The sequence below is a fragment of the Acinetobacter vivianii genome, from assembly GCF_014635885.1.
Taxonomy (GTDB): Bacteria; Pseudomonadota; Gammaproteobacteria; order Pseudomonadales; family Moraxellaceae; genus Acinetobacter; species Acinetobacter vivianii.
In genome coordinates this window covers 1-102,934 of record NZ_BMDR01000010.1, presented here as the reverse complement: position 1 = coordinate 102,934, position 102,934 = coordinate 1, and the positions used below count along the sequence as shown (strand labels likewise).

The window sequence follows — 102,934 nt, the reverse complement described above, 5'->3', positions numbered from 1 at the left end:
TTCATCAACCAGCCAGTTAATCCCTTCACTGCGCATCAGACGAGTCAGAAAGTCATAGTCGCTTTCATTGGATTGCATGATAAATGGACGGACGTCATAGTCTTGGCTGAGTCCGCTTAAATCAAGCGTTAAGCTCGATGCAAATAAGGGGCTTTTTTGTTGCCATTCTTTAAAGACAATTTCCACCACATCACGCACGCTTTTATTCATAAACACGCGGCTGTTACGGCGTTGTTTCCACAGTGCAGTTGAGTCTTCGAGCGTGAGTTTATAGAGGGTTAAGCTACCGTCAGATTGGCCTTGTAAAGCTTGAGTAATAATCCCCGTGACACGGCTCAGTTGGCCCTGATCCGTGACCGTATCAATTGCGGCTTGGCTGCCAATAAATTGTTTGAGTGGAATGGCAGCATTGGTCGATAAACAGATCAGCTCTGCCTTAGAGCCAGCGTTTAATTCATGCTGACCATCAATACGTTGCAGGAAGACTTGGGAATTTAATTTTTGATTTGAAAACTGAATATGGATCGCACGTTTCTGTGCTGTGAGGCCTAAACTGTCCAAGGCTTGAAATATATTACTCAACATATTTTTTATAAAATATTTACTCAAATTTTCCGCATTTTATACAAAATAGACAAATTTGTCTATTTTGTATCATTATCGTTACTCTTGATTTATATGGCGTTTATAAATCCCTTCACTCATCAAAGCATAGATATTTTCCAGATCGTTACGTTGTGTCTCCGCTAATAAATGGCGCTGCATCTTTAATATATTCTGATCACCACGCATTGCAGGCCCTGTCTGCATTTGTTTAGGGTCATTCTGGGTTGCCTTATTCGCAGTTTCCATAATTAAAGGATATAGCAAACTAAAATCAACCTGCTCGGCATCTACAATTTGTTTTGCCATGTCATAGCAATAATTGCTGAAATTACAAGCAAATACAGCCGACAAATGTAAAGTTTGTCTTTGCTTAGAACTATATTGATAGACACGATGGCTTAAACTGTTTGCTAATTCTGTTAAAAAAGCTAAATCCTGCTGCTCGGCAGCCTCAACAAACAAAGGCGTTTCTGCCCAATTAACTTCCCTATCAAAACTAAAGGTTTGCAAGGGATAAAACACACCAGCTCGATAATGAGAATTTTGTAGAACAGATAAACTGGTGCTGCCTGAGGTATGCACAATCAAATTGTCTGGTAAATATGATGTAATCGATTCAATTACGCTGAAAATGGCCTGATCACTTACCGCAATAATCACCAAATCTACATGTGGATCAAGTTGATTAACCTGATTAATCGCTTGAGCATTTACTTGATCTGCAAGGGTCTCAGCATGCTGTAAGTCTCGGCTAAATACTTGCACAATCTGATGCTGCTGTTTTAAAGCTCGAGCTAAATGTGTCGCAACCCGCCCTGCACCAATCAATGTAATTTTCATAAACTTTATCTAAGCACGTGATTTGCTTAAGCATGCCAATAAAAAAAGGACGAATCAATTCGTCCTTTTCTACTTGTTTATTTAATTCACATTGCTGAAGTAGAATTTTCTTCTAGATAATATATTTTTTGTTTCAACTCACTAGCCCTTTGAACAGTTATTTTTGCTTCACAATTCAGTCTATATACTTCATTATTTTCCTCAATATTTGAGCTTTCAAGCTTACATTCCAGATCCCGCTTCTTTAACCACAATCTTTGTTCATCTAACAACTTTCCTCTAACATCTTTAGTTGTTGCATTCCAAACCAGATTTAAATTTTCATTTGCTTTATCTAAATTTGCTTGAGCCTCTGCAATTAAAACGGCCTGATACTCCTGAGCATCAGCCTTTTCTTGTTCGACTCTTTTGAATTCTTCCTGTTTTGCTAATTCCATTGCATTTTGTCTTGCATTCTTAAGTAGAGAATCAACTGCTATATCTCGAATAAATACTGATAAGGCATCACCATTCTCCAAGGCTACATACACTTTTTTCTGATCATCAGTAGGTTGTGCAGAATACTCTAGCTCTGTTCTTAGCTGATTTAATTCTAGAGACAAGTTTGAAAGAACCGCAGCCTGAGCAATGTTTGTTTCTCCATAAACATTCCTAGCAGCATCAGCATCTCTAATTACTTGATCTGGTAACTTTACTGTAAGGTTTGCTACACAATATTCCTTATTGCTATTAGGATCCGAATTATTTGTTCGAATATCATCAACATTAAAAGTAACCTGCTTTAGCACACCTCTGAGTTTTCCCATATCAATAACGATATTTTCATCAGTGACAAGTGCCTTCACTTTTTCAACTGACAAATTACTAATTTGTTTACTTAGACTTTCAACAACAAGCTGTTTTACGATCTCATCATTACATTTGATTGAGCTCCCAGAGAGCTCTTTCATCTTTTCACATCCAGACAAAAAAATAATACTGCATATGATGATAAATGGCTTATATTTCATTTTCCAATCTCAAGACTTATTTATATTAGTAATTTTCAGCTTCTGCAGCGGCATCTACAGCCTCTTGTGCTGCCGCATCTGCAGCTTCTTGTGCCTCATTATATGCACGCTCAGCTTGGCGCTGATAAACTCTAGCAGCCTCATTGTTTTTAATAATATTTTTTTCGATTTGCGGCTTTAAAAAAGCATAAACCAATATATCTGAAACTAATTTTTGTACATTTCCAGTATTTTCTACAACAGCTAAAACTTTATCCCCCTTATCAGTAGGTTGTAGAACATATTGCAAAATTAATTTTACTTTATTACTTTCATATTCAACATCTAATTTCGTTGCTTGTTTATCGATAGAATCCTCTTCTATTTTTTTACGTGCTTCATTAGATTTTTTAATAGTATCATCAGGAATTACCACTGTTAGATCTATAGCACATTTCGTTCTTGTGCTATTAGGATCAATAAAGTCCGTCCTACTATCCACTATATTGTATTGCACATTTTTCCCAGAGAGTTTTAACTTCGCAGGATCTAAATCCTTAATTACATTTCCCTCAATTAAACTCTTTAACTCTTTATCTAACCGTTTATCTAAATCATTTTTTAATACTGTCTGTACTAAGCTAATTGCGCTTGGGTCATCACAATCAACATGCTTAGAAATTGGATTCTTACACCCTATTAAACCAATAGATAATAAAGTTGTTACATATAAAGCTTTCTTATTAAGTATCACTATTTCACCCCTATATTTTATTTACAATATTACAAATAAAATATAACAAATGAATCAAAAAAAACAATGCATTAGATAAAATATTTTTAATATTAGTTCTTAACAAAATTTAAATTAAAAAAAGACCATTAAATTAATGGTCTTTTTTTAATAGCTTGATTTAAACTGTTCAGATTAGATTTTTTCCTTAATTTAAGGTGTGATGGAGAACTCAATACGACGGTTTTTAAAACGTCCTTCTTCCGTTGTATTATCTGCAACTGGATTATCTGCACCATGCCCAACTGCTGTTAGCTGGTCAGCAGCAACACCCTGACTCACCAAATAATCCACTACCGCTTGGGCACGTTTTTGCGATAACGTTTTATTACTGTTCGCGTTGCCTGTTGAGTCGGTATAACCCGCCACAGTCAATTTCGCATCTTTGGTATTTTTCATTAATGCCGCAGCTTTATCCAGAATAGCTTTGTTTTCATCTGGAATCTGGTTTGAACCTGTAGAGAAATTAATAATCTGTAGGTTTAATGCCTTGATCACATCATTAATATCAACCTGATTGGCATCAATATTTGCCAAAGCATCTTGTGCGGCATTTAAACTATGACTCACAGAATCAGCGGTAGTCATTGGTGCTTCAACCATCACTTCGGTATTGGGTACTAAAGCTTTAATTTTGCCAAGTAAATCGTTAAGTTGATTCGCATCTCCACCTTTCAAGGTGATCTTGTCACCAATCCAGTCCAGAGAAACATTCGGTACGCCTTTCAGTAGACCTAATACGCCAGCAAGGCCCGCCTGATCCATAAAGGTTCCAGCATGTTTTGTTGTAGTATCAACGGTACACTCCTGATTTGCAGAAAAAACCTCTTTGACTTTGGCCTGTATAGTCGCCAAAAATCCTTGATCCCCGACACCCACCTGACATTGGGCAAGATTGCCTGAACCATCGGTGCTTAGAGATAATGTCGCTGGTGCAGCATCTGCCGCAACCTCTGAGGCTGAATTTGTATCATGAGTTACAGGTGCAGTCGCCTGCTTGTTTTGACAAGACTTCCACAACCAAGCCACCAATAAACCGAGAATAATCAAGGCCACAATAGGTAGCCATGCACGAGATTTAGGTGCCGTCGCTGCCGAAGTATTGGCAAAGTTAGAAGTAGCAGCAGATGCGCTCGACACCAACCCGAGTGGTGCCAATAGACCAACTGCCCATGCTGGCAATAAAGAACGGATCGAATCCATATGTTGTTTTAAATAGTTCACAATACTTTGCGTATCATTGCCAGCTTCACTGGTTAAAGCAGCCAGACTTTTTGGAATCGCTTGAGTTAACGTTTGTTCTGTTTCAGCACTGGAAAGTTGCCCGCTGCTTAAATTGGTCAGAAGCGCATTTTTGACTTGGTCGTTATGCCCTAATAAATCTGATAGTGAGGGCGAAATAGAATCTTTTAATTTCTGAATGAGTTCAGGTTTTGCCGCTAAAATAGAAAGTAAAATGGGATAGAACCTAGATAAAAGAGCACTTTTTTCATTCACTAGACCATCTTGATCACTCACGATCATCGAAGTCACTTTCTGCTTTAACAGTTCCATTGGGTTTATTGACATTGTTATTCACTCCAACACATTAAATTTATAATATTCAGAACACTCAAGAAAAAAGCGAAGCTCAAGTGAACTGCTGCTTTTTCATTCTAATCTTTTGTATTTTTTTTATTCATTTTTATATAATTTAAATACAATACTTACATCACAATTTACAAAGAAAAATAAGAAATGCGCATCTTTTTTAACAATTGGTACAATATTATTAAATCTAAAAGTTCCCTTCTATTCTTCAAAATCATCTATCTTTATATTTAAAATCATGGATTTATAAAAATAAAAAATTCACTCTAGACTATACATTCAAACCAGAAAGCATCATTTACTTAAATGATATAAAAAAATCAGGGAAAAGCCAAAAAGCACTGTAAAAAGTGGAAAAATCTTGTTCTGCTTTTTTGTAGGAGGCACGATAGGAATAGCTGGAATAACGTCTAGTAACTGCTCTTTAATATAGGTTTCATTTAATTGTGTCAAAACTTCGGTTGTCCAGCTCGGCAATAAAGAATAAATCGATGCTTTATGATCTCTTAAATAATAAATGATCGCCATCGCATCATTGCCCACTTCATTGGATAAAACCGCCAGACTTTTAGGAATAGCCCGATTTAAGGTAATTTCCACCTCAGCTACGGACACCTTTCCTGCGGCCAGTCTCAACAACAATGCATTCTTAACACGCTCATTTTCTTCCAGCAAATCAAAAATAGAAGGCGTAAGTTTTTCTCTTAACTTATCGACCAGCTCTGGCTTTTCTAGAAAACGATAAAGTAAGATAGGATAAAATCTTGATAAGACATCATTTTTTTCATTCACCAAGCTGGTTTGATCATTTACAATCACAGATGAAACTTTCTGTTTAAGTAATTCCATAGGATGTATAGACATCGTATTAAGCTCCAATTATTAGAATGGCTTATTTCTCTTTTTTATAATTTTATGTAAGGCATATCTCATTTATATAATTACTTTAATCTATTTTTTCTTGTTTTTATCTATTCTGTAAAATTTAAATACAATATCTACATCACATTTTACAAAGCGGAATAAGACTTAGCTCCTATTCCGCTGCATAAACAAACTTTTGCTTTACGCGAAAGTGGTCACAACTTTACCTGTCAATTGCTGACCAATAAGTGGTGTATTCTTACCTTGTGAAAGAATGCTTTCTTTAGACACAGTCCATTGTAGTTCTGGATCAACCAATACCCAGCCTGCTTCCTGTATCCAGCGTTCTGTCATATTGGCAACTTGTGCTGGCGTCGAAGTGACTTTTGCCACCCATTCCAACGGCTCAAACAGTCCTTCCTGAATCAGTTGCACGCCTAGAGCGACATAAGTATCAAATGCAGTAATTCCCGGTTGAGTTTCCGCAAAAGGTGCCATTTTGGCTGAGCTGCTCAAAGGCTCATGATGAGTACAAATCGCGTCAATCACGCCTTCTTTTACGCCCTGACGTAATAATTCTTTATCCTGTTCCGAACGCAATGGCGGGCGCACATGTGCAAGTGAATTAAAGCCATCGGTCAATTGCTCGGTGAGATGTAACTGATGCATCGCGACATCTGCAGTCACAGGTAAGCCTTTGGCCTTTGCTGCACGGATCAAATCGACCGATGCGCCGCAAGACAATAAACCAAAATGTGCTTTCACACCGGTTGCTTCAATCATCAAAAGATATTTAGCAATCGCAACCGTTTCCGCAATTGCAGGAATCATCGGTAGGCCTTGGCGAGAAGCGATGAAGCCTTCATGCGCACAACCATCTTTGGCAATTTGCGGTTCTTCTGCATAGAACACGACGGTTAAACCCAAGCCTGCGGCATATTCAAGGGTACGGATCACCACATCATCATTTTCAAATGCAGCATTGGCATTTGAAACAGCAGTACAGCCCCCCTTCTTTAAACTTGCCATATTGGCAGGTTGCTTACCATTTAAACCTTGCGTTTGTGCGCCAATAATATGTAGATAAATTCCGCCATCCAGTTGAGCTTTTTCAATCAGACCGTGGATCAAGGCACCATTATCTTGCACGATTGGCTTTGAGTCTGGTGGCGTAATAACATGCAAAATACCATTGGCACGTGCAGCTTTTCCTTCCGACTTTAAGGTTCCATGCTGTTGCTGACCCGGCTCACGCATTCTTGCGCACAAGTCCACCATGGTTGGCATTAACCATTTGCCTTGACCATTGATGGTTTCATCCACCTGATCAACGGCATCAATACGCTTACCATTTTCGATATAAACCGTTTGCACCTGATCAGTCTGTTGAATTGGATCGAGCACACGGACATTTTCAATTTTTACAATACTCATGTGATCTATCCCTTACAGTGCAATCGCTTCAATTAAACCTTGTTCTTGTAACTGCCCTTGCATCGCAAGTGCCAGTACAGCCATACGAACCGCAATACCGTTGGTGACCTGTTTTAAAATCACAGACTGATCCCCATCTGCCACGCTCGAGTCAATTTCAACACCACGGTTCATTGGGCCAGGATGCATCACGATACAATCAGGTTTTGCCAGCGCCAGACGCTCTTTGTTTAAACCATACATTTTGTAGAATTCGGCCTGTGATGATAAGGCTGGTGAATCAATACGTTCATTTTGGATACGTAAGGCAATAATCACATCGCAATCTTTCACACCTTCATCCATTTTATTAAACAGACGAACATGCTCACCATATTCATTAAAACCCACTGGCAATAAAGTATTTGGTGCAATTACACGAATGTCTTTACAGCCCAATGTTTGCAACGCTGCTACATTCGAACGTGCTACACGTGAATGTTTGATGTCACCAATAATGGCGACTGTCAGCTCTTCAAATGGTTTCTTGGTCTCACGGCGAATGGTCAACATGTCCAGCATGGCCTGAGTTGGATGTGCGTGACGACCATCACCTGCATTGATAATCGCGACATTCGGACAGACATCTTTGGCAATGAAATGTGCTGCGCCCGATGAAGAATGACGTACCACGAAAATATCCGCCGCCATGGCTTCAAGATTCCACAATGTATCGCGTAGCGTCTCGCCTTTCGAGGTACTTGAACGTGCAATATCGATGTTCAAGACATTGGCAGACAAACGTTTTGCTGCTGCTTCAAAAGTGGTACGAGTACGGGTGGAGTTTTCAAAGAAGAGATTCATTACCGTCAGTCCTTCAAGTAACGGACGGTTGATCAAATTATTATTTTCATCTAAAAAGCTTTGCGCTGTATCTAAAATCTTGGTCAAGGTTTCTTTAGAAAGACCCTCAATTGTTAAAAAGTGTTTTAGATTTCCTTGTTGATTGAGCTGGATCTGACTCAAAGTATGCAATGCCGCCAAGTGCATAAGAGATTCCTAACACGTTAAGTTAACGCATTATACAGACTTTAGATTTGGTGCGTAGTTGAAGTTTTCAGCACTTAAGTAAAAAAAGGATGTAATTCCCCCCTTACATCCTTTTTATAATCTATAGCTTATGTGACTTATAACTTAACGTAATGCACCAATATAGTGATGATGAACCTGAGCCTGATAAATTTCTTCCTCGGTTACTTCTATTGAATAGGCATCTGAAGCGACTTCTTTTTGAAGATCTGACGTGTTCTCCTTTACTATCGAAACAGGCTCAGGATATAGCTCGACCAATTGACTCAAGCGTGCCACAAAGCGTTCTAATTCCGGATCTTGAGTATCGAGAGCAATGCCCAGCACATGTTTGGCATAATCCTTATTATTCACCAGATACATCACATCAATTACACGCCCACAAACACGTCTTAAACGGACATACATTTGAGTGGCAATCGTAAATGCCTCAGCATTGACCAAAACTTCGTTCTTCATCACATTCTCCCAGCCTTCAAATTTAAATGCTTAAATTTCATTCGCTTTAAGTAAAATTATTTGCCAATGAATGGAATACTAAAAGCAAAAGCTGTACCAATTATTCAAATCATGATTAAAACCGCCCGATCAATTTAAAAAAATCATGCTTAATCACGGCCTATCAATGAAAAAATTGCATCGAAACGATGATAAAGCTGACAATCACACAAATATGCACCGACAGAACAAACAAAAATCAGTTAAAATAGCCGATTGCTGAACTGCTTTTTTGGAAATGTGCATGAATTCTACACAACGTCTGACAAACTATTGGGTGACCTGTGCGGATGGACTTGAAACCTTATTACAACAAGAACTCGAACAGTTAGGGATTCAAGACATTCAACGCTTCGCTGGACGTTTGGTTTTTAAAGGCACACTCGAAAATGCATATCGCATTTGTATGTGGTCGCGTCTCGCCTCTCGCGTACTTTTACCGATTCATACACACGAACTAGAACATACACATGACGCCCGTGATGTCGCTGAAGAACTCTATGAAGGTGCGATCAGCTTTGACTGGTCTTTGATTTTTGCACCACAAAGTACCTTTGCGATTCGCTTGCACGTTGAACGTGAAATTAAGGTCAATACTCAATTCGCGACACTCCGTGTAAAAGATGGTGTAGTTGATTCCTTCATGGAAGCTGTGGGCAAACGCCCAAGTATTGATATCAAGCAACCAGAAATTACGCTCTATGTATTGGCGGGCAAAACTGAACATACCTATTGCCTAGATTTATCTGGTGATTCTTTACATAAACGCGGCTATCGCCGTTTTATGACCGATGCACCGATTAAAGAAAACTTGGCTGCAGCAATTTTACAAAAAGCACAACTTGCGCAATATCAGCCCGATATTATTCTTGATCCAATGTGTGGTTCAGGTACATTTATTATTGAATCACTTTTAATCCTGACTGATCGTGCGCCAGGTCTAGTTCGCCGTTTTGGTTTTAATGGCTGGCATGGGCATGACCATGAATTATGGATGTCTCTCAAAGCCGAAGCCGCTGAGCGTCATGAAAAAGCCTTACAGCAGCCATTACCACAATTCTATGCTTATGATGCAGATTGGGAAGCAGTAAAAGCGACACGCCAAAACATTATCGCTGCGGGTTTTGAAAAGTTACTTGATCAAATCCAGATTGAAGAACGTACTTTGGCAGACTGGGATGATTTCCATGCCGAAGGTAAAAAAGCCTTTATCGTCACCAACCCACCGTATGGTGAGCGTTTAGGTGATAAAGCATCGAATCGTTCTTTATATCTAGGCTTATCTGCCTTACTTCAAAAGAATTTCCCAAATCAGCGTGCAGCAATTATTGCGGCTCAAATTGAGCAGGCAGATGTACTGGCATTTAACGATCCACAAACCTTGCGTTTGATGAATGGTAAATTACCAATTTATACCCGTTTTGGTACGGTAAAACCTGCGACTGTCACTCAACCCTTCTTGGCGAATTGGCAACCACAACAATTCGAAGCGATTGAAGGTGCCGAAGACTTTACCAACCGTTTGCAAAAAAATATGCAAACTTTGAAAAAGTGGGCAGTGAAGGAAAATATCTATTGCTTACGCTTATACGATGCAGATTTACCAGACTTTAATATTGCAGTTGATTTGTACGGTGACAAATTGCATGTACAAGAATATGCACCACCAAAGAAAATTGACCCAGAAAAAGCAAAAAAACGTTTTAATCTTGGTCTTGCTGCAATCCGTGCAGTAACGGGTCTAAATCGTGATGCTATCTTTATTAAAACCCGTGCTCGTCAAGCAGGTACAAATCAGTACACCAAACAAAGTACTGCATCTAAACGCTTTATCGTACAAGAAGGCGATGCACGTATCTTGGTGAATCTGACCGATTATCTGGATACAGGTTTGTTCCTTGATCACCGCCAGATGCGTTTACGCATTGCCAAAGAAGCACGCGGCAAGCATTTCCTGAATCTATATAGCTATACGTCTACTGCCAGCTTGCATGCCGCTTTAGGTGGCGCAGCCAGTACCACCAGTGTCGATTTATCGAACACCTATTTAAGCTGGTCAAAAGAGAACTTTGTTCTGAATGGTTTAACAGTAGATCATGCAGATGAACAACATATGTTCTTCGCCAGTGACTGCTTTGAGTGGTTAAAAGAAGGTCATGAGCAATACGATCTCATCTTCATTGATCCACCAACCTTCTCTAACTCGAAGAAGTTCTACGGTACTTTTGACGTGCAACGTGACCACGTTTCATTGCTTAAACGTGCCATGAACCGCTTAACCAGCGATGGTACGCTCTACTTCTCAAATAACTATCGGGGTTTTGAGCTAGACGAAGAGATTGAAGCCATGTATCAGGTCGAAGAAATCACTTCTGAAACCATCGGACTGGATTTCAAACGTAATCAAAAAATCCATCGTGCCTGGAAAATTCAGCACCCAAGTATTTAAGTGTTTTGAATACTCACCGAAAGGTAATTTTGCTTTTTTTTACGTTCGGTGAGTCAAACTCATAAATCATAAAGCGATCAGGAGCCTCAGCATGGGGTTTTATGGTCGCTTTTCTTTTCTCACGAACATCCATCACCGTGGTTTTTTTCTGTTCTTCATAAGCCGAAAAACCTCCTTCGGCAAGCATACTGACACGAATTTCACGTAAATTCCGATCACTCAACACACGCTGTGAACGCCAGCGTTCCTCCGCAGGCTTTAATGCATCTTGTTGAGCTTTGATAATGATACTTGGCAAGGCATTATTCAATGCACCTGTTTGCAAAGACAAGGTTCCCTCAGGCAATGGCTGTGCAGCATGTCCGATAGAAGATAAAGCGGTCAACAACAAAATTACACACATATCTGTGCAATGATGTCTGTTATTTTGCATTTTAATTCATCCTGAATTTTTTTCTTATTTGTTTTGAAGCTATCAAGTTTTTATAGACGTGGCAATGTCATTGGTAATATTCCTGTAAAAATCTGACCAGATGCACCAACATAAAAAAAGATGGTGACTTTCATCACCATCTTTTTGGGTAAAACATTAAAACTTCCGCTTAGCTCAGTTTTAACTTATCAAATACCAGATGACCATTCTCACCTTTGATCAGGATATTGTCTCCAGGCTGGAACTCACCAGACAGGATTTTCTGAGCTAGACTATTTTCAACCTGTTGCTGAATCGCCCGTTTCAATGGACGCGCACCATATACAGGATCGAAACCAGCATCAATCAACAGATCAAAAGCAGTATCATCCACAGTTAAGCCCATATCACGTTCACTCAAACGTGTACGTAAACGATCTAACTGAATGTCTGCAATACCACGAATCTGTGCTTTTTGCAGAGAATGGAAAACGACCAGCTCATCAATACGGTTGATAAACTCTGGACGGAAATGCTGCGTTACCGCACTCATCACCACTGCCCGTACTTCATCATCGGTTGCACCTTCTCCAAGTTCACGCACATCTTGTGAACCTAGATTAGAGGTCATCACAATAACCGTGTTCTTAAAGTCAACCACACGGCCTTGTGAATCCGTTAAACGCCCATCATCCAATACTTGTAATAAGATATTGAATACATCTGGATGTGCTTTTTCCACCTCATCGAATAACACCACGCTATACGGCTTACGACGAACGGCTTCCGTTAAAACACCACCTTCCTCATAACCGACATAGCCTGGAGGCGCACCCACTAGACGGCTGACAGAATGTTTTTCCATGAATTCGGACATATCAATACGAATCATGGCATCGTCGCTATCAAACAAGAAGTTGGCCAATGCTTTGGTTAGCTCCGTTTTACCCACACCTGTCGGACCAAGGAACAAGAATGATCCACTTGGACGGTTCGGGTCAGATAAACCTGCACGTGAACGACGTACTGCATTGGAAACAGCAACCACGGCTTCATCTTGTCCCACCACACGATTATGTAAAAACTCTTCCATCTTCAGAAGTTTTTCACGCTCACCTTGCAGCATTTTGGTCACAGGAATACCTGTTGCCGCACTCACGACTTCAGCAATTTCATTTTCAGTGACTTTGGTACGAATCAGCTTCGGTTCTTCATTTTCCTCAGCAACTTCGGCCTGCTCCAGACGTTTTTGCAACTCTGGAATGACACCATATTGCAAGCGTGCAGCTTCAGCCAAATCACCTTCACGTTTGGCTTTTTCCAAAGCACTACGCGCCTGATCAAGTTCAACCTGTGCCTTTTTATCACCTTCAACCAGTGTTTTTTCAGCTTTCCAGATCTCTTCAAGATCGTTGTACTCTTTTTGCTTTTCAGCAATCTGTTGCTCAAGATGATTTACTTCGGCTTTACTACCCGCATCTTCATCTTTTTTCACCGCTTCCAATTGCATTTTCAACTGGATTAAACGGCGATCAAGTTTATCCAATGCTTCTGGCTTAGAATCAATTTCCATTTTAATCCGCGATGCAGCCTCATCAATCAGATCAATCGCCTTATCGGGTAACTGACGATCAGTAATATAACGATGAGACATCTTCGCCGCAGCAATAATGGCTGAGTCGAGAATTTGCACGCCGTGATGGGTTGCATATTTTTCTTTAAGACCACGTAGGATCGCAATGGTATCTTCTACACTCGGCTCATCGACCAACACTTTCTGGAAACGACGTTCAAGCGCAGCATCTTTCTCGATGTATTGACGGTACTCATCTAAAGTAGTCGCGCCCACACAACGGAGTTCTCCACGCGCCAAAGCAGGTTTTAGCATATTACCTGCATCCATCGCGCCATCACCCTTACCAGCACCAACAAGCGTATGCAGCTCGTCAATAAACAGGATGATCTCACCTTCGTGCTTCGCAAGATCTTTAAGGACTGCTTTTAAACGCTCCTCAAACTCACCACGATATTTTGCGCCCGCAAGCAATGAGCCCAAGTCAAGTGAAAGCACACGCTTGTTCTTTAAGCTCTCTGGGACTTCGCCATTGATAATACGTTGTGCCAAACCTTCAACAATCGCTGTTTTACCCACCCCAGGTTCACCAATCAACACGGGGTTGTTTTTAGTACGGCGCGATAACACCTGAATGGTACGGCGAATCTCATCATCACGACCAATCACGGGATCAAGTTTGCCCGCTAAGGCACGTTCAGTTAAATCAATGGTGTATTTATTAAGTGAGTCACGTTGATCTTCATGATTATTGCTCATGACTTTGTCATTTCCTCGAATATTTTCAATTACTTTACGTAAACTATCTGGCGTAACACCCACACCATTTAAAATGGTTTTGGTTTCGCCTGTTTCTGCCAGACCGAGTAACACCCAATCGGTTGATAAAAACTCATCACCTGCTTTCTGTGCATAACGGTCAGCTAAATTCAGCGCCTTTACCGCTTCAGGATTGAGATTGATATCACCCGTAGGATTTGCCAAGGTTGGTGCATTTTGCAATGCTTGTTCCAGTTTCTGCTTTAACTCTGGTAAACGTGCACCCGCTTGTTGCAGCAAACTCAAATTGGCTGGTTCTTCCAATAAGGTAGAAAGAATATGAATACCTGCAATCGAGGTATGGTCTTTACCCATTGCCAATGATTGTGCATCTGAGAGTGCTTGCTGTAAGCGGTTTGTAAATTTTTCAAATCGCATTCTTGTTATTCCTCACAACAAATTTCTAACTTATCACTTAGATGGGAACGCTTTTCTAAATTTCAAATAAAAATTTATATATTTTTCAATATTTTACAAAATATTATGTAGATAAAACTCAGTAATAATATGGGTGTATAAACAATCTATTTCAAGTATCTTTTGTATAATTTTTCTGTCTATTCGATTCTGAACAAAATCATTATTGTGATTTTTGACCGAACGATTTAGCTTAACACTTTAGTTGATTCAAAATGATGCTCATGTACTTAAAAAAAATTTTACTTGGCGCAGCTTGCCTACTTCCTCTTCATTCGGCATTTGCTCAACTTCCACAAGATTCTCGCCGCGCTGGTGGGATTGCAGTCATTCCCTTGACAGCAAACATCACTCAAGTCATTTATGAGCAAAAACCTGTACTCATTACACAAGAAGGCGCACAACGATATGCCGTGTTTGGTATTCCACTTTCTGCGCCATTAGGCAGTTTGAGCTTAACCACCAATGCTTCTCCGATTCAGATCGAAGTAACGCCATACCGTTATGCGGAACAACGTTTAAACGTCAAGAATCAGGATTATGTCAATCCTAATCAGGATCAACTCGACCGCTATGCACGTGAAGCAAAAGAGCAAAATGATATTTATAATTCATTTACTCAAAGTAACTGGAATCGCTTTCCCAATTTCATCCGCCCTACCGCAGGTAAATTTAGCAACTCTTTTGGCAGAAAACGCTTTTTTAATGGTGAAGAACGCGCACCACATTCTGGCCTCGACATTCCAGCCCCTGTAGGACAGAAAGTCGTTGCACCTGCGGATGGCGTTGTTGTAGGAACAGGCAATTATTTCTTTAATGGTAATACGGTACTGATTGATCATGGTCAGGGGCTGATCAGTATGTTCTGCCATCTCAGCAAAATTAATGTAGAGAAAGGCCAGCACATCCAGCAAGGTGAGATACTTGGTCTGGTCGGTAAAACAGGACGCGTAACAGGCCCACATTTACACTGGGGAATGAGCCTGAATAATGCTCGGGTAGATCCACAATTATTTTTAAAATAAACAGAGCAACAAATAAAAAAGTGATCGGTTCAAAAACAGATCACTTTTTAGCAAAACTTAATAGTTTAAGCTTTACGCAGCTTCAATAATTTCGAAGTCGTGGGTAATTTCGACACCACCATCAGACAGCATTTTGCTGGCTGAACAATATTTCTCAGCAGACAATTCGACTGCCTTTTCCACCTGTTTAGATTTCACAGCTTTGCCAGTCACAACGAAGTGCAAATGAATTTTGGTAAACACCGCTGGAATGCTATCTGCTCTTTCTGCTTTAAGCTGACATACGACATCGGTCACATCTTGACGAGATTTCTTTAAAATAGTCACAATATCAAACGAAGCACACCCACCAAGTCCCATTAAAATCAATTCCATAGGACGTGGACCACGGTTTTCACCCCCATATTCGGCAGAACCATCCATCACCACACTGTGGCCACTTTCTGATTTTGCTTCAAAAGCAACATTCTCTAACCAATGTACACTTGTTTGCATTGCAACTACCCGAAAAACGTTATAAATTTACTCTGTTCTTGTACACTAACATAAAATGAGTTGATAAGGAATTTCATCTCTTCTGTGTAGAAAAGGCTCTTTCAAGGGTCTGTGCGATCGGTTTTATCCAAATTCGGAAATTTTAAGCATGACTTCAAATTTTTCACAACTTAGCACTGATGCTTTATCACCAGGTCAACTACCTGAATCAGTTAAAGCGCTGCTAAAACGTGCTCATATTAATAGATATCCTAAACGCACCACGATTGTTGACGCTGGAACGGAATCAAAATCACTGTATTTAATATTAAAAGGTTCAGTGTCAATTATCTTACGTGAAGATGACGAACGTGAAATCGTAGTTGCCTACTTAAATCCAGGCGACTTCTTTGGCGAAATGGGGCTTTTTGAAAAGAACCCTCAACGTACCGCAGAAGTACGTACACGCGATGTCTGCGAAATCGCAGAAATCACTTACGACAATTTCCACGAGTTAAGTAAACAATATCCAGACTTAAGCTATGCTGTGTTTGCTCAACTGGTTCGCCGTCTTAAAAACACCACACGTAAAGTGACCGATCTGGCATTTATTGATGTGTCTGGTCGTATCGCGCGTTGTTTAATTGACTTATCTGCTCAACCAGAGGCAATGATTCTGCCAAATGGTCGTCAGATTCGTATTACCCGTCAAGAGATTGGTCGTATTGTCGGTTGTTCTCGTGAAATGGTTGGACGTGTCCTCAAGACACTTGAAGATCAAGGCATGATTCAAACTGACGGTAAAGCCATCTTAATCTTTGATGCTTCTTTGGAAGAAAATGCTTTCCCTGAAGATGAGTATGATGACGAAGATTAATTTGATCTAAGATCAGATTAATCGCTATAAAGCCAGTGCAATGTCACTGGCTTTTATGTTTTAAATCAAAAATTATAACGATTGCTGATTACATAATTACAATGATTATAGAGGTATTCAGAATGTTAACTGGTGTAAACATTTTTTATAATCCATCGTGATCATGACTATATTCATAAGATACTGATTTGGAGAGAATAAGTATGAAGAAATTAGCTTTAAGCCTTTGCGCTGTAACTGTGATGACAATTTCTGGCTGCGCATCGTTCGCAGATATGGCTGGTGCAGACAGCGCAACTTTAAACGCGCAATCAGCACAAAGTTTCTCAAAAATGACTCAGGAAGCGCGTGCTAAAAACCAGTTGGATAGCAGCTCAAGTACATATCAACGTATTAACACTGTTTTTAACCGCTTAAAGCCTTATGCGGATCAAATGAATCAGACAGGTCAACGTTTTGATTGGCAACTTGCGGTATTAAAATCTGATACGGTCAATGCGTATGTTGCACCAGGCGGTAAAGTGGTCTTCTATACAGGTATTGTTAATAAGCTCAACCTGACCAATGACGAAATTGCAGCGGTGATGGGCCATGAAATGACGCATGCCTTAGAAGAGCATGCAAAGAGCAAAATCGGTGCCCAAGCGTTAACCAACCTTGCAATTGGTATTGGTAAATCTTATGCAGGCAACAGCATTGGTGATCTAGGTGGCGCTGCAATTGATTTAGGCAGTCAGGTTGGTATCGGTCTACCTTACTCACGCAACCTTGAAAGCCGTGCCGATTATGGCGGTTTAATGTTGATGGCAAAAGCAGGCTATAACCCAAATGCAGCAATCAGCCTGTGGGAAAAAATGAATCGCTTAGATGGTGCTGGTGGCAGTTCATTCTTGTCAACTCACCCATCAAATACACAACGTATCAGCGATATGCGTAAAAACTTGCCAGCAGCGATGGCTGTTTATAATAAACGCCGCTAATCCATAGCATTAGCAGTACCTGCCCTTAAGTGCCTATGTGCATTTAAGGGCTTTTTTATTCTTGCCTCTGAATCATCAACGCTGAGCTAACTGTAAGTGCAACATATGCGTTGCAATGGTATGACGGATATGATCTGGACGAGCATGAAAATAACGCTCACTCAACCCATCACCTGATAAATCTTCAATCACGTTATATCCCATTTCAGCAACAGCTTGATGCAATGCTTTCGGTCTAAATTGTCCTTTTAGGGGTTCCTTTAAAAATCGGGTAAATTGGGAGACAAATAAGCTTCCGAAACGTTCAACACCTTCCAGCTCTCGATAATCGATTGAGTAGTCCAGAACCACTTCACTTCCCTGTGCAGCAATTTTTGCAATGCTGGCTAAGGTATTGAGGGTTGTTTCTGGTTCAAGATAATGCGTTGTGCCCAGCCACGAGAAAAAAGCTGCTTGATCTTGCTTCAACGAACTACGTGCCAAAGCGTCTGCAATAGATTCTTTTTCAAAATCGATTGCAACAAACTCCACATTTGCTGGAAGCTCTCCCAATTGGCGTAATTTCTTTTGTTTTTCGGCTTGGGTATCAGGATGATCCACTTCGTAAATCTTGAGCTGAGGAAATTGTTGTGCCTGCCTCAAGGTAAATGAATCTAGTCCCGCACCCACCAAGACATATTGCTCGACACCACGTTCAATGGCTGCATAGAGCTGATCTTCTGCATAACGTGAACGTCCTACCACTTGTCCTGTTAATAAGCCCAAGGTGCGGTTAAACACGGAAGAATTCATTAGCTTGACGGTTAATGGCGTGCTGAGTAATGCCTTCCAGCCTTTACTGGTTAGCTCGAATGCAAAAGGATCTGCAAAGACAGGATCTGCGGCATTCTGAAAATGATTGGCACGCAATGCGGCAGCCGCTTCCGCCGTTCGGCTTGATTGTCCTTCTTTCATTATTTTCCCCCATATTTCTTTCTATCTTGCAAAAAATAAGCAGCAAATTCCATCCTTAGATAAAATTTACTGCTCTTTGATGATTGATCTAGAATCAGTTAGTTTTTTCAGTCTGATAAGTCACTTGATAATCATTCAAGTCCATACGTTTTAAACGTTGCTTTAACTTTTTCAATGACCAAGGCCAAGCGGCAAAGTTACGACCATTGGCATCTAAATAGTAACTCTTACATCCACCCGCATTAAACACGGTGGTTTTAAGATGTTTCTGTACCAATTCATTATGCTGCTTAATCACTTCAGGCTTAATGTTGAGTTTGGCAATGCCTTTGTCTCTGATTTTAAGTAGACCATCTACGATATAATCCAGCTGAGCTTCAGCCAAGCCAATGAATGAATCGTAAACCAGTACGTTAGGCCCCAATACCAAGAATGCATTCGGCACATTTTCAATACTTGTACCTAAATAGGCTTCTGGTGAACTGCTTTTCCATAAATCATTCAGGCATTCGCCTTTTTCATTTGAAACACGTTTGCCAATCGGTGGATGAGAGACCTCAAAGCCTGTTCCCCAAATAATCACGTCCACTTCATGACGCTCACCATTGGCTGAAACAACGGTATTGCCTTCGACCTTTACCAATCCATGTGGAATTAGTTTAGTATTCGGTTGTTGTAAAGCAGGATAATAGTTGTTGGCGAATAATAAACGTTTACAGCCAATGGTAAAGTTCGGCGTCACATTTTTACGGAGTTCAGGATCTTCAATCTGGAAGCGTAAAATCAGTTTTGCCAATTCACCCACAGGTTTTAACACAGCTGGATTACGTAAACCAAAGTTGATCGCATTTAGAGACTGGGCAACCGTTTTACGCCAAGTCTTTTGAATCAATGGAAACTTCTCAATCAGCGCTTTGCTGACATCACCCAAGTCGGTATCTGGTTTTGGTACCACCCATGGCGCAGTACGTTGATACACATACAGCTCTTTGGCTTTTGGCTGAATCTGTGGTACGAACTGAATGGCAGATGCACCTGTACCAATCACTGCAATACGTTTATCTGTCAAATCATAATCATGATTCCATTTAGCTGAATGGAACATTTCACCTTTAAAAGTTTCCAGTCCATCAAGTTTTGGAATTTGTGCTTCGGTAATCGGCCCTGTTGCAAAAATCACGGTCTTAGACAGGTACTGCCCTTTATTGGTATCAATCACCCAGAGATTACGCTGGTTATCCCATGCTGCATTGAGCAATTCCGTACCAAACTCGATTTTTGAGTTCACCCCAAAATTTTCACTCACTTCTTCTAAGTAGTTCAGAATTTCAGGCTGACGCGCAAACAAGTGACTCCATTTTGCACTTGGCGCAAATGAGTAGGAATATAAAGCTGAGGGTACATCACAGCCACAACCTGGGTAGGTATTTTCACGCCATGTGCCACCGACACGCGTCGCTTTTTCAATAATCTTGTAGTTGCTATACCCCACCTGATCCAGACGAATTGCTGTCGCAATACCTGAAATACCAGCACCAACGATGAAAGTATCGTAAATGTGCGAGGGTAAAGCCTTTCCTTCAGCTGAATTTAATTTTTTTGCTTGAGCTGTCATTTAAAATGTCCTTTGTATCATGTAGCTTAAATAGTTGATTACCAACAGGTTCTCTCTTTATTTCACTCTTTCAGTTCTGTTGCTTAATCAGGGTTATTTCATAAATCGATATGATGTGCCCAAAAATTTTGCATATAAATTTGGTGCCGTACGTTTCATGAGCCAGAATAACTTGGCATCAATCTGTGGAATGGTATAAAGCTCATTTTTATCCAGACGGTCTAGCGTCAGCTTTGCGACCTTTTCACTGGTGGTAAACGCCAGATTAGTCAATGCATAGTCCAGAATCCCTTTATGTGGGACTTTGCCATTCTTGATAATGTTGGTTGGTACCAGCGTTGGACAAAGTACATTTACCTTGATGTTATGTTTACGAAGCTCGGCAGAAAGCGTCTCCGATAATGCACGTACACCCGCTTTAGTCACGTTATAGGCTGTCATTTCGGGTGCAGCCGTATAAGATGCCGCAGATGCAACATTGATAATCGCACCACGACCGAGCTGTTTAAACTTAGGTACGAAATAATGGCAGCCGTGAATAACGCCCCATAAATTGATATCAGAGACCCACTTCCAGTCTTCCAGCGAAGTTTCATCAAACTTGCCGCCTAAACCAACACCAGCATTATTGATGACCAATGTGGTTGGATGTTGCATCAATTGCTCAGCCTGTTCTGCCAGCTTTTCCACTTGCTTGGCATTGCCAACATCACATTTCACCGCAAATGCTTTCGCACCAAGCGCTTCAATCTGCGCTACAGTTTCTTTGGCTGCGTCTAAATTGATATCTGAACACACCACAGTGCCGCCACGTTTCGCCAATTCAAGCGCAAAACTACGACCAATCCCGCTTCCTGCACCCGTCACCACAGCAAATGCTTTTTGGCTTGGCTTGGTTTTCTTCGCAAATAATCTCATCATTGTTTTCCCAGCAATATCATATTGACTTGGACCAAGTTATGCAGAAGCTGCACGTACAGGTGGCACAAACTCTTTAAGGAAATAAGGGCTTAATAATCCTGTTTCAGGATTCAGTAAACGCTCTTTGTAGTACGCCATATACGCTGTCGTATCATGGTCATTGGGATGGAAACTTGGACGCAGATACTCAAGAATATGCATGAAACTGCTACCGAACACGCCACGTTCACTACCGAATAACAACGCGGTACTCTCCACAATATCTTTCATATAGCGAGGATTAATCAGATTGCTTGGTTTCCGTACAAATGGCATCAGATAACCACCTAGTGAAACACCCCCTAAAATCGTCAAACTGGCCAACAGGAAACCTGTAATTCGGAGCCAATAATCACCAGACAACTCAAGGAACACATCATAGGCAATATCTTTATGCTCTGACTCTTCCAACATATGCCACATCCACATGGCACGTTGTCTTTCATCTTGTGAGCCAAGTAAATATTCTTCGTGCTGCATCATAAATTCAGCAAGCACAGCCGTGTAATGTTCAATGCCGGCCATCAATGAAAGCTGTAAAGACTGTGGAAGTTTATAGATCCCATAATCAAACACCTTGCCAGCAATCGCACGTAGCAACTCGACTGGATAGCCATTTTCTTTCAGCACTTCGTCATTAAACTGATTATGTATTTTTGAATGAATGGCTTCCTGTCCAATCAAAGAAGTCAGTCTTTGTTTTAAAATCGGATCATCAATAAAATCACGATGGTGACGTGCCGTTTCAATCACCACATCTTCACCGAAGGTCAAGAAAATGGATAAGGCATGAAAGTAAGAGGTTGCTAATTCTTTATTTAAGAAAAATCGTTCATCTAGTTCTGACGGATTAAACTTAAAGTCAAAATGACGAATTGGAATGGGTGATTTATTTGCTAGGTTCTGAATAATCCCCTGATATTTCGTACTTAATTTGTCTGAAAAGACATTTCGAATCATTTGAGCAACCATGGCTTGATCCCCAGAGAGAATAAAAGTCCAACAACAGCACATCGATTGAAAATAAAATTGTCTATAAGATTATTTCTGCAATTTTACTTGATTCAATCCTTAAATAATTTAAGTCAATGCTGCGTCATTTCTCCTAATAAGCCTTTTGTACTCGACTTATTAGGTAAGTTTCTGACAGCATAGTGCACAGATCAAATATGACTAGAACCAAATTGCTCATATCCACATGAGCGATTTTGCCAACTCGACATATCCATACAAATGCAAGCTCTGCTGCCCCTTGATCAATCCTGTGATTAAGCTGCCTGTACTTTAGGTGTGAACTCTTTTACAAAGAATGGATGTAAGGTACCACCCTCTGATAAAAGCTTCTTCTCATAGTAGGCAAAATAAGCTGAAGCATCATGATCATTTGGATGAAAGTCAGTCCGTAAATAATCAAAAATACGACCTTGGGTACTACCAAAAACGCCATCTTTCGGACTGAAAATCAGCTTCACTCCACGGCGTGCATCTTTCCAGAATTTTGTAGTGAGCATTTCTTGTGGCTTACGGAAAATAGGCACCAAGGTTGCTGAGAACGGGATAAGACCTAAAATCGTGAAATAAGCCAAGAAGAAGCCTGAAACACGTAACGCATAATTACCATTCAATGTCTGATAGACATCATAGGCAACATCTTTGTGCTCTGACTCTTCCAGCATATGCCACATCCATAAAGCACGGGTTTTGGCATCATCCGAGAAATAGAAGTTCTGTTCATGCTCCATCATGTATTCAGCTAATACTGCGGTGAAATGCTCAATCCCCGCCATGAGAGAAAGTTTTAGAGGTTGCGGAAATTTTAAGAAAATATATTCAAAGAATTGCTCGCCCAGAAAGCGATACAGTTTTACAGGGTAATCTAGCTCAACAATCGCATCATTAAATTCATTATGTAATTTTGAATGAATCGCCTCTTGTCCAATCAATGAAGTGACACGTTGTTTTAAAACAGGATCTTTGAGTAAGTCACGATGATGACGTGCTGTCTCAATCACCAGATCTTCGCCATAAGTTAAAAATACAGAAAGCGTAGCGAAAAAAATCGTTGCGAATTGATTGTTCATATAGAATGATAAATCAACTTCCTTGCCTTCAAATCCGATTGCTAAATGACGAATTGGAATACTTTTTTTACTCGCAAAATCGATTTGCTCAGTTATTGGATTCGATTTAAATAAGCTTAAACCTTTCCTTAATGTGCTGCTAATCATGGCTACACCTACCTAGTCACTTGAGCGTCATTTGCCCTTTTACATTCTTTTCGTCTGGTTCATCTCTTTTCGACTGTCCCAACTGACAGGAATGTACGAAAAAATATTCGGGAGATTTTCTTGAACCTGATCCTCGTATAAAGCAACTGTAAACCGATCTTATGTTCGGATTCAATTCGGGTAATTTTTATGATTTTTCTTCAATTTTCTACAAAACAGATTTAAAGGAAATTTGCTCTAAAAATATCTTTCATTATGATGTAAAAATATTTTTATATATAATTATCAATATATTAAATTAAAATTTAAAATTAATATTTTCTAAAAATTGAATGCTTTCATTTCAGGTATACTTATTTATTACAGGATTAAAAACAAATTTAAAAAACTTGTAATTTTATTTGTTCGGATTACTGGACTGACACTTTCAACCAATTGCTGCACATGTTAATCTGAAGTTATGTTCGGATTTTAATAATAATACTTTATGGCTACACGTAAACCACGTCAGTCGCGTTCGAAAGTGACCGTAGACACCATTATTGAAGCAGGTTTTATTGCAGTTGCAACCAACGGTACCAGCGGCACCACCACACGGCATATTGCTGATATTGCAGGTGTAAGTGTTGGTTCGCTGTATGAATACTTCAAGAATAAAGAAGAAATCTATGATGCGATGGCAAAAACCTTTGTCAAAGAAGTTCTGGATATGGTGAAAGAGCTGACGCCTATCATTATCGAGCAAGAGCTGGAACCTTTATTCGAAATGATTTTCTATACCTTTAGGGACTTGCTGACGCGTGATGATGATCGTTATCTGATTTGCCTTCGCTATGCGACTGAACTCAAGTACGAAAAATATATTGGTCAGATCGAAATGGCGCTGATGGAAGTATTAATGAAATATATGATTCGCCATCCTCGTTATTTGAAGGTGAATAATCTTAGTGTGACTGCTTATATCAGCATTAATAGTAGTATCTTTAATGTCGCTCGACACTTGATCTTGCCAAATCCACAAATCAGCTTTGATGAAATGGTCAAAGGTCTAAGTACCATGATTATTAGTTATATCGAAGCAGAATTGGCAAAAGCTGGAAATTAAAAGCCAGCTTTCACTGGCTCAGTTTCATTTTAGAATGGTCTTGCACCTGCCAAACTGACACGTTTCAGTAAACGACGTTGCTCGGCAGGAAAAGCGGTCCGCGAATGCAAGGTCAACTGATTATCCCAATAAACAATATCTCCAATTTCCCACTGATGTTCATAACGATATTGAGGTTGCACAATGTGCGCTCTTAAGCGTTCAATCAATGCAGCACCTTTTTTGTCATCATACCCGACAACTTCAACTTCTGTTTGTGCATCCAGATAAATACCACGGCGACCACTCTCAGAATGCGTACGGACCAATGGATGGGGAAATGCAGCGCCTACTACAGGTTGATCAGAGAAGCGATATTTGGGAATCGGGCTTTTATCCTTTAATCGCAAGAATGGATTATAAGTAATCAGTTGCAGCCCTTCGATTTCGTCTTTGGTTTCCTGATCAAGGTCTTCATACGCCTGAACAGTGTTATACCAACTGGTTGCGCCGCCATCTTTTGGAAGTTCAATTGCGTAAAGTAAAGATCCACTAGAAGGCTGTGGGGTCCAGTGATGATCACTATGCGGGGTAAGTTCCCCATGACCAGTATAATCCCCCTCTCCAACCGCATTGGATACGGGCACGATATCGGGTGGTGCATTGGTATCATTCCGCGTTGCCAATACAGGAACATCTGTTGGTGGACGGAAAATCCCGCCAAAATAACTTGCAAAGGCCAGTAAGTCATTGTCTTCTAGATCTTGTGCCTTGAAAACCAGAATTAAATGTTCGTGCAATGCCTTTTTCAGCTTGAGGATCACTTCCCCGCTTTGAGGTTTACTTGCATCTAGCCCAGTCACAACTGCACCCAATGCACCTTCAATAGGTGTAATCTGTACAGTATCTAAACTATGTTTCTTATATTCATGCCAACGTGGAGCACTTTCAATTGCGGCTGAAAGTTGTGTGAGTACGGTCATTTTATTTCCTATAGATCATTCATTATATATTTTTAAAGCGCTGGGCTTTATTCACAATCCCCCAATCACAAAAATTAGTGATCCATTTAAATATATGCAAATTTTAAAATACAAGAACCAATATTTTTATATTAATTTATTTGTTTTTATGATTATAAAAATCAGCTTACTTGGGCTTACCAAGCAAACTGGAATTGATTAAAATCTTTAATAGGCGGGATAATTAAATGATCTTTAGTTGCATGACTAAAATCTGTCAAAATATCATTTCTAATCGCCGCAAGTCGAACGTCTTCTCGAACACGTGGATGCGGCAAATGAACAGGAACAATCCGCTTGATTCGACCAGGATTGGGTTGCATTACCACAACACGATCACCAAGGAAAACGGCTTCCTCGACATCATGGGTCACGATAATCATGGTAATTTTTTCAGTTTGCCAGATCCGTTGTAATTCCTTTTGTAGATTGGCACGTGTGAGTGCATCCAATGCGCCAAAAGGTTCATCCAACAACAAAATTTTAGGTCGATTAATCAGACTTCTTGCAATCGCAACACGTTGACTCATTCCCCCTGAAAGCTGTGCTGGATAAGCATCTTTAAACTTGCTCAAGCCGACTAATTCAATATGTTCATCAATCAATTGATCCTGTTCAGCACGCGTTAATTTACTATTTAATAATGCAACCCGAATGTTATCTTGTACATTCAACCAAGGAAATAATCGATGATCTTGAAAGACGATACCGCGCTCCAGACTGGTGCCTCGAATCGGTTGTCCATCGACTAAAATCTTACCTTCAAATTGATCATCCAAACCGACCAGTAAACGCAATAAAGTAGATTTTCCACAACCACTACTACCGACAATACTGACAAATTCTCCTGCTTTAATCTCTAAAGAAATATCATCCAATACAGTTAAGGCATATTCTTGATACTGCCCATATGATTTATTGAGGTGATTAATTTTTACTGTGCCCACATTTAATGATGTCATTTTAGCCCCCTAAAATAGAAATCAAAAATATACTAAAAATAATTTTCACTATATTTTCGATATGCCTTTCTATAGTTTTGCCAAAGCAACTTCTGTAGACTTAATTAAAACAATGACTTCACTCCCTAATTCTAAATTTAGATTTTTCACTGATCGCGTGGTAATCACTGAAGTAAAAACTCCCGCAGGTGTTTCTACATCCACCTCAGAAACTACACTTCCTTCAACAATCTCTTTAACCACACCACGAAACTGATTACGCACATTAATTTGAGGAATACTCATCTTTCACCACTTTGCATCTGTTTATTAAATTATGTACCACCATATTAGGTAAAGCATGAATATTTAGAACTATTATTTTTGAATATTTTTTGATTAAAAAGTTATATTTATTTTTAATCATTGATTATTATTTTTTCAGAAAAGTGATTTTTCAACCAATAAAAAGGTGAACCCTATCACCTGATTATTGATTTCAATTAACCCAATAATTCTTCCAACATAATATTGACCACTTTATCGTTTCCCACTAACCCATATTTGACCAATCTTGCACGCACAATGTTCCGACTAATCCCCAACAGCTTAGCTGTTTGGACCTGATTGCGATGGCAATATTCATAAGCGATCCGAATCGTTGCTTCTTCAATCAAGCGATCTAGATTTTCATTTTTCAAGGCATGAGAGGACTCAAATAAATTCAGAAGTGCATGCTGCAACATTTGTTTAGGCAATACATCTGTTCTTGGAATAGTTTGCGTACTCTTCTCTAAATCAGAAATCTGTCGTAAATTCAAACTACTGGATAAGGATGCAAAGCAAAAATCAGTCGGCTGAATTTGATGGTTCTTGCAAACCAGTAAGGCGTGATGAATGGCATTTTCCAGTTCACGAATATTACCCGGATAGCCATAGGTTAAGAGTTTCTGAACAGCACTTGGACTCAGTGTCGCTATTGGATAACCCAAACGTTTGCAATACTGGGCAATGAAAAAATTTGCTAATGGTAAAATATCGCCAGGACGTTCTGCCAAAGGTGAAACTTTAAGCAGTGCCACATTCAGTCGATAAAATAAATCTTCTCTAAACTTGCCTGCTTGAACTGCTTCATCTAAATGGACATTGGTAGCCGCAATCACACGGACATTCAACTTAATTGGCTTGAGTGAACCGACACGAACAATTTCACGCTCTTGCAGAACCCGTAATAATTTCACCTGCATCGCTGGAGATAAATCACCGACTTCATCCAAGAACAGTGTGCCGTGATTAGCCGCTTCAAACCAACCCGCCTTGCTATTGATTGCGCCTGTAAATGCGCCTTTTTCATGTCCAAATAACTCACTTTCAGCCAATGATTCTGTAAATGCACCACAATTTACTGCCACAAAAGGACCACGACTACGCTGACTCATCATATGTACCTGACGTGCCACCAGTTCTTTACCCGTCCCGGTATTGCCAATAATCAGAACGCTAGCCTCACTAGGTGCAATCTGTTCAATGCGATCCAGCAAATCTCTTGATTTTTGATCTTCAAAAACCATGGCTGTCGCACGCTCAGTTCGCGTTAAAGTCTGATTTTGTGGATAAGTAATGAATGACATGCATTTACTTCCCTATTATTCTAAAAGAGAAGTTATCTTGCATGACTATTTACTTAAATAGAAATCAATAATTCACCTTTGTTATTTCCATTTATTAAAATAGAAACAAACACCCATTAATTAGACTAAAAAAATAATTTAATTTTGGCTATATGCATTATATTGATTGCTATATATCTTTTTATAATCAATCTGATTTTGTTTTAACTGATCTTCTTCAATTAAATTATCCACCCATATTTTAAAATCATCGTCTTTAAACTCTCCAGCAGTACTTGGAATGCCCCACTGTGTCCAATATTTTAGCATCGCATTATTTTCAGGACGTTTACGCTTTGCTAGAATCTGCTCGAAGCGTGCAATCACCTGATCTCTCGGTTGCTGTCTAGACCATTCAATTGCTTTGGCAATGCCCGTTACCACTTTACGGGTAGTATTCGGATGTTCCGCAATATAACGATTTGCCATGACATAAGTACCAGTCGTCAAATCGCCGACCAGATCATAATCCCGATAAAGGCGACGTACCCCACCCCGTTCGATTGATGGTCCTGTCAAAGGCGCTAAATCCACATGACCATTTCTTAGGGCTTGCTCTGAAGAACCTGGTGGCAAGACCACTAGCGTTACTTGATTGATTTCTTCAGGGCTAAGTCCTCCTTTTTTTAAATAGGTTTTGAGCATATATTCCACTTGTGCGCCTAGAATATTAGTTCCGACTTTTTTACCGATTAAGTCTCTGGCTGAATGAATTGGGCTACTTTCCAGTACATAATAACCAGCAAAAGGATCATCAAAAGTACCGTAGGCAGCAATGATGACGGTTCCCGGTACACCACTAGCCACCATTTTAACGGCTGAGCCCGCAAAACTTGGACTGCTTATATCACTATCACCTGACAAAGCCGATTGAATGCCCTGTGGTCCTCCTGTAGAAACACCTTGATAGCTTAATTTGATTGGTGCGAGATAACCTAAATCCTCAGCCAATTCCAATGGTGTAACCACGCCCGGTGAACCTAAATATTTAAATTCTAAAGATTCAAGTCCATCGACTGTGGTCAATTTAGATGCTGATTTTGTACATCCCAACAAAATGAGTGACATTGTCACCATACAACTCAAATCAAATAGATGCTTTCCCCAGCCTTGCTTAAACATGTCGATGTGCTCCTGACTACCTTTCAGTTTTCCACGCGGTCAAACGCTTTTCAATCGCAAGCAGACTGTAATTAAACAATAAACCAATCGTGGTAATACTAATGATGCCAAAGAACATTTCGGGGATCTGGAAGTTATATTGCGCATAATTAATCAGATAACCCAGACCAGCTTTTGCCCCAACCATTTCTGCGGCAATTAACATCAACACTGAGAATGAACCTGCCAAACGTACACCTACGAAAATCGTTGGAATCGCGGCAGGTAAAATCACTTTACGGAACAACTGAATGGAACTCAGTCCCATGGTTCGTGCTGACTTGATCAACAATGGATCAACATTACGAACACCGCTGATGGTATTCAGCAAGATGGGCCAAGTGCAGGCATAAGTGACCAATGCGATTTTCGAACTCTCACCAATCCCAAGAAAAAGAATAAATACAGGCAATAAAGCTAAAGCAGCCGTATTTCGGAAGACTTCCAATAAAGGACTCAAAAATTCAGAAAAACGGGTGTACCAACCAATCGCCAAACCTAAAGGAATGGCAATAATGATCGCAAAAATAAAGCCACTGATCGAACGAATCAAACTGGCTTGCAAATGCGTCAAGAGCTGTCCATTTTGAATCAAGCCCCAACCACTGAGCAACACGGTGGAAAATGCTGGCAAGAAAGCGGAATCGACCAAGCCAATCCGCGGTACGATTTCCCAAATGGCCAAAAACAGTAAGATTGCAGCAGAACGCTTAAAACCACTGGAAAGCCAGCTTAGATTAAAACCATCCCCCAAAGAACTGATCTTAGGTGGAGAAGAAATTGAACTGGACTGAATTGTTTTTGGAAACGTTAATGTCTCTTTTGTGCTCGACATAATCACCTCTACTTCTTGTTAATTTTTAAAATATATTGTGTTTAAGCGACCAACTGCTTTTGTTTTTCCTGCTCTTGAGCTTTCAATACTTCTTCACGTAACAAGCTCCAAATCTGATGACGCAGTTGGCTGAATTCGGGGCTAGAACGAACATCTTCCTGATCGCTTCTTAGCTCAGCTGGTACTTCAATCACCTGTTTGATGCGTCCGGGACGTGAAGTCATAATGGCAATGCGCTGTCCCAAATAAATCGCTTCATCAATACTATGTGTAATAAAAATGATGGTCTTCTGGGTCTGTTGCCAAATTTTGACCAATTCAGCCTGTAAAGTTTCGCGGGTCTGTGCATCGAGTGCAGCAAAAGGTTCATCCATCAATAAAATGTCAGGGTCATAGGCCAAACTGCGTGCAATTGCGACCCGCTGCTTCATGCCACCCGAAAGTTCATTGGGATAATGATGTTCGAACTCCGAAAGCCCAACCAGATTTAAGAAATACTTTGCCGTTTGATAACGCTGTTGTTTATCAACACCTTTTGCGTCCAATCCAAACTCAATGTTTTCTATAGCCGTTAACCACGGAAATAAAGCATATTGCTGAAAGACGATACCGCGATCTAAACCAGGTTTCTTAATGGCTTGCCCATCAATGGTGATTTGACCTGAACTGGGTCTCGTTAAACCAGCCAAAAGATCGAGCAAGGTTGATTTTCCGCATCCACTCGGACCAACAATGGCAACAAACTCACCTGCCTTAACCTCTAAAGATAAATTTTCGACTGCCACAAAATCTTCGGCCTGAACTTTTGTCCCTTTGACTTTTTTGGCAGCAAAAGACTTATAAACATTTTCAATTTTTAATTTTGTGCTCATTGCGTATGCTCCTTACTGTGCTGATCGTCAGCTACATTTTTGTTTTCACTTGCGTAGGGATTAAATTGATTGGTAAATAAAGTATCTGCCTTAACCTGATTGGGTTTGAACTCACCACGTTTTTCAAATAGGTCAATCCAACCTTGATATTGTGCTGCATTTAACAATCCGCCTTGACTGACCACTCCATAACTGCGCCAGTACTGCATCAGCACATCGCTTTCATTGCGTTTTCTCTTTTCAATAATGCTTTTAAAACGGGCGAGCACCTGTTCTCGTGGTGTTTGCTTGGTCCATTCCACGGCTTTGGCAACACCTGTTACATATTGCTTGACCACTTCAGGATGCTGCTGGATGAATTTCTCGGTAAAGACATAGCTGCCTGCGGTAAAACTGCCGTACAGATCCGTGTCTGAGACCAATTTTCTTAAACCGCCACGTTCCAAGGCCTTGTCTTGAAAAATAGAAACCAGCGCTGCGGCATCCACTTGCCCTGCACGTAAGGCTTGTTCTGTGTTGGTGGGTGGCAATACCACAAATTCCACTTGATTGATTTCGTCATTGCTTAAACCTTGACGTGCCAAATAGTCTTTTAAAACAAATTCGTAATGTGCACCCAATGTGTTTACAGCCACTTTTTTGCCGATCAAATCACGCGCAGAATGAATCTGACTATTATTTGGAACGTAATAACCGACCCAACTTTTGTCATCACTACCATAAGAGGCAACTACGGCCTTGATCTTAATTCCTGCTGCTGCGAGCTTGATGATTGCGCCATCAAAAGCCGTTGCAACATCCACGTCGCCCGTCGTGAGTGCCTGTAAATCCTGAGGACCACCTTGCACACTGCCAACATATTTCAGCTTTAGATCACCTAAATAGCCCAAGTCTTCAGCCAGTTCTGGTAATGAAACCACACTGGTCAAGGATTGATAACGAAGCTCATGCACCTGCTTGGGTGGAATATCTGATTGTTTACTACATGCAATGAGACTGATTGCCATTAAACTCAATACGCTAATCTGCCCAAGCGCTTTAAAATGCCGTTTGAAAGATTGCCGAAAATTCTGTTGTTTCATTTTATTATTCTCCTAACGTCGCCAAACCAAAATACGACGCTCAGTTAAGTTAGCTAAGCTCTTCCACGCCACACCGATAAAACCAATCACGATTAAACCAAATACAATCAGACCAACATCTAAAGCAGCCCGTCCACGAATCACGATATTGCCCAGCCCGACACCATAGTTTGCCAACAGAAACTCTGCCCCGATGGTCGCTACCCAAGCGAAAATCAAACCCAGTTGTAAACCTAAAAAAATTTGGCTGGCTGCCGCAGGTAAAATCAGTTTGCTCAAGGTCTGCCAAGCATTGAATTGATAGACTTTGGCAACTTCGTATTGATGCAGTGGAATTTGTCTGACCCCATCAATGGTATGTAAAGCCACGGGATAAAAAACTGAGAGCACAATGAATAAAATTTTCGCGCTATTGCCATAATCCAAAAAGGTGGTGATTAACGGTAACCATGCAAACAAAGAAATCTGTCGCAAGACATTAAAACTGGGTAAAAATAAATAATTGGCCCAACGTGAAACGCCAACGGCAATGCCAAAAATAATGGCCAGAATGCTGCCGATCACAAAACCGGTCAGATCACGGAACAGGCTCGCGCCTAAACCTGTCCAAAACTCTTGCTGCTGAAATTGATGAATTGCAATCTGCACCACCTCAAATGGTGCTGGAATGAGTTTAGGATTGACCCAATTCAACTTGGATGCGATCGCCCACAACACAATGAAAACAATTGGGAGGACCAAACCATAAACGTTTAAATAATTGAAATTAAATCTTGGTTTGGATGTAGAAGTAATAGACATATTCAATCCCCTTAAAATGCACTGCGTTGCCAATGGCTAAACCAGCGCTCTACCCAGCCCAAAATATGATCTAGAACAAAACCCACCATCCCAATCACAATGACAGCCATAAAAATAATGTCGGGTTGAATCAATTGCCTTCCCCACACAATCAGGTAACCAATCCCTTCACTACTGGCTAATAGTTCGACAAAAACTAGGGATAACCACGCCTGCATAATCCCTTGACGTAAACCACTGACAATATTGGGCAAAGCAGAAGGCAAAATGACACGACGAAATCGCTGCCACGCACTAAAGCTATACACCTGCGAGACTTCTAATAAATGCGGAGGAACATTCAGGACACTGCGATAAGTCGCAACCAACACAGGTACAAATACAGCAAGTGAAATCGCTGCAATTTTTAAGCTTTCATCAATACCCAAAAAGATCATCAGTAATGGAATCCAGCCAATCACTGGAAATTGCGCAATCAGATTAAAAGTTGGGTAAATGAACTTGTGTGCGAGACGTGATAAACCGATCAGAAAACCCAATAACAAACCGATGCTGCCGCCCACCAAGACACTCCAAGCAACCCGTTTTAAGCTAATCCATAAATTATCCTGTAACTCATGCGTGTCGATCAGTTCTAAGGTGGTTTGCCAAACCACGGCAGGACTTGGCAAAATTTGTTCAGGTAACCATTGCTTCTGAAAAGCATAATGCCAAACCGCTAAAGCGATCGCAGGTAAAACCAAAGCCAATAAAATACGAACTGCCCATATACCGATTTGCTTGAAATAAGGGGCTAAATTAATTCGTTGCCAAGTGTGTTCATTTTCTAATTGAGTTTCGATGCTACTCATTTTATTGACCCTCTATTTCTGAATACATTTCAATCTCTACGGGCGGTGCTGTAAAAACTTGTGTAAGTTGCTGGGCAAAACCGATCAGCCCGCCAAATAAAACTGCTGAAATAAGAAACATCGACTGTAAGCCCCAGTAGTGACCTAGCCAACCTCCTACCATGCTTCCTAGCAAAGCCCCCGCAGGTCCTGCCATTGCGGTTAATCCAGAAACCTTTGCCATTCCCAAGCGTTCACCCACATTGGCAAACATGGTGAAATTAACGATATGCAACATTGCAAGCCCCAAACCCAAAATCACAGCACCCATCCACAACAGCGCTGGAACTTTGGGAATACCCAAGGCCACAGATGCTACTGCAACACAGGCAAAACCCGTTTGATAAAAGCGTTTTATCCCCCAGCGTGCGAGTAAAGTACCTGTCGTAAATAAGGCCACAACAAACACCGCGCCCTGTAGTGTCACCAAACTGGCAGCAATCGTTTCACTCAAGCCAAAGTCTTTGATTGCAATGACAATGATGAAAAAACCGTAGTACGCCATCACGGCATTGCTCGCCATCTCAATCAGACTGGTACGTCGTAAAGCCTGATCTTGTTTTAATAAAACCAATTGCTTGGCAATTACGGTAAGGCTAAAGACTTCGTTCTGTTGCGCTTGACTGATCTCTATTGAGTTTGATCCAAAGGCCAATGGTGCAAACAATATTGGTAAAATAAAAAGTCCAGCAATCCACCAAAATGCATCTGAGAATCCAGCCCCACTTACTAAACTCACGGCCAATAACGGACCAACCAGAAAGAAGCCCATCATATGCGTGCCTCTAAACCATCCCGCCCTAGCAGCGCCTATACTTTTTAAATGCTGCATATACACCGTATTGAGCGAAACAAACCGCATTGGCATACATAGCCCAACAAGGAAAGTACATAAGATCAGATACCAAACCGCTGGATAAAACGGCACCGTGACATACACCACTGCTGCGAGAAAACTTCCTAACACAAACATTGTCTTAGGCCCGTGTCGCTGTACTAACAAACCAATGGGTAATCCAATCAGCAAAATACCTAAACTCTGTACTGCGGCAATCAATCCCATTTCAAACTCATTCGCAGCTAACTGCACCGCATATAGAGAGGTCACGATTTTCGCAATACCAATGCCCAAGCCTGCACAGAATGCCAAGCCGATAAAGCCCAATACAAAGTGCCACTGACCCAATTCAGCCTGAGCAACCGATTCCTGACGCATAGGTCATTCCTAAAATGGTGAACAAATAAACTGGCTTGCCAAAGGCATACACGCCCTTAGCTCAATCCAGATCACAATTACTTTTTACGGTTGCCATTCACATCAAATTTTGGCCAGAAGTTTTCCAGTTTCAGTTCTTGAATCGCCGTGTTGAGATACTTCGGTTCAATCCAAGAATCCACATCCACTGGACGGCGAATCAGCTTGTAATCAATCGACTGCTGAACTGATTTCTTTAAAGAGTTGACTGCATAATCATCAAAGTATGGTGAGTTACGATCTTTCAGCGAGTAATCATCCCAGTCTTTTTTATAGTCTAGGTAAGGCACACCACTTTGCGCCCATAACTTGTACTGCGTATCACGATTCTTTTCATCGGAACTCCACACGTTATCTTTAATAAATGTGGTCACCACACGCTGTACAATTTTTGGATATTTCTTCTCAAAATCTTCGCTGACCCATGCCACCAATGGACCATTCAGGTTTGGATCTTTACGCACTTCTAAAATACGCTTTGCCACACCGCGTGCTTCCAATGTCCACGGACTGGTAATCAAACCATCAATATCACCTGTAGACAGCGAGGTTTGAGCTGAATAAAAGTCCTGACTAATCACACGGAAATCTTTTTCAGTAAATCCATACTTACGCAGTAAACGCCCCAAAATCAGCTGTTGGTTGGTGCCTTTAAATACAGAAATGGTTTTGCCTTTTAAATCCGCTAGGCTTTTCGCACCTGAATCCGATGGCACTGCAAAGTAAACAGGTCCAAAACGTCCTGTCACAAATAGCAGCTTGGACTTTAATCCTGTCGAGCGTCCGACAATCGAAGGCAAATCACCATGCCCGATACCAAAATCAACTTTTTTGTTGGCTAATGCTTCATTTAAAGCTGGACCTGCACCAGGGAAAAAGCTCCATTTCACCTTTATGCCGTCTTTGGCAAACTCTTTTTCCAAAATACCCCGTAAGTTCGCACTTGCATAAGCACTCCCTCCGACTTTTGGTTTTCCACCTACGCCTGCACCAGGAACTCCCAGTCGGATTTCTGTGGGATTGGTTTCAGCAAAAGCTGAGAAACTGGTGGCAACCAGCAAACCTGCCGTTGCACCAATAAATAAATGTTTCGTCAAAAATTTCATTGTGTCATTACTCATATTGGAAAATTAAAAGGTGTATTGGAATTGCGCTTGTACTTCCGAGAAGTCTTTTTGCGCAGCTGTCTCGTGGTCATAGCTCCAGCGATTCAGCCCTAGTTGGAATTTTGTCGTTTGTGCAAAGAAGAAATTTAGGCCCAAGGTATGAATATCGACTTTGCCAAGTCCATGCCCAGCAATACCGATCACATCTGCACCTTTATTCGGGTTATAACTGTCATAGCGATAGAAGCTCTGGATTGATTTCGGCCAGAAGTCATCAAACTTCGCAACAGATTTCACACTGTTATAAAATTGATCGCCAAAGGTATAAAACAGGGTTGCGGTATGCCCTTCAGACTTTACTTCTGAGGTAGAACCTGTGGCCGTTGCATAGTCACTGAGTCCTTTGACATATTCATAAGTCACGCCAAACGGTGCATGGTTGTAGTAAATATCGAAACCCAAACGATCATTGCGACCGTTACCATCGAGAACATTACTGCCTGCGATAACGTTTTTACTGCCTTTGAGATACGAAGCACCAAATTTCAGCTCACGGAACCAACTGGCATAATCAACAGGCAAAGTGAAAGCGACGCGTCCGATATAATCTTTCTTGTCATTATCATCGACTTTATTGGTCCCATTTCCATTAACCACACCCAAAGCATATTCAAATAAGGGCGCTCGATAGTTTGATGAATAATCAACAAATGGTTTGACATCGCCACGTACAATCAGACCTGTCTGGCGATTGAATAGACCCAATTGTGCCAGTCCTGTCGCAACATTGATGGTTGGCCGTAAATCCTCTGGAGATTGCGGGTCTAACCCAAATGGAATCAGTTGCTGTCCAAGCGTCACGTTTAAACGTGGGACTTCGGGACCACCATTGGTTGAAGTAAAGTTATAGCGTAAAAATGCATCAGCCAAATTCAAATCACTAGCACTACCTGCTGTACCCGTACGTTTGCCATAGCTAAAAGACAATTGGTAATCTAAGTTTTTACCTTCTTTATAATCTCGATATAAATTTCCACGTACGCCAAATAAAGCCGTAGGAATATCGAAGGTATTGCGGCGTGGTGTAACAGGTGCAGGGTTCCCAGCAGAGGTGTCCCGGCTTTGTGTTTGTGCACGGACTTGTACCGTTCCATACAAGGTCGTATCTCGAGTTGATTTTACCGAAGTACGCTCATATTGACGTGATTGATCATACTTATAGTTTTCTAAATCACTCCGGAAACCAGCTAACTCACTTTGAGTCGCAAAACTATGTTCAGTATTTTCTTCCTGACCATCGGCTGATGTTTGATCTTGGGCTGCGAGTTCTGCTGTCTCACCCACCTCAGCTGAAGCTTGTTTCTTTTGCTTCAACGCATTGACCTGTTGCTGTAAAGCCGTCAATTGCGCCTGTAACTGCGCTAATGTTGTGTCAATATCTTCTGCTGCCTGAGCTGTGCCACTTCCCAAAAGTGTTGCAATGCTCAAAGCAATCGATAAAGAGAGATAATGTTTTTTCACCAATAAAGCCCCTAAAACTAAAACAATAAAATTTGAGTAAAAAAATCCTGTGTGTGACTGAATACGCAATCACACCGAAAACAGATCCCAACGAAATGAATTAAAAAATGAGAGAGAAATTAACTTTCCATACAACAACGCAACATCTTCATCCTGTGCTCCTCAGCCTGCATAAAATCAATCTTTGATTCCTATACCGAGATATTTGCAAGCAGCGTGCCAAAAATTAAATAATTGTTTTATATTAATATTTATAGAAACCTATCTTATTCCCCTGTTGAAGCTATGCTGATTTTCCAACACCCTGCTTATACAAAAACAGCATAATTTAATGTTTTTATTTCTTATTTTTAGATATAGGACCAATATATCGGTATGCTGATCTCAAAATAAAAAAAGACAACTAGATTGACTCTGTTGTCTTGAATAAAAGAAGAAATGAAATTGGAGAATATGATCTATTTTTTAAGGTGCGGGATTCGGATGAGCTTGATGAATTTGCTCAATACCCTGAATGACTTCATCGGATAGTTGTAGGTGAATACTCTCAATATTGGTTTTGAGCTGATTTAAATTGGTCGCTCCAATAATATTACTGGTTACAAAACGGCGACTGTTCACATAGGCTAAAGCCAACTGGGCAGGATCTAAATCATATTGTTGTGCCAATGCAACATAACGACGGATTGCTTCTTCTGATGCTTGACCTTTATAACGTGCAAAACGTTCCCATAAGGTTAAACGTGCGCCTGCAGGTTGTGCACCATCTAAGTATTTACCCGTCAATGCACCAAATGCCAAAGGCGAATACGCCAGCAAACCCACCTGTTCTCGGATTGCAATTTCAGCATTGCCGATTTCAAAACTCCGATTCAATAAATTATAGGGATTTTGGATAGACACAACCCGTGCTAAGCCCAATTTTTCGGAATACTTCAAAAACTGACTCACGCCCCATGGGGTTTCATTGGATAAACCAATGTGTCGGATCTTGCCTGCTTGAATGAGATCAGACAAAACTGTCAGCGTTTCTAAAATTGGAACGGTATCTTCATCTTCAACATGGTTATAGCCCAACTCACCGAAATGATTGGTACTTCGGTCTGGCCAATGAAGTTGATAAATATCAATATAGTCCGTCTGCAAACGTTGCAGGCTATCATGAAGTGCAGTTTCAATATTAGCGCGATCTAGCTTGGTTTGACCTGAACGGAAATGCGAAGCTTGGGTGAGTTTTCCTGAACGGCCTACCACTTTGCTGGCAATCAGGACTTGGTCCCGTTTCTGTGACTGCTTTAACCATGTCCCTATATATTTTTCAGTTAAGCCCTGTGTCTCCGGTTTCGGTGGTACTGGATACATTTCAGCAGTATCGATTAGATTTACGCCTTGCTCTACTGCATAATCCAGTTGCTCGTGGGCTTCAGATTCAGAATTCTGTTCACCCCAAGTCATCGTACCAAGGGCAATCACACTTACATCAATATCAGTTTGACCTAATTTTCTATATTGCATTTTTTACTCAATTTAATTGTGATAATACAAGAGCGACTGTTAATGGTCGCCCTTGTTTCTTTAATTTATGCTTCAGTTTTAACATGAATTTAACTGGCTTTGTTTTTTTCAGCCTGTCGAGCAAGGACATATTGATTTTCAGGACGTGCCAGCCCCAAGTTTTCGCGCAACGTCGTTCCTTCATATTCGGTACGGAATAAACCACGACGCTGTAACTCTGGCACAATCAACTCAACAAAATCATTCAAGCCTGCTGGCGTGCTTGGTGGCAAAATATTGAAGCCATCGGCTGCTTCATTTTCAAACCATTGTTGTAATTGATCGACAATCTGTTCAGGTGTGCCAATCAGTTGCCAATGTCCACGTGCACCAGCAACCCACTCATAGAGCTGGCGGATACTGAAATTGTTTTTCTTGGCAATATCTGCAATTAGAGCAGGACGACTCACCATGCCTTGGCCTTCACCCAACTCAGGGAATGGACCATCCAGATCATAGCCTGAAAAATCAAAGCCACCACTTAAACCACTCAGTAAAGCAAGCCCTGCTTCTGGATGAATCAGGTCCGTGAGCTGTTGGTATTTAGCGCGCGCTTCTTCTTCTGTACGGCCCACAAATGCAGAAACACCCGGTAAGATTAAAAGTTCATCCGCCGAGCGTCCATATTTCGCTAAACGGCTTTTTACATCACGATAGAACTCTTGTGCATCTTCCAGTTTTTGATTGGCGGTAAAAATAACTTCAGCATACCGCGCTGCCAGATCACGCCCAGGCCCTGACTGCCCCGCCTGCACAATGACTGGGTAGCCTTGTGGCGCACGTGGTACATTCAACGCACCTTTCACCGCATAGTATTTGCCTTTGTGATTTGGGTTATGAACTTTCTCAGGATTATAGAAAATACCTGATACCTTATCATGGATAAAGGCATCATCCTCCCAGCTATCCCAAAGCTTTTTAATCAGATCAACATATTCCTGTGCACGCTCGTAACGCTCTGCATGTGGAATTTGCTGTTCATAGCCAAAGTTTGCGGCAGCAGCTTCCGAAGCAGAGGTCACCACATTCCATCCTGCACGGCCATGGCTGAGGTGATCTAGGGAAGCAAATTTACGCGCCAATAAATACGGTTCTTCGTAGGTAGTCGATGCCGTTGCAATAAATCCAATATTTTTGGTCACTGTCGATAAAGCGGCAAATAGCGTAACGGGCTCAAAACCTGCCACTTTGTCACTGTAACCCGTATGTTCAGCTTGTCCAAAGTTCACAGCCAAACCATCAGCCAAGAAATAAGCATCAAATAAGCCTTTTTCAGCTAACTGCACCTGTTCTTTAATAAAATCAAAATCAACGGCTTTTGTCGGTTGCGATTCTGGATGTCGCCATGCAGCGACATGTTGTCCTGTTGCTGGAATAAACGCACCTAATCGGATTTTTCTACTCATGCTCTGCTCCAAATTTGTTGTTAAACACAATTCATCTTTCACTGTGATTAATACAAATTAGGTGCCATATTTTTTATTTATAAATATCAAAACATTAGGAAAAAATCATTTTATCTATGTTTCAGCAACAGCATGATTCTGTTGAGTGGGTGCTGGAAAATCAACAATTCTTCCCTATCACCAAACGTGTCATTAAATTACATCAGGCGTCATCCATGATTTGGATCTATTCAGAAGAGGATGTTGCAGGCAGCTTAATGGTAAACACACTATTATTGGCAGGATTGCTGTATTCAATCGTCCCTTTATGAGCGACGACAATTGCGTGCACAACCGCTAAGCCCAACCCTGTTCCGCCGAATTCTTTATTACGGGACTGTTCAAGTCTGAAAAAAGGATCAAATAAATCTTGCTGATATTCAGAAGCAATACCGGGCCCTTGATCAGCAATTTGAATGATCCAATGATCTGCAACTAATTTTGAAGAAATGCTCAGTTTTCCAGCATTGGCATAGCGAATGGCATTATCAATCAATGCCATAAGAACTTGCTCAATACGGCGCTGGTCACAATTTACTGGGGTCGTAGAAATCTCAAGTACAGGTTCTAATCCTGCTTGCTGTAAACGATGTTCAAACAGTTTCAATACGTTGTCTGCAAGGACTTTTAGATCAACAGCTTCGTAATGTAACCTGAGTTGTTGATTCTCAACCAGACTTAAAGTCCGCAAATCCTCCACCAGATGCGATAATCCTTCCACTTGTCCTAACAAGCTTTTAAACAAAGCTTCATCAGGCTTAAACACACCATCAAGAACACCTTGTAGACGTCCTTGCAAAATGGTGATGGGAGTTCTTAATTCATGGGCGATTGCGGCATTCCAGACCTGAGCATTTTCGACTGAACTTTCTAATTTTTTCGCCATATTATTAAAATTATGCATGAGTTCAGAAATTTCAGCGGAATGAATCTGGCTATCCTCTGCTCTGGCTGAAAGATCTCCCTGACTAATTTTTTGTGCAGCTTCCGCCAGATAATTAATCGGTTTAATAAAGCGCTGAGCAAGAAACATCCCAATGATTAAAGAAATCACCGCACCACAAAAAATTACGGTTCCTAACCAGATCCAGTCAACAAAATGGAATTCAGTCCAGTCGTCTTGCAATGAACTTAAAGTCAGCCAGCCCGCATCAATCGCGTAGTTATAGATGAAATAGCCCAGAAAAATAGAAAATAACGTCACACTCAAGTTCACAATACTTAAAGCGATAAAGAGCTGTTTACTAATGCCTGACTTATTTTTCATGTTATTTCTCAAACGACTTGTACGATTATCTGAAACTAAAAATTAAAACGTTTGCGGATGATCAAAACGATAACCCACACCACGAACATTAATTAAGACCTGCTCTAGTCCCTGTTCCTCGAGTTTTTTTCTTAATTTACTGACATGGCTATCTACAGTCCGCTCCAAAGCATCACTATCGGGTAAGCAGTAACTCATCAGCTCACTTCGGGTAAATACTTTATGCGGGTGCTCGAGCATCAGAATCAGGATTTTATATTCTGTCAAAGTTAAATTCAGTAAGGTTTTCCGATCTTGCTGATGAACATAAACACTGTGAATGGCCGTGTGAATTTCAATATTTTTATATAACAGATTTTTATTTTGCGCTTGCTGATTTTGTTGTGCTCTTCTCAAAACAGCCTGCACCCGCGCGACCACTTCATTGGGATTGAAAGGCTTAACCACAAAGTCATCCGCACCAATTCTTAATGCCATGACCTTATCAATTTCCTGATCCAGTGCAGTCAGCATAATCACTGGAGTTTGGGCTTTTTGGCGGATTTTGCTCAGCACTTCCCAGCCGTTTAATTCAGGTAATTTAATATCCAGCAGAATCAGGTCAATCGGCTGAGCGGCATGAATTTCAATTGCTTGTTTACCATTCATGGCTCGAAGCACCTGCATGCCTTCACGTTTTAAGTAGTGCTCAATAATATCGCCAATATCGTACTCATCTTCTACGACGAGAATCTGCTTATCACGGCAATCAAAAGAAAACGAGGCTTCAAACATGAATCAATCATCGAATAACTACGGTCATTTTGCATGATACGCTGATTTATCTGTCGATCTCCACACTTTTTCCACACTTCCCTGATGTTGGTTACACAAAGCAGGAAAATAATGTCAGCATCAAAAACTCCCAAGGTCGGACAGAATGCAAAAGCGTTTATTACTTCCATTATTTTTATCCATCGGGCTTGTGCTACAAGGCTGTGGTTCTGACGAGGCAAAACCTGCTGAAACACCGCTTGCCAAAGTGAGCGTGTTAAGTCTTCAACCACAAGCAGTCAACTTTAGCGAAAACTTGCCCGCACGTGTACAGGCCTTCCGTACCGCCGAGATCCGTCCTCAGGTCGGTGGTATTATTGAAAAAGTGCTCTTTAAACAAGGCAGTGAAGTTAAAGCAGGCCAAGCACTTTATAGAATTAATGCAGAAACTTTTCAGGCCGATGTGAATAGCAACAAAGCTTCACTCAATAAGGCTGAAGCTGAAGTGGCACGCTTAAAAGTTCAGTTAGAACGGTATGAACAATTACTGCCAAGCAATGCAATCAGTAAGCAGGAAGTCAGTAATGCTCAAGCTGAATATCGTCAGGCCTTAGCCGATGTTGCCCAGATGAAAGCGCTACTCACCCGTCAAAACCTGAACTTACAATATGCCACCGTGCGCGCACCGATTTCGGGTCGTATTGGACAGTCATTTGTGACCGAAGGTGCTTTGGTCAGCCAAGGTGATGCCAATACCATGGCAACCGTACAGCAAATTGACAAGGTGTATGTCGATGTAAAACAGTCGATTGGTGAATACGAACGTTTACAAGCCGCGCTACAAAGTGGTGAGTTGTCTGCCAATAATGAAAAAACGGTACGTATTTCAAATAGTCATGGTCAAGCCTATAACGTCACAGCCAAAATGCTATTTGAAGACATCAATGTTGATCCAGAAACTGGCGATGTCACCATTCGTATCGAAGTGAATAATCCTGAAAGAAAATTACTTCCGGGTATGTATGTGCGTGTCAATATTGACCGTGCTTCGATCCCTCAAGCTTTATTGATTCCTGCTCAAGCAGTACAACGCAACATCAATGGCGAGCCGCAAGTCTATGTGATCAATGCCAAAGGTGCAGCAGAGATTCGCCCAATTGAGTTGGGACAACAATATGATCAGTTCTATATCGCCAACAAAGGCCTGAAAACAGGCGATAAAGTGGTTGTAGAAGGTATTGACCGTATTCAGCCCAATCAAAAACTTGAAATCAGCAACTGGAAAATTCCTGCAACACAAGGAGCCCAATGATGATGTCACAATTCTTCATTCGCCGCCCTGTGTTTGCATGGGTGATTGCGATTTTCATTATTTTATTTGGGGTCCTTAGTATTCCCAAATTACCGATTGCCCGCTTTCCAAGTGTGGCACCGCCTCAAGTCAACATTACTGCGGTATATCCAGGTGCAACTCCTAAAACGATCAATGACAGCGTTGTGACTTTGATCGAACGGGAATTATCTGGGGTTAAAAACCTACTTTACTACAGCGCGACTACAGATACCTCAGGCACAGCCCAGATTTCGGCGACGTTTAAACCGGGTACCGATGTTGAAATGGCGCAGGTCGATGTACAAAACAAGATCAAGGCTGTTGAAGCACGTTTACCTCAAGTGGTTCGCCAACAAGGTTTACAAGTTGAGGCCTCTTCATCCGGCTTCCTGATGCTGGTTGGGATTAACTCACCGAATGGACAATATTCCGAAGTTGACGTGAGTGATTATCTGGTCCGTAACGTGGTCGAAGAACTGAAACGTGTTGAAGGCGTAGGTAAAGTTCAATCCTTCGGTGCTGAAAAAGCCATGCGTATCTGGGTTGACCCAAATAAACTGGTGTCTTACGGTCTATCGATTAGTGATGTCAACAATGCCATCCGTGAAAACAACGTCGAGATTGCACCCGGTCGACTGGGTGATCTACCTGCAGCCAAAGGTCAATTAATCACAATCCCCTTATCAGCCGAAGGTCAATTGGGCGATGTTGAACAATTTAAAAATATCAGTCTCAAAAGTAAGACCAGTGGTAGTGTCATTAAACTGTCTGACGTTGCGAATGTGGAGATGGGTTCACAAGCCTATAACTTTGCAATTTTAGAAAATGGTAAACCTGCAACGGCTGCTGCGATTCAGCTCAGTCCGGGTGCCAATGCTGTGAAAACGGCTGAAGGTGTCAGAGCAAAAATTGAAGAACTAAAACTCAATTTACCAGAAGGCATGCAATTCAGCATTCCTTACGATACGGCGCCTTTCGTTAAAATTTCAATCGAAAAAGTAATTCATACCTTACTTGAAGCCATGGTGCTGGTGTTCATTGTCATGTATTTATTCTTGCACAATGTCCGCTATACCTTAATTCCCGCAATTGTTGCACCGATTGCGCTGTTGGGTACTTTTGCAGTTATGCTCATGGCAGGCTTCTCGATTAACGTACTGACCATGTTTGGTATGGTGCTGGCCATCGGGATTATCGTCGACGATGCAATTGTGGTGGTGGAAAACGTCGAACGGATTATGGCAACTGAAGGTCTGCCACCGAAAGAAGCGACATCCAAAGCCATGAAGGAAATCACTAGCCCGATTATTGGTATTACCTTGGTCTTGGCAGCGGTATTCTTACCGATGGCATTTGCCAGTGGTTCTGTCGGCATTATCTATCAACAATTTACCTTAACCATGTCAGTGTCGATTCTGTTCTCTGCATTATTAGCATTGATCCTGACCCCTGCGTTATGTGCCACTATCCTTAAACCGATTGATGGACATCATCAAAAGAAAGGTTTCTTTGCATGGTTTGACCGTAGCTTCGATAAAGTTACTAAAAAGTATGAATTGATTCTGCTGAAAGTGATCAAGCATAGCGTTCCAATGATGGCGATTTTTGTGGTCATTACAGGTCTTACTTTTGCAGGCATGAAATACTGGCCAACCGCCTTTATGCCAGAAGAAGACCAAGGCTGGTTCCTGACTTCGTTCCAGTTGCCTTCTGACGCCACTGCTGAAAGAACGCGAGGCGTCGTCAATGAGTTTGAAAACAGTTTAAAAGACAATCCGAATGTCAAAAGTAACACCACCATTATGGGCTGGGGCTTCAGTGGTGCGGGTCAAAACGTAGGTATTGCCTTTACCACGCTCAAAGATTTTAAAGAGCGTACCTCAAGTGCCAGCGAAATGACCAACGGCGTCAATGAAACAATGGCTCATAGCAAAGAAGGTGCAACCATGGCGGTGCTTCCACCTGCCATTGATGAACTTGGAACATTTGCCGGTTTCAGCTTACGCTTACAAGACCGTGCGAATCTGGGTATGCCTGCGCTGTTAGCTGCACAAGACCAGTTAATGGAAATGGCAGCCAAGAATAAAAAGTTCTATATGGTTTGGAATGAAGGTTTACCGCAAGGTGACAATATTTCTTTAAAAATTGACCGTGCAAAATTGAATGTTCTTGGTGTGAAGTTCGCGGATGTTTCTGACATCATTTCAACGTCAATGGGTTCGATGTATATCAATGACTTCCCAAATCAGGGACGTATGCAACAAGTCATTGTTCAGGTCGATGCCAAATCACGAATGCAATTAAAAGATATTTTGAATCTGAAAGTGATGGGTTCAAATGGGCAATTGGTCTCTTTATCTGAAGTGGTCACACCGCAATGGAATAAAGCGCCACAGCAATATAACCGCTATAACGGTCGCCCATCGTTAAGTATTGCAGGTATCCCAAACTTTGATACTTCATCAGGCGATGCCATGCGTGAAATGGAGAACCTGATTGCCAAATTGCCAAAAGGTATCGGCTATGAATGGACGGGTATTTCCTTACAGGAAAAGCAATCTGAATCGCAGATGGCGTTCTTGCTTGCCCTTTCCATGCTGGTGGTATTCCTTGTTCTGGCTGCACTTTATGAAAGTTGGGCAATTCCGCTTTCAGTGATGCTGGTCGTGCCTTTGGGTATCTTTGGTGCCATTGTTGCGATTATGTCTCGAGGCTTGATGAATGATGTGTTCTTTAAAATTGGCCTGATTACCATTATTGGTTTATCTGCCAAGAATGCGATCCTGATTGTCGAATTTGCCAAGATGCTGAAAGAAGAAGGCATGAGTTTAGTCGAGGCCACCGTTGCCGCAGCTAAACTTCGTTTACGCCCGATTTTGATGACTTCGCTGGCCTTTACCTGTGGTGTGATTCCACTGGTGATCGCTTCTGGTGCCAGTTCAGAAACACAGCATGCCTTAGGTACAGGTGTATTTGGTGGCATGATTTCAGCGACAATTTTGGCAATCTTCTTTGTACCCGTGTTCTTCATTTTCATTCTGGGTGCAGTTGAAAAGCTGTTTTCTTCGAAGCAAAAAAATCCATCTTAAATGACATTGCGCAGAGGGAATCAACGGATTTCCTCTGCCTCCTCCTCTGCATTTATTCTTATCTTATTTGGAGAAGACCATGTCTAAAGCGACTGTCTTATCTCGTGGCCTGCTTGTCTCTACGCTCTCAATTGCCTTGACCGCGTGTATGAATATGCAGGCACCAAAACCTGTGATTCAATCGGATATTCCACAAAATTTTTCTCAAACCACAGCTGGAAATTCGATTGCCAATCAAGGTTATCAACAATTTTTTTCTGACCCGCGCTTATTACAAGTGATTGAAATCAGTTTAAATCATAACCGTGATTTACGTACTGCAACACTGAATATTCAACGTGCACAGCAACAATATCAAATCAGCAAAAATGACCAATTACCGACTATTGGTGCGACTGGAAGCGCTGTAAGACAGGTTAACCCTACTGTAAATCCGAATAATCCTTATTCCACCTTTCAAGTCGGCCTTGGCGTAACTGCTTATGAGTTAGACTTTTGGGGTCGTGTACAAAGTTTAAAAGATGCAGCGCTGAATAATTATCTTGCCACCCAAAGTGCTAGAGATGCCACTCAAATTAGTCTGGTGAGTCAGGTCAGCCAAGCATGGTTGAATTATGCCTATGCAAAGGCCAATTTAAATCTGGCTGAGCAGACCTTAAAAGCACAGCTCGATTCATTTAACCTCAACAAGAAACGTTTTGATGTCGGGATTGATAGTGAAGTTCCGTTACGACAAGCACAGATTTCAGTTGAAACCGCCCGAAATGATGTCGCAACCTATAAAACTCAAGTGTCACAAGCACAAAACCTACTGGATCTGTTGGCTGGTCAAGCGATTCCTCAAAATCTCCTGCCAAATCAAGATGTGAAAAATATCAGTGCTGAACGCAGCTTTGCAATGGGCTTAAGCAGTGATTTACTCAATAATCGTCCAGACCTGAAAGCTGCTGAATATCAACTACTTGCTGCTGGTGCAAATATTGGTGCAGCGAAAGCACGCATGTTCCCGACCATTAGCCTGACAGGCTCAGCAGGCTATGCATCGACAGATCTCAAAGATTTATTTAAATCAGGAGGTTTCTCTTGGTCAATTGGACCAAGTATTGATCTTCCAATTTTTGATTGGGGAACGCGTAAAGCCAATATTAAAATTTCTGAAACAGAGCAAAAAATTGCTGTTGCAGATTATGAAAAAGCCATTCAATCCGCTTTTCGTGAAGTCAATGATGCCCTTGCTGCCCGTGCCCATATCGAGGATCGTTTGAGTGCACAACGTCGTTTGGTTGCTGCAACCGATACCACCTATAAATTATCTACGGCTCGCTTTAGAGCAGGCATTGACAGTTATCTGACCGTGTTGGATGCACAACGTTCTGCTTATGCGGCTCAACAAGGTCTACTGCTGTTGGAACAAACCAAATTAAATAATCAGATCGAACTCTATAAAGCTTTAGGTGGTGGCTTATCTCGGGCTTCGTAAACGCTTAAGTCGATTATTCGGGCTGATTTTTAAAGATTCAGCCCTTATAGTATTTGAGTTTAAATAAGACAATAACCATTCAACTATGTTTACACTTTCGATTACGCCTAGATTCTATGAAACCGATGCTTTCGGACATATCAACAATACTGTCATCACAGGTTGGTTTGAAACTGCACGTGAACCAGTTTTCCGCCTATTTAACCCTGGCATGGAGATCAAAAATCTGCCTTTGATTCTGGCACGGGTTGAAGTCGATTTTGTTGCCCAAATCTATTACGGCGCTGAGATTGAAATCAAAACATGGATTGAGCAGATTGGAAATTCTTCATTCGTTGTTGCCCATGAAGCTTGGCAAAATGATCACTGTGTGGCGCGTGGCAAAGCGGTTCAGGTGTATTTCGATTTCAGTACACAAAAATCAAGTCGTATCCCAGATCAATTCCGAACCCAGTTGCAACAATACCTGATCACTCCATAAATATTTCCCGCTGAAATAAACGCATTCATTTCAGCGGTTCTGAATTACTCGCCTAAATCTTCGAGAAAATCAAAGGTCGGAACGAAGAATAAGCTTCCTGAAACAGGTGTACTAAAATCGAGTAAGCGGTCAACATGTCCAGTTTCTTTACCCAAGAACATATTCTCAAGCATGGTTTTGGTGATATTAAAAGACCGTGAATAGCCAATAAAGAAGGTGCCATACTCCCCTTCAGTTGGATTGGAAAATGGCATATTCGCTCTTAAAATTTTAAGTTCATTCCCGTCCGCATCATGTGCCTTACTCGCGACATTATGTGCACTTTGTGGTTTGACATCATCGCCAAGCTCGACATCGTCATATTTCTTTCGACCAATCACTTTTTCCTGTTCTTCAGTACTTAAGCCCTTCCACATTTCCATATTATGTAAATACTTTTGAATAAATACATAACTGCCACCGAGGAACTCAGCATCTTCTGAACCGACATAAGCAATCTCTTTGGCAATTTCATGCTCAGGATTTTCAGTCCCATCTACAAAACCAATAATCGCGCGACCATCAAAGTATCTAAAACCTTTGGTCTCGCTAATTGGGTAAGTATCTTCTTTTAATTGCTCATGCAAAATTGAGGCAAGTTCATAGCAAATTGCCATTTGATTGGCACGAATGTGAAAGAATAAATCACCAGTTGTTGCGACCGCAGTATGTCTCGGCCCTTTGATCTCTTGAAATGGTGCCAGTTCTTTCGGTTTATTTAGATCAGGGAACAGTAAATCCCAAGCATTTGAGCCGACCCCCACCGAAGCACTGAAATTACTGTTTGGAAAACGATTGGTCAGGCTGCGGACTAAGGCTGAAAAATTGGCGAGAAAATCAATCACCCCTGAATGATCAGGGTTGGTGTTGATGCCAAGCACGATAAATAAAGCATTTTCACCTGAAAGATTGTTGATCACAGGCTGAGGTCTTAAAGGTATATTCATAATATTTGGGAATAAAAAAACTTAATGCTCATATCCTACACAAATCAATGCATTAGAGATCAAACAAATCACAATTTTTTACTATTATTGCGTATACAAAACAAAGCTATCACCACGGCAAAAACTGGCTAAGGTGAGATTTAATTGCTTTGCCATTTCAATCGCCATACTGGTGGGTGCAGAAATGGTGGCCAAGAGTCCAATATTATATTGTGCGCATTTGCGGATTAGCTCATAGCTGGCGCGACTGGTCATCACCACAAAGCCCTCGGCAACATTCAGTTTTTGCTCCGCCAGATGACCAAGTAATTTATCTAAAGCATTATGCCTGCCGACATCTTCAAACAGTGCCACGATTTGCCCTTGTACCACCCACGCCGCAGCATGTGCACCACCAGTGAGTTCAGTAATTTTTTGGCGGGCTTTTAGTTGAGCAATGGCATTTGGGATTTGCTTGAGCCACAAGGACGAAACCTTGCTGCTCACCAAAGGTAGATCGGCATAAAATTGCTTTAGGCTCTCGATCCCGCATAAACCACAACCAGTACGTCCCACCATCATTCGGCGATGTTCCTTGAGAGCCATAAATGCACGCGATGAAATCGTCATATCGACCTCAACGCCTAATGCATTGTGACGAATTTCAAGCGAATACAACTCGTTTAAGCTTTGTAATATCCCTTCCGAAAGACTAAAACCTTTGGCAAACACCTCAAGGTCTGATGGCGTTGCCATCATGACCGCATGAGAAATTCCATTATAAATCAGCGCAACAGGATACTCCTGAACGATATAATCCATTTCATCTTCAGAATGATCCTGATGGAAACGATGCACTTGCACCGTTTCATAGCCGCGTGTTTTGGTATCCACAATTGACCTCTTTACTTAGACGCGCCACTATACGCCACCCACACGTTCATTGGCATGTTCAGGATCGACTGCAACAGCTAAGTTAAAATGCTCAGGCGCCTGACCTGCATGCAAGATCACAGGGATACTTTTTGATGCTGGAATTTTGGCATATTTATCATGACTGCCTAAGGCCACCAATGGATTGGTTTCAGGATAATACGCTGCCAGACTGCCTTGAGGAATGTTATAAGGCACGATACGGAAACTATGGACAATCCGTTTAACCCCATCCGAGAAGACACTTTCGATATCGACCCATTGATCAGCCTCAAAGCCTGCTGCATCAATATCCGCCTGATTCATAAACAGTACACGGCGCTGCCCGAATACTCCGCGATAACGGTCATCCAGACCATATAAGGTCGTGTTGTATTGGTCATGCGAACGCGTGGTCATCAAGGTATAAACTTGTTGCTCACTATAAGCTGCGGCATACTGATTTTCTTTGTCTTCATACACTTCGGCCAATGGCGTAATCAAAAATTGTGCTTTGCCGCTTGGTGTGTTCCAGACATGCTGATTGGCTGGATGCTCTAAATGGAAACCACTCGGTTGATAAACCCGTTGATTGAAATCATGAAACTCATCAAAAACATCGGCAATCGAGTCACGAATACGATCGTAACTTTCAATATACCAGCGCCATTTCACATGACTCTCAGGCAATACTGCTTCCGCCATACGTGCCACAATATCGGGTTCAGACAAGATATTTTCAGAAATCGGTGGATTACGTCCCGCTGAAAGATGCACATTACTCATCGAATCTTCTACTGAAATCGCCTGAGGTCCATGCACCTGCATATCCACTTCGGTACGTCCTAGACAAGGCAACATCAACGCATCCTGACCACACACCAGATGACTACGATTCAGCTTGGTGGTAATATTGACGGTTAAATTACAACGGCGTAAAGCTTCTTGGGTATAAGGTGTATCAGGCGTTGCAACGGCAAAGTTACCGCCTAGGCCAATAAAGACTTTTACATCACCTTCGTACATTGCCTTGATGGTATCGACCACGCCAAAACCATGTTTACGCGGCGACTTGATACCAAATACGCGATCAATACTATCAAGTAGCTTATCACTTGGGTTTTCATTGATACCCATGGTACGGTCGCCCTGCACATTACTATGCCCACGGACTGGACAAAGCCCCGAACCCGGCCGTCCGATATGTCCACGCGCCAGCATCAGATTCGCCAGCATATGAATATTGGCAGTACCATGACGATGCTGGGTAATCCCCATTCCCCAACAGAAAATAGCCGTTTTCGCATCCAGATACATCTTGGCAATCGACTCTAAATGCTCGGCTGAAAGTCCAGTATGCTTGTGGATTTCAGACCATGCGGTACGGTCAATCTCCGCCAGCATTTCATCAAAACCGATGGTATTCATTTCAATAAAACTGCGGTCGAAAACGCTATGCTCGCCTTTGGCAAGGGCTTTTTTGTCCCACTCCAGTAAATGCTTCATCACCCCGAACATCAGCGCGTAGTCACCGCCAATTTTTGGCTGGAAGTAATAGCGACTAATTGGTGTACTGCCATTGGTCATCATTTCCAGAGGTGCTTGCGGATCTTGAAAGCGCTCTAGACCACGTTCTTTGATCGGGTTAATCGCAACAATGTTACCCCCACGTCTTGAGACCTCTCTCAAGGTAGCTAACATACGTGGATGATTTGTTCCCGGGTTATGCCCGAAACTAAAGATGGCATCGGCCTGATCAAAATCATCCAGAATCACCGTCCCTTTACCTAAACCAATCGCATCTTTTAAACCGACACTGGTGGTTTCATGACACATATTAGAACAGTCTGGGAAATTATTGGTTCCAAGGCTTCTGACAAAGAGTTGATATAAAAATGCTGCTTCATTGCTGGCACGACCAGAAGTATAGAAAGCCGCTTGGTCAGGATGCTCTAAAGCTTGTAAATGTTTGGCAATCAGTTGAAATGCATCGTCCCAAGAAATCGGCACATACTTATCGGTAACAGGATCATAGCGCATTGGGTCGGTTAAACGCCCCAAATCTTCCAGATAGAAATCACTCTGCTCTGCCAACCAGCTCACTGTATGCTGGGCAAAAAACTCTGGCGTAACGGTCTTACTGGTGGCTTCAAAAGCAACGGCTTTGGCACCGTTCTCACAAAAGTTAAAGGCATGGGCATCCTTTTTCTCAGGCCAAGCGCAACCTGGACAATCAAAACCTGTCGGCTGATTAATATTGAGTAAAGTAATCGAACCTTTTTTAAGAATATCTTGTCGTTTAAGATTGCGAGCCACGCTCAACAATGCTCCCCATCCACCTGCGGGCTGGGTATAAGGCTCAATTCTCGCGTAGCCATTATTTTCTTGTTTATGAACCGTTTGTTCTGAATTATCCATTGCGTCGCCCTCAGCTGAGCTATTTTCATTTGTTACTCAACTAGGAGTATCATGAATCTGGGCATTTTTCTATTCCTGATTTGTCTCATACCATCCACATACAACTTAAAATCACCATCCATTTCACCCAGAAATCAAAACAAAAAAATGCTAACCAATACTTAGTAATAAGCTAAATAAACGTGGCATCAACTATGAATTAGTATGACTGGGATGTTGTGATTGAGTTGAATTCTGCTTTTGTTGTGAAGGCATATAGTCCGGTTGATTACTCACTGCCAGAAAGAAAAACACCAGAAACAAACAGCCGAGTAAAATACTGATACCCACCGCTAAATAGGGAAATTTTGATTGCTCTTGAGACATTCGATTTGCTCCTGTTTAAAAATTAAGAAGTTTTCAACCTCGTTTACGTCGTCGATAAAACCTTAAAACTGGCGCCATTTTGAATACGGGTTTGCATATATTCCGCATAGACCGATAACTTCTCGAAAATGTGTTCGGAATAAAACATATCTTCGATCAAGTGCGCTGCCTGCTGTTCGGAAAATTGGCCCATATTGGCAATCAATTGGGCATTCAGATGCGAGAACAACGTACAAATCTCTTTATGGAAATCATCTTTATTTTTAAATAACAGTTTGCGCATATTGATCAATGCATGATCCACTTGAGGTTCATCTTGATCGGTATGAATAATCGTGATTTTGACCTTAAAGAAATCTTGCAACACCTTAAGCTTATGCATATCGATCGCCAGATCTGTTACCAGAAAAAGATGGGAAAGATCCGTTCTGCAAAGCGCTTTTACCAGACTACGAAAAAGAAAATCTTCCTCATTTCCTGAATCATTCACCAGTTCAATATAGAGCTTGAGACTATCAAGGACATCTTCGATCTTGAGTTGAATACTTTTCTCTGCCTGATAATATTGTTTAAAAATTGACAGAACTGGCGTTGAAGCAGGCGTGGTATAGATCACGGGCTGATTTAGATTCGCAATAATCAATGGCGCAAACACATAGCCCAGATGACGATTATTTTCCACGATCTTCGCCTGCGCGATATAGGTCACTTTGTCTTTAGAAAAATCTCTAAGCACCTTACCTCTTAATAAAGTTGCTTCAAGATTGACATATTCAAGATGTAACTGTTCTTGTACTGATTGGGACGGTATCTTGCCTTGAAAAAGTCGGGTAAGCGCATAAAGCTCTGGGGTGACAAACATAATTAAACGCCATTCAGTCAGAAGTATTATCATGCAAACGACTTACAATGCTTGATCAATATTTAACACATTGTATCGTTGCTTATGCTATTTTGAATGAGCAACATACAACTGAATAGCTACAGAATTTTGCTAAAAAAATATAACAGATGAGTTCGCGTTTCCGTATCTGTTATAAAAAAACAAGAAGAAATTGTACCTACTCATATACAGCAGAAGACTGGATGATGAATAAAACTTAAAAGATTTTAAATAAGCCGAGAACATTTTTAAGGTTCTGTTTATTTTTAATCGTTTAAGCCCCTTCTTTCACATTTTCCTAGCGACTGCTTTACTCGTCTGTTATAGGAGAGGATATATGGATCTCGGTCTCACTGCTTTAGAATTAGCCCGAATACAGTTCGCCTTTACTGTTTCATTTCACATTATCTTTCCAGCTACCTCAATTGGCTTGGCTTGCTTTCTGGCAATGCTGGAATGGAAATGGCTTCGAACTCAAAACCCGATTTATAAAGATCTATTCAAGTTCTGGATCAAAATCTTTGCTGTTGCCTTTGGGATGGGCGTGGTTTCAGGCGTCGTGATGAGCTATCAGTTTGGTACCAACTGGAGTGAATTTTCCCGAATCGCTGGTGGTGTTACAGGCCCCTTACTCACCTATGAAGTATTGAGCGCCTTCTTTCTGGAAGCTGGCTTCCTTGGCATCATGTTATTTGGTTGGGGACGGGTCAGTCCCAAAGCACATTTCTTTGCCACCCTGATGGTTGCCATCGGTACCTGTATTTCCATGTTCTGGATTCTGTCTTCCAATAGCTGGATGCAAACACCACAAGGATTTATTATTGAAAATGGTATTGTGATCCCAACCGACTGGTGGGCCATTGTTTTCAATCCATCCTTTCCTTATCGCCTAGCGCATATGGCTGCTGCCGCATTTTTAGTATCGTCACTTTTGGTAGTAGGTACTGCCGCATGGCATTTAATCAAAGGCCGTCGTGATGAATTGGTCAAAAAATCATTTTCGATGGGACTCTGGATGGTGCTAGTCACCTCATGTCTGCAAGTGGTCATTGGTGATAATCATGGTTTAAATACCTTAAAGCACCAGCCAGCCAAACTCGCAGCGATTGAAGGACATTGGGAAACCAATCATAACGAATCCATGCCTCTGCTGCTTTTCGCAATTCCGAATATGGATAAAGAAGAAAATCTGTATGAAATCGGAATTCCCCACCTTGGTAGCCTGATCCTGACCCATTCTCTTGATGGCAAAGTGACAGGTTTGAAAGACTTCGCCCCTGAAGATCGCCCAAATGCCACCATTGTGTTCTGGAGTTTCCGCGTCATGGTCGGTCTAGGCATGCTGATGGTACTGCTTTCATTAGTTGCTTTATGGTTACGTAAAACTGGCAAACTTTATGGTACCTCATGGTTTCACAAGTTCGCTTTTGTGATGGGCCCTGCGGGTTATATCGCTCTACTTGCAGGCTGGGTAACCACCGAAGTTGGTCGTCAGCCTTGGGTGATTTATGGTGTGATGCGTACCAAAGATGGTCTGTCGCATAGCGTGACAGCCGATCAGGTCGGGATCAGTTTAATTATCTTTGTGGTGGTCTATACCATCGTTTTTGGTAGCGGTATTTACTACATGCTGAAACTACTGAAAAAAGGGCCTGAATTTATCGATGCTATTGAACCTGAACCTGCGGGTCCTGGTCATTTCAAAACACCAATGCGTCCACTCAGCGCAGTCGATGAAAGCATTGATGGACAAGACCAAAGTAAGGAGAAACGCCATGATTGATTTATCTCTGATCTGGGTTGGTATTATTGGTCTGGGTGTACTGATCTATGTGGTTCTGGACGGGTTTGATCTCGGCATTGGTATTCTGTTTCCTTTCATTAAAAACCGAGAAGAACGCGATGTAATGATGAATACCGTCGCGCCCGTCTGGGATGGTAATGAAACCTGGATGGTGCTCGGTGGTGCAGGCTTATTCGCAGCTTTTCCATTGGTCTATTCAACCGTGCTTTCAGCTTTGTATATGCCCATTACCTTGATGGTGATTGCATTGATTTTCCGAGGTGTTGCCTTCGAATTTCGCTTTAAGGCCAATCGTACCAAACACTTATGGGATCAAGCCTTTATTTGGGGCTCGATTTTATCCAGCTTCTTCCAAGGTGTGATTCTAGGGGCTTATATTCAAGGGATTCAAACGACTAATGGAATTTTCTCAGGCTCGGGTCTGGACTGGTTGACACCTTTTGCCTTATTTACAGGTCTAGGGGTGCTTGCCATGTATGCAGCACTGGGTTGTGGCTGGTTGATTATGAAAACAGATCATGAGCTACAAGATCAAATGTATCGATTAATGCCGAAGCTGATCATTCTACTGTTTGTAGTATTTGCCGGCGTCAGTCTTTATACACCTCTGACACATCCTGAAATTGCAGCACGCTGGTTTGCCTTGCCAAATCTGCTTTATTTTAGCCCTGTGCCTGTTTTAGTCGTGTTATTTACTGCTTTAATCTTGAAAGCATGTAAAAACCGTCAGGATTTAAAGCCATTTATCTATACTTTAGCGCTGGTGTTTTTAGCCTTCACAGGTTTTGTAATTAGTTTATGGCCTCATATTATTCCGCCATCAGTGACGATTTGGGAGGCTGCTGCACCAGCTTCAAGCCAAAAATTTGCGCTGGTCGGTGCCCTAATTCTTATTCCGATTATCATTACCTATACGATCCTTTCATACTGGGTATTTAGAGATAAGGTCCGTGTGGGTGATGCAGGTTATCACTAAGGAGGAACGTTGCATGAAAATAAAATCTCAGCATTTAACTTCAACGCAATGGTTTATAATCTTATGGTTACTTGGATTTTTTGCACTCGCCATTATTGCAGGTCTGTTTAGATTGCTGTTGATGTTTGCTTATTAGAATGATGAATGGAACAGTCTTTTGATCAAGGCTGTTCCTTCGCACGGATTACCCCTATTTTATGTATAAATCAGAACAGTTAGCACATAATCTGAAACTTCTCATTGAAAATGGGACATGGAAGCCGCACACCAAACTGCCATCTTTGCGTGAACAGGTACAACGCTCAGGCTTTAGCCTCATCACGGTCATGAATGCTTATCAGGAACTTGAAGCACAAGGCCTGATTTATTCCAAAGAAAAGTCGGGTTATTTTGTGGCTGAGCAAAGTCATATTCAGATTCCGCAAGCCTACTCAGTGGTGTCTTTAAATCCTAAAATTGAAATTAACTCACTGGTTTTTAAATATCTTAAATCAATTCAATCCAAGCAAGTCAGTCCATTAGGCTCGGCTTTTCCTGACAGTCAGTTGCTCTACCCACCCAAACTGATTCAGATCATGGGACAGCTTTCGCGTAATCGGCATAGTTATGATCAAACCACCAATCTGCCACCAGGCAATTTGGCACTCAGAAAGCTGATCGCTCAACGCTATTGTATGCAAGGCATTCCAACCGATGCTGATGACATTGTCATTACATCTGGTGGCCTAGAAGCATTGAATCTTTCACTGCAAGCGATCACGCAACCTGGTGATTATATTTTATTGCAACAAACCATCTTCTATGGCGCATGGCAGGCTGCGGAGCGTTTGGGTTTAAAGGTAATTACCATTCCTGAGCACCCACAACATGGATTCGATATTGAAGCCTTTGAGCAAGTCATCAAAAACTATCCAATCAAAGTATGCTGGTTTATGCTCAATGCACATAACCCGATTGGCTTCACGGTCAGTGACGAAATTAAATATAAAATCGCCAAACTGTTGCACGAACATCAGATCCATTTGATCGAAGATGATGTCTATGAAGAACTGTTTTATGGCAATCATAAACCTTTGCCGATGAAGTATTTTGATCAGCAAAATCTGGTGCTGCACTGCTCTTCTTTTTCCAAAACGCTAGGTTCAGGTTTCCGTATGGGTTGGGTCTATGCAGGTAAATTTTCCGAGCATATTCAGCATTTACAATTGATGAGCACCATTTCAGCCAACGCACTGATTCAGAATGCGCTGGTTGAGTTTCTCTCTCATCATCATTATGAAAAGCATTTGAGAACGCTTAGACGTGCTTTGGAGAAAAATAAGAAGCAGTTCTTTCAATATCTTAAACAGCATTTGCCTAAAGGTTGTAAGGTCTACAATTATCCAAGCGGCTATTTTCTCTGGATTCAACTGCCTGACAAAGTCAGCAGTATGAAAATCTATGAGCACCTAATTCAGCAACAGATCGGTGTTGCGCCAAGTACATTATTTAATGTGCTGCCCTCGCATCAACATTTTATTCGTATGAATTGTTCTTTTGAATGGAGCGAGCATATTGAGCATTCGTTGGAATTGTTTATTCAAACGGTTCAAAATGCTGTTTCAGATTAATCGACTTGGGTCAAACACCTTTTGCGATACTGGCTCGGTGTTTCCCCAAAATTCTTTTTAAAAGCACGAATAAAATTGGTGGCTTCTTCATAACCCACTAGACCCGCAATATCTTGAATGTTGTATTGCTGCTGTTGCAGTAATTTCTTCGCTTGATTAAAACGAACCTCAGCTAAAATCTGTAAAAAACTTGTCCCTTGAGCCTGTAAATGCCGTTTAATGGTTCGCTCCGACATATTCAGGCGCTGTGCAATAACGGGCAAAGTTGGGTAAGTACTGCTTGAGTGATATAACAATTCAGACCGAATACTTTTTTGCAAATCACGAGCCCCTTCTTTCACTAACTTGAGCTTATCATTTTCACAATAAAGTACCGCTTGCTGAAAAGCGACTTGATCTGCGTTTGGATTTTTACAATGCAGATATTTCTTTGGAAAACGTAAACCATTACGAGCTTGATTAAATTGAATCTTGATTTGGGATAAATTAATTTTTTTATAATTCGGAGCATCAGCCCAATCCACAAATACCTCACAGTTTTCAGCAATACGTCCAGAAAACAAAGTCAAAAAATGAATCGCACCAAACAACAGACTTTCTATTAGGAAATGTCTTAATTGGTCTGATTGTTGTTCATTCCCCAATTTTACTGGATGCACATCATCAAGATAAACATAGACAAAATTGTCATTGATGCACCATTCTGGCGTGAAGTTCTGTATTCGCGTACAAAAATACTGCTGGCAAAGGCTTAGCGCAGTTTCCACATCCGTACAACTGAGAAATGCAAATCCTAAAGGTCCATGCGAAGTGGGACGTAATTTAAAACCATATTCAATCCCAAGCCGTGGATTGCCTGTCAAGCGTAAGGCATTGACCACTAGTTTTGACCATTGATGCGCACTCATTTTGGCATCAGCCTTATTTATTTCGCTCGAATCAAGCCCAGTACCATTGAAAATACTTTGAGTATCAATACCATAGTCATACACAATTTCTAATAAGATATGTGCATAAGATACAGAAATCGTTTCCTGAAACAATCCGAATGGATCCCGCATGACAGACATCCTGTCCTAAAATGATCATCAATATGGCATAGCCACACCTATTGTGCGAGTGTTTTATTCGAAATAATAGCTTTAATAATAAACAATGGCACAATGAGGATGTACTTAAATGGCAACCATGAAGCTTGATCGACAGCAGTCCATTTATGTTCTTACATTAACCAATGGCGATCAGGAAAATGTCTTAAATCAAGATGTATTGAATGAATATATCGAAGTATTTAATGAAATTGAAAGTCATCAGCAAAATGCATGTTTGGTCATTCAAAGTGACCATCCAAAAACGTTTTGTAACGGCTTGGATTTAGCATGGCTGATGGAGCAATCCATAGAGGATAAAAAAGCTTTTACCCTACAACTGGAAAATATGCTATTGCGTTTAGCCTTGCTCAACTTGCCTGTCATCGCTGAAATTAATGGCAATGCCTATGCTGGTGGAGCAATTTTAGCATCGGCTTGTGATTTTCGATTTATGCGAGCAGACAAAGGGCGCTTTTGCTTTCCCGAAGTCAAACTAACCATTCCCTTCACCGATGTGATTGCAGAAATTGTGCAATTACTTCCCAATCAGCATACGATCTGGGAAATGTCATTGACGGGCAAATCGATGACAGGAATTGAATGTTTAGACACGCAAGTCGTCCATCAAATTCATCCTGTAGAATCGTTAAATTCCGAAGTTTTTAAATTTGCTGAAGAGATGTCACAAAAGCATCGCTTAACCTATGCCGTGATCAAACGTCAGTTACGCCATCGTATCGTCGACATTGCGAAACAGCGTCAACTGTACAATCCTGAAAAATTTGCACATCCTTTTATGATTTAACTCCACTTTTATAAAAATTAAATATAGGAAATTCTCATGAACAATATGCACGGAAAAACCATTTTTATTACTGGTGGCAGTCGAGGAATAGGTAGAGCAATTGCAATTAAAGCAGCACATGCAGGTGCAAATGTCGTTATTGCAGCTAAAACTGAAATCGAAACTGCTAAGTTAACAGGCACGATTTACAGCGTGGCGCAAGAGATTGAAGCCGTAGGTGGCAAAGCACTCCCCTTATTGCTTGATGTACGGGATGACCAACAAATCCATGCTGCCATCCAGCAATCAGCACAGCACTTTGGTGGTATTGATGTGCTGATTAACAATGCTGGTGCCATTGCGCTAACAGGTGTAGAAGCAACATCCTTAAAACAATATGACCTGATTCAAAGTATTAATCATCGTTCTACTTTTATCTGTGCACAAGCTGCTCTTCCTTTTTTGAAACAGGCCGAACATCCACATATCTTAAGCTTATCCCCTCCTGTGAATATGTCCCCAAAATGGTTAGGCATGCTCTCACCTTATGCTCTGTCTAAATACGGGATGACGATTTTGACTTTAGGTATGGCAGAAGAGTTCCGTCAATATGGTATTTCCTGTAATACCCTATGGCCTGAAACCTACATTGCAACAGCTGCTGTCTCAAAAAATTTAGGTGAAGAAAATACACAACAGCTCAGCCGAAAACCAGAAATCATGGCAGATGCAGCTTTTGCCATTTATAGCACAGCCAAAGGTGAACTCACTGGACAAAGCCTGACTGATGAACAAGCTTTAGCGCGTATGGGTATCACTGATTTTGCTCAATATGCTTGTATTGCAGGTAATCGCCAACTGCAAAAAGATTTCTTCTTAGATTAAATAAAGCATAAAAAACGACCTTAAAGTATTCACCTTAAGGTCGTTTTCAATGATATTCCGCAGTATTAACCTGGGAAAATACCACGCTCTTTACGTGCTTTTAAGATACGCTCACAACCTAAAATGAAAGCAGCTGTACGTAAAGTACATTCTTTTTCACTAGATTTGTGCCATACGTCATTAATCGCTTGAATCATTAACTTATCGAGTCTTTCGTTAATTTCTTCTTCAGACCAGAAGTAGCTCGACATATCCTGAACCCATTCGAAATAAGATACGGTTACACCACCCGCATTACAGATTACGTCTGGAACAACAGTGATACCACGTTCAACGAGGATGTCATCTGCTTCTGGATAAGTTGGACCGTTCGCGCCTTCAAGTACCAGTTTTGCTGATAAGTTTTTCGCACGTTCAACCGTGATCTGGCTTTCTAAAGCAGCAGGGATCAAGATATCCATGTCTACTGTCCAGAACTCTTCATCGCTGATCACTTGAGCACCAGCAAAACCGCCCACACCTTGGTTAGTTTGCATGTGTGTTTTTAATGCAGCAAGATCAATACCTTCAGGGTTGTAAATCGTACCCGTATGGTCTTGAATGGTCACGATTTTAGATTTTGAATCACCGAATAGATACGCAGCTTCGCTACCGACGTTACCAAAACCTTGAACCGCAATTTTAGCGCCTTCTAAAGGTAATTTGATCTTTTCAGCAACTTGCTGACCTGTGATAAATACACCACGGCCTGTTGCTTTAATACGACCTAAAGAACCGCCAAGGTGGACTGGTTTACCCGTTACCACACCTGTTACGGTATGACCTTGACCAGATGAATAAGTATCCATGATCCAGCCCATTACGTTTGGATTGGTACCAACGTCTGGTGCAGGGATATCTTTTTGTGGGCCAATAATATGGCTGATTTCACTGGTATAACGGCGTGTTAAGCGTTCTAATTCACGTGGAGAAAGTTGACGTGGATCAACACGGATACCGCCTTTTGCACCGCCAAATGGTAGATTCACCACCGCAGTCTTAATTGTCATCCATGCTGAAAGAGCCATTACTTCATTTAAATCTACATCTGGGTGATAGCGAATACCGCCTTTACCCGGACCACGTGACAAGTTGTGTTGTACACGATAACCCTCAAAATGACGAATTGTGCCATCGTCCATAACAATTGGCACGTCAACGATCAAAGCACGTTTTGGGCGCTTCAATGTATCCACATAACCTTCTAGACCTTCTAGATACGGAGCAACACGCTCGATCTGCTCGAGGTAAGTTGCCCATGGACCGTCATTTTGAGAGACATAAGATAAATTAGACATGTTTTAACCTTTTGATGAATTCACATGATCCATCAATAAAATATGTAGTTAAAAATTATATAAGCGGCTAACTTGGCAGTTCTACTATCCAAATCGAACCGTGGATTACATTCCGCCACATCAAAAACTTTAATCTTTCCGGTTTCCTTAATGGCCTCTAGTAATGGGTCAAAGACTGATAAATCAATCCCTTTTACCGCAGGTGCACTTACACCTGGAGCAATGCTAGCACTAAATACATCAAGATCAACTGTAATATACAAATAGTCAACTTTTCCGATAAAAGCTGTGATTTTTTCGAGTAAAATTTCAACGTTTTTCGGTTGTAATTCAAAGTCGTAGATGTAACTGCAATTTAGTCGGTCTGCCGTTTCAAAAAGGACTTTGGTATTTGAGTGTTTTGCAACCCCGATACAAAGATAATGAAACGTCTTTTGATACTGCTCAGACAGTCTTGCTGCATTTAAAAAAGGTGTGCCTGAGGTGACATGTTCCGCTTCACGCAAGTCAAAATGGGCATCAAAATTAATGATCCCGATTGTCTTATCTGGCTCATTATTCTGTAGATATTGGAACAAACCTGAAAAGCTACCAAACGCGACTTCATGACCACCGCCTAAAACAATCGGTTTCATTCCCTGTTTTAAGCTGCGTTCAACCTGATCTGCCAGTTCAGCTTGCGCCTGTTCCAGTTTGCCATTGTCACACACTACCGTGCCAAGATCTGCAATCGTGACAGGTTGATGGACTGGTAAATTTGCCAACTGCGCCCGAATCATGTCAGGTGCATCAGCTGCACCCAAGCGCCCTTTATTGCGTTTAACGCCTTCATCGGAGCTAAAACCGATGAAAGCAAATGAAGCGTGCTGTTGCGTATTGACCACTTGATGAAGACGTAAGTGCGCTTCACCGTCGCCATCATGTCGTCCTTGCCATTTAAATGAATGATTCATGATAAATACCACGCTTTAAAATGAGTCTTGAGATTAGATCGAAACTTCATTGCCATGCTGAATGATGCGTTTTGGCAAATCACCACCTAACCAGTAAACAATTTCCGATGGATGCTCGATGTCCCATGCAACAAAATCTGCAACTTTGCCCTGCTCCAGACTGCCATGCGTTTCTTGCAAGCCCAATGCATGTGCTGCATGAATGGTCACGGCGGCCAAGGTCTGTTCAGGCGTTAAACGGAATAAAGTACTACCCATATTCATCATTAAACGTAAAGATAATGCTGGCGATGTGCCCGGATTTAAGTCACTGGACAAGGCAATCCGTACCCCATGTTGCTGCAAACTTTCCAACGGCGGATACTTGGTTTCTCTCAGAAAATAAAATGCGCCTGGCAATAACACGGCAACTGTTCCCGCAGCAGCCATGGCTTTCACATCATCTTCAGTCATAAACTCTAAATGATCTGCCGACAAAGCCTGATAACGCGCAGCCAAACTTGAGCCACCGAGCGAAGAAAGCTGCTCTGCATGCAACTTGATGGGTAGATTTAAAGACTGGGCTGTTTTAAAGACGCGCTCAACCTGAGCAGGAGAAAATGCCAGATATTCACAAAAGGCATCGACTGCATCAACCAGACCTTCCTGATGCAATTTTGGCAGCATGTCATTACAGATATGCTCAATATACGCATCGCTTTGATCCTGATATTCAGGCGGCAAAGCATGCGCTGCCAAGCAAGTACTGCGAACCGTCATCGGCAATGTTTCTGCAATCTGACGAATTACACGCAACATTTTGCGTTCATTGGCATAGTCCAGACCATAACCAGACTTAATTTCAATGGTAGTGACACCATCTTTAAGCAGACAACGAATCCGTTTTAGTGCCGATGCAAGTAACTGTTCTTCACTCGCTTCGCGGGTCGCACGAACCGTACTGGCAATACCACCACCACTCGCTGCAATCTCCGCATAGCTAACGCCTTGCAAGCGTTTTTCAAACTCAACGCTACGGTTGCCACCAAACACACTATGGGTATGGCAATCAATCAAACCCGGTGTCACCCATGCCCCATTCAGATCAATGGTTTCTGCATAAGCATCGGCAGGAAGGTCTTTAAATGTACCAATCCAGTGAATCTGCTGTCCGAGCGTTACAATTGCAGCATTTTCAATACTGGAATATTGACCCGCTTGCATGGTGGCGATATGACAGTTTTTCCAAAGCTTTTTCATTCAAAATTCCTCTCACTGCTCAAGTGCTGTTAACACTTGAGCAGCTTGATTATTAGCTTTCCATCTCAATGTTTTGTTGCAAAGCCGTGTTTTCTTTTACCGTGTTTTGCTTGGGTTTCACCCAAATGGTATAGGCAATCCACAGTAAAACTAACCAAGTTGCACCGACATAAATTGCAGGTCGTGAGTCTGGGAAATAACCCATCATGGCTAAAATAAACAGCATGAACGCAATGGCAAAGGCAGGTGCATACGGCCAGCCAATCACAGGGAAATCCAGAGCTTTGATCTCAGCTTTAGACAACTTGCGACGCATCGCAACCTGAGAAAGCAAAATCATGAGCCAGACCCAAACGGTCGCAAATGTTGCGATTGAGGCAATAATGATGAATACATTTTCTGGAATAAGATAGTTCAGCAATACACCGATCAACAACACGCCTGCCATCACCACCACAGTCATCCAAGGCACACCATTCTTAGAAATTTTCTGGAATACTTTTGGCGCTTGTCCACGGTTTGACATTCCGTACAGCATACGTCCTGCACCAAACACATCACTATTGATGGCAGATACAGCCGCTGTAATGACCACAATATTCAAAACGGTTGCCGCTGATCCAATGCCCAGATTTTCAAAAATCTGTACGAATGGACTGCCCTGACTACCAATCTGGTTCCACGGGAAAATCGACATCAATACAAAAATCGTCAGAACATAGAACAACAGAATACGTACCGGCACAGCATTAATCGCTTTTGGAATCGAAGTTTTCGGATCTTGCGATTCACCCGCAGTGATCCCGATAATTTCAATACCGCCAAAAGCAAATACCACCACAGATAAACATGCGACCAAACCTGCAATGCCGTTTGGCATAAAGCCTTCATGAATCCATAGATTTTGAATGCCTGTCGTAAAACCACTATGGTCAGCATGGAAACCGTAGAACATTAGCCCCAAACCACCGACAATCATCGCCACAATGGCAGTGACTTTGACGATTGAAAGCCAGAACTCAAGCTCGCCAAAGACCTTGACATGAATCAGGTTGATTGCACCCAAGAACATGATCAGTGACAAAATCCAGATCCAGCGTGGTACATCGGGATACCAGAATCCCATGTAGATCCCGAATGCAGTCACATCCGCAAGTGCAACGATGATCATTTCGAAAACATAGGTCCAGCCTGTGGTAAAACCTGCAAGCGGGCCAATATATTGAGAAGCATAATGGCTGAATGAACCTGATACTGGGTTGTGTACAGCCATTTCACCGAGTGCGCGCATCACGATATAAATTGCAATCCCTGCAACGATATATGCGAGTAATACGGACGGGCCTGCCATTTTGATCGCAGTAGCCGAACCGTAAAAGAGTCCTGTCCCAATGGCTGAACCCAATGCCAAAAAACGAATATGGCGGGTGTTTAGCCCCCGCTGTAATGTGGAGTGCTGTGACATTATAATCTCCAATCCTTGAGGAAATTTAGTTAGATTCGGCCACTCCATGTGACCGATTTATTGATCACACTTCAGACAAACTCGGTAATAGCTTCGGAATGAGTAATTCGTTCAGGCAGCCACTCGCGAGCAATTCACTTGCTTGCTCGATATCTGGCGCAAAGAAACGATCTTCACTGTAGTAAGGCACTTGATCACGCAACACTTTACGCGCACGCTCAAGTTTGGGAGAACTCTTCAATCCTTCACGGAAATCAAGGCCCTGACATGCACCTAGCCATTCAACTGCAAGGATGCCGCGAACGTTGTCAGCCATATACCACAAGCGTTTCCCAGCATTCGGCGCCATGGAAACATGGTCTTCCTGATTTGCAGAAGTCGGTAAACTATCAACACTGGCAGGATGTGCAAGTGCTTTATTGTCACTTGCTAACGCAGCGGCTGTTACTTGAGCAATCATGAAGCCTGAATTGACCCCACCATTGGCAACCAAGAACGGTGGCAGCTGTGACATGTGACGGTCCATCATCATTGAAATACGGCGTTCAGACAGTGAACCAATTTCTGCAATCGCCAATGCCAAGTTATCCGCTGCCATCGCAACAGGTTCCGCATGGAAGTTACCACCCGAAATCACATCGCCTTCTGCTGCAAATACCAATGGGTTATCTGACACTGCATTTGATTCGATTTCCAGTACTTCTGCCGCTTGACGGATTTGAGTCAAGCAAGCACCCATGACCTGTGGTTGGCAACGTAGTGAGTACGGATCTTGAACCTTGCTGCAATCTTCATGTGAATGTGAAATTTCACTCGATTCAGTCAATAAGTCACGATAAGCAGCAGCCACATCAATTTGACCACGTTGACCACGCACTTCATGGATACGGGCATCGAATGGCGCGCGTGAACCCAGCATTGCTTCAACGCTTAGACCGCCACATACGGTTGCAGCAGCAAATAAATCTTCCGCTTCAAACAAACCACGTAAAGCATAAGCGGTTGAAACTTGCGTACCATTTAACAGTGCCAAGCCTTCTTTCGCCGCTAAAGAGATAGGTTCTAAACCTGCAATTTTAAGTGCTTCAACGGCTGGTAACCATTCACCTTTATAGCGTGCTTTACTTTCGCCCAGTAATACCAAAGACATATGTGCAAGTGGTGCCAAATCACCTGAAGCACCCACAGAACCTTTTAATGGAATATGTGGATAAACTTCCGCATTAATCAATGCCAAAATGGCATCAATCACCTTACGGCGAATACCAGAAAAACCACGTGCCAAACTGTTTGCTTTGAGCAACATAATCAGACGCACCATCGCATCATCAAGCGGCTCACCTACGCCAGCAGCGTGGGAAAGTACCAATGAACGCTGTAATTGCTCTAGATCTTCTGGTGCAATTTTAGTTGAAGCAAGTAAACCAAAACCTGTATTGATACCGTAGGCTGTACGGCCTTCATTCACGATTTTTTCGACACAAGCAACACTTGCATTAATGCCAGCAGAAGCGCTGTCATCGAGTTTCACTTTGATTGGATTTAAATAAGCGTGGCGGAGATCTGCTAAGGTAAGTTTGCCGGGTTGAATTAGAAGTTCCATTGTTGGCGTCCTGTTTTGCACTCTATTGTTCTCTTACGATGCTGTTTACACAATTGCAAAAAGCATCGTAATGTCCTTGTCTGTTTATTGCGTGATCATTGGCAAGTTCAAGCCTTGCTCTTTGGCACAGTCAATTGCGATGTCATAACCCGCATCGGCATGACGCATTACCCCTGTTGCAGGGTCATTGGTCAGTACACGTGCAATACGTGCTGCTGCTTCATCTGTACCATCACACACAATCACCACGCCTGAATGTTGAGAGAAGCCCATACCTACACCACCACCGTGATGCAATGACACCCAAGTCGCACCGCCAGCAGTATTTAACAAGGCATTCAATAATGGCCAGTCCGATACAGCATCTGAACCATCTTTCATTGATTCGGTTTCACGGTTTGGACTAGAGACTGAACCTGAATCCAGATGGTCACGACCAATCACGATTGGTGCTGAAAGTTCACCACTACGAACCATTTCGTTAAATGCCAAACCAAGTTTTGCACGTAAACCTAAGCCGACCCAGCAAATACGTGCTGGTAAACCTTGGAAGCTGATGCGTTCACGCGCCATATCTAACCAGCGATGTAAATGTTCATCATCTGGAATGAGTTCTTTTACTTTGGCATCTGTTTTATAGATATCTTCTGGATCACCTGAAAGTGCAGCCCAGCGGAATGGACCAACACCGCGACAGAACAATGGACGGATATAGGCAGGAACGAAGCCTGGGAAATCAAAGGCATTTTCTACGCCTTCATCTTGCGCCATTTGACGGATGTTGTTGCCATAGTCAAAAGTTGGCACACCCATTTTCTGGAAATCCAACATCGCTTGAACATGTTGCGCCATCGATTGTTTCGCTGCTTTCACTACAACTTCTGGCTCAGTTTTCGCGCGTTGACGGTATTCTTCCCATGTCCAGCCAATTGGCAAATAACCATTTAATGGATCATGTGCGCTGGTTTGGTCAGTCACCATGTCTGGATGTACGCCACGGCGAACCAACTCAGGTAAAATTTCAGCAGCATTGCCATGCAGTGCAATCGAAACAGCCTTGCCTTCTTTGGTATATTTTTCAATACGCGCTAATGCATCATCCAAATCAGTTGCTTGCTCGTCGACGTAACGGGTACGTAAGCGGAAATCGATACTGGTTTGTTGGCATTCGATATTGAGTGAACATGCGCCTGCCAGTGTTGCAGCCAAAGGTTGTGCACCGCCCATACCGCCTAAACCAGCCGTTAAGACCCAACGACCTGTTAAATCACCATTGTAGTGTTGGCGACCTGCTTCTACGAAAGTTTCATAAGTACCTTGTACAATGCCTTGGCTACCGATATAGATCCAAGAACCAGCCGTCATTTGCCCATACATTGCAAGACCTTTGGCATCCAGTTCATTGAAATGCTCCCAAGTTCCCCAATGTGGTACAAGATTCGAGTTTGCAATCAAAACACGTGGTGCGTCTTTATGAGTTTTGAATACACCTACTGGCTTACCCGATTGAACCAATAAAGTTTCATCTGTTTCTAAATTCTTTAGGGTTTCAACGATCTTGTCGAAACATTCCCAGTTACGTGCAGCACGACCAATACCACCGTAAACAACGAGTTCTTTTGGATTTTCTGCGACATCTGGATCTAGGTTATTCATCAACATACGCAATGGTGCTTCTGTTAACCAGCTTTTGGCATTGAGCTGTGTACCACGCGGTGCGCGAATTTCTACATCACGAAATTTTGTTGTCGTTGTTGTCACAATCGGACTCCTTCCATTGAGTTTGAACCAGCAAATTAATCTGCTTTTACTGTATAGCAATGTATTAACTTGTATATACATCCATATACTACACAAAACTTTTCTATTGAAAAGATGCTTTTCAAATCTTTTATGAAAATAAATTACAAGCTAATGAAATAAATGGATTTATTTTTTATAGGCAATAAAAAAACACATACAACCTGAGACTGTATGTGTTCTCAAAAATACAAGAAAACTAGATTTTTATGAGTTCAATTAGACAAGTTTGCTTTAAAATCTGTGGATTCAGAACCACCTTTTTGAGTGATTTTTCCTGCTCAATATGAAGACTTTCCTGATGCTGCAATTGAAAAATCTGCCCATCAATTTCAATATCTAACAGCTCTGTACTCTGATTAAATATAAAAATCAGATCAGCCGAACTAAAAATCTCAGTCTTTGTCGGTTCAAAATACCATTGCAAACGTGCATGAAACTGCTTGGGATCAAAAATCAGATTAAAATCCCGAATCGGACCATCAATCAATTCACAACGGGTCGCACTGTCACCGCTAAACTGTACTGATTGCAAAATCGTTAGAGATTCATGCTTATCATCAATACTAAGCTCGATACCCTGACCTTCCAACACGGTTAAGATACGCTGCATCCCGTTAAATCGGGAAAAATCGCCTGCGCTTTTGACATCTGCCATGGAAATACGCCAGTCAAAAGTATCCAGATTTTCACCCGCACTACGCGCCAGTTCAACCGTATAACCTGCACCATTTTTCCATAGCATCTGCCGATAATCAGTACTACTTAACTGCTTGATCATTGGGTAAATTTACCTTCCAGATAATAACGGCTACCCGGATAAATCAAACGTGCGCTGGAAATCAGTTGTTTATTCGACCAAGTTCTGCGACGAATCAATAAACACGGTTCGGTCTTATTAATTTTCAGCCATTTACATTCTTGCGCTGAGGCTAGAATTGCGGTCACTACATGTTCGCCTTCGGTCACAGGTGCTTTCGACATTAGATACGCATTGGGTGTAATGGATTTAAAATCCTGTGCCAAGTAATCTGGGATCAACATTGGATCGACCAAACGATCTTCAATCTGTACAGGCACATCATTTTCATAATGCACGATAATCGAATGAAACAATTTTTGGCCTTCCCGAATCTGCATCAACATGCTTTGTTCAGCATTTGCCTGAATCTGTTCCAAGACCAACACTTCGGCATGATGTTTATGATTTCGGGCAATAATTTCTTCGGCAATATTATTGACATGGAATAAGGCCGTTCGACCTTGTCCTTCGGCAACAAAAGAACCGACACCTTGGATACGCACCAACAAACCTTCGCTGGTGAGTTCACGTAAGGCACGGTTCACGGTCATACGACTACAACCGAGTAAATTGACCAGTTCACTTTCAGAAGGAATCTTTTTATTAACCGTCCATGTTCCTTCATAAATCTTTTGCGAAATCATTTGTTTCACACGTAAGTACAAAGGAACTGGACTATCTTCTTCTAGAGACAAATCCAAATCATTTTGCTTTGTCACTCTTGACATTGGCTAAAACTCATACTAAATATTCTAAGTCATTGTATATTGAATTAATGCAAATTGTATATACAAGCCTATACAAATAAACATTTTAGCTTAAACCCTCTTCTGATCCTCTAAATTTATATTTAAAAAAATTCCTCTTCCACTTATACCGTATAGCGTTTACTTAAACCCCATTCCGCCAAAATACGACGGTACATGGTCGAAGAACGATCCGCTTCAAAATGGGCCTCCATACTAATATCTAAAGGCAATTCTTCGGGTTTCTGTGCCTCTACCATCTCTTGATCTTCTGCAAAAATCTGCGCATTAAAATCATAGACGGCCTGTAAATCCCCCGTAGTATCGAAATTACGGGTTAATGGTACAAATAAACGGGTCTTGTTATGTGAGATTGGGCAGCAGGCATTTAAAATCTTGAGCACGCCATCATTTGGAAAATGGATTGTCAGTAGCGCTGAAAATGGTGGATAAACATCAAAAATCCGCTCCCACACAAAATCATCTGGCGCGAGATGCTGCATCCCATGCGGATAATTGCTGACATTGCTGGTGTAGTTTGTATGCAAGCCATAATCGGTACGTTCAGTCGAGTATTTGGGTACGACTGGATTATCTCGGTCTGCAAAAGCCTGATGATGTACCCAAGCAAAATGTGCGACATCAATAAAGCCCTCTAATTGACGACCACTTGAACCTGCAATATCGACTGAAGGTGGCAAAATGGCTTGATGCTCCTCCTGTTCCCATGTGTCCAACACAGGGAAATTCGCCAAAGTTTCTTCTCTGCCCAGAATACTGGTCCAGACCAATCCATATTTTAAAACCACAGGAAACTTGGTCAGAGAAAATCGATCTGAGATTTTAGTTAAATCAGGTTGAGCTGGGATTTTGATACATTTTCCGTCTTCATTGAAATGCAGGCCATGATACGGACAGATAATGGTTTCACCCTCCACCCAACCCTTACTCAAAGGCACACCACGGTGCGGGCAAATATCTCGTGCCAGATGAATCTGCCCGGTTTCAGTCTGATACAACGCCAAATTCATATCCAGTAACGTCACTTGCTGAGGTTTGTGAGTTACGTCTTGAATGCGTGCGACCGGATACCAATGCTGCGCAAGAATCTGCCAATCCTGATCATCAAATTGGCTGTGACATGGCTTATTTGGAAGATTGATGAATGGAATTGCGTTCATATCCTGTGCTCATTTTTAAGGTTTTCTCTGTTTTTGCAGTGTGGAATAGATCATTATTTTCGTCTATTAGAATGAATTACATGCATCATTCTAAAAATTAGAACAGTATCGGCATTAAAATTGCTTTTGTATTTGCACCAGTTTTTATATTGAGAGCACGTAATGGCCCTGCCATTTTCACGTTTTGCCGATTATTTTATGGCTGTAGCCAAAACAGGAAGCTTGAGAAAAGCAGCCGATCAACTTTTCATTTCTGTATCGGCAGTCCATCGGCAAATTGTTCTGGCAGAAGAAGAGCTTGGCGTGAGTTTATTCGAACGGCGACCCAATGGATTAAAACTCACCTTGGCTGGTGAACTGCTCTATGCCGATTTACGCACTTGGCAAAAAGGCTTTCAAATCACGCAAAAACGTTTAGGTGAAATTCAGGGCTTGCAGCGAGGCTCGATTGAGTTTGGAATGATTTCTGCATTAAGCGAGAGCTTTGTCAGCACTGTTATTCAGTCAATTCACCAACAATATCCATGGATTAATTTTCAGATTCATGTATTGGACAGTGACAATGTGGCTGATCTGGTGATGAATGCAGATCTCGACTTTGGCTTGATTCTTAATCCCAAACATCAGCACCAGTTACAGATCAGTGCGTTCATAGAAATGCCCTTAGGCTTTGTGATTCCAAAGCAGCATCATTTAGCCAATAAAGAAAAAATCTATTTCTCGGATACACTCGAATTTAATCATATATTGCCTGCCGAACCTTTGATCATTCATGACCATGTTACGGCCTTATATAAAAAACAGGACTTCCATCCACAGCATAAAATTGAATGCAATGATATTCGTATGATGATTGCCTTACTCAGACAAAACCTAGGTATTGGCCTGATGAGTTATCTGGATGCCGCGCCATACATTGAAAATGGTGAATGTGTATTTAGAACAATTGACGATAATGGCCTACATCCGATTACGGTTGCGTTATGTGTTGCACCAAAACGGCAACTTTCCCGAATTGCGCAAATCATGATGAATCAGATCATTGCAGAAATGGAAGCACTAAAATTGTGCATGTACAAACATATTTAGCAAATAAAATTGCATTTTTGCACCAAAATAAATCAAACAAGTTATTGATTTTAATAAATATAATATTTGACACTCGATTATTCTATCGAGTAATTTGATGTGAAGATTCAATGATTTCACAATTCAGGCATTGCTATGGTTCAGTCCAATACAGACATTGATTTTACCGCCAATTATCCGCGAGATATGATCGGTTATGCTGATCGCCCTCCACACGCCCAATGGCCCAATCAGGCAAAAATCGCTGTGCAGTTTGTGCTGAATTATGAGGAAGGTGGAGAAAAACATATCCTGCATGGTGATGAAGGTTCAGAACAGTTTTTGTCTGAAATCAGTGGTGCCGAAAGTTATCCTGCACGACACCTTTCAATGGACTCAATCTATGAATATGGTTCACGTGTCGGTTTCTGGCGGATTCAGCAAGAATTTGCCAAACGCCAATTGCCCATGACTATTTTTGCTGTGGCGATGGCACTGCAACGAAATCCACTGGTGGTCGAAGCGATTAAACAAAATAACTATGATGTGGTCTCACATGGCTTACGCTGGATTCATTATCAAAATATTGATCTTGAAACCGAGAAGCAACATATGGCTGAAGCCATGCAAATATTCAAAGACCTGTTTGGTGAAATGCCAACGGGCTGGTACACAGGCCGCGATAGTCCGAATACTCGTCAGTTACTGGCTGAATATGATCATGTGCAATATGACAGTGATTATTACGGCGATGACTTACCTTTTTGGACAACACTCAGTAATGAAACGGGCACAACACGACCGCATTTAATTATTCCCTATACGCTCGATACCAACGATATGAAGTTTGCTTCACCGACTGGTTTTAATCGTAGTGAGGATTTCTTTGAATATTTAAAAGATGCTTTTGATGTACTGTATGCGGAAGGTGCAACGAGTCCGAAGATGCTTTCGATTGGCATGCATTGCCGGATTTTAGGACGGCCTGCCCGCTTCAAGGCGTTACAACGTTTTCTGGACTATGTGCAAAATCATGATCGAGTCTGGATTTGTACCCGTCAGCAAATTGCTGAGCATTGGTATACGCATCATCCTTATCAAGGAAGCCTCAATAAAACTCTAATGAATCATGTAACCAACATTAAATAATAAGAATATCTTCATATTAACAAATTGATCAGCTCTTAAAGAGCTGATCTTATTAAATAAAAAGTGAACACTCATTTTGGTGATGAATTAAGAGTTATTATTTTCTCTGCTACTTTTCCATTTAACTTGAAGTCCGTCATTTGGCACTTCAACTTTCTCAGCATGATCAGAAACCACTCCTTTATCATTTATTGGCATATAACTAACTAACGCATTTCTACCAAATCCACGTAGTACAACTTGCGCATTTTTTAAAATTACATATTCGCCATGCTCTATAGTATTATTTTCAGGAAATAAGTCTTTATGCTCTTTTTTAACTAAATAAATAGCATTTTTATCATTTTCTTGTAATGAGCTCAAAGCAAAATTTGTTAGCTTCTTATCATCCATAAAAATACTATAGAAATAAATTGGAATAGTAATCATAAAAATTAATGCTACGCTCATCTGAGTATATTTCTTATCACCTGATAAAGCACCATCTCTTTTAGTTTTCTTAAAAGCATAAAAGAATAGATATGATATAAAGCTATTTGCTAGAAAAAGCAGAACACCTATCCAGCTTTCCCCCCAAAAACCAACTCCAAACAAAATACTTAAAGGAAAAATAAATACGAAGACACCAAACATCATTATTTTTTCAAAAGAAAAATCTAATAAAAAATTCATAAGTCTATCAAATTCTTTATAGCTATTTTTATAAAGAGCATTTAACACTTTAATAAAATTAAATATAAAAAATCCAATAATCAGTAGTGATCCAATAAAAAAAGCTCCCATAAGTGCAAACTTACAGGAGATCAGAATGAATAAAAAACCATCACCCACAGTTAAATCTTTGGGAAAGTAATTAATTTCTTTAAAATGAAAAAGTGCTAAAACTATACCAAAAAATAAAGATATTTTAAAAATATCAGTAGAAACATTAACTATCGCTCCTAACCTTAAAATTATAAAACCAGAAAAACTTGACATAAATTTATATTAACTCCTTATAAGCTAATATAAGAATATCTTTAATTTTTTAATTAGGCTATTTTTGCCATGTCCATACTCCGCTGCTGTAACAGCTTCACCGCTTGCTTTGCTTGCCAAGCCAACTCCATCATATCCAGATCAGGAATCTGATCATTCTCCATCACCATTTTCCCAGCAACAAACATGGCCTTGATATGCGCCCGTCCAGCACTTGCCACAGGCCCTATCGCCAAGTCATGTAAACCGAAATAACGTGGATCGTCCAATTGATACACCACCAAGTCGGCCTGTTGCCCTACTTCAATCGTACCGACTTGATCTAAGCCCAATATCTTGGCGCCGCCCGCTGTTCCCCAACGGATCACATCCTCAATACTGGCAGCATCTGCACCACCTTCAAATTGCCCACCCTGATATTGTGGTGTCGCCAACATGCCCTTTCTGGCCCGTTGCAACAACCATGCAGCATGGGTTTCAGACAACATATCTGCGGCTTCGTTAGAACCTGCGCCATCAACGCCAATCGAAATGGTCATGCCTGCCTGTTCCAGAGCAACAAGATCGGCAATGCCACTGCCCAAACGTGCATTACTCTGTGGACAATGCGCGATTCCAGTTTGAGATTGACCCAACAACTGAATTTCTTCAGGCAGTAGTTTCACTAAATGCGCAAACCAGACATCACTTCCGATCCAGTCCTGTTCAGCGCAAAACTGGACTGGAGTCATACCAAACTTGGCTTTGGCAGCATCCAGATAATCCACCGTTTCGGATAAATGACTATGCATCCGAATCCCGAATTGTCTCGCGATTTTGGCACTTTCCCGCAATTGTGGTGCTGTGGTCGAATGCAGGGTTGAAGTCGGTGCCATTACAATTTTTCGAAATGCATCTGAACCTGATTGATGATATTGCTGCACCAAACGCTCAATATCCATTATATAGTCTTCAAACTTCTCAGAGCGTAATGCTTGTGGCAATTCACTTTCCAAACCGCGCGTGAGCGTTGCACCACCACGACACAACACAAAACGCATGCCTAACTTTTCGGCTTCATCAAATAAGATTGCCGCACCATCGAACGGCATCTTTGGCCAATACAAATAATGATGATCCGCCACTGTTGCGCAGCCTGAACGTAATAACTCAATTAAGCCAATCCGTACCGCAACCCTGAAAGTGTTTTCATCAAACGCACCACGAAACCGATACGGCGTACTGGCAAGCCATGAGGTCAGGTTTTGATTCATTCCTTGTGGCTCACCCTTCAATAAAGACTGAAATAAATGATGATGTGTATTCACCCACGCAGGGTAAATTACACAATCTTGGGCATCAATCATCTGTTCATTCGGCTGGGCAGTTAACTGGCCGAGTTCAGTAATTTTACCTGCCTGAATTCGAATATCACTGAATGAACAACGTGCTGCATTCCCAGCTAACCCTGTCAAAATAGTATGTGCATTTTTAATTAAATAACTATGATTCAAAGACATTAGACTCATACTTGCTCACTCTCATGCCATTTGTTTAAAAAGAACTGACTTAATAAGGACATCAAGACAAATAAGCCTAAACCTGTGCAGGTAATCAGGAATAATGCAGCAAACATCAGAGGTAAATCTAACTGGAAGCCTGCTTGCAAGATTTGATAAGCCAAACCTGCACTGGTTCCACCCGCCCCAGCAACAAATTCGGACACCACAGCACCGATCAGTGCCAAACCACAGGAAATTCGTAAGCCACCAAAGAAATAAGGCAGAGCATTCGGTACACGTAAGCGCATGAGAATTTGCCAGCGACTGGCTTTATTGATTTGAAAAAGATTGAGTAGACCTTTGTTGACACTACGCAGACCTAAAGTGGTATTGGTCAGTATCGGGAAAACTGCAACCAGCATGGCACACACCACCAATGCCAAAGTTGTATTTTGAATCCAGATGATGACCAATGGTGCAATCGCAACAATCGGCGTGACCTGAAATAAAATGGCATAAGGCATAAAACAGGCTTCGACCACACGGCTTTGTACAAACACAAAAGCCACCAATGTGCCGATAATCACCGCACACACAAAAGCCAGTAAAGTAATTTTTAGCGTGACCCACAAACTGCCAAATAACACACTGGACTGATTGATCATCGCCATAACGATATCACTCGGCTTTGGCACCACATAAATAGGCACTTCTAGCTGTTGAAAACTCAACTGCCAAAACAACAGGAAGATCAAACCAAGCCCAAGTGGCGCAGCAATACGTTGAACCGTTGGATGTTGTATCAAAGGTTTAATCATGATGATGTCCTCCACTTGCCTCAGCCAATAATTGCGATAGATGCGAACATTGTTGAATAAAGATGTCTGAGCTTCTAAAGGCTTCATCACGTAGATAAGGCCCTTCAATTTCCAGATCGGCGACCACCCGCCCAGGTCGCGCGCCCATCACAATCACGCGCGAAGATAAATACACTGCTTCATAAATACTATGCGTGACAAAAACTACGGTTAAATCACGTTCAGACCATAATTGGCGAATATCGCTATCCAGTTTATGGCGGGTAAACTCATCCAATGCGCCAAAAGGTTCATCCATTAACAATAAGTCTGGTTCTGTCACCAGTGCCCGAGCCAATGAAGCGCGCATTTGCATGCCCCCTGAAAGTTCGCGTGGGTAGGCTTTGCTAAACTTCTCTAAACCCACGGCTGCTAAAGCCGCCATCACTTTCGGGGTGCTAACTGATTTTGAGATATGTTGTAAATCGAGTGGCAAACGAACATTGTCTTCAATATTGCTCCACGGCATGAGCGTTGCTTCCTGAAACACCATAGCCATTTTGCATTGGGATTGAATATCAGCTTTACCATTCCAGCGCACCACTCCGGCAGATGGGTGCTCCAGATCAGCAAACATTTTGAGTAAGGTACTTTTACCGCAACCTGATGGCCCAAGTAATGAAACAATCTCACCACGTGCAATATTTAAATCTAAACGCTGTAATGCATTGGTGCCATTCGGATAAATTTTCTCTACGCCTCTGGCCATGATCATTGGCGTGACAAAGCTTGAAGATTCATGGATTGGCGTATCCATTGGTAAAGCAGAATTCATATGGTTTCCCCTTTGTGCCAGTGCCCTATTTTTTAACCCTAAAAAATCCTGATCGACATTCCAGATTATTTGGCTGGTTTAATAAATTGCGTGGTATAAGCGGTTTTCCAATTGGTTTTAGTGTTCAGCAACCCTGCACTCACCATAAAATCTCGCGTTGCTTTCCAACGTGCATCCGTCATAACGCCAATGCCTTGAGTCTTGGCATCGCCACCATCAATCAATTTCAATTTCCGCATTTGTCCTACAGCAAAGGTGAGTAACTCATCATTCATATTCGGATTTTCTTTTTTAATGATGCTATTGCCCAAACGTGGATCAGCTAAATAGTTTTTCCATCCCTCCATCGAAGCTTTGACAAAACGGCGCAGCACATCAGGTTTGTTTTGATTGACATCATTTCGTGTCACTAAAATACCGCCATAAGCTGGATAGCCTGCGTCAGCAAATAAAAAGAAATTACTCGATGGTTCTGCTTTTTTGGCTTGAAAGACTTCAGAGGTCGCATAGGCTTGTTGTGCGACATTTTTGCCTGCTAAAAAAGGCTGCATATTGAAGGTATACGGGCGAGCTTGTGCTGCATCTAATTTATATTTACCTTTTAACCAAGGCCACCAGCTTGCTTGTCCACTGGTCGAAACAAGAATGGTCTTTCCTTTCAGATCGGCCAAAGACTTTACATCGTTATGGGTTAGTACACCTTGCGGATCAAACTGAAATGGCGCTGCAACCGCTTTAATCGGAAAATTGCTTTCAATGCCTTTTAAGACCTGTAGATCATAGTTAATAATGATGTCAGCACGTTTTGATAATAATAAAGTCATGTTGTTGACTTGTGGCCCACCGATTTTAATATCGACATCAAGGCCGTATTTTTTATAAATTCCTTGTGCTAGTGCCTGATAATATCCACCTTGCTCAGCTTGCGCATACCATGTGGTTTGTAACACAAGTTTATCGGCTGCATAACTGGTTGAGCTGAGAACGGTGACAAAGCCCAATAACGCGCTCGCGATAACAGTACGTCGTCCTTTGCCTACATAGTGTTGAATATTCATAAGTAACACCCCTAAATCTGTATGGATTCATCTTGCTATTCTTTTTAGGGGGTCAATCAATGTATAAGCTACACATTTCTCTCAAAGCCAAACTCAAGTGGCTTTGTCCCCGAAAGAGGAACAGCAAACGCTGTAGAGCAATGTCCCGCGTGTTTGGTACACACTGACCGCTTATACTCAGTAAGGATTTAGCAAGCTCTGTGCCAAGATTGGTTTCACTTTATTTTTCATAGGCATAATCTAGTCTGAATTTATTTTTGATTATTTTTAGATGAATAAACCATATTCATTATCTTGTTTTGTAGGCCATAAAAAATTAGACTGTATTAAAAATGCACTATTTTAAAACAGCTCAATGCGCAGAAATGAATCACTGATGCTGACGATTTAAATCCATATAAATATTTCAATGCAATCTTTTATAGATTGCTTGTTCATCTCGACACAATTGATCCAACAACAAATCTTTATCAGTTTCCCGATATTTCATGCTCAAGCCCATTGTATAAATTGCTTGTGCTGAATGTCTTCCACGAGCTGCTTTATAAACTGGTATAAAAAATGCTTATATGTTTATGTCAGAGTAGAAGCGTTCAGCATACAGTCACACCAACTGCTATGTGGGTCATTGCTCAGAAATCAGCTCACGCTCTTCATAAGAAAATATCTTTTGGAGAAAGTGCGGCTCTTTTTTGAATGTGACCCCGTCTCTTTCAATTGATTGGATTGGGTCACGGTTTATCCAAAAGATGAGGTTGAAATATGAATAGCGCCAACATGACTCCAATCGCTGAAAATGACTACAGCTTAGAAGAATTACAAAAAGAAGCCCGTATGGGCGCTTTGGGACAAGAAACCTTTGAACGTGAAGTTCGGGTGATTGATTTATCCAACTTTGAACAACGAAAGTACGAGATTGCAGAACAGCTTTGGGCAGCAGCAACGGATATCGGTTTTTTTCAGGTCGCAAATCATGGTATCCCGTTGGAACAGATTCAAACAGCTTTCAAGATGACACAGCAATTTTTTGCTTTGCCCGAACCTGTCAAAGCGCGTTATCCACTGAATCGCAATGCGGGTTGGGAAAGTAAGGCACAAGTTCGTCCTTCGACCAGTACGCCAGATCAAAAAGAATCCTACCAAATCACTCGTCCCCGGATGGAAGGACTTTACCCAAGTGAGCAGGAATTACCGAACTTTAAAAATACCATGCTGGCATTTGAACAAGCATGCTGGCAAGTCGGTATGAAAATACTGTCCTGCTTTGCTTATAAACTGGGTTTTGCCGATAACTTCTTTGCACTGGCACATGATCCTGAGCAGGACAGCTATCAAAGTACCTTAAGAATGCTACATTACTACGCAATTGATCCTGCGCTTAAAGATCAATTGGGACTATGGCGTGCGGGTGCGCATACCGATTTTGATTGTTTAACCCTGCTGTTCCAACGTCAAGGACAAGGTGGTTTGCAAGTCTGTCCTGGCAAGGATATGGAACAACAGCAATGGACCAGCATTGCCCCCCTTGATCAGGTGATTACCTGTAATATTGGCGATATGCTGATGCGTTGGAGTGATGACCAATTACCTTCTAATTTCCACCGCGTCAAAAACCCAGAAGCCAATGAATATCAAGGGCCGCGTTATAGTCTGGCGTTCTTCTGCCAAGCCAATGAAGATGTGATCATTGAAAGCCCACAAAAGAAATATCCTGCAATCACGGCGAAAGAATATTTAAAACAAAGAATTAGTGCGAATTTTAAAGGGAAATATTAATCCTCTATTCTTTGCAGACAGAGATAGATCGTCTCTGTCTGTTCTTTCAGCTTTAGTCTATTTATTTTTATCATCTACGGTGGTGTTTGCGGTCTTTTGTGTGATCTCTTCTGATTTCTTTTCTGGGGTCTTTTTTGAGGGATAATGATTTTTCCCGTACCTAAACTTCGGAAGAAATAATTAAAAAGATAAATAAATAAAAAACCAAAATAAAAAAACGGGAATATAGTAAAGACACTAAACGTACTTTCCCAAAAAAGTACACCAATCCGATAATTATAACCGAACTGGATAAGTGCACCTCTACGACTACCATCCTGAAAGGAGATATTCTCTAAAAGAAAATGACTCATCCCCATGATAAAGCAGAATAAAAATATCCCTGAAACAATTGTTTTTTTAATCAGTGGCTTCTCCAGCCACGGATGTTTCTTCGATGCCTCAAACTCAGCTTGAAAGAATTTACGATAAATTTTTTCCTGAAACGCCTTGTTTACGCCTACTTTCTTAATAAATAACAGGCACATGTAACAACCCAAAACAAAGGCTAAAACAGTACAATAAATACTTGAAAGAATAGTAAAAAATGGCAATCGACCTTTAGTCCCCACCGTAATCAACATCTGCTCTGTGATATAACGATAAACCTCATACTGCCACTGATTGCGTGGATATGCTGGAAATAAAAATAGCGGTAAAACGAATACAATAATCAAAAGGGCAATATGTATTTTGGTCTGTCTTTTTTCTTTAGCTTGTTGTTCAAGCGCCAAACGCCTTTGTTCTAATTTTTCTTGCTTCTTTTGCTTTGTATGCTGTTCAAGCAATTCTCTTGCTACATAGCGTTTTGTTGACATAAAAAATAGAAATAAATATTTAGGTTATATACAAAAAATCTTAATTAAAAAATAAAAAGATTCGAATATTAATATGCTTGAGGATTCTAAATTAAAACGAATCACCTTCCAATATTCTAGAGTCAATATATTTTTCAATATACAGTCAGAGATTGACGATCTCTGACTGAGCTAAAGCTTCAGTGATCCATAAAGGTTGAGATAAATGATGCACATCACAATTACTGCCGCCACCAATTCGATCTACCACTAAAAAATCACTGTTTGCTTCTAAGGTAATTAAAGGATGGTGCCATACCCCTTGATGATAAGTAATCCCCTGTTTTCCATTGCTGATAAAAGCATAAATTAGCTGCTCATCAGGTCGTGTTTGGTCAAATGGCAACGCCACAACAATAATAAACTTCTGTTGTTGCAACGGAATAAAAGACTGTGAACCATGAGGATGCCGTTCCATCATCTCAATCTGAAATGGAATCTGAGTTGCAAATAAATTGTGAAAAATGCTCATCCCAACCGCAACCTGCTCTCCTGAACATTGTGCCAGTGATACTGCGTGATAACGTTCAGTGAGTCCCTGATTAATTGGAATAAAGTCTTTACCATTTTTTTCAATCACATCACCAAAAGGAGCAAAGCTGTCCTGAGTTAAAGGTTGAATCTCAATATTTTTTTCATGCATATATTTATTCTCTGCCATTTCTTATCAGCCTCATTGAATCACAATGAGGCGATTACTCATGAGAAATTACTAACCACTTTTCCCCATAAACGAATCCGGCTAATGCCGCCATCAGGGATCATATTGACGCGGATATAGTTCACTTTTTGATGCTGAATGACTTCTTCTAGATATTCATGAATATTGTCCATCGTTAAAGGTTGCTGTTCCAATAAAAATGGCCAGAACATACTCTGTGGAATCAGTTGTGCATCGGTTGCATCTTCAATATAAGTCGCTTGTATTGAACAAAATGCAGGGAAATTACCTTTAAAATATGCGGTATCAACTTCAATTTTTTCAACTGATCCAGCTTGTCCCAAAGCAATAATGCACCAGTCAAAACCAGGTGCACGACGGCGTTTAGTTTCCCAGCCATCACCCATGTTTAAACCACGATCAGGATTGAGCAAATTATTTGGATGCCCGAAATGTGCATCACTAAAAGCCACAATACGCCCGCCATTTTTTAAACCAATCAGGTCGATCTGCTGGGATGTATCTACATTTTCCACCACCACACGGCCATATACCCTTAAACGAGCAATCCCGCCATCCGGGAAAATATTGATGCGGATATGCGTAATTTTCTGTGCGCTACAATCAAAAAAATGATGCTGGTCTGGGAATAAAACCGAATTTTCTAATAAGGGTATCCATTCGATATTGTCTAATTGATTGTCTGGTGCATAACATCCTTCTACCGAGGCAGAAGCTGGATAATTTCCTGTAAAGAAAGAAGTATCAATATCAAATCCAGATACCAGCCCTGCCACACCTAGACGGACAATACACCAATCATAGCCAGCTTCACGCTTGCGTCGGGTTTCCCATCCGTCCATCCATTTACCATTGTCATCATATTTTCCCTCAACAAATTGAGCTGGCGTGCTTTGCAACATTCTTTCTGCTTGTGCAAAAAACTCATCTGAACAGCTCACAATCGTTGCACCAATTCGGGCATCAGCAAGATTGGTTAACGCTTGAAAATGGCTCGGTAAAGTTACTGTTTTGGCAATATGCACTGTCATCGATTAATCCTGAACATTTCATTTCTATTCTGTTATGCAAAAACCAGTCCAACTGGTCTGACCTGTTATCAAAATATAGCGATTTTTTATCAAGAACAACAACAAAAATAGAAATTTTGTGTAGAATCAAATTGTTCATTTTATAGATAAGGTACGTGGCTTATGAGTCCACAAGCAATGCTCAATGGAAAATCATCTCAGGTGACTGAGCAAGCTGTGGAAGTGATTCATCAACGCATTCAGCAAGGTACTTATCCTGTCGATTCAACACTCCCTTCGCAACGCGATCTTGCCGTCCAGTTAGGCATCAGTCGGGCTTCCTTGCGTGAAGCTTTAACACGTCTTGCTGCCTTGGGATTATTGGAAATCAAGGCTGGCAAAGGCGTTTATGTTATTTCAAAACATAGTCAGGCTGCCGAGCAATGGGAGGGTGAACACCGCGTTTCACTCAAAGATTTCTATCAATTACGCTATGTACTGGAAGGTTTTTGTGCCCTACTGGCTTGTGAATATTTAACTGAAAATGATAAATCGACCTTAGAGCAACACTACCAATCGCTTGCCGCTGCAATCAAACAACAAGACTGGACAACAGCTTCTGAGGCAGATTATGCTTTTCACCAGCACATTATTGAATTGAGCCACAATCAATCTATTATTCAAACACTTAAAATGCATACTGAATGGATTAAAAAGAGTCAGATTCTGCCTTTTGTTCAGCCGAATCTGGCATTTAAAACCATTCAGGAACATGAGCTGATTCTACAAGCCTTGTTTAGACAAGATGCAGAAGCGGCTGAAAAAGCCATGCAAGCGCATATTATTGGTGCGGCACAACGAGCAGGCGTATATTTCTCTCGACATCCCAATTGAATGTCACCAAACCACTCAAATTAATTGCTTAAATCATTACCCTGCACCACTTTGCATCATGTCCCGAACCACATCAATGCAAGCTCAATAATTATGCATTTAAATAAAGCATAACAACTGGTATGACCAGTAAAACCAGTTATTAAAATTGGCACACTTCTCGCTTAGAACTGTTTAGAAACTTTTTAAATATTTAGGATCTGAACAATGAATATTGCAATTGTTGGTGCTGGTATGGGTGGTCTAACTGCGGGTATCGCTTTAAAAAAATTTGGCCATCAAGTTACCATCTATGAACAAGCAGCCGAGATCTTACCTGTAGGTGCAGCGATTTCACTTTGGTCAAATGGCGTGAAGTGTCTTAATTATTTAGGTTTAACCGACCAGATTCAGGCCTTAGGCGGTCAAATGGAATCTTTGGCCTATGTGGATGGTCTCAGTCAGCAAACCATGACGCAATTCAGCTTATCACCTTTATACAAGGAAGTTGGACAACGTGCCTATCCTGTTGCCCGAGCCGATCTACAGCATTTATTAATGCAGCAATTTGGTCTGGAAGATATCAAACTGGGCATGAAAATGACTGCGATTGAAACGCATCAAGATGAGGTGACCATTCATTTTCAGGATGATTCTCAGATTAAAGCTGATTTACTGATTGGTGCAGATGGTACACATTCCCTCACCCGACAATTTGTACTGGGTTATCAAGCCGAACGTCGATATGCAGGTTATGTGAACTGGAACGGATTGGTCGAAATTGATGAAACCATTGCACCTGCCATGCAATGGACAACCTATATTGGTGAAGGTAAACGCGTATCACTGATGCCTGTTGCAGAAAACCGTTTCTATTTCTTTTTTGATGTGCCATTAGATGCAGGGCTAACTAATGACCGTGCCTATTATAAACAAGAGCTAAAGGCCCATTTTAAAGGTTGGTGTGAACCTGTACAAAAACTCATTGACCGTTTAGATGCACATAAAACCAACCGTGTTGAAATCCACGATATTGAACCGTTTATGGACTTCTACAAAGGACGTGTCGTGTTATTAGGCGATGCAGCACATAGCACCACGCCTGATATTGGACAAGGCGGCTGTCAGGCCATGGAAGATGCGATTTATCTTGCTCGTGCCCTGCAAATTAATACCTTTGGTCTGGAAGATGCATTGGCACGTTATCAAAACAAACGTAATGATCGTACTAAGGAAATGGTCTTAAGAGCGCGTAAACGCTGTGATGTCACTCATATGAAAGACCCTCAAGTGACCCAAGAATGGTATCAGTCTCTCTATCAGGAACAAGGTTCACATATTATGCAAGGGATTATAAGCAATATCGTTGGGAACCCCCTGGATTAGATCTTTCCAGTTTTCGCCCCCTATTGAGGGGGCTTTTTTTCAACGGACTTTTAAGACATAAAAAATGCATATCTCGATTGAAATATGCATTGATCGAACAAGTGATTCCTTAGAATTTATAAGTCAATGCAAAACGGTTCTGTAAGAAGTTCTTGTCATAACGTGGAGAGGTCTGGATACCCGCAAAATTACTGACACTGAAACCTTTTAAAGCCCCTGTAAAATTATAAATCCCAAACAGCATATATTCAGATTGGTTTCGGCTGGCAACATGCTCTGCTTCCTTTAAATCCATAAAAGAATAACGCGCTCCAGCAATCACCTGATCAGACACTTTCCCTTCCAAAGACAACATGAAGGCATTACCCGCACCTAAATCCTGAGTACTGGTAAAAAATGGCTGAGCAAAAATTTCACCTGAAGAGGTTTTGGCAGCATACGGCGTTAAAAGTGCGCCATTCAAATACCCCTCCCGATCCGGTTTAATGTAGTTATATGCAACTTTTAAAGTCGCCTTAGATAATAGCTTAACTGCCGCCTGTGCACCAAAAATCTGACTATTTACCTCACCAGCTAAAGCTTTGCCTTGATCTTTACCTGAAATATATTGCAGTGAAAACTCAGGAGCATATTTAATCTTCGGCATTGCCAAATCAGCTTGTGTATAGATCAAACGGGTATAGTCATCATAACTTTGATACCACAACTGCGTTTTTAGACTTTGATCTTCGGCTAAGTTGAACCGCTTCCCGACACCCACTGACCAGACACCATCGGTTTCCAGATTCGAGTTTTGACGAGAGCTTTTTGTGAATTCATCTTCGCCATAACTTTTATATTTATTAACTTTGGTCAGACGCAAGAAATCGTCATTGTTCCCAATCTGGACATCGGCTGCCTGATATAAAAACATCAAAACACGACGGTCTGCATAATCTCCCATAAAGGGTAAATTGAGACGCTGATTACCAATGGTCACTCTGGCTAAATCATTCTTCCAACTTAAATAAGCTTCTGCCAGACCATCTCGATCCTCTTGCAGTTCAGGTACTTCGTCATTTTTATTTTTCTCATCTAATCGGCGTTGTATATCATATCCAACACCTGCCTGTATGCCATAAAAAGGCGCAGTTTCATATTTAATATAGCCGCCGATGACAGCCGTATCCTGATTCAAATTATCCACAAAATAAGCATTATTGAGTGAGTAATAGGCCGATTTCACTGCGCCATGAACACTTCCACAGGCAAATGCCGCAACCAGTCCATCACCCGCCTGACAATCTTGTTGCAGATTCAACAGATGATTTAGACTGGTATCAGCCGCCCATGTCTGCATGGCTGAAGTCATCGCGAGCATGAGCATTGCTGATTTTAATTTAAAATTTCTCATAAAATTCCCCGTAAGATTTCATTTAAAAATCGCTTTAGGTCTTTAAAATCCTGTTTTTGGCTTTTTCAAGACAAAAACTCCCCTAGACCTATTCAGTGTTGAATAAGCAACTTTTAAATTTTTCGAATAAAAAGTGTGGTTAGGTTAAAAAATCAGTCCCAAATTTATCTCGATCAATGCCCTGAATTTAGAGACACCGTGGCGACATCAACAGACTTTTTACTAAATGGTAAGTGGTTAAAAATGATGTTAAGCAAAATGGCGGTGATACAAGCGGAGCTAATGCCTGAATGCAATAAGGTTTTTACCCATGTTGGGAATTGTGCATAGAACTCCTGATTGACAATAGGAATCATGCCAATTGCCAGTGAAGTCGCCACAATAATCAGGTTTTTGTGATCGTTATAATCAACTTTGGCTAAGGTTCGTATACCACTTGCGGCAACTGTACCAAATAACACAATGCCAGCACCGCCCAAAACAGGCATCGGAATCGAAGCAACCAGACGCCCCACGATCGGCAATAATCCCAGAATAATTAAAATGCCACCCGCAGTCGCCACCACAAAACGGCTTTTCACCCCTGTAATCGCAACCAACCCGACATTTTGAGCAAAAGCCGTTTGCATAAATGAACCAAAGATCGGAGAAATTGCACTCGATAACATATCCGCGCGCAAACCATCCCCAATACGTTTCGAATCCACTTTAGTTCCAACAATTTCACCAATCGCGATAATATCGGCCGTGGTTTCCGTCATGATCACCAAGGTCACAATTGTCATGGAAAGAATGGCAGAAAACTCAAATACAGGAGAACCGAAATGGAAAAAGCTAGGAAATGCAAAAATAGAACCTGCAGCAACCTTTGAAAAGTCAGTAAATCCAGCAATATAAGCAAGCACCGTCCCTAGAATAATTGCTGCCAAAATTGCGAGCCGACGTAAAATCTGGCTACGCAACATACTAAAAATAATCACAATCGCCAGCGTCATCACCGCTAAACCAACATTGGCTGGATCACCCCAGTTTTCAGCTTTAGGATTACCGCCCATAATCCAGCGGATCGCAACAGGCATCAGTGAAATACCAATCATGGTAATCACACAACCCGTCACTACAGGTGGAAAGAAGCGAATGATTTTTGCGAAAAATGGCGTCAGCAATAAACCAATTAAAGAGGCGACGATCACAGCACCAAAGGCAGATGCTAATCCTCCCCCCGTACTCACAATAGCCAAAATGGTCGCAACGCCTGCAAAAGAAACACCCTGTACAATCGGTAATTTTGCCCCGAAATGTTTAAAACCTATGGTTTGTATAACCGTCGCCAAACCACCTACAAATAAGGCAGCAGCGACCAGTAATCCAATTTCTGAAGCTTCCAGACCTGCTGCGGCGCCAATAATCAATGGCGGTGCAATGATTCCACCATACATAGTCAACACATGCTGTAAACCATATAAGATGTTTTTATTCATGCCTAAATATTGATGTTCTGCCGAGATAAGTTCATCTCGTTCTGGATGGGTGTTGTCTTGATGCATGGTTAATTCCTCAAATTAAATTCATAAGGTCCACATTGCTTGCGTTGATTTAGCTGCCACGATAAGTTGAATATGAAAAAGGACTGATCAATAGAGGTACGTGATAATGCTGTTGCGTATCCACGACCTTAAAATCGATACAGACACTTGGATAAAAACTGTCTGTGTTCAAAGCCTGAAAATAATCCCCCACTTCAAAAATCAATTGATAATTGGCTTGGATGAATGAGTCGATTTTGAATGCAGGAATACGACCATCTGCATCTGTGAACTGTTCATCCAGCAAAATATATTGATGATTGATTTCCTGACGTAATTTCACCAATACCAGACGAGCTGGCTGACCAAGTGATGCATTTAAAATATGTGTGCTAATACCCGCCATTATTGAATTTCCTGTTTTAAACGAATCAAGGCAATTTCAGCCAATTGTTGTTTTACTTCGGCTTGCTCTTGTTCAACCGTATTGAGTAATCGACGTTGTAGTTCAGACAAGATCTGTTGCCCCGAACGACCCGCAGCGCGAATCAGGAAAATATGTCCAAATTTGTGCTCATAATCTAAATTGCCCTGATATAGCGCGAGTTGTACGACAGCGTCTGTTTCAACTTGGGCTTGTTCACGTTGAGAAAATTGCTGTTCTTTTTCAGACAAAACCGATGCTGCTTTTTTCTCACCAATGCGCGGATGTTGTGCCAAAGCTTCAGCAATATCAGACCATGACCATGTCTGGGCTTGTGCAACAGCAATTTGATAAAGCTGGTCTTTAGACAAATAAGGACGTTGTTGTACCAGTTCAGAACCCCAAGTCGGGATATGTACACACGCTTGTAACACACGCCCTGCTTCCACTGAGTCCAGTTGATTGAATGTTTCTAGCTGCATCGCTGCTCCAATTTAACGCATTGTCTGACTGGTCAGACCAGATGTATTAAATTAAGCAATGACTATGCCAATTATTATGTGTGGAGCTTTGAATAGCATTTATTAAAAATGAGCTGGATATCTAAATAAAAAAACGGCAATCGCTGAGGATTGCCGTTTTATGTTTTTAACGGTAAATAAGGATTTAGTTCAAGCTATACGCAATCACATAATCACCATGATCAGGCGATTGACGCGCACCACCCGCAGTAATCAATACATATTGCTTACCTGATTTCGGTGACACATAACTGATTGGTGTACCTTGGCTGCCCACTGGTAAGCGTGATTTCCAAAGCTCTTTGCCCGAAGATGAATCGAGTGCGCGCAAGTAATAATCTTGAGTTGCAGCAAAGAACACTAAACCACCTTGAGTTGCCATTGGACCACCAATGGTTGGCATACCAATCGGAACAGGCAAGCCCATTTTGATTCCCATTGGGCCTGTATCCTGTACAGTTCCCATTGGCACTTGCCATGCAACCTGACGGGTTTTCATATCCACTGCGGTCATGGTGCCATACGGTGGTTTTTGGCAAGGGATCATCAATTTCGACCAGAAACGATCTTTATTGACTTTGTACGGCGTACCTTTCATTGGTACCGCGCCCATACCTGTATTGACTTTTTCACCGCCATTCGCCTCAACAGCCAAATCTTCAGGTGTTTGTTCAATCAACTGAATCCATAGGCCTAAGCGCATGTCATTGACGAACATATATTGATGGCTTGGATCAAAGGCAATACTGCCCCAGTTCATGCCGCCTAGAGAACCTGGGAAGCTCAATGATTTATCCGTACCCGGTGCAGTAAACAAGCCTTCATAACGCATTGATTTGAAGTTGATACGGCACATCAATTGGTCAAATGGTGTAGTCCCCCACATATCAGACTCAGTTAAGGTCTGGTTACCAATCTGTGGCATTTCTACCGAACGTGGTTGTGTCGGGCTGTATTGTTCTCCCGGAATATCCGCAGGCTTCACGGCTTGCTCAACCACTTTGGTTAATGGCTGTCCTGTTACGCGATCCAATACAAAGAACTGGCCTGATTTGGTACCAATTACCACAGCAGGCTTATTACTACCATCCTTCATTGGGAAATCCACCAAGCTTGGCTGCATTGGCAAATCGAAATCCCATAGGTCATTATGCACCGTTTGATAGACCCACTTTTCCTTACCTGTAGTTGCATCTAAAGCAAGAACGGATGAGTTGTATTTGTGATCCAGTGGTTGACGATTACCGCCCCAGACATCGACAGATGAGCTACCCATTGGCAAGAATACCGTGTTCATCTGCGGATCATAAGACATCGCTGCCCATGAGTTTGCTGAACTACGTTTATAGGTTTCTCCATCCTTCAACACATAGTTTGGATCAGGATTGCGAGGATCAAATGCCCAACGTAATTCACCTGTAATGACATCGTATGCACGAATCACACCACCCGGCATATCGGCAGCAAAGTTATCGGCAATACGGCTACCTACCACAATCACAGTACCAGCAATGGTTGGCGCTGAAGTGACTTCAAAACGTGGTGCTGTGGTTCCCTCACCCAAGCCTTTGAGCAAGTCAACGGTGCCTTCTACACCAAAGTCTTTACAACGTTCGCCCGTATCTGCATTGACTGCGATTAAGCGACCATCCGGTGTATTGGTATAAACACGACGTAGGCATGAGGTATTGTTTGCCACCGCTTTTACAGGTGTCGCTCCCGCTAGAGTCGGCTGAACCAATGCTTGCGTTGAGTCAAAATAAGCAACACCACGGCAACGCTCCCATGCGTCCGATTTGGAATTGACTTCCGCTTTCCAGAGTTGTTTACCTGAATCAGCTTCTAACGCAAAAATGTTGTTATGCGGGGTACACAGGAAAATCTTATTGCCCACTTGTAGCGGCGTCATCTGATCTTCTGCACCATTTCCCGAACCTGTGGTGAAATCACCCGTACGGAAACGCCAGACTTCTTTCAACTGGTGCACATTATCGCGTGTGATCTGATCCAGTGCAGCAAAACGGCTACCCCCTGAATCCTGACCATAATGCGCCCAGTTGGTCTGCTTCATATCCGTTTTTACAGGAATCAGTGGTAATGCCTCACCAGAAGCTGTCACGGTTGGATGTGGCTGGAACATCTGATAAAGGCCAATGACCATGCCAATAACCGTCAATATTCCGAGACCATAAGCAGGTAAATCTGCACTTGGTTGAAATTGATAACGACGAATGGCAGGTAAAGTAAACATCAGGGCCGCAAATAAGCCTGCGGGAAACATCAGTCGAGAAAATAAAGGCCAGAACTCCAAGCCAGCATCAAACAACGACCAGACTATTGTTCCCGCAAATACCAATGTAAATAACCAGACACCTAGCGCTTTTTTCTTAAAAATAAAAAGTGCCGCAATCAGCGTTAATACACCTGAAATCACGAAATACCATGATCCGCCTAAGGTCACCAGCTTTACGCCACCGACTGTAAAGAACAGCCCTGTCAGCAATAAAACCAGACCTAAAATAAAACACCATATTTTCAATATGGTATGCGAGCTTGAAGATTCAGACATCTGTCATACTCCTGTATTAGAAATTCACACGCATGCTCAAACCTGCAACCCATGCATCATCAACTTCTTTAACACCAGCAGGTTGATGAATATATTGCAGGTTCGGTCTTAACATGACCGCAGGTGACCACTGATAGGTGTAATTCAGCTCAACATTGAGCTCATCACGCTGAACGGGTACATAATCTGCAGCAAGCGCATCGTATTGGTCATAACCACGACTCTGGTTAATTTCAATCTGACGATCTTTATAACGATCATTTACGAGGTAATTGGCAATACCAAAACCAATTGAATCATTTGGACGACCATCAAAAGGCCCTTTGTACCAAAGTGCCAGTTGCTGGGTACTGTTGACTGCTGTTGTGGCTTTATCATTCACCACGGCATTGAAACTGACGTACAAACCACGTTTTGGATCGTCGCCTTTTTGGCTGAGTTGTTGTTGTGCATTGAGCCAGAAACTATGTTTACCATCATGTACCTTGCCCACGGTCGCAATATCATTTGCTTCAGCAGTTGAATAGAGTGCCCCGACTTTATATTCACCAGACAAGCCATTAAAGACAGCAAGTTTTGGTCGCCATGCCAGCTCTACAGGAATGGTCGCCCCTTTGACGTGGTCCATATCCAAATTAAAACCATCACTATTCCCATCAGTTTTAACATTGTCTGGATTGACCTCATAGACACCTACGCCCAGTGTCCATTCAGGTGCGAATTGATATTTAACATTGGCGCCCCATAATCCAACAGGTAAGTTGTACCAGATTGAACCAATCGACTTTCCAAGCTGACCACCACACAGTAACAGGTTCTGAAATTCGCATTGCGAGCCATTAAAATCTTCTGACATACCCATACGGCCAATCTTGAACTGCACCGTATTATCAACAAAGCCCTTTTTCACCCATGCCTGACTCAAACGCCAGATTTTGCCGCGACCGTAGATTTCCTGTGAATTGCCTAGCGCACTAGAACGAGGATCTTTAATCCGATCCAGCGTTAGCGCATTACCATCACGTTTGGTGATTAAAAGACTGGCACTAGTATTTTTCCAGCCTGCAATTTTCTCTAAATCAAAATTGGCGCCTAAAGACAATTGCGCTGCATTTTTAAAAGTATTGTTATCGTCATAACCACCATCCAGATTAGTGGCACTTTGACTCATGATCGAGGCCGTAAATTTATAGCCTTCTTTTTCCAGTTGCTGACGCTGGCCATCCCAGTCACCCAGTAGCCATTGGCGATCCTGTGACCACGGCTGATCTGCAAAACTAGCTTGAGCAGCACATACCGCAACTGCCAGACAGCTCATTTTGAGTAATAATGCATTCGATTTCATATTCAGCCTCCTTGCCGTTTATTTCAGTTTCACAGCTGAACTGAGTTCAGATGTCGCACCTACACGGTCAGTGATATTTGCTGTCACTGAAGCAACTTGCGCTGTTGGTTTCCAAGTCAGCGTTGCAGTTCCTTGTGCATTGGTTGCAGCAACCGCTGAACCTAAATAAAACTCTGCTTCATTTGAATTTGCCGATGAGTTTCCAAAAAACTCGACCTGATAACGCTGATTCGGCTGCCCTTTTACTTCGACTGCAATTTGTCCTTGAGACAAGGTTAATTTTGGTGCCTGAATATTCTGGTTCGGTTGCGCATTACAGCCTTGCTCATTGGCCTGTTTACAGGTCTTCTGCAAGTTAGCAGGATCAATCTTGACGCCATGACCGCGAGAACCCACATAATGCGCATGTTCCAGTCCAGGAACATTAAAAACAATCGCGCCTACACGTTGATTCGGTACGCAGCTTCCGCCTGCTTCACAACGTTTAATCTCTTTAGCATTATTCCAGATTTGGTTTTTAGTCAATGTAATATGTGCATCCGCGTCTTTCTCGGAACGAATCGCGATGCCGACCCGATTGCCATGTACTTTATTACTATCAAAGATATTGCCATCACCGGTCAGGTTAAAGCCGTTGGAGTTATTGGTTAGCTCGTTATAAGCAATATAGTTACGCTTGCCCCAGTTGATCTGTAAGCCATCTGAGTAATTTTCAAATTTATTGCCGATCACCGCATTGTCATTGCCCCACAGGATCTCGATGCCCTGTGAAGGTTCAGGATTTGCTGCTGTTGAAATAAAATGGTTGTTTGCCACAAGATTAAAGGCAGCGCCACGAGTTAACTCAAGACCATCACCATTGTCCTGAAAATAGTTATTCAGCACTTTGTTGTTATTGGTTGTGGTCGCTGTTGGATTACCTTTGCCATCATCACCCGTCAGCATCACACCTGCGCCGCCGTAGTTATGCATGATACGGTTATTTTGAATCAGGTTATTACTAGCACGGTTCATCAGAATACCGATACAGAAATGGCGGATTTCCAGCCCTTGAATAGTCACACCATTGATATCGCGCAATACAATGCCTGGTAAAGTCGTGGTACGGACATTGGTCCCGAACTGCCCTTCAACTGCACCAGGACAGGCTTCAACACCAGTTCCTTTAATATAATTCGATCCATCGACTGCAATAAACTCACCTGTTTTTGCCCATTGCGTCCCAATGATTTTTACAGGCGCTTTGATCTCAGGTAATGGACTGTTGACCTTAATGGCATAAGGCGCTTTGCCTACTGCCTGAATCAGAATCTCGCTGGCTTCAGTCGGCTTGCTATTGGCTTGTTCAATTGCCCAACGCAAAGAACCTTTATCTTTATCATCTTGATAACGATCAACAACATAAGTTTCTGCTGCTGCCATTCCCGAAACCGCCATCGCCACAGCTAAAGTGCTTAAACGTAAGTAAATTGCTTTCATGTCTAAAAATCCTTTTTAAATTATTGTGTAGGTTGAACTGTTTTTAAAAACTGTTTCAGTTGCGTGACGTCGATCTGACCCGGCGCCGAAGCTTCACCAATCATGCCAAAACTGAAGCTGCCGCCCATATTGGCCGTCGCAATGCGGGAAATCGTTCCAAGCTTACCCATCGACATGGTAAGTAATGGCTTTTTAGATTGCTGACTGACTTTCAATGTCGCATTCATGAGGGTAAACACGTCCTGTTTGCTTTGTGGCATGACTGCAATTTTAAGAATATCTGCCCCTAACTCATCTTGCTTAAGCAAGCGTTTAATGATTTCAGCCTCAGCGGGTGTTTTTTGGAAATCATGATTTGACATCACAATCAGCACTTTTTTCGCATGTGCTAATTTGACCGTATTCTTCACAATTTGCTGATCGCGGAACATTTCCACATCCAGCATATCCATAAATGGTTGCTGTAAATAAGCCTGATAGGTCTTGCCATAATCTGCATCACTAATGGTTAGTTGCCCGCCTTCATTATGAGTACGAATGGTAGCAATCATCGGCTTAGTACCGAGAATCTGTTTTAATTCATGCCCCAAGGCAATCACTTGCTTGCTATCACTGGCAAAACTCAGTAAATCAATCCGAAACTCGGCGAGATCCGCATCAGCATTGGCAGCAATCACTTTTGCCTGTGCAATCGCCTGCTCTTTGGTTTTGGCCGTAATTGGTACAATAGTTTTCACAGGCAGTTTTGCCAGTTCAGATAATTCAACCTGTTTGTGCAGATTGTCCTGTGCTTGTACGCTTTGAACCATCAATAGAGGGCTAACAAGCAGCATCAATGTTGCCAGTGTTTTCATTTTCATCTGTATCGTCCTTAATAATAGATTTGCTCATTCAGCGGGGTCTTAGCGAATTTTGATTAAATGATAGGATAAGCTTTCGGCTGGACTTACTTTGGTTCCGCCCTGAGAAGCGCTTGAAGCTTCGTAAGGGCAAAAGCATTGTCATCCGTAAGGTTCACTTCCGATACCACATTCGTAGCATAGCTACTCGTTTTACGCTCAGATTGCAGATGACATTCCCGAGTAGCTAATTTCTACATATGTTTCTTTAATATATTTAAATATCAAAGAATACGGTTTCATCATCACCTTGAATACGAATATCAAAGCGATAAACCACTTCACCATCCACTTCGCTGCGTTTGGCGATTAAAGTCTGACGACGTACTGCCCATTCAATACTGTTTAGCACTGGATCATTGGCATTGGCATCCACTTCATCTTCAAAATAAACACGAGTGTGTAAGCCGATATTGATGCCGCGCGCAAACACTGCCACAGCAATATGCGGCGCCTGAATTGAACCTTTACGTCCAGCAACAGCGCCCGGTTTTACCGTATTAAAGCTCCAGAAACCTGTTTCAAAATTGGCACCTGTACGGCCCCATCCAAGAAAATGTGGATCGGCAGTTTTACCTTGAGTATCCGCCTGACTTGGATAAACACCATTTGCATCCGCCTGCCAGATTTCCAGTAATACATCTCTTAATGGCAAACCAAGACCATCAAATACCTGACCTTCGAGACGAATACGTTGTCCTTGAGTTTGCTCGTTGACTAACTGGTTATCAAAGTTATGCTCAAATACTTCAATATTGGCTTGTTGCGGTAATAAACCGATATGAACATAAGGACCACCTGTTTGTGATGGGGTTTCCTTTAATTCCTGAAAATTCCATGCATTCATCGTATGTCTCCCTTAGGTCAAATCATTTTCAAAATAAGTCGCACGACGACCACGAAGATGAATATCAAAGCGGTAACAACGACTATCTGCTTCGATAAAGTTGTTTTTATCTTCCAGTGCGATCAAGGCACGACGCTGATCTTCCGACGGAATAGTTTTCAAAATCGGGCAAGTATCAATCAAGGTATCGCCTTCAAAATAGAACTGCGAAATCAGACGCTGTGCCCAACCATCTGCAAGTAGGGAGAAATGAATATGCGCTGGACGCCATTCATTAATACGGTTACGCCACGGATATGGACCCGGTTTGATGGTACGGAAAATATAAAAGCCATTTTCATCGGTTAAAGTACGACCACAGCCACCAAAGTTAGGATCCATCGCACCAATGAATTTGTCATTCGGATGACGATAACGACCAGATGCATTAGCTTGCCATACTTCAAGCAAGGCATTTTTTACAGGGCGGCCAAACTGATCACGTACATAACCATGCACAATGATACGTTCACCAACAGGTAGACCTTCTTTGGCATAGTTCAAGATCAGATCATTATCTTTAGGGCCAAAGATATTCGGTGAAAAATGCGGTGAAGTGACTTCAGTCAACGTCTCATTAATAGAAATCAATGCATTCTTTGGCGAGCGTAATACACTGGTCTTATAGCCGGGTGTATATGCTGGCGGATGATCATCAGTATTACGTTGTGGGTATGCACCTAATGTATGCTTTAACATGCCTGTCTCCTTAATCCTGTGGTTGTGCCGCAACGGGTTGCACGTCGATGCCAAGTTCTTTAAAGACCTCTTCTGCCATATGCATCGCCGCATTTGCTGCTGGTAAACCTGCATATAAAGAACTATGTAAAATCAGTTCTTTCAGTTCATCCTTAGTGACACCGTTGTTGAAGCAGGCACGTAAATGCATTCTGAGTTCGTCTTCACGGCCCAATGCCAATAAGATGGCAATCGTGACCAGACTACGGGTATGACGTGGTAAGCCTTCACGCGACCACACTTCACCCCATGCAAAACGACTAATAAAATTCTGGAAATCCTGATTGAAATCATTAAGGTTCGCTAAAGAGCGGCCGACATGTTTTTCACCCAGTACTTCGGTACGGACTTTCAGTCCTTGCTGATAACGCTGTTCATCATTCATGAACGTTGCTCCTCATCTTGAAAATATGAGCCTTAGGTTGCATCGGTATGAGCAACAAGAGATTTAACAAAAATTGCGATGGCTGCTGCCGTAGCAGGAATCATCAACAAGCTGAGAATGGCGGTAAATGACCAGTCATTACCCAATAGCACTGCGCCAATCCATGCACCAAATACGGCACCGAAACGGCCAATACCTGTCATCCATGCCACACCTGTTGCACGACATTGCGTTGGATAGAAACGAGCACTTAATGCTGGCATTGAAGATTGCGCTCCGTTAATCGCAACGCCTGCACATAGCACAAGGATTGCCAATAAAGTTGGATTGCTGAGACTTTGCCCAACTGCAATTGCAAACAGACCAGCGAGAAAATAAAAACCTGAAATAATACGGTTTGGATTGAAACGATCCATTGCCCAGCCAATGAATAAGGCACTGAGTACCCCACCAAACTGGAACAAGCCACCGATGAACGCCGCGCGTTCCATGGTTGCGCCAGTCTCACGCATCAAGGTTGGTAACCAGCTGGTGAGCAGGTAAACCACCACTAAACCCATGAAATAAGTGGTCCACAATAAAACCGTACCTTTGGCATATTGTTTAGAGAACAGCATGCCAAACACATTTTTCTTTTCTGCCACAGCAGATTTTTCTTCCGGGATATGGAAGCTCTCAGCAGCCTGTGCTTTTTCAGGCGAAATATGGGTTAAGATGGTGCGAATTTTTGCTGAATCTCGACCTTTGACAATCAGAAAACGATAAGACTCAGGCAAAAACAAAATCACCAGAACCATTAAAATCAAAGGCGTCCAGCCACCCAATAAAAATAAGCTGTGCCATCCAAATGCTGGAATTAACCAGCTACTGATAAAACCACCTGTCGCCATACCGAGGTTATAACCACAGAACATACAGGTCACCATCAATGAACGTACCCGTGTCGGGCAATATTCAGAGAATAAGGTCGCTGCATTCGGCATCGCCGCACCAAGACCGATCCCCGTTAAAAAACGTAATACGACCAATTGATTCAAGTTGTCAGCATAAGCAGATGCCAAGGTAAAACCACCAAAAATCAACATTGCAACGGTTAAAACAATCTTGCGCCCGAAACGGTCAGCTGTTGGACCTGAAACCAGCGCACCAATGATCATGCCACCCAATGCCGCACTCATTACTGGCCCAAGCTGGGAACGGTCAATGCCCCAGTCCTGAGTCAATGCAGGTGCAATAAATCCCATTGCAGCGGTATCAATACCGTCAACAAATACAATGAGAAAACAAACAATTGCGATCATCCACTGATATTTACTAATTGGCGCATTATCAATTAATGCTTGTGCATCTACGCTATTTTTCGATGCAGCAAATTCCTGTGCCATAACTGCCTCCTTGTAGGCGAATTCCTTTCTAACCCTTGCGGTTATATGTTTTGAATAAACTTGGACAATGCCTGTTTGAACACTTGTGGCTGTTCAATATTGGACAAATGAGAAGCTGCCAAGATTTCAAGCTGACTGTTTGCAATGTGTTGATGCATAAACTCTGCATCCTGCACCGTTGTAATCGGGTCGTATTGCCCTGCGATAATTAAAGTGGGAAGCTGAATCTGACAGAGTTGCTCCCGAACATCAGCATCGGCTAAGGCACGGCATGCATTGGCATAACCTTGTGCAGGTGTCACAGCCAGACTCTGAATAGTTTTTTGTGCCAGCACATCGTGCGCATAATCAAAATGTTCGCTAAACCAACGGGTATGCGTGGTTTTCACAAGTTCAGCCAAACCGTTTTGCTCTACGCTATCCGCACGGGTATTCCATGCCTCAGCGTTACCAATTTTTGCTGCCGAGTTTGCAACAGTAATGCTGTGAAAACGTTCAGCGTGATCAATTGCCAAAGCCAAAGCAGTGATTCCGCCCATCGAAATGCCACAAAAATGTACTTTTTCAACGGCTAAAGCATCAAGAATATCCACGACATCTTCAGCCAGATTTTGCAAGGTCGTATCAGCAATCACAGTGCTTGTACCATGTCCACGTGTGTCATAGGTAATGACCTGATAGTGCTCAGCCAAAGCTGTCACTTGCGCCTGCCACATACCATGATCGGTTCCCAAAGAGTTAGAGAACATGATCACAGGTGCATCTTTGCGCCCTTGAACCTGAACAGCCAGCGGATGTCCCTGACGATTATTGATATGAGTGACCATGTGCTTACTCTCCTTGTGCTGCATGTAGTACTGCATCGATTTGTGCCTGAATATTGCCTAGGTAAGATGCAGGATTGAACAGATCATCTAATGCCTGATCATTGAAATGGACATTCACTTGCTCCATGTTGGATAACACGGTTTTTAAATGCTGATGCTGGGCAACAGCTTGCTGGCAAGCCTGCTCAACCAGATGGTGTGCATTCAACCGTCCAAGTTTTGGTGCAAGCGCCATCATCACAGCCTCCGCCATGATGAGGCCATGTGTACATTCAAGATTACGTTGCATCGCGTCTGCGTTGACCTGCATGTGCTCAAGCACTTCACTGCTTCGTTCTAAAGCACCTGCACATAGCTGGAAAATTTCTGGAATCGCAAGCCATTCCGCATGCCATGCACCTAAAGCACGTTCATGCTCTTGCACCATGCTTTGATAAACACTTGCCATTAAGGCTGGCACACGATTGGCTGCAGCAAGGATTGAAGCCGCCGCCACAGGATTACGTTTATGTGGCATGGTCGATGATCCACCACGCCCTTTTGCTGCTGGTTCAAAAACTTCTGCGATTTCGGTTTGCATCAGCAATGACCAGTCTTTCGCGATCTTGCCAACATTCCCAACAATCAAAGCAAGCGTACTGGCAATCTCAACCATACGGTCGCGCTCACCATGCCATGTGCATGCTGGAACTGTTAAATTGAGTTGCGCGGCAAAAGCCTGAACCACAGCCGAACCTTGGTCTTGTAAAGATGCCAATGAGCCTGCTGCGCCACCGAGCTGTGCAGTCAATACGCGTTCTTTCATTGCATGCAGACGATCAAGATCACGCTTAAAAGCACCTGCCCAACGAGCAAATTTATGACCTAAAGTAATCGGTAAAGCTTGCTGTAGCCAAGTACGCCCAATCATGACCTGATCACGATATTGTTGTGCTTGCTTTAAGCTCACCTGATATGCCTGTTGCACTTGCTGTTCGATTAACGCCAATGCATCACGACACTGCAAAATCGTTGCTGTATCAATAATATCCTGACTAGTCGCACCCCAATGCACATAGCGAGATGCATCTTCATTCTGCTGTTTCACCAAAGCGGTCAGTTGCTTTACAAATGGAATTGCAATATTGCCAGCCAAGCCTGTTGCTGTAGCCAAAGCATCCATATCGATTTGCGCTACAGCATTTTGACCAACCTGCTCAATGATCATTGCCGCTGAAGCAGGAATGACGTTGACCTGTGCCTGAGCTTTAGCTAAAGCAACTTCGGCCTGCACCATATATCCTAATAAAGCATGATCACTAAAAATTGCAGTGACATCAGGCTGATAAAATAAGCTGGCGTATAACTGGCTCATAACAGACCTCACTCAACACGTTGAATAATCAATGCTATGCCTTGACCGACACCGATACACATCGAACATAAGGCATATTGTCCCTTGATCTGTTCAAGCTGGTTTAAAGCTGTGGTCACCAGACGCGCACCTGAAGCACCCAATGGATGACCTAGGGCAATTGCACCACCATTTGGATTGATGCGTGCATCATCATCTGCCAAACCTAAATCACGGGTGACTGCCAAAGCTTGTGCAGCAAAGGCTTCGTTTAACTCAATCACATCCATCTGATCTAAGGAGAGATT

Annotated in this window: 91 protein-coding genes and 1 pseudogene; 20 read left to right on the top strand and 72 right to left on the bottom strand. The window is 41.8% G+C overall.

What is annotated here, in order from left to right:
• From IEV36_RS16845 to IEV36_RS16805, 9 genes are all read right to left on the bottom strand, one after another.
• The coding region (locus IEV36_RS16845; RefSeq protein WP_188393554.1) for a phage late control D family protein at positions 1 to 585 on the bottom strand (585 nt) is incomplete at its 3' end.
• A 78-nt stretch (positions 586 to 663) separates the two neighbouring features.
• Positions 664 to 1,446, bottom strand: coding sequence for a Rossmann-like and DUF2520 domain-containing protein (locus IEV36_RS16840; protein WP_005258085.1), 783 nt, complete (start codon positions 1,444 to 1,446; stop codon positions 664 to 666).
• A gap of 86 nt (positions 1,447 to 1,532) precedes the next feature.
• Positions 1,533 to 2,456: a lysozyme inhibitor LprI family protein gene (locus IEV36_RS16835; RefSeq protein WP_032863927.1), complete on the bottom strand. Its 924-nt coding sequence runs from the start codon at positions 2,454 to 2,456 to the stop codon at positions 1,533 to 1,535.
• A gap of 25 nt (positions 2,457 to 2,481) precedes the next feature.
• The gene (locus IEV36_RS16830; protein WP_005258088.1) at positions 2,482 to 3,189 is read right to left on the bottom strand and encodes a hypothetical protein; all 708 of its coding nucleotides are present in this window, start codon (positions 3,187 to 3,189) and stop codon (positions 2,482 to 2,484) included.
• A gap of 192 nt (positions 3,190 to 3,381) precedes the next feature.
• Positions 3,382 to 4,797, bottom strand: coding sequence for an OmpA family protein (locus tag IEV36_RS16825; protein ID WP_005258091.1), 1,416 nt, complete (start codon positions 4,795 to 4,797; stop codon positions 3,382 to 3,384).
• Positions 4,798 to 5,112: 315 nt separating this feature from the next.
• Complete coding sequence (locus IEV36_RS16820; RefSeq protein WP_005258092.1) at positions 5,113 to 5,682, bottom strand: hypothetical protein; 570 nt, start codon at positions 5,680 to 5,682, stop codon at positions 5,113 to 5,115.
• 201 nt (positions 5,683 to 5,883) lie between these two features.
• A complete protein-coding gene (locus IEV36_RS16815) occupies positions 5,884 to 7,116 on the bottom strand; it encodes a dihydroorotase (RefSeq protein ID WP_005258093.1) in 1,233 nt (410 codons plus the stop codon).
• A 12-nt stretch (positions 7,117 to 7,128) separates the two neighbouring features.
• Entirely contained in the window at positions 7,129 to 8,145 is a 1,017-nt protein-coding gene (locus IEV36_RS16810; protein WP_004772716.1) for an aspartate carbamoyltransferase catalytic subunit, read from the bottom strand.
• A 144-nt stretch (positions 8,146 to 8,289) separates the two neighbouring features.
• On the bottom strand, positions 8,290 to 8,643 hold the full coding sequence (locus IEV36_RS16805) for a hypothetical protein (protein WP_005258094.1): 354 nt from the start codon (positions 8,641 to 8,643) through the stop codon (positions 8,290 to 8,292).
• Positions 8,644 to 8,926: 283 nt separating this feature from the next.
• On the opposite strand from IEV36_RS16805, the gene rlmKL reads away from it, so the two are divergent.
• Positions 8,927 to 11,131: a bifunctional 23S rRNA (guanine(2069)-N(7))-methyltransferase RlmK/23S rRNA (guanine(2445)-N(2))-methyltransferase RlmL gene (gene rlmKL / locus IEV36_RS16800; protein WP_005258095.1), complete on the top strand. Its 2,205-nt coding sequence runs from the start codon at positions 8,927 to 8,929 to the stop codon at positions 11,129 to 11,131.
• Between the two features lie 13 nt (positions 11,132 to 11,144).
• Here rlmKL and IEV36_RS16795 read toward each other — a convergent pair whose 3' ends face one another.
• On the bottom strand, positions 11,145 to 11,564 hold the full coding sequence (locus IEV36_RS16795; RefSeq protein WP_005258096.1) for a hypothetical protein: 420 nt from the start codon (positions 11,562 to 11,564) through the stop codon (positions 11,145 to 11,147).
• 169 nt (positions 11,565 to 11,733) lie between these two features.
• Positions 11,734 to 14,313 carry an ATP-dependent chaperone ClpB gene (gene clpB, locus IEV36_RS16790; RefSeq protein ID WP_005258098.1) on the bottom strand — a complete coding sequence of 860 codons (2,580 nt, stop codon included), beginning with the start codon at positions 14,311 to 14,313 and terminating at the stop codon, positions 11,734 to 11,736.
• Between the two features lie 263 nt (positions 14,314 to 14,576).
• On the opposite strand from clpB, the gene IEV36_RS16785 reads away from it, so the two are divergent.
• Positions 14,577 to 15,377 carry a M23 family metallopeptidase gene (locus IEV36_RS16785; protein WP_032863928.1) on the top strand — a complete coding sequence of 267 codons (801 nt, stop codon included), beginning with the start codon at positions 14,577 to 14,579 and terminating at the stop codon, positions 15,375 to 15,377.
• A 72-nt stretch (positions 15,378 to 15,449) separates the two neighbouring features.
• On the opposite strand, the gene IEV36_RS16780 is transcribed toward IEV36_RS16785, so the two are convergent.
• Complete coding sequence (locus IEV36_RS16780) at positions 15,450 to 15,872, bottom strand: OsmC family protein (protein WP_004772726.1); 423 nt, start codon at positions 15,870 to 15,872, stop codon at positions 15,450 to 15,452.
• A gap of 148 nt (positions 15,873 to 16,020) precedes the next feature.
• On the opposite strand from IEV36_RS16780, the gene crp reads away from it, so the two are divergent.
• On the top strand, positions 16,021 to 16,728 hold the full coding sequence (gene crp / locus IEV36_RS16775) for a cAMP-activated global transcriptional regulator CRP (RefSeq protein ID WP_004772727.1): 708 nt from the start codon (positions 16,021 to 16,023) through the stop codon (positions 16,726 to 16,728).
• A 203-nt stretch (positions 16,729 to 16,931) separates the two neighbouring features.
• Positions 16,932 to 17,708, top strand: coding sequence for a M48 family metallopeptidase (locus tag IEV36_RS16770; RefSeq protein WP_004772729.1), 777 nt, complete (start codon positions 16,932 to 16,934; stop codon positions 17,706 to 17,708).
• Between the two features lie 75 nt (positions 17,709 to 17,783).
• Here the strand turns inward: IEV36_RS16770 and IEV36_RS16765 are convergent, their stop codons facing one another.
• From IEV36_RS16765 to IEV36_RS16745, 5 genes are all read right to left on the bottom strand, one after another.
• A complete protein-coding gene (locus IEV36_RS16765) occupies positions 17,784 to 18,662 on the bottom strand; it encodes a class I SAM-dependent methyltransferase (protein WP_005258103.1) in 879 nt (292 codons plus the stop codon).
• Positions 18,663 to 18,756: 94 nt separating this feature from the next.
• The gene (locus IEV36_RS16760; protein WP_005258105.1) at positions 18,757 to 20,277 is read right to left on the bottom strand and encodes a flavin-containing monooxygenase; all 1,521 of its coding nucleotides are present in this window, start codon (positions 20,275 to 20,277) and stop codon (positions 18,757 to 18,759) included.
• Positions 20,278 to 20,370: 93 nt separating this feature from the next.
• Complete coding sequence (locus tag IEV36_RS16755) at positions 20,371 to 21,195, bottom strand: SDR family NAD(P)-dependent oxidoreductase (protein WP_032863929.1); 825 nt, start codon at positions 21,193 to 21,195, stop codon at positions 20,371 to 20,373.
• 39 nt (positions 21,196 to 21,234) lie between these two features.
• Complete coding sequence (locus IEV36_RS16750) at positions 21,235 to 22,209, bottom strand: metal-dependent hydrolase (RefSeq protein WP_005258110.1); 975 nt, start codon at positions 22,207 to 22,209, stop codon at positions 21,235 to 21,237.
• A gap of 296 nt (positions 22,210 to 22,505) precedes the next feature.
• Positions 22,506 to 23,465 (bottom strand): metal-dependent hydrolase, encoded by a 960-nt coding sequence (locus IEV36_RS16745; protein ID WP_005258113.1) that lies wholly within the window; start codon positions 23,463 to 23,465, stop codon positions 22,506 to 22,508.
• Between the two features lie 487 nt (positions 23,466 to 23,952).
• On the opposite strand from IEV36_RS16745, the gene IEV36_RS16740 reads away from it, so the two are divergent.
• Complete coding sequence (locus tag IEV36_RS16740; protein WP_004772738.1) at positions 23,953 to 24,570, top strand: TetR/AcrR family transcriptional regulator; 618 nt, start codon at positions 23,953 to 23,955, stop codon at positions 24,568 to 24,570.
• Between the two features lie 29 nt (positions 24,571 to 24,599).
• Here IEV36_RS16740 and IEV36_RS16735 read toward each other — a convergent pair whose 3' ends face one another.
• The 17 genes from IEV36_RS16735 to adeR form a co-directional block, all read right to left on the bottom strand.
• Positions 24,600 to 25,532 carry a TauD/TfdA dioxygenase family protein gene (locus IEV36_RS16735; RefSeq protein WP_005258114.1) on the bottom strand — a complete coding sequence of 311 codons (933 nt, stop codon included), beginning with the start codon at positions 25,530 to 25,532 and terminating at the stop codon, positions 24,600 to 24,602.
• Positions 25,533 to 25,708: 176 nt separating this feature from the next.
• Positions 25,709 to 26,533: an ABC transporter ATP-binding protein gene (locus IEV36_RS16730; RefSeq protein ID WP_005258117.1), complete on the bottom strand. Its 825-nt coding sequence runs from the start codon at positions 26,531 to 26,533 to the stop codon at positions 25,709 to 25,711.
• Positions 26,534 to 26,602: 69 nt separating this feature from the next.
• Positions 26,603 to 26,818, bottom strand: coding sequence for a TOBE domain-containing protein (locus IEV36_RS16725; protein WP_005258119.1), 216 nt, complete (start codon positions 26,816 to 26,818; stop codon positions 26,603 to 26,605).
• A 197-nt stretch (positions 26,819 to 27,015) separates the two neighbouring features.
• On the bottom strand, positions 27,016 to 28,143 hold the full coding sequence (locus IEV36_RS16720) for a sigma-54 interaction domain-containing protein (protein ID WP_005258121.1): 1,128 nt from the start codon (positions 28,141 to 28,143) through the stop codon (positions 27,016 to 27,018).
• Between the two features lie 138 nt (positions 28,144 to 28,281).
• The gene (locus IEV36_RS16715; protein ID WP_005258123.1) at positions 28,282 to 29,304 is read right to left on the bottom strand and encodes an ABC transporter substrate-binding protein; all 1,023 of its coding nucleotides are present in this window, start codon (positions 29,302 to 29,304) and stop codon (positions 28,282 to 28,284) included.
• Between the two features lie 16 nt (positions 29,305 to 29,320).
• A complete protein-coding gene (locus IEV36_RS16710; protein WP_005258125.1) occupies positions 29,321 to 30,178 on the bottom strand; it encodes an ABC transporter permease in 858 nt (285 codons plus the stop codon).
• A 41-nt stretch (positions 30,179 to 30,219) separates the two neighbouring features.
• A complete protein-coding gene (locus tag IEV36_RS16705; protein ID WP_005258128.1) occupies positions 30,220 to 31,050 on the bottom strand; it encodes an ABC transporter ATP-binding protein in 831 nt (276 codons plus the stop codon).
• Positions 31,047 to 32,132: an ABC transporter substrate-binding protein gene (locus IEV36_RS16700; protein WP_005258130.1), complete on the bottom strand. Its 1,086-nt coding sequence runs from the start codon at positions 32,130 to 32,132 to the stop codon at positions 31,047 to 31,049. Before IEV36_RS16700 ends, IEV36_RS16705 begins: the two co-directional genes overlap by 4 nt.
• A gap of 12 nt (positions 32,133 to 32,144) precedes the next feature.
• Positions 32,145 to 32,933, bottom strand: a complete 789-nt coding sequence (locus tag IEV36_RS16695) for an ABC transporter permease (RefSeq protein ID WP_005258131.1) — start codon at positions 32,931 to 32,933, stop codon at positions 32,145 to 32,147.
• A gap of 11 nt (positions 32,934 to 32,944) precedes the next feature.
• The gene (locus IEV36_RS16690) at positions 32,945 to 33,784 is read right to left on the bottom strand and encodes an ABC transporter permease (RefSeq protein ID WP_005258133.1); all 840 of its coding nucleotides are present in this window, start codon (positions 33,782 to 33,784) and stop codon (positions 32,945 to 32,947) included.
• Between the two features lies 1 nt (position 33,785).
• On the bottom strand, positions 33,786 to 35,039 hold the full coding sequence (locus IEV36_RS16685) for an MFS transporter (RefSeq protein WP_005258135.1): 1,254 nt from the start codon (positions 35,037 to 35,039) through the stop codon (positions 33,786 to 33,788).
• 77 nt (positions 35,040 to 35,116) lie between these two features.
• Positions 35,117 to 36,184: an ABC transporter substrate-binding protein gene (locus IEV36_RS16680; protein WP_005258143.1), complete on the bottom strand. Its 1,068-nt coding sequence runs from the start codon at positions 36,182 to 36,184 to the stop codon at positions 35,117 to 35,119.
• A gap of 24 nt (positions 36,185 to 36,208) precedes the next feature.
• Positions 36,209 to 37,732: a putative porin gene (locus IEV36_RS16675; protein WP_050560022.1), complete on the bottom strand. Its 1,524-nt coding sequence runs from the start codon at positions 37,730 to 37,732 to the stop codon at positions 36,209 to 36,211.
• Between the two features lie 438 nt (positions 37,733 to 38,170).
• A complete protein-coding gene (locus IEV36_RS16670; protein ID WP_005258145.1) occupies positions 38,171 to 39,220 on the bottom strand; it encodes an NADP(H)-dependent aldo-keto reductase in 1,050 nt (349 codons plus the stop codon).
• An 89-nt stretch (positions 39,221 to 39,309) separates the two neighbouring features.
• Positions 39,310 to 40,665 carry an LLM class flavin-dependent oxidoreductase gene (locus IEV36_RS16665; RefSeq protein ID WP_005258146.1) on the bottom strand — a complete coding sequence of 452 codons (1,356 nt, stop codon included), beginning with the start codon at positions 40,663 to 40,665 and terminating at the stop codon, positions 39,310 to 39,312.
• 226 nt (positions 40,666 to 40,891) lie between these two features.
• A complete protein-coding gene (gene adeS, locus IEV36_RS16660; RefSeq protein WP_005258148.1) occupies positions 40,892 to 41,971 on the bottom strand; it encodes a two-component sensor histidine kinase AdeS in 1,080 nt (359 codons plus the stop codon).
• A 42-nt stretch (positions 41,972 to 42,013) separates the two neighbouring features.
• On the bottom strand, positions 42,014 to 42,745 hold the full coding sequence (gene adeR, locus IEV36_RS16655) for an efflux system response regulator transcription factor AdeR (protein WP_005258149.1): 732 nt from the start codon (positions 42,743 to 42,745) through the stop codon (positions 42,014 to 42,016).
• A gap of 145 nt (positions 42,746 to 42,890) precedes the next feature.
• On the opposite strand from adeR, the gene IEV36_RS16650 reads away from it, so the two are divergent.
• From IEV36_RS16650 to IEV36_RS16635, 4 genes are all read left to right on the top strand, one after another.
• The gene (locus tag IEV36_RS16650) at positions 42,891 to 44,036 is read left to right on the top strand and encodes an efflux RND transporter periplasmic adaptor subunit (RefSeq protein ID WP_005258150.1); all 1,146 of its coding nucleotides are present in this window, start codon (positions 42,891 to 42,893) and stop codon (positions 44,034 to 44,036) included.
• A complete protein-coding gene (locus IEV36_RS16645) occupies positions 44,036 to 47,146 on the top strand; it encodes an AdeB/AdeJ family multidrug efflux RND transporter permease subunit (RefSeq protein ID WP_005258152.1) in 3,111 nt (1,036 codons plus the stop codon). The genes IEV36_RS16650 and IEV36_RS16645 overlap by 1 nt, the downstream gene beginning before the upstream one ends.
• A gap of 79 nt (positions 47,147 to 47,225) precedes the next feature.
• The gene (gene adeC, locus IEV36_RS16640) at positions 47,226 to 48,626 is read left to right on the top strand and encodes an AdeC/AdeK/OprM family multidrug efflux complex outer membrane factor (protein ID WP_005258154.1); all 1,401 of its coding nucleotides are present in this window, start codon (positions 47,226 to 47,228) and stop codon (positions 48,624 to 48,626) included.
• Positions 48,627 to 48,711: 85 nt separating this feature from the next.
• On the top strand, positions 48,712 to 49,107 hold the full coding sequence (locus tag IEV36_RS16635) for an acyl-CoA thioesterase (protein WP_005258156.1): 396 nt from the start codon (positions 48,712 to 48,714) through the stop codon (positions 49,105 to 49,107).
• Between the two features lie 44 nt (positions 49,108 to 49,151).
• Here the strand turns inward: IEV36_RS16635 and IEV36_RS16630 are convergent, their stop codons facing one another.
• The 5 genes from IEV36_RS16630 to IEV36_RS16610 all read right to left on the bottom strand — a co-directional run bounded on the left by IEV36_RS16630 (position 49,152) and on the right by IEV36_RS16610 (position 54,630).
• A complete protein-coding gene (locus IEV36_RS16630; RefSeq protein WP_005258157.1) occupies positions 49,152 to 50,093 on the bottom strand; it encodes a Dyp-type peroxidase in 942 nt (313 codons plus the stop codon).
• Positions 50,094 to 50,177: 84 nt separating this feature from the next.
• Positions 50,178 to 50,966: a formate dehydrogenase accessory sulfurtransferase FdhD gene (gene fdhD, locus IEV36_RS16625; RefSeq protein WP_004772747.1), complete on the bottom strand. Its 789-nt coding sequence runs from the start codon at positions 50,964 to 50,966 to the stop codon at positions 50,178 to 50,180.
• 27 nt (positions 50,967 to 50,993) lie between these two features.
• Positions 50,994 to 53,402, bottom strand: a complete 2,409-nt coding sequence (locus tag IEV36_RS16620; RefSeq protein WP_005258158.1) for an FdhF/YdeP family oxidoreductase — start codon at positions 53,400 to 53,402, stop codon at positions 50,994 to 50,996.
• 192 nt (positions 53,403 to 53,594) lie between these two features.
• A complete protein-coding gene (locus tag IEV36_RS16615; protein ID WP_005258161.1) occupies positions 53,595 to 53,768 on the bottom strand; it encodes a cbb3-type cytochrome oxidase assembly protein in 174 nt (57 codons plus the stop codon).
• Between the two features lie 43 nt (positions 53,769 to 53,811).
• A complete protein-coding gene (locus IEV36_RS16610) occupies positions 53,812 to 54,630 on the bottom strand; it encodes a hypothetical protein (protein ID WP_032863930.1) in 819 nt (272 codons plus the stop codon).
• 358 nt (positions 54,631 to 54,988) lie between these two features.
• On the opposite strand from IEV36_RS16610, the gene IEV36_RS16605 reads away from it, so the two are divergent.
• The 4 genes from IEV36_RS16605 to IEV36_RS16595 all read left to right on the top strand — a co-directional run bounded on the left by IEV36_RS16605 (position 54,989) and on the right by IEV36_RS16595 (position 59,041).
• Positions 54,989 to 56,434: a cytochrome ubiquinol oxidase subunit I gene (locus IEV36_RS16605; RefSeq protein WP_005258165.1), complete on the top strand. Its 1,446-nt coding sequence runs from the start codon at positions 54,989 to 54,991 to the stop codon at positions 56,432 to 56,434.
• Complete coding sequence (gene cydB, locus IEV36_RS16600) at positions 56,427 to 57,431, top strand: cytochrome d ubiquinol oxidase subunit II (protein ID WP_005258166.1); 1,005 nt, start codon at positions 56,427 to 56,429, stop codon at positions 57,429 to 57,431. The genes IEV36_RS16605 and cydB overlap by 8 nt, the downstream gene beginning before the upstream one ends.
• 13 nt (positions 57,432 to 57,444) lie before the next feature.
• Positions 57,445 to 57,567, top strand: a complete 123-nt coding sequence (locus tag IEV36_RS18915) for a hypothetical protein (RefSeq protein WP_264673641.1) — start codon at positions 57,445 to 57,447, stop codon at positions 57,565 to 57,567.
• A 61-nt stretch (positions 57,568 to 57,628) separates the two neighbouring features.
• Positions 57,629 to 59,041: an aminotransferase-like domain-containing protein gene (locus IEV36_RS16595; RefSeq protein WP_005258168.1), complete on the top strand. Its 1,413-nt coding sequence runs from the start codon at positions 57,629 to 57,631 to the stop codon at positions 59,039 to 59,041.
• On the opposite strand, the gene IEV36_RS16590 is transcribed toward IEV36_RS16595, so the two are convergent.
• A complete protein-coding gene (locus tag IEV36_RS16590; protein ID WP_005258170.1) occupies positions 59,038 to 60,102 on the bottom strand; it encodes an AraC family transcriptional regulator in 1,065 nt (354 codons plus the stop codon). The genes IEV36_RS16595 and IEV36_RS16590 overlap by 4 nt on opposite strands.
• Positions 60,103 to 60,220: 118 nt before the next feature.
• Here IEV36_RS16590 and IEV36_RS16585 point away from each other — a divergent pair, with 118 nt between their 5' ends.
• Both IEV36_RS16585 and IEV36_RS16580 read left to right on the top strand, forming a co-directional pair.
• On the top strand, positions 60,221 to 60,937 hold the full coding sequence (locus tag IEV36_RS16585; protein ID WP_005258171.1) for an enoyl-CoA hydratase/isomerase family protein: 717 nt from the start codon (positions 60,221 to 60,223) through the stop codon (positions 60,935 to 60,937).
• A gap of 36 nt (positions 60,938 to 60,973) precedes the next feature.
• The gene (locus IEV36_RS16580) at positions 60,974 to 61,801 is read left to right on the top strand and encodes an SDR family oxidoreductase (RefSeq protein ID WP_005258172.1); all 828 of its coding nucleotides are present in this window, start codon (positions 60,974 to 60,976) and stop codon (positions 61,799 to 61,801) included.
• A gap of 65 nt (positions 61,802 to 61,866) precedes the next feature.
• On the opposite strand, the gene IEV36_RS16575 is transcribed toward IEV36_RS16580, so the two are convergent.
• The 9 genes from IEV36_RS16575 to IEV36_RS16535 all read right to left on the bottom strand — a co-directional run bounded on the left by IEV36_RS16575 (position 61,867) and on the right by IEV36_RS16535 (position 72,927).
• Complete coding sequence (locus IEV36_RS16575; RefSeq protein WP_005258173.1) at positions 61,867 to 63,138, bottom strand: Glu/Leu/Phe/Val family dehydrogenase; 1,272 nt, start codon at positions 63,136 to 63,138, stop codon at positions 61,867 to 61,869.
• Between the two features lie 32 nt (positions 63,139 to 63,170).
• Complete coding sequence (gene hutG, locus IEV36_RS16570; RefSeq protein ID WP_005258174.1) at positions 63,171 to 64,091, bottom strand: formimidoylglutamase; 921 nt, start codon at positions 64,089 to 64,091, stop codon at positions 63,171 to 63,173.
• Between the two features lie 33 nt (positions 64,092 to 64,124).
• Positions 64,125 to 65,330, bottom strand: coding sequence for an imidazolonepropionase (gene hutI, locus IEV36_RS16565; RefSeq protein ID WP_005258175.1), 1,206 nt, complete (start codon positions 65,328 to 65,330; stop codon positions 64,125 to 64,127).
• Between the two features lie 52 nt (positions 65,331 to 65,382).
• Positions 65,383 to 66,795 carry an L-histidine transporter HutT gene (gene hutT / locus IEV36_RS16560; protein WP_005258176.1) on the bottom strand — a complete coding sequence of 471 codons (1,413 nt, stop codon included), beginning with the start codon at positions 66,793 to 66,795 and terminating at the stop codon, positions 65,383 to 65,385.
• 64 nt (positions 66,796 to 66,859) lie between these two features.
• Positions 66,860 to 68,398 (bottom strand): histidine ammonia-lyase, encoded by a 1,539-nt coding sequence (gene hutH / locus IEV36_RS16555; protein WP_004772773.1) that lies wholly within the window; start codon positions 68,396 to 68,398, stop codon positions 66,860 to 66,862.
• 84 nt (positions 68,399 to 68,482) lie between these two features.
• Positions 68,483 to 70,159 carry a urocanate hydratase gene (gene hutU, locus IEV36_RS16550; RefSeq protein WP_004772775.1) on the bottom strand — a complete coding sequence of 559 codons (1,677 nt, stop codon included), beginning with the start codon at positions 70,157 to 70,159 and terminating at the stop codon, positions 68,483 to 68,485.
• Between the two features lie 238 nt (positions 70,160 to 70,397).
• Positions 70,398 to 70,979, bottom strand: a complete 582-nt coding sequence (locus tag IEV36_RS16545) for a HutD/Ves family protein (protein ID WP_005258177.1) — start codon at positions 70,977 to 70,979, stop codon at positions 70,398 to 70,400.
• Positions 70,976 to 71,728: a histidine utilization transcriptional repressor HutC gene (gene hutC / locus IEV36_RS16540; protein ID WP_005258179.1), complete on the bottom strand. Its 753-nt coding sequence runs from the start codon at positions 71,726 to 71,728 to the stop codon at positions 70,976 to 70,978. Before hutC ends, IEV36_RS16545 begins: the two co-directional genes overlap by 4 nt.
• A gap of 143 nt (positions 71,729 to 71,871) precedes the next feature.
• A complete protein-coding gene (locus IEV36_RS16535; protein ID WP_004772780.1) occupies positions 71,872 to 72,927 on the bottom strand; it encodes a Rieske 2Fe-2S domain-containing protein in 1,056 nt (351 codons plus the stop codon).
• Between the two features lie 162 nt (positions 72,928 to 73,089).
• On the opposite strand from IEV36_RS16535, the gene IEV36_RS16530 reads away from it, so the two are divergent.
• Together IEV36_RS16530 and puuE are read left to right on the top strand one after the other, a co-directional pair.
• On the top strand, positions 73,090 to 74,016 hold the full coding sequence (locus IEV36_RS16530; protein WP_005258180.1) for a LysR family transcriptional regulator: 927 nt from the start codon (positions 73,090 to 73,092) through the stop codon (positions 74,014 to 74,016).
• A 135-nt stretch (positions 74,017 to 74,151) separates the two neighbouring features.
• Entirely contained in the window at positions 74,152 to 75,144 is a 993-nt protein-coding gene (puuE, locus tag IEV36_RS16525; protein ID WP_005258181.1) for an allantoinase PuuE, read from the top strand.
• An 87-nt stretch (positions 75,145 to 75,231) separates the two neighbouring features.
• On the opposite strand, the gene IEV36_RS16520 is transcribed toward puuE, so the two are convergent.
• From IEV36_RS16520 to IEV36_RS16500, 5 genes are all read right to left on the bottom strand, one after another.
• Positions 75,232 to 76,122, bottom strand: a complete 891-nt coding sequence (locus IEV36_RS16520; protein ID WP_005258182.1) for a hypothetical protein — start codon at positions 76,120 to 76,122, stop codon at positions 75,232 to 75,234.
• 53 nt (positions 76,123 to 76,175) lie between these two features.
• Positions 76,176 to 77,630 carry an amidohydrolase family protein gene (locus IEV36_RS16515; protein ID WP_005258183.1) on the bottom strand — a complete coding sequence of 485 codons (1,455 nt, stop codon included), beginning with the start codon at positions 77,628 to 77,630 and terminating at the stop codon, positions 76,176 to 76,178.
• On the bottom strand, positions 77,627 to 78,421 hold the full coding sequence (locus IEV36_RS16510; protein ID WP_005258184.1) for an ABC transporter permease: 795 nt from the start codon (positions 78,419 to 78,421) through the stop codon (positions 77,627 to 77,629). Before IEV36_RS16510 ends, IEV36_RS16515 begins: the two co-directional genes overlap by 4 nt.
• A complete protein-coding gene (locus IEV36_RS16505) occupies positions 78,414 to 79,235 on the bottom strand; it encodes an ABC transporter ATP-binding protein (RefSeq protein ID WP_005258185.1) in 822 nt (273 codons plus the stop codon). The genes IEV36_RS16510 and IEV36_RS16505 overlap by 8 nt, the downstream gene beginning before the upstream one ends.
• Before the next feature lie 65 nt (positions 79,236 to 79,300).
• A complete protein-coding gene (locus IEV36_RS16500) occupies positions 79,301 to 80,293 on the bottom strand; it encodes an ABC transporter substrate-binding protein (RefSeq protein WP_005258186.1) in 993 nt (330 codons plus the stop codon).
• Positions 80,294 to 81,055: 762 nt separating this feature from the next.
• Between IEV36_RS16500 and IEV36_RS16495 the strand changes: the two genes are divergently transcribed.
• On the top strand, positions 81,056 to 82,069 hold the full coding sequence (locus IEV36_RS16495; protein ID WP_005258187.1) for an isopenicillin N synthase family dioxygenase: 1,014 nt from the start codon (positions 81,056 to 81,058) through the stop codon (positions 82,067 to 82,069).
• Positions 82,070 to 82,143: 74 nt separating this feature from the next.
• On the opposite strand, the gene IEV36_RS16490 is transcribed toward IEV36_RS16495, so the two are convergent.
• From IEV36_RS16490 to alc, 3 genes are all read right to left on the bottom strand, one after another.
• Positions 82,144 to 82,926, bottom strand: coding sequence for a hypothetical protein (locus IEV36_RS16490; RefSeq protein WP_005258189.1), 783 nt, complete (start codon positions 82,924 to 82,926; stop codon positions 82,144 to 82,146).
• Positions 82,927 to 83,071: 145 nt separating this feature from the next.
• A complete protein-coding gene (locus IEV36_RS16485; protein WP_032864061.1) occupies positions 83,072 to 83,608 on the bottom strand; it encodes an ureidoglycolate lyase in 537 nt (178 codons plus the stop codon).
• Between the two features lie 56 nt (positions 83,609 to 83,664).
• Positions 83,665 to 84,678, bottom strand: coding sequence for an allantoicase (gene alc / locus IEV36_RS16480; protein ID WP_005258191.1), 1,014 nt, complete (start codon positions 84,676 to 84,678; stop codon positions 83,665 to 83,667).
• A 162-nt stretch (positions 84,679 to 84,840) separates the two neighbouring features.
• On the opposite strand from alc, the gene IEV36_RS16475 reads away from it, so the two are divergent.
• Positions 84,841 to 85,551 (top strand): FadR/GntR family transcriptional regulator, encoded by a 711-nt coding sequence (locus IEV36_RS16475; RefSeq protein ID WP_005258192.1) that lies wholly within the window; start codon positions 84,841 to 84,843, stop codon positions 85,549 to 85,551.
• Positions 85,552 to 85,758: 207 nt separating this feature from the next.
• Entirely contained in the window at positions 85,759 to 86,916 is a 1,158-nt protein-coding gene (gene hpxO, locus IEV36_RS16470) for an FAD-dependent urate hydroxylase HpxO (protein ID WP_005258193.1), read from the top strand.
• 109 nt (positions 86,917 to 87,025) lie between these two features.
• Here the strand turns inward: hpxO and IEV36_RS16465 are convergent, their stop codons facing one another.
• From IEV36_RS16465 to IEV36_RS16395, 15 genes and pseudogenes are all read right to left on the bottom strand, one after another.
• On the bottom strand, positions 87,026 to 88,309 hold the full coding sequence (locus IEV36_RS16465) for an OprD family outer membrane porin (protein ID WP_005258194.1): 1,284 nt from the start codon (positions 88,307 to 88,309) through the stop codon (positions 87,026 to 87,028).
• 173 nt (positions 88,310 to 88,482) lie between these two features.
• Positions 88,483 to 89,856, bottom strand: a complete 1,374-nt coding sequence (locus tag IEV36_RS16460; protein ID WP_005258195.1) for a nucleobase:cation symporter-2 family protein — start codon at positions 89,854 to 89,856, stop codon at positions 88,483 to 88,485.
• A gap of 49 nt (positions 89,857 to 89,905) precedes the next feature.
• Complete coding sequence (gene uraH, locus IEV36_RS16455; RefSeq protein WP_005258196.1) at positions 89,906 to 90,241, bottom strand: hydroxyisourate hydrolase; 336 nt, start codon at positions 90,239 to 90,241, stop codon at positions 89,906 to 89,908.
• Entirely contained in the window at positions 90,241 to 90,741 is a 501-nt protein-coding gene (gene uraD, locus IEV36_RS16450) for a 2-oxo-4-hydroxy-4-carboxy-5-ureidoimidazoline decarboxylase (protein ID WP_005258197.1), read from the bottom strand. The genes uraH and uraD overlap by 1 nt, the downstream gene beginning before the upstream one ends.
• Before the next feature lie 184 nt (positions 90,742 to 90,925).
• Positions 90,926 to 93,349, bottom strand: a complete 2,424-nt coding sequence (locus IEV36_RS16445) for a glucose/quinate/shikimate family membrane-bound PQQ-dependent dehydrogenase (RefSeq protein ID WP_005258198.1) — start codon at positions 93,347 to 93,349, stop codon at positions 90,926 to 90,928.
• 16 nt (positions 93,350 to 93,365) lie between these two features.
• Positions 93,366 to 94,694 (bottom strand): carbohydrate porin, encoded by a 1,329-nt coding sequence (locus IEV36_RS16440; RefSeq protein ID WP_005258199.1) that lies wholly within the window; start codon positions 94,692 to 94,694, stop codon positions 93,366 to 93,368.
• An 18-nt stretch (positions 94,695 to 94,712) separates the two neighbouring features.
• Positions 94,713 to 96,173: a NosD domain-containing protein gene (locus IEV36_RS16435; protein ID WP_005258200.1), complete on the bottom strand. Its 1,461-nt coding sequence runs from the start codon at positions 96,171 to 96,173 to the stop codon at positions 94,713 to 94,715.
• Between the two features lie 20 nt (positions 96,174 to 96,193).
• Entirely contained in the window at positions 96,194 to 97,033 is an 840-nt protein-coding gene (gene aroD, locus IEV36_RS16430) for a type I 3-dehydroquinate dehydratase (RefSeq protein ID WP_005258201.1), read from the bottom strand.
• A gap of 256 nt (positions 97,034 to 97,289) precedes the next feature.
• A complete protein-coding gene (gene pcaG, locus IEV36_RS16425) occupies positions 97,290 to 97,919 on the bottom strand; it encodes a protocatechuate 3,4-dioxygenase subunit alpha (protein ID WP_005258202.1) in 630 nt (209 codons plus the stop codon).
• Between the two features lie 12 nt (positions 97,920 to 97,931).
• A complete protein-coding gene (gene pcaH / locus IEV36_RS16420; RefSeq protein ID WP_004772812.1) occupies positions 97,932 to 98,657 on the bottom strand; it encodes a protocatechuate 3,4-dioxygenase subunit beta in 726 nt (241 codons plus the stop codon).
• A 10-nt stretch (positions 98,658 to 98,667) separates the two neighbouring features.
• Positions 98,668 to 99,081, bottom strand: a complete 414-nt coding sequence (gene pcaC, locus IEV36_RS16415) for a 4-carboxymuconolactone decarboxylase (RefSeq protein ID WP_004772813.1) — start codon at positions 99,079 to 99,081, stop codon at positions 98,668 to 98,670.
• A 32-nt stretch (positions 99,082 to 99,113) separates the two neighbouring features.
• Positions 99,114 to 100,466 (bottom strand): 4-hydroxybenzoate transporter PcaK, encoded by a 1,353-nt coding sequence (gene pcaK / locus IEV36_RS16410; protein WP_004772814.1) that lies wholly within the window; start codon positions 100,464 to 100,466, stop codon positions 99,114 to 99,116.
• A gap of 41 nt (positions 100,467 to 100,507) precedes the next feature.
• Positions 100,508 to 101,293 carry a 3-oxoadipate enol-lactonase gene (gene pcaD / locus IEV36_RS16405; RefSeq protein ID WP_005258205.1) on the bottom strand — a complete coding sequence of 262 codons (786 nt, stop codon included), beginning with the start codon at positions 101,291 to 101,293 and terminating at the stop codon, positions 100,508 to 100,510.
• A 4-nt stretch (positions 101,294 to 101,297) separates the two neighbouring features.
• Entirely contained in the window at positions 101,298 to 102,647 is a 1,350-nt protein-coding gene (locus IEV36_RS16400) for a 3-carboxy-cis,cis-muconate cycloisomerase (RefSeq protein ID WP_005258211.1), read from the bottom strand.
• Between the two features lie 8 nt (positions 102,648 to 102,655).
• Positions 102,656 to 102,934, bottom strand: a pseudogene (locus IEV36_RS16395) (acetyl-CoA C-acyltransferase); the annotation flags it as partial.

What these genes read in the sequence shown, in the direction of transcription:
- IEV36_RS16630 (WP_005258157.1), bottom strand. Translation starts at nt 50,093, where the DNA reads ATGAATATACCTTTAAGACCTCAGCCTGTGATCAACAATCTTTCAGGT.
- IEV36_RS16690 (WP_005258133.1), bottom strand. Translation starts at nt 33,784, where the DNA reads ATGAGTAGCATCGAAACTCAATTAGAAAATGAACACACTTGGCAACGA.
- IEV36_RS16770 (WP_004772729.1), top strand. Translation starts at nt 16,932, where the DNA reads ATGAAGAAATTAGCTTTAAGCCTTTGCGCTGTAACTGTGATGACAATT.
- IEV36_RS16745 (WP_005258113.1), bottom strand. Translation starts at nt 23,465, where the DNA reads ATGATTAGCAGCACATTAAGGAAAGGTTTAAGCTTATTTAAATCGAAT.
- IEV36_RS16695 (WP_005258131.1), bottom strand. Translation starts at nt 32,933, where the DNA reads ATGTCTATTACTTCTACATCCAAACCAAGATTTAATTTCAATTATTTA.
- IEV36_RS16485 (WP_032864061.1), bottom strand. Translation starts at nt 83,608, where the DNA reads ATGCATGAAAAAAATATTGAGATTCAACCTTTAACTCAGGACAGCTTT.
- IEV36_RS16680 (WP_005258143.1), bottom strand. Translation starts at nt 36,184, where the DNA reads ATGAAATTTTTGACGAAACATTTATTTATTGGTGCAACGGCAGGTTTG.
- IEV36_RS18915 (WP_264673641.1), top strand. Translation starts at nt 57,445, where the DNA reads ATGAAAATAAAATCTCAGCATTTAACTTCAACGCAATGGTTTATAATC.
- pcaC (WP_004772813.1), bottom strand. Translation starts at nt 99,081, where the DNA reads ATGAATGATGAACAGCGTTATCAGCAAGGACTGAAAGTCCGTACCGAA.
- IEV36_RS16780 (WP_004772726.1), bottom strand. Translation starts at nt 15,872, where the DNA reads ATGCAAACAAGTGTACATTGGTTAGAGAATGTTGCTTTTGAAGCAAAA.
- IEV36_RS16715 (WP_005258123.1), bottom strand. Translation starts at nt 29,304, where the DNA reads ATGTTTAAGCAAGGCTGGGGAAAGCATCTATTTGATTTGAGTTGTATG.
- IEV36_RS16755 (WP_032863929.1), bottom strand. Translation starts at nt 21,195, where the DNA reads ATGAGATTATTTGCGAAGAAAACCAAGCCAAGCCAAAAAGCATTTGCT.
- hpxO (WP_005258193.1), top strand. Translation starts at nt 85,759, where the DNA reads ATGAATATTGCAATTGTTGGTGCTGGTATGGGTGGTCTAACTGCGGGT.
- IEV36_RS16620 (WP_005258158.1), bottom strand. Translation starts at nt 53,402, where the DNA reads ATGGATAATTCAGAACAAACGGTTCATAAACAAGAAAATAATGGCTAC.
- IEV36_RS16665 (WP_005258146.1), bottom strand. Translation starts at nt 40,665, where the DNA reads ATGAGTAGAAAAATCCGATTAGGTGCGTTTATTCCAGCAACAGGACAA.
- pcaD (WP_005258205.1), bottom strand. Translation starts at nt 101,293, where the DNA reads ATGGTCACTCATATCAATAATCGTCAGGGACATCCGCTGGCTGTTCAG.
- IEV36_RS16710 (WP_005258125.1), bottom strand. Translation starts at nt 30,178, where the DNA reads ATGTCGAGCACAAAAGAGACATTAACGTTTCCAAAAACAATTCAGTCC.
- IEV36_RS16580 (WP_005258172.1), top strand. Translation starts at nt 60,974, where the DNA reads ATGAACAATATGCACGGAAAAACCATTTTTATTACTGGTGGCAGTCGA.
- crp (WP_004772727.1), top strand. Translation starts at nt 16,021, where the DNA reads ATGACTTCAAATTTTTCACAACTTAGCACTGATGCTTTATCACCAGGT.
- IEV36_RS16500 (WP_005258186.1), bottom strand. Translation starts at nt 80,293, where the DNA reads ATGAATATTCAACACTATGTAGGCAAAGGACGACGTACTGTTATCGCG.
- IEV36_RS16510 (WP_005258184.1), bottom strand. Translation starts at nt 78,421, where the DNA reads ATGATTAAACCTTTGATACAACATCCAACGGTTCAACGTATTGCTGCG.
- IEV36_RS16825 (WP_005258091.1), bottom strand. Translation starts at nt 4,797, where the DNA reads ATGTCAATAAACCCAATGGAACTGTTAAAGCAGAAAGTGACTTCGATG.
- rlmKL (WP_005258095.1), top strand. Translation starts at nt 8,927, where the DNA reads ATGAATTCTACACAACGTCTGACAAACTATTGGGTGACCTGTGCGGAT.
- IEV36_RS16465 (WP_005258194.1), bottom strand. Translation starts at nt 88,309, where the DNA reads ATGAGAAATTTTAAATTAAAATCAGCAATGCTCATGCTCGCGATGACT.
- IEV36_RS16765 (WP_005258103.1), bottom strand. Translation starts at nt 18,662, where the DNA reads ATGAAAGAAGGACAATCAAGCCGAACGGCGGAAGCGGCTGCCGCATTG.
- clpB (WP_005258098.1), bottom strand. Translation starts at nt 14,313, where the DNA reads ATGCGATTTGAAAAATTTACAAACCGCTTACAGCAAGCACTCTCAGAT.
- IEV36_RS16635 (WP_005258156.1), top strand. Translation starts at nt 48,712, where the DNA reads ATGTTTACACTTTCGATTACGCCTAGATTCTATGAAACCGATGCTTTC.
- IEV36_RS16605 (WP_005258165.1), top strand. Translation starts at nt 54,989, where the DNA reads ATGGATCTCGGTCTCACTGCTTTAGAATTAGCCCGAATACAGTTCGCC.
- IEV36_RS16820 (WP_005258092.1), bottom strand. Translation starts at nt 5,682, where the DNA reads ATGTCTATACATCCTATGGAATTACTTAAACAGAAAGTTTCATCTGTG.
- IEV36_RS16670 (WP_005258145.1), bottom strand. Translation starts at nt 39,220, where the DNA reads ATGCAATATAGAAAATTAGGTCAAACTGATATTGATGTAAGTGTGATT.
- IEV36_RS16650 (WP_005258150.1), top strand. Translation starts at nt 42,891, where the DNA reads ATGCAAAAGCGTTTATTACTTCCATTATTTTTATCCATCGGGCTTGTG.
- IEV36_RS16615 (WP_005258161.1), bottom strand. Translation starts at nt 53,768, where the DNA reads ATGTCTCAAGAGCAATCAAAATTTCCCTATTTAGCGGTGGGTATCAGT.
- uraD (WP_005258197.1), bottom strand. Translation starts at nt 90,741, where the DNA reads ATGCAGCTAGAAACATTCAATCAACTGGACTCAGTGGAAGCAGGGCGT.
- IEV36_RS16835 (WP_032863927.1), bottom strand. Translation starts at nt 2,456, where the DNA reads ATGAAATATAAGCCATTTATCATCATATGCAGTATTATTTTTTTGTCT.
- IEV36_RS16460 (WP_005258195.1), bottom strand. Translation starts at nt 89,856, where the DNA reads ATGCATCAAGACAACACCCATCCAGAACGAGATGAACTTATCTCGGCA.
- IEV36_RS16515 (WP_005258183.1), bottom strand. Translation starts at nt 77,630, where the DNA reads ATGAGTCTAATGTCTTTGAATCATAGTTATTTAATTAAAAATGCACAT.
- adeS (WP_005258148.1), bottom strand. Translation starts at nt 41,971, where the DNA reads ATGAAAAATAAGTCAGGCATTAGTAAACAGCTCTTTATCGCTTTAAGT.
- IEV36_RS16645 (WP_005258152.1), top strand. Translation starts at nt 44,036, where the DNA reads ATGATGTCACAATTCTTCATTCGCCGCCCTGTGTTTGCATGGGTGATT.
- IEV36_RS16530 (WP_005258180.1), top strand. Translation starts at nt 73,090, where the DNA reads ATGGCCCTGCCATTTTCACGTTTTGCCGATTATTTTATGGCTGTAGCC.
- IEV36_RS16400 (WP_005258211.1), bottom strand. Translation starts at nt 102,647, where the DNA reads ATGAGCCAGTTATACGCCAGCTTATTTTATCAGCCTGATGTCACTGCA.
- pcaK (WP_004772814.1), bottom strand. Translation starts at nt 100,466, where the DNA reads ATGGCACAGGAATTTGCTGCATCGAAAAATAGCGTAGATGCACAAGCA.
- puuE (WP_005258181.1), top strand. Translation starts at nt 74,152, where the DNA reads ATGGTTCAGTCCAATACAGACATTGATTTTACCGCCAATTATCCGCGA.
- uraH (WP_005258196.1), bottom strand. Translation starts at nt 90,241, where the DNA reads ATGGCGGGTATTAGCACACATATTTTAAATGCATCACTTGGTCAGCCA.
- IEV36_RS16445 (WP_005258198.1), bottom strand. Translation starts at nt 93,349, where the DNA reads ATGTCTGAATCTTCAAGCTCGCATACCATATTGAAAATATGGTGTTTT.
- hutI (WP_005258175.1), bottom strand. Translation starts at nt 65,330, where the DNA reads ATGAAAAAGCTTTGGAAAAACTGTCATATCGCCACCATGCAAGCGGGT.
- cydB (WP_005258166.1), top strand. Translation starts at nt 56,427, where the DNA reads ATGATTGATTTATCTCTGATCTGGGTTGGTATTATTGGTCTGGGTGTA.
- IEV36_RS16705 (WP_005258128.1), bottom strand. Translation starts at nt 31,050, where the DNA reads ATGAGCACAAAATTAAAAATTGAAAATGTTTATAAGTCTTTTGCTGCC.
- IEV36_RS16595 (WP_005258168.1), top strand. Translation starts at nt 57,629, where the DNA reads ATGTATAAATCAGAACAGTTAGCACATAATCTGAAACTTCTCATTGAA.
- IEV36_RS16785 (WP_032863928.1), top strand. Translation starts at nt 14,577, where the DNA reads ATGTACTTAAAAAAAATTTTACTTGGCGCAGCTTGCCTACTTCCTCTT.
- IEV36_RS16435 (WP_005258200.1), bottom strand. Translation starts at nt 96,173, where the DNA reads ATGAAAGCAATTTACTTACGTTTAAGCACTTTAGCTGTGGCGATGGCG.
- alc (WP_005258191.1), bottom strand. Translation starts at nt 84,678, where the DNA reads ATGACAGTGCATATTGCCAAAACAGTAACTTTACCGAGCCATTTTCAA.
- IEV36_RS16585 (WP_005258171.1), top strand. Translation starts at nt 60,221, where the DNA reads ATGGCAACCATGAAGCTTGATCGACAGCAGTCCATTTATGTTCTTACA.
- IEV36_RS16610 (WP_032863930.1), bottom strand. Translation starts at nt 54,630, where the DNA reads ATGTTTGTCACCCCAGAGCTTTATGCGCTTACCCGACTTTTTCAAGGC.
- pcaG (WP_005258202.1), bottom strand. Translation starts at nt 97,919, where the DNA reads ATGAATGCATGGAATTTTCAGGAATTAAAGGAAACCCCATCACAAACA.
- IEV36_RS16590 (WP_005258170.1), bottom strand. Translation starts at nt 60,102, where the DNA reads ATGCGGGATCCATTCGGATTGTTTCAGGAAACGATTTCTGTATCTTAT.
- IEV36_RS16810 (WP_004772716.1), bottom strand. Translation starts at nt 8,145, where the DNA reads ATGCACTTGGCGGCATTGCATACTTTGAGTCAGATCCAGCTCAATCAA.
- IEV36_RS16685 (WP_005258135.1), bottom strand. Translation starts at nt 35,039, where the DNA reads ATGCGTCAGGAATCGGTTGCTCAGGCTGAATTGGGTCAGTGGCACTTT.
- aroD (WP_005258201.1), bottom strand. Translation starts at nt 97,033, where the DNA reads ATGAAAATGAAAACACTGGCAACATTGATGCTGCTTGTTAGCCCTCTA.
- IEV36_RS16750 (WP_005258110.1), bottom strand. Translation starts at nt 22,209, where the DNA reads ATGGTTGCTCAAATGATTCGAAATGTCTTTTCAGACAAATTAAGTACG.
- IEV36_RS16700 (WP_005258130.1), bottom strand. Translation starts at nt 32,132, where the DNA reads ATGAAACAACAGAATTTTCGGCAATCTTTCAAACGGCATTTTAAAGCG.
- IEV36_RS16760 (WP_005258105.1), bottom strand. Translation starts at nt 20,277, where the DNA reads ATGACAGCTCAAGCAAAAAAATTAAATTCAGCTGAAGGAAAGGCTTTA.
- hutC (WP_005258179.1), bottom strand. Translation starts at nt 71,728, where the DNA reads ATGTCAAGAGTGACAAAGCAAAATGATTTGGATTTGTCTCTAGAAGAA.
- IEV36_RS16720 (WP_005258121.1), bottom strand. Translation starts at nt 28,143, where the DNA reads ATGTCATTCATTACTTATCCACAAAATCAGACTTTAACGCGAACTGAG.
- IEV36_RS16740 (WP_004772738.1), top strand. Translation starts at nt 23,953, where the DNA reads ATGGCTACACGTAAACCACGTCAGTCGCGTTCGAAAGTGACCGTAGAC.
- IEV36_RS16815 (WP_005258093.1), bottom strand. Translation starts at nt 7,116, where the DNA reads ATGAGTATTGTAAAAATTGAAAATGTCCGTGTGCTCGATCCAATTCAA.
- IEV36_RS16520 (WP_005258182.1), bottom strand. Translation starts at nt 76,122, where the DNA reads ATGTCAAGTTTTTCTGGTTTTATAATTTTAAGGTTAGGAGCGATAGTT.
- adeC (WP_005258154.1), top strand. Translation starts at nt 47,226, where the DNA reads ATGTCTAAAGCGACTGTCTTATCTCGTGGCCTGCTTGTCTCTACGCTC.
- hutG (WP_005258174.1), bottom strand. Translation starts at nt 64,091, where the DNA reads ATGAATCATTCATTTAAATGGCAAGGACGACATGATGGCGACGGTGAA.
- IEV36_RS16440 (WP_005258199.1), bottom strand. Translation starts at nt 94,694, where the DNA reads ATGAAATCGAATGCATTATTACTCAAAATGAGCTGTCTGGCAGTTGCG.
- IEV36_RS16490 (WP_005258189.1), bottom strand. Translation starts at nt 82,926, where the DNA reads ATGTCAACAAAACGCTATGTAGCAAGAGAATTGCTTGAACAGCATACA.
- IEV36_RS16535 (WP_004772780.1), bottom strand. Translation starts at nt 72,927, where the DNA reads ATGAACGCAATTCCATTCATCAATCTTCCAAATAAGCCATGTCACAGC.
- IEV36_RS16475 (WP_005258192.1), top strand. Translation starts at nt 84,841, where the DNA reads ATGAGTCCACAAGCAATGCTCAATGGAAAATCATCTCAGGTGACTGAG.
- IEV36_RS16575 (WP_005258173.1), bottom strand. Translation starts at nt 63,138, where the DNA reads ATGTCTAATTTATCTTATGTCTCTCAAAATGACGGTCCATGGGCAACT.
- IEV36_RS16735 (WP_005258114.1), bottom strand. Translation starts at nt 25,532, where the DNA reads ATGACCGTACTCACACAACTTTCAGCCGCAATTGAAAGTGCTCCACGT.
- IEV36_RS16840 (WP_005258085.1), bottom strand. Translation starts at nt 1,446, where the DNA reads ATGAAAATTACATTGATTGGTGCAGGGCGGGTTGCGACACATTTAGCT.
- adeR (WP_005258149.1), bottom strand. Translation starts at nt 42,745, where the DNA reads ATGTTTGAAGCCTCGTTTTCTTTTGATTGCCGTGATAAGCAGATTCTC.
- pcaH (WP_004772812.1), bottom strand. Translation starts at nt 98,657, where the DNA reads ATGTTAAAGCATACATTAGGTGCATACCCACAACGTAATACTGATGAT.
- IEV36_RS16545 (WP_005258177.1), bottom strand. Translation starts at nt 70,979, where the DNA reads ATGATCAAGCAGTTAAGTAGTACTGATTATCGGCAGATGCTATGGAAA.
- IEV36_RS16805 (WP_005258094.1), bottom strand. Translation starts at nt 8,643, where the DNA reads ATGAAGAACGAAGTTTTGGTCAATGCTGAGGCATTTACGATTGCCACT.
- IEV36_RS16495 (WP_005258187.1), top strand. Translation starts at nt 81,056, where the DNA reads ATGAATAGCGCCAACATGACTCCAATCGCTGAAAATGACTACAGCTTA.
- IEV36_RS16730 (WP_005258117.1), bottom strand. Translation starts at nt 26,533, where the DNA reads ATGACATCATTAAATGTGGGCACAGTAAAAATTAATCACCTCAATAAA.
- hutT (WP_005258176.1), bottom strand. Translation starts at nt 66,795, where the DNA reads ATGTCACAGCACTCCACATTACAGCGGGGGCTAAACACCCGCCATATT.
- hutH (WP_004772773.1), bottom strand. Translation starts at nt 68,398, where the DNA reads ATGGAACTTCTAATTCAACCCGGCAAACTTACCTTAGCAGATCTCCGC.
- IEV36_RS16795 (WP_005258096.1), bottom strand. Translation starts at nt 11,564, where the DNA reads ATGCAAAATAACAGACATCATTGCACAGATATGTGTGTAATTTTGTTG.
- IEV36_RS16505 (WP_005258185.1), bottom strand. Translation starts at nt 79,235, where the DNA reads ATGAATTCTGCTTTACCAATGGATACGCCAATCCATGAATCTTCAAGC.
- IEV36_RS16725 (WP_005258119.1), bottom strand. Translation starts at nt 26,818, where the DNA reads ATGAGTATTCCTCAAATTAATGTGCGTAATCAGTTTCGTGGTGTGGTT.